At 72.5% G+C, this 114,821-nt stretch carries 94 protein-coding genes, 3 tRNA genes and 9 pseudogenes (2 of these 106 running past the window's edge); 49 read left to right on the top strand and 57 right to left on the bottom strand.

What is annotated here, in order from left to right:
* A pseudogene (locus tag OV079_RS58380) lies at positions 1–191 on the top strand (hypothetical protein) (its annotated part extends 283 nt beyond the left edge of the window); the annotation flags it as partial.
* 264 nt (positions 192–455) lie between these two features.
* The gene (locus OV079_RS22745) at positions 456–1,106 is read left to right on the top strand and encodes an SIMPL domain-containing protein (protein WP_267770958.1); all 651 of its coding nucleotides are present in this window, start codon (positions 456–458) and stop codon (positions 1,104–1,106) included.
* Here the strand turns inward: OV079_RS22745 and OV079_RS22740 are convergent.
* From OV079_RS22740 to OV079_RS22720, 5 genes are all read right to left on the bottom strand, one after another.
* On the bottom strand, positions 1,093–1,578 hold the full coding sequence (locus OV079_RS22740; RefSeq protein ID WP_267770957.1) for a hypothetical protein: 486 nt from the start codon (positions 1,576–1,578) through the stop codon (positions 1,093–1,095). The genes OV079_RS22745 and OV079_RS22740 overlap by 14 nt on opposite strands.
* A 14-nt stretch (positions 1,579–1,592) precedes the next feature.
* Entirely contained in the window at positions 1,593–2,102 is a 510-nt protein-coding gene (locus tag OV079_RS22735; protein WP_267770956.1) for an SRPBCC domain-containing protein, read from the bottom strand.
* Positions 2,099–2,440: an ArsR/SmtB family transcription factor gene (locus tag OV079_RS22730; RefSeq protein WP_267709449.1), complete on the bottom strand. Its 342-nt coding sequence runs from the start codon at positions 2,438–2,440 to the stop codon at positions 2,099–2,101. Before OV079_RS22730 ends, OV079_RS22735 begins: the two co-directional genes overlap by 4 nt.
* Entirely contained in the window at positions 2,430–2,897 is a 468-nt protein-coding gene (locus tag OV079_RS22725; RefSeq protein ID WP_267770955.1) for a VOC family protein, read from the bottom strand. The genes OV079_RS22730 and OV079_RS22725 overlap by 11 nt, the downstream gene beginning before the upstream one ends.
* 111 nt (positions 2,898–3,008) lie before the next feature.
* Positions 3,009–4,265: a hypothetical protein gene (locus OV079_RS22720; RefSeq protein ID WP_267770954.1), complete on the bottom strand. Its 1,257-nt coding sequence runs from the start codon at positions 4,263–4,265 to the stop codon at positions 3,009–3,011.
* Positions 4,266–4,384: 119 nt separating this feature from the next.
* Between OV079_RS22720 and OV079_RS22715 the strand changes: the two genes are divergently transcribed.
* The gene (locus tag OV079_RS22715; protein WP_267770953.1) at positions 4,385–6,052 is read left to right on the top strand and encodes a hypothetical protein; all 1,668 of its coding nucleotides are present in this window, start codon (positions 4,385–4,387) and stop codon (positions 6,050–6,052) included.
* 7 nt (positions 6,053–6,059) lie between these two features.
* Here the strand turns inward: OV079_RS22715 and OV079_RS22710 are convergent, their stop codons facing one another.
* Positions 6,060–6,626 carry a type 1 glutamine amidotransferase domain-containing protein gene (locus OV079_RS22710; RefSeq protein ID WP_267770952.1) on the bottom strand — a complete coding sequence of 189 codons (567 nt, stop codon included), beginning with the start codon at positions 6,624–6,626 and terminating at the stop codon, positions 6,060–6,062.
* Between the two features lie 422 nt (positions 6,627–7,048).
* A complete protein-coding gene (locus OV079_RS56155) occupies positions 7,049–7,261 on the bottom strand; it encodes a hypothetical protein (RefSeq protein WP_267778888.1) in 213 nt (70 codons plus the stop codon).
* A 207-nt stretch (positions 7,262–7,468) separates the two neighbouring features.
* Here OV079_RS56155 and OV079_RS22700 point away from each other — a divergent pair.
* The 4 genes and pseudogenes from OV079_RS22700 to OV079_RS22685 all read left to right on the top strand — a co-directional run.
* Positions 7,469–8,656: pseudogene (locus OV079_RS22700) on the top strand (hypothetical protein); the annotation flags it as partial.
* A gap of 349 nt (positions 8,657–9,005) precedes the next feature.
* A complete protein-coding gene (locus OV079_RS22695) occupies positions 9,006–10,181 on the top strand; it encodes a hypothetical protein (protein WP_267770951.1) in 1,176 nt (391 codons plus the stop codon).
* A complete protein-coding gene (locus OV079_RS22690) occupies positions 10,124–10,651 on the top strand; it encodes a hypothetical protein (protein WP_267770950.1) in 528 nt (175 codons plus the stop codon). Before OV079_RS22695 ends, OV079_RS22690 begins: the two co-directional genes overlap by 58 nt.
* On the top strand, positions 10,557–11,201 hold the full coding sequence (locus tag OV079_RS22685; RefSeq protein WP_338088925.1) for a UPF0158 family protein: 645 nt from the start codon (positions 10,557–10,559) through the stop codon (positions 11,199–11,201). Before OV079_RS22690 ends, OV079_RS22685 begins: the two co-directional genes overlap by 95 nt.
* A gap of 111 nt (positions 11,202–11,312) precedes the next feature.
* Here OV079_RS22685 and OV079_RS22680 read toward each other — a convergent pair whose 3' ends face one another.
* On the bottom strand, positions 11,313–12,056 hold the full coding sequence (locus OV079_RS22680; protein WP_267770948.1) for a VOC family protein: 744 nt from the start codon (positions 12,054–12,056) through the stop codon (positions 11,313–11,315).
* Between the two features lie 92 nt (positions 12,057–12,148).
* Here OV079_RS22680 and OV079_RS22675 point away from each other — a divergent pair, with 92 nt between their 5' ends.
* Positions 12,149–12,793: a hypothetical protein gene (locus OV079_RS22675; RefSeq protein ID WP_267770947.1), complete on the top strand. Its 645-nt coding sequence runs from the start codon at positions 12,149–12,151 to the stop codon at positions 12,791–12,793.
* A 159-nt stretch (positions 12,794–12,952) separates the two neighbouring features.
* On the opposite strand, the gene OV079_RS22670 is transcribed toward OV079_RS22675, so the two are convergent.
* Positions 12,953–13,261, bottom strand: coding sequence for a helix-turn-helix transcriptional regulator (locus tag OV079_RS22670; RefSeq protein WP_420829534.1), 309 nt, complete (start codon positions 13,259–13,261; stop codon positions 12,953–12,955).
* Positions 13,162–13,809 carry a hypothetical protein gene (locus OV079_RS22665; RefSeq protein WP_267770945.1) on the bottom strand — a complete coding sequence of 216 codons (648 nt, stop codon included), beginning with the start codon at positions 13,807–13,809 and terminating at the stop codon, positions 13,162–13,164. The genes OV079_RS22670 and OV079_RS22665 overlap by 100 nt, the downstream gene beginning before the upstream one ends.
* Positions 13,810–13,927: 118 nt before the next feature.
* Here OV079_RS22665 and OV079_RS22660 point away from each other — a divergent pair, with 118 nt between their 5' ends.
* The 4 genes from OV079_RS22660 (at position 13,928) to OV079_RS22645 (ending at position 16,878) form a co-directional block, all read left to right on the top strand.
* Positions 13,928–14,824, top strand: a complete 897-nt coding sequence (locus OV079_RS22660) for an NAD(P)-binding domain-containing protein (protein ID WP_267770944.1) — start codon at positions 13,928–13,930, stop codon at positions 14,822–14,824.
* Positions 14,821–15,582, top strand: coding sequence for an SDR family oxidoreductase (locus OV079_RS22655; RefSeq protein ID WP_267770943.1), 762 nt, complete (start codon positions 14,821–14,823; stop codon positions 15,580–15,582). The genes OV079_RS22660 and OV079_RS22655 overlap by 4 nt, the downstream gene beginning before the upstream one ends.
* A gap of 39 nt (positions 15,583–15,621) precedes the next feature.
* Positions 15,622–15,801 carry a hypothetical protein gene (locus OV079_RS22650; RefSeq protein WP_267770942.1) on the top strand — a complete coding sequence of 60 codons (180 nt, stop codon included), beginning with the start codon at positions 15,622–15,624 and terminating at the stop codon, positions 15,799–15,801.
* 93 nt (positions 15,802–15,894) lie between these two features.
* A complete protein-coding gene (locus tag OV079_RS22645; protein WP_267770941.1) occupies positions 15,895–16,878 on the top strand; it encodes a glutathione S-transferase family protein in 984 nt (327 codons plus the stop codon).
* A gap of 13 nt (positions 16,879–16,891) precedes the next feature.
* Here OV079_RS22645 and OV079_RS22640 read toward each other — a convergent pair whose 3' ends face one another.
* Positions 16,892–17,686 carry a hypothetical protein gene (locus OV079_RS22640; protein WP_267770940.1) on the bottom strand — a complete coding sequence of 265 codons (795 nt, stop codon included), beginning with the start codon at positions 17,684–17,686 and terminating at the stop codon, positions 16,892–16,894.
* A 158-nt stretch (positions 17,687–17,844) separates the two neighbouring features.
* On the opposite strand from OV079_RS22640, the gene OV079_RS22635 reads away from it, so the two are divergent.
* Positions 17,845–17,982 carry a hypothetical protein gene (locus OV079_RS22635; RefSeq protein WP_267770939.1) on the top strand — a complete coding sequence of 46 codons (138 nt, stop codon included), beginning with the start codon at positions 17,845–17,847 and terminating at the stop codon, positions 17,980–17,982.
* A 57-nt stretch (positions 17,983–18,039) separates the two neighbouring features.
* On the opposite strand, the gene OV079_RS22630 is transcribed toward OV079_RS22635, so the two are convergent.
* The 4 genes from OV079_RS22630 to OV079_RS22615 form a co-directional block, all read right to left on the bottom strand.
* Positions 18,040–18,111: transfer RNA gene (locus OV079_RS22630), tRNA-Asn, on the bottom strand.
* Between the two features lie 12 nt (positions 18,112–18,123).
* Positions 18,124–18,195 (bottom strand) — tRNA-Glu (locus OV079_RS22625).
* 7 nt (positions 18,196–18,202) lie between these two features.
* Positions 18,203–18,276, bottom strand: a tRNA-Glu gene (locus tag OV079_RS22620).
* Positions 18,277–18,774: 498 nt separating this feature from the next.
* Positions 18,775–19,965 carry a protein kinase family protein gene (locus tag OV079_RS22615; protein WP_267770938.1) on the bottom strand — a complete coding sequence of 397 codons (1,191 nt, stop codon included), beginning with the start codon at positions 19,963–19,965 and terminating at the stop codon, positions 18,775–18,777.
* A 178-nt stretch (positions 19,966–20,143) separates the two neighbouring features.
* Between OV079_RS22615 and OV079_RS22610 the strand changes: the two genes are divergently transcribed.
* The 3 genes from OV079_RS22610 to OV079_RS22600 all read left to right on the top strand — a co-directional run bounded on the left by OV079_RS22610 (position 20,144) and on the right by OV079_RS22600 (position 25,292).
* Positions 20,144–23,122: a peroxisomal multifunctional enzyme type 2 gene (locus OV079_RS22610; protein WP_267770937.1), complete on the top strand. Its 2,979-nt coding sequence runs from the start codon at positions 20,144–20,146 to the stop codon at positions 23,120–23,122.
* A 33-nt stretch (positions 23,123–23,155) separates the two neighbouring features.
* Positions 23,156–24,337: a lipid-transfer protein gene (locus OV079_RS22605; protein ID WP_267770936.1), complete on the top strand. Its 1,182-nt coding sequence runs from the start codon at positions 23,156–23,158 to the stop codon at positions 24,335–24,337.
* Between the two features lie 163 nt (positions 24,338–24,500).
* Complete coding sequence (locus OV079_RS22600; protein WP_267770935.1) at positions 24,501–25,292, top strand: acyl-CoA thioesterase; 792 nt, start codon at positions 24,501–24,503, stop codon at positions 25,290–25,292.
* A gap of 129 nt (positions 25,293–25,421) precedes the next feature.
* Here the strand turns inward: OV079_RS22600 and OV079_RS22595 are convergent, their stop codons facing one another.
* The 3 genes from OV079_RS22595 to OV079_RS22585 all read right to left on the bottom strand — a co-directional run bounded on the left by OV079_RS22595 (position 25,422) and on the right by OV079_RS22585 (position 29,349).
* The gene (locus OV079_RS22595) at positions 25,422–26,153 is read right to left on the bottom strand and encodes an alpha/beta hydrolase (RefSeq protein WP_267770934.1); all 732 of its coding nucleotides are present in this window, start codon (positions 26,151–26,153) and stop codon (positions 25,422–25,424) included.
* 271 nt (positions 26,154–26,424) lie between these two features.
* Positions 26,425–27,402, bottom strand: coding sequence for an archaemetzincin (locus tag OV079_RS22590; protein WP_267770933.1), 978 nt, complete (start codon positions 27,400–27,402; stop codon positions 26,425–26,427).
* A 141-nt stretch (positions 27,403–27,543) separates the two neighbouring features.
* A complete protein-coding gene (locus tag OV079_RS22585; protein WP_267770932.1) occupies positions 27,544–29,349 on the bottom strand; it encodes a formylglycine-generating enzyme family protein in 1,806 nt (601 codons plus the stop codon).
* Between the two features lie 614 nt (positions 29,350–29,963).
* Here OV079_RS22585 and OV079_RS22580 point away from each other — a divergent pair.
* The 3 genes from OV079_RS22580 (at position 29,964) to OV079_RS22570 (ending at position 35,121) form a co-directional block, all read left to right on the top strand.
* Positions 29,964–31,811 carry a serine/threonine-protein kinase gene (locus tag OV079_RS22580; protein ID WP_267770931.1) on the top strand — a complete coding sequence of 616 codons (1,848 nt, stop codon included), beginning with the start codon at positions 29,964–29,966 and terminating at the stop codon, positions 31,809–31,811.
* A gap of 102 nt (positions 31,812–31,913) precedes the next feature.
* Positions 31,914–34,001 (top strand): serine/threonine-protein kinase, encoded by a 2,088-nt coding sequence (locus tag OV079_RS22575; RefSeq protein ID WP_267770930.1) that lies wholly within the window; start codon positions 31,914–31,916, stop codon positions 33,999–34,001.
* A 145-nt stretch (positions 34,002–34,146) separates the two neighbouring features.
* On the top strand, positions 34,147–35,121 hold the full coding sequence (locus OV079_RS22570) for an NADPH:quinone oxidoreductase family protein (RefSeq protein ID WP_267770929.1): 975 nt from the start codon (positions 34,147–34,149) through the stop codon (positions 35,119–35,121).
* Between the two features lie 352 nt (positions 35,122–35,473).
* Here the strand turns inward: OV079_RS22570 and OV079_RS22565 are convergent, their stop codons facing one another.
* The 5 genes from OV079_RS22565 to OV079_RS22545 form a co-directional block, all read right to left on the bottom strand.
* Positions 35,474–36,553: a hypothetical protein gene (locus OV079_RS22565; RefSeq protein WP_267770928.1), complete on the bottom strand. Its 1,080-nt coding sequence runs from the start codon at positions 36,551–36,553 to the stop codon at positions 35,474–35,476.
* Positions 36,554–36,555: 2 nt separating this feature from the next.
* Entirely contained in the window at positions 36,556–36,753 is a 198-nt protein-coding gene (locus tag OV079_RS22560) for a hypothetical protein (RefSeq protein WP_267770927.1), read from the bottom strand.
* 339 nt (positions 36,754–37,092) lie between these two features.
* Positions 37,093–38,187, bottom strand: a complete 1,095-nt coding sequence (locus OV079_RS22555) for a methanobactin export MATE transporter MbnM (RefSeq protein ID WP_267770926.1) — start codon at positions 38,185–38,187, stop codon at positions 37,093–37,095.
* Between the two features lie 31 nt (positions 38,188–38,218).
* The gene (locus OV079_RS22550) at positions 38,219–38,719 is read right to left on the bottom strand and encodes a hypothetical protein (protein WP_267770925.1); all 501 of its coding nucleotides are present in this window, start codon (positions 38,717–38,719) and stop codon (positions 38,219–38,221) included.
* Positions 38,720–38,729: 10 nt separating this feature from the next.
* Complete coding sequence (locus tag OV079_RS22545) at positions 38,730–39,566, bottom strand: MbnP family copper-binding protein (protein WP_267770924.1); 837 nt, start codon at positions 39,564–39,566, stop codon at positions 38,730–38,732.
* A gap of 361 nt (positions 39,567–39,927) precedes the next feature.
* Here OV079_RS22545 and OV079_RS22540 point away from each other — a divergent pair, with 361 nt between their 5' ends.
* Complete coding sequence (locus OV079_RS22540; RefSeq protein WP_267770923.1) at positions 39,928–40,896, top strand: ICP22 family protein; 969 nt, start codon at positions 39,928–39,930, stop codon at positions 40,894–40,896.
* 89 nt (positions 40,897–40,985) lie between these two features.
* On the opposite strand, the pseudogene OV079_RS22535 reads toward OV079_RS22540, so the two are convergent.
* The 7 genes and pseudogenes from OV079_RS22535 to OV079_RS22505 form a co-directional block, all read right to left on the bottom strand.
* Positions 40,986–45,307, bottom strand: a pseudogene (locus tag OV079_RS22535) (DEAD/DEAH box helicase).
* A 197-nt stretch (positions 45,308–45,504) separates the two neighbouring features.
* Positions 45,505–47,004: a hypothetical protein gene (locus OV079_RS22530; RefSeq protein ID WP_267778617.1), complete on the bottom strand. Its 1,500-nt coding sequence runs from the start codon at positions 47,002–47,004 to the stop codon at positions 45,505–45,507.
* A gap of 391 nt (positions 47,005–47,395) precedes the next feature.
* Positions 47,396–47,875 carry an SRPBCC domain-containing protein gene (locus tag OV079_RS22525; RefSeq protein ID WP_267770921.1) on the bottom strand — a complete coding sequence of 160 codons (480 nt, stop codon included), beginning with the start codon at positions 47,873–47,875 and terminating at the stop codon, positions 47,396–47,398.
* A 4-nt stretch (positions 47,876–47,879) separates the two neighbouring features.
* Positions 47,880–48,716: a hypothetical protein gene (locus OV079_RS22520; RefSeq protein ID WP_267770920.1), complete on the bottom strand. Its 837-nt coding sequence runs from the start codon at positions 48,714–48,716 to the stop codon at positions 47,880–47,882.
* Positions 48,717–48,870: 154 nt separating this feature from the next.
* Positions 48,871–49,194 carry a hypothetical protein gene (locus OV079_RS22515; RefSeq protein WP_267770919.1) on the bottom strand — a complete coding sequence of 108 codons (324 nt, stop codon included), beginning with the start codon at positions 49,192–49,194 and terminating at the stop codon, positions 48,871–48,873.
* 712 nt (positions 49,195–49,906) lie between these two features.
* Entirely contained in the window at positions 49,907–51,310 is a 1,404-nt protein-coding gene (locus tag OV079_RS22510; RefSeq protein WP_267770918.1) for a hypothetical protein, read from the bottom strand.
* 494 nt (positions 51,311–51,804) lie between these two features.
* Positions 51,805–53,115, bottom strand: coding sequence for a UDP-glucose dehydrogenase family protein (locus tag OV079_RS22505; protein ID WP_267770917.1), 1,311 nt, complete (start codon positions 53,113–53,115; stop codon positions 51,805–51,807).
* Between the two features lie 56 nt (positions 53,116–53,171).
* Here OV079_RS22505 and OV079_RS22500 point away from each other — a divergent pair, with 56 nt between their 5' ends.
* Positions 53,172–53,768, top strand: coding sequence for a hypothetical protein (locus OV079_RS22500; protein ID WP_267770916.1), 597 nt, complete (start codon positions 53,172–53,174; stop codon positions 53,766–53,768).
* A 93-nt stretch (positions 53,769–53,861) separates the two neighbouring features.
* A complete protein-coding gene (locus OV079_RS22495) occupies positions 53,862–55,235 on the top strand; it encodes a hypothetical protein (protein ID WP_267770915.1) in 1,374 nt (457 codons plus the stop codon).
* 353 nt (positions 55,236–55,588) lie between these two features.
* Here OV079_RS22495 and OV079_RS22490 read toward each other — a convergent pair whose 3' ends face one another.
* A complete protein-coding gene (locus tag OV079_RS22490; protein WP_267770914.1) occupies positions 55,589–55,939 on the bottom strand; it encodes an Hpt domain-containing protein in 351 nt (116 codons plus the stop codon).
* Positions 55,940–56,193: 254 nt separating this feature from the next.
* On the opposite strand from OV079_RS22490, the gene OV079_RS22485 reads away from it, so the two are divergent.
* Both OV079_RS22485 and OV079_RS22480 read left to right on the top strand, forming a co-directional pair.
* Positions 56,194–57,186, top strand: a complete 993-nt coding sequence (locus OV079_RS22485) for a nucleotidyltransferase family protein (protein WP_267770913.1) — start codon at positions 56,194–56,196, stop codon at positions 57,184–57,186.
* An 82-nt stretch (positions 57,187–57,268) separates the two neighbouring features.
* A complete protein-coding gene (locus OV079_RS22480; protein ID WP_267770912.1) occupies positions 57,269–57,811 on the top strand; it encodes a hypothetical protein in 543 nt (180 codons plus the stop codon).
* Between the two features lie 63 nt (positions 57,812–57,874).
* Here the strand turns inward: OV079_RS22480 and OV079_RS22475 are convergent, their stop codons facing one another.
* From OV079_RS22475 to OV079_RS22460, 4 genes are all read right to left on the bottom strand, one after another.
* A complete protein-coding gene (locus tag OV079_RS22475) occupies positions 57,875–59,089 on the bottom strand; it encodes an FHA domain-containing protein (RefSeq protein ID WP_267770911.1) in 1,215 nt (404 codons plus the stop codon).
* 115 nt (positions 59,090–59,204) lie between these two features.
* Positions 59,205–60,818: a tetratricopeptide repeat protein gene (locus tag OV079_RS22470; protein ID WP_267770910.1), complete on the bottom strand. Its 1,614-nt coding sequence runs from the start codon at positions 60,816–60,818 to the stop codon at positions 59,205–59,207.
* Entirely contained in the window at positions 60,815–61,045 is a 231-nt protein-coding gene (locus tag OV079_RS22465; RefSeq protein WP_267770909.1) for a hypothetical protein, read from the bottom strand. The genes OV079_RS22470 and OV079_RS22465 overlap by 4 nt, the downstream gene beginning before the upstream one ends.
* Before the next feature lie 162 nt (positions 61,046–61,207).
* Positions 61,208–61,591, bottom strand: a complete 384-nt coding sequence (locus OV079_RS22460) for a CBS domain-containing protein (protein ID WP_267770908.1) — start codon at positions 61,589–61,591, stop codon at positions 61,208–61,210.
* Positions 61,592–61,756: 165 nt separating this feature from the next.
* Here OV079_RS22460 and OV079_RS22455 point away from each other — a divergent pair, with 165 nt between their 5' ends.
* Entirely contained in the window at positions 61,757–62,647 is an 891-nt protein-coding gene (locus tag OV079_RS22455; RefSeq protein WP_267770907.1) for a hypothetical protein, read from the top strand.
* A 107-nt stretch (positions 62,648–62,754) separates the two neighbouring features.
* On the opposite strand, the gene OV079_RS22450 is transcribed toward OV079_RS22455, so the two are convergent.
* On the bottom strand, positions 62,755–64,164 hold the full coding sequence (locus OV079_RS22450) for a cytochrome P450 (RefSeq protein WP_267770906.1): 1,410 nt from the start codon (positions 64,162–64,164) through the stop codon (positions 62,755–62,757).
* Positions 64,165–64,302: 138 nt separating this feature from the next.
* On the opposite strand from OV079_RS22450, the gene OV079_RS22445 reads away from it, so the two are divergent.
* The 6 genes from OV079_RS22445 to OV079_RS22420 all read left to right on the top strand — a co-directional run bounded on the left by OV079_RS22445 (position 64,303) and on the right by OV079_RS22420 (position 69,124).
* Entirely contained in the window at positions 64,303–64,509 is a 207-nt protein-coding gene (locus OV079_RS22445) for a Rossmann-fold NAD(P)-binding domain-containing protein (RefSeq protein WP_267770905.1), read from the top strand.
* A gap of 137 nt (positions 64,510–64,646) precedes the next feature.
* Positions 64,647–65,165, top strand: coding sequence for an HlyD family secretion protein (locus OV079_RS22440; RefSeq protein ID WP_267770904.1), 519 nt, complete (start codon positions 64,647–64,649; stop codon positions 65,163–65,165).
* Positions 65,166–65,191: 26 nt separating this feature from the next.
* On the top strand, positions 65,192–65,638 hold the full coding sequence (locus OV079_RS22435; RefSeq protein WP_267770903.1) for an efflux RND transporter periplasmic adaptor subunit: 447 nt from the start codon (positions 65,192–65,194) through the stop codon (positions 65,636–65,638).
* The gene (locus tag OV079_RS22430) at positions 65,575–66,012 is read left to right on the top strand and encodes an efflux RND transporter periplasmic adaptor subunit (RefSeq protein ID WP_267770902.1); all 438 of its coding nucleotides are present in this window, start codon (positions 65,575–65,577) and stop codon (positions 66,010–66,012) included. Before OV079_RS22435 ends, OV079_RS22430 begins: the two co-directional genes overlap by 64 nt.
* Complete coding sequence (locus tag OV079_RS22425) at positions 66,009–67,778, top strand: efflux RND transporter permease subunit (protein ID WP_267770901.1); 1,770 nt, start codon at positions 66,009–66,011, stop codon at positions 67,776–67,778. Before OV079_RS22430 ends, OV079_RS22425 begins: the two co-directional genes overlap by 4 nt.
* Positions 67,742–69,124, top strand: a complete 1,383-nt coding sequence (locus tag OV079_RS22420; RefSeq protein ID WP_267770900.1) for an efflux RND transporter permease subunit — start codon at positions 67,742–67,744, stop codon at positions 69,122–69,124. Before OV079_RS22425 ends, OV079_RS22420 begins: the two co-directional genes overlap by 37 nt.
* A gap of 51 nt (positions 69,125–69,175) precedes the next feature.
* Here the strand turns inward: OV079_RS22420 and OV079_RS22415 are convergent, their stop codons facing one another.
* From OV079_RS22415 to OV079_RS58360, 6 genes and pseudogenes are all read right to left on the bottom strand, one after another.
* On the bottom strand, positions 69,176–70,315 hold the full coding sequence (locus tag OV079_RS22415) for a sensor histidine kinase (RefSeq protein ID WP_267770899.1): 1,140 nt from the start codon (positions 70,313–70,315) through the stop codon (positions 69,176–69,178).
* Complete coding sequence (locus OV079_RS22410; protein ID WP_267770898.1) at positions 70,312–70,626, bottom strand: cobalamin B12-binding domain-containing protein; 315 nt, start codon at positions 70,624–70,626, stop codon at positions 70,312–70,314. The genes OV079_RS22415 and OV079_RS22410 overlap by 4 nt, the downstream gene beginning before the upstream one ends.
* A 142-nt stretch (positions 70,627–70,768) precedes the next feature.
* A pseudogene (locus OV079_RS58370) lies at positions 70,769–70,972 on the bottom strand (B12-binding domain-containing protein); the annotation flags it as partial.
* A gap of 407 nt (positions 70,973–71,379) precedes the next feature.
* Entirely contained in the window at positions 71,380–71,775 is a 396-nt protein-coding gene (locus OV079_RS22400) for a hypothetical protein (RefSeq protein ID WP_267770896.1), read from the bottom strand.
* A gap of 97 nt (positions 71,776–71,872) precedes the next feature.
* Positions 71,873–72,808 (bottom strand): annotated as a pseudogene (locus OV079_RS58365) (right-handed parallel beta-helix repeat-containing protein); the annotation flags it as partial.
* A 291-nt stretch (positions 72,809–73,099) separates the two neighbouring features.
* The gene (locus OV079_RS58360; protein ID WP_420829420.1) at positions 73,100–73,474 is read right to left on the bottom strand and encodes a TlpA family protein disulfide reductase; all 375 of its coding nucleotides are present in this window, start codon (positions 73,472–73,474) and stop codon (positions 73,100–73,102) included.
* 307 nt (positions 73,475–73,781) lie between these two features.
* On the opposite strand from OV079_RS58360, the gene OV079_RS58355 reads away from it, so the two are divergent.
* Together OV079_RS58355 and OV079_RS58350 are read left to right on the top strand one after the other, a co-directional pair.
* Positions 73,782–74,114 carry a hypothetical protein gene (locus OV079_RS58355; RefSeq protein ID WP_420829419.1) on the top strand — a complete coding sequence of 111 codons (333 nt, stop codon included), beginning with the start codon at positions 73,782–73,784 and terminating at the stop codon, positions 74,112–74,114.
* Positions 74,115–74,468: 354 nt separating this feature from the next.
* Positions 74,469–74,726 carry a hypothetical protein gene (locus OV079_RS58350; RefSeq protein ID WP_420829418.1) on the top strand — a complete coding sequence of 86 codons (258 nt, stop codon included), beginning with the start codon at positions 74,469–74,471 and terminating at the stop codon, positions 74,724–74,726.
* A 505-nt stretch (positions 74,727–75,231) separates the two neighbouring features.
* Here the strand turns inward: OV079_RS58350 and OV079_RS56150 are convergent.
* Complete coding sequence (locus tag OV079_RS56150; RefSeq protein ID WP_267770893.1) at positions 75,232–76,704, bottom strand: TlpA family protein disulfide reductase; 1,473 nt, start codon at positions 76,702–76,704, stop codon at positions 75,232–75,234.
* A gap of 27 nt (positions 76,705–76,731) precedes the next feature.
* Here OV079_RS56150 and OV079_RS22380 point away from each other — a divergent pair, with 27 nt between their 5' ends.
* Positions 76,732–77,139, top strand: a complete 408-nt coding sequence (locus OV079_RS22380) for a hypothetical protein (protein ID WP_267770892.1) — start codon at positions 76,732–76,734, stop codon at positions 77,137–77,139.
* Between the two features lie 696 nt (positions 77,140–77,835).
* Here OV079_RS22380 and OV079_RS22375 read toward each other — a convergent pair.
* Together OV079_RS22375 and OV079_RS22370 are read right to left on the bottom strand one after the other, a co-directional pair.
* Entirely contained in the window at positions 77,836–78,591 is a 756-nt protein-coding gene (locus OV079_RS22375) for a hypothetical protein (RefSeq protein ID WP_267770891.1), read from the bottom strand.
* 14 nt (positions 78,592–78,605) lie between these two features.
* On the bottom strand, positions 78,606–80,738 hold the full coding sequence (locus OV079_RS22370; RefSeq protein WP_267770890.1) for a M1 family metallopeptidase: 2,133 nt from the start codon (positions 80,736–80,738) through the stop codon (positions 78,606–78,608).
* Between the two features lie 76 nt (positions 80,739–80,814).
* On the opposite strand from OV079_RS22370, the gene OV079_RS22365 reads away from it, so the two are divergent.
* Complete coding sequence (locus tag OV079_RS22365; protein ID WP_267770889.1) at positions 80,815–81,423, top strand: tRNA (adenosine(37)-N6)-threonylcarbamoyltransferase complex ATPase subunit type 1 TsaE; 609 nt, start codon at positions 80,815–80,817, stop codon at positions 81,421–81,423.
* Between the two features lie 463 nt (positions 81,424–81,886).
* A complete protein-coding gene (locus OV079_RS22360) occupies positions 81,887–82,084 on the top strand; it encodes a hypothetical protein (RefSeq protein ID WP_096326703.1) in 198 nt (65 codons plus the stop codon).
* A 247-nt stretch (positions 82,085–82,331) separates the two neighbouring features.
* On the opposite strand, the gene OV079_RS22355 is transcribed toward OV079_RS22360, so the two are convergent.
* Entirely contained in the window at positions 82,332–84,347 is a 2,016-nt protein-coding gene (locus OV079_RS22355) for an ATP-dependent helicase (protein ID WP_267770888.1), read from the bottom strand.
* Positions 84,344–86,677, bottom strand: coding sequence for a S9 family peptidase (locus tag OV079_RS22350; protein ID WP_267770887.1), 2,334 nt, complete (start codon positions 86,675–86,677; stop codon positions 84,344–84,346). Before OV079_RS22350 ends, OV079_RS22355 begins: the two co-directional genes overlap by 4 nt.
* A 267-nt stretch (positions 86,678–86,944) precedes the next feature.
* Between OV079_RS22350 and OV079_RS22345 the strand changes: the two genes are divergently transcribed.
* From OV079_RS22345 to OV079_RS22315, 7 genes and pseudogenes are all read left to right on the top strand, one after another.
* The gene (locus OV079_RS22345) at positions 86,945–87,406 is read left to right on the top strand and encodes a DUF6918 family protein (RefSeq protein WP_267770886.1); all 462 of its coding nucleotides are present in this window, start codon (positions 86,945–86,947) and stop codon (positions 87,404–87,406) included.
* A 360-nt stretch (positions 87,407–87,766) separates the two neighbouring features.
* Positions 87,767–88,849, top strand: a pseudogene (locus OV079_RS58345) (sensor histidine kinase); the annotation flags it as partial.
* Positions 88,850–88,964: 115 nt separating this feature from the next.
* The gene (locus tag OV079_RS58340) at positions 88,965–89,288 is read left to right on the top strand and encodes a response regulator (RefSeq protein WP_267778616.1); all 324 of its coding nucleotides are present in this window, start codon (positions 88,965–88,967) and stop codon (positions 89,286–89,288) included.
* Positions 89,289–89,445: 157 nt separating this feature from the next.
* Positions 89,446–91,521 carry a serine/threonine-protein kinase gene (locus OV079_RS22330; protein WP_267770885.1) on the top strand — a complete coding sequence of 692 codons (2,076 nt, stop codon included), beginning with the start codon at positions 89,446–89,448 and terminating at the stop codon, positions 91,519–91,521.
* A 50-nt stretch (positions 91,522–91,571) separates the two neighbouring features.
* Positions 91,572–92,759, top strand: a complete 1,188-nt coding sequence (locus OV079_RS22325; RefSeq protein WP_267770884.1) for an LBF_2804 family protein — start codon at positions 91,572–91,574, stop codon at positions 92,757–92,759.
* A gap of 95 nt (positions 92,760–92,854) precedes the next feature.
* Positions 92,855–93,961, top strand: coding sequence for a DNA ligase (locus OV079_RS22320; protein WP_267770883.1), 1,107 nt, complete (start codon positions 92,855–92,857; stop codon positions 93,959–93,961).
* A gap of 213 nt (positions 93,962–94,174) precedes the next feature.
* On the top strand, positions 94,175–95,083 hold the full coding sequence (locus OV079_RS22315; protein WP_267709369.1) for a hypothetical protein: 909 nt from the start codon (positions 94,175–94,177) through the stop codon (positions 95,081–95,083).
* Positions 95,084–95,276: 193 nt separating this feature from the next.
* Here OV079_RS22315 and OV079_RS22310 read toward each other — a convergent pair whose 3' ends face one another.
* The gene (locus OV079_RS22310; RefSeq protein ID WP_267770882.1) at positions 95,277–96,365 is read right to left on the bottom strand and encodes a hypothetical protein; all 1,089 of its coding nucleotides are present in this window, start codon (positions 96,363–96,365) and stop codon (positions 95,277–95,279) included.
* Between the two features lie 317 nt (positions 96,366–96,682).
* Between OV079_RS22310 and OV079_RS22305 the strand changes: the two genes are divergently transcribed.
* Complete coding sequence (locus tag OV079_RS22305; RefSeq protein ID WP_267770881.1) at positions 96,683–98,056, top strand: MFS transporter; 1,374 nt, start codon at positions 96,683–96,685, stop codon at positions 98,054–98,056.
* Between the two features lie 358 nt (positions 98,057–98,414).
* Here OV079_RS22305 and OV079_RS22300 read toward each other — a convergent pair whose 3' ends face one another.
* Both OV079_RS22300 and OV079_RS22295 read right to left on the bottom strand, forming a co-directional pair.
* Entirely contained in the window at positions 98,415–99,200 is a 786-nt protein-coding gene (locus OV079_RS22300; RefSeq protein WP_267770880.1) for an SDR family NAD(P)-dependent oxidoreductase, read from the bottom strand.
* A 207-nt stretch (positions 99,201–99,407) separates the two neighbouring features.
* Positions 99,408–100,139 (bottom strand): hypothetical protein, encoded by a 732-nt coding sequence (locus OV079_RS22295; RefSeq protein WP_267770879.1) that lies wholly within the window; start codon positions 100,137–100,139, stop codon positions 99,408–99,410.
* A 719-nt stretch (positions 100,140–100,858) separates the two neighbouring features.
* Here OV079_RS22295 and OV079_RS22290 point away from each other — a divergent pair.
* Both OV079_RS22290 and OV079_RS22285 read left to right on the top strand, forming a co-directional pair.
* Positions 100,859–101,485, top strand: coding sequence for a hypothetical protein (locus OV079_RS22290; RefSeq protein WP_267770878.1), 627 nt, complete (start codon positions 100,859–100,861; stop codon positions 101,483–101,485).
* On the top strand, positions 101,482–101,796 hold the full coding sequence (locus OV079_RS22285) for a hypothetical protein (protein ID WP_267770877.1): 315 nt from the start codon (positions 101,482–101,484) through the stop codon (positions 101,794–101,796). Before OV079_RS22290 ends, OV079_RS22285 begins: the two co-directional genes overlap by 4 nt.
* A 447-nt stretch (positions 101,797–102,243) precedes the next feature.
* On the opposite strand, the gene OV079_RS22280 is transcribed toward OV079_RS22285, so the two are convergent.
* The 3 genes from OV079_RS22280 to OV079_RS22270 form a co-directional block, all read right to left on the bottom strand.
* Positions 102,244–104,277 carry a carotenoid oxygenase family protein gene (locus OV079_RS22280; protein WP_267770876.1) on the bottom strand — a complete coding sequence of 678 codons (2,034 nt, stop codon included), beginning with the start codon at positions 104,275–104,277 and terminating at the stop codon, positions 102,244–102,246.
* A gap of 8 nt (positions 104,278–104,285) precedes the next feature.
* Positions 104,286–105,155, bottom strand: a complete 870-nt coding sequence (locus OV079_RS22275; protein ID WP_267770875.1) for a serine/threonine-protein kinase — start codon at positions 105,153–105,155, stop codon at positions 104,286–104,288.
* A gap of 68 nt (positions 105,156–105,223) precedes the next feature.
* Entirely contained in the window at positions 105,224–106,006 is a 783-nt protein-coding gene (locus OV079_RS22270; RefSeq protein WP_267770874.1) for a serine/threonine-protein kinase, read from the bottom strand.
* A gap of 242 nt (positions 106,007–106,248) precedes the next feature.
* Between OV079_RS22270 and OV079_RS22265 the strand changes: the two genes are divergently transcribed.
* Together OV079_RS22265 and OV079_RS22260 are read left to right on the top strand one after the other, a co-directional pair.
* The gene (locus OV079_RS22265) at positions 106,249–107,502 is read left to right on the top strand and encodes an efflux RND transporter periplasmic adaptor subunit (protein WP_267770873.1); all 1,254 of its coding nucleotides are present in this window, start codon (positions 106,249–106,251) and stop codon (positions 107,500–107,502) included.
* A 33-nt stretch (positions 107,503–107,535) separates the two neighbouring features.
* A pseudogene (locus OV079_RS22260) lies at positions 107,536–110,646 on the top strand (efflux RND transporter permease subunit); the annotation flags it as partial.
* A 119-nt stretch (positions 110,647–110,765) separates the two neighbouring features.
* Here OV079_RS22260 and OV079_RS58335 read toward each other — a convergent pair.
* Positions 110,766–111,319, bottom strand: a pseudogene (locus OV079_RS58335) (DsbA family protein).
* 429 nt (positions 111,320–111,748) lie between these two features.
* Here OV079_RS58335 and OV079_RS22255 point away from each other — a divergent pair.
* Positions 111,749–112,642 carry a hypothetical protein gene (locus OV079_RS22255; RefSeq protein WP_267770871.1) on the top strand — a complete coding sequence of 298 codons (894 nt, stop codon included), beginning with the start codon at positions 111,749–111,751 and terminating at the stop codon, positions 112,640–112,642.
* Between the two features lie 57 nt (positions 112,643–112,699).
* On the opposite strand, the gene OV079_RS60620 is transcribed toward OV079_RS22255, so the two are convergent.
* The 3 genes and pseudogenes from OV079_RS60620 to OV079_RS22240 all read right to left on the bottom strand — a co-directional run.
* Positions 112,700–113,203, bottom strand: a complete 504-nt coding sequence (locus OV079_RS60620; RefSeq protein WP_476703782.1) for a golvesin C-terminal-like domain-containing protein — start codon at positions 113,201–113,203, stop codon at positions 112,700–112,702.
* Positions 113,204–113,343: 140 nt separating this feature from the next.
* A pseudogene (locus OV079_RS60615) lies at positions 113,344–113,700 on the bottom strand (N-acetylmuramoyl-L-alanine amidase); the annotation flags it as partial.
* 953 nt (positions 113,701–114,653) lie between these two features.
* Positions 114,654–114,821 carry the 3' portion of a hypothetical protein gene (locus tag OV079_RS22240; RefSeq protein ID WP_267770868.1) on the bottom strand. The gene runs 1,035 nt beyond the window's last position, so 168 of the gene's 1,203 nt are visible here — the last part of the coding sequence; its start codon lies beyond the right edge, outside the window — the gene reads right to left on this strand; its stop codon occupies positions 114,654–114,656.

Genomic DNA, 114,821 nt, shown 5'->3' with positions numbered 1-114,821 from the left:
CGCGCAGCGCGACGTCCGGGAGCTCCCGTAAGCCCGGCGAAGCAAGCGATGGACCCGAAGCTCGCGGCCGACCTGTGGACGCTGAGCGAGAGGCTGTGCGCCGAAGCCACGGCCCGCGCGGCGTGACGGGCGATCGCTCGCGCGAGCCGACCTCGCGCTCGCGCGCCCGGGCTCCGACACGACGGACGTGACGGGCAGCGGTCGCGCCGGTGCGAGTCGACCTCGGCCCGTGCTCCGACAGGATCGCGCCGGACATGGCACTGGCGGCCATCCGGGGCGCCGGCCCCGGGGCCGCCGGAGCGCGCGCGCGTGGGCGTGCGCGTACGTGCGCGCGCTTCGGGGCGCCCCGTCCGCAGTTTGCAGGCGATTTCCGAGGCGTCGCCGGGCGCTGCGGCGAGCGGCGGCCAATCGTCGATCGCCCGCCGGCGGCGGCGGCACGTCCCACGCTCCCGCTTATGCAACCACGAGAGTTCGTGAACACGAAGAAGATCGAGGCGATCGGGAACAGCGTCGTGCGCGCGGAGCCGGACGCGGCGGTCCTGCGGCTCGGCGTGACCACGCAGGCCGAAGAGCCGGCCGAGGCGGTGCAGCAGAACGCCGATCGCATGGCCAAGGTGATCGCGGCGGTGAAGAAGCAGAAGATCCCCGAGTCGGCGATCCAGACCGCGGAGCTGCAGCTCGAGTCGGTGACGAAGTGGGACGAGGACGCGCAGACCGAGATCCTGGTCGGCTACCGGGCCACCAACGTGATCACCGTGACGACGCCGATCGACAAGGCGGTGGGCGTCTACGACGCCAGCGTGGCGGCCGGGGTCAACACCGCCAGCGGGCTGCGCTATGTCGTCGACGACGACAAGAAGTACCGCCGCGAGGGGCTGGCGCAGGCGACCAAGATGGCGATCGACGAGATCCACACGGTCGCCAAGGCGCTCGGGACCAAGCTCGACGGGCCGCTGATGGCGGAGGTGATGGAGGTCGTGCCGCCGCCGCTCATCGAGTACCAGTTCGCCGCGGCCGACAAGATCGGGGCGGCCACGCCGATCATCCCGGGCCGGGTCGAGATCACCTCGCGCGTGCGCGTGGTCTACGAGATCAAGGCGACTTGACCGGCTGCTTGCACGCGCCCTGCAGCTCCTCGAGCATGCGCTTGCACGCATCGGCGAGGTCGGTGTCCTTGGACTCCGTGCGCATGTGCTTGAGCCAGGCGGCCTCGCCCGCGGGGAAGCGGCGGCGGCCGCTCATGATCTCGGGCTTCAGCTGCGGCTCGCAGGCGACGTAGCGGTTCATGTACGCGTCGCAGGCGGGGAGGCCGATCCGCAGGTCCTTCTGCGGCTGTCCCGAAGTTCCTGCCCGATCGGGCATGTCCGAAGGGACCTCTCCCGGAGGATCGTCGGCCGGCGGCTCGACGCCGCCCGGGGCCGCGGCGGGCGGTGTCATGTCCGAAGGGGCAGGTTCCTCGTCCTTCGCGATGTTGTCCGCCGGCGGCTCGGCGGGGGCGATCAGCGGGGTCACGGTGGGGCCGGTGGCCTCGGGGGCGCAGCCGGCGAGGGCGACGAGGACGATCGCGAGCGTGCGCACGCGGCGAGGATAGCTCACGGCGCGGGCGGGCGCGCGGCCGCGTGTTCGCGCAGCGAGGTCATCAGTTCGCCCCACCACAGGCCGATGCCGCGGAGGAACGCCGGCACCGGCTGGCCGTGGCGGACGGGGTGGTCGGGGCGGATGTCGGTCCAGCCGCGGTGCTGGACGCGGACCAGGGTGCCGTCGCCGCTGGGGGTGAACTCGACCTCGACCTCGGTCGACTCGCCGGGGGCGAAGTTGTTCGCGCGCCACGCGAACACCAGGCGGGTCGGTGGTTCCCACACCAGCACGCGGCCGGTCTCGACCACGCGGGTGCCGTCCTCCGTGGTGAACGACTCGAACAGGCGGCCGCCGGCCTGCGGCTCGAGGTGGATGATCCCGCGGTGCTTGCCGGCCACCCGGTACTTGCTCCCGCGGCGCCACCATTGATCGATCTCCTCCGTGAAGATCTCGAACGCCAGCGCCGGCGGTACCGCCACCGACACCGACACGTTGGCCGCGTCGCCGCGCAGCTGCGTGCTCATGCTTTTCTCCCGCGGGCCCGGCGTTCGGCGTGGGCCTTGAATGCTTGCAGTTGGTCGGCCCAGAACGCCTCGACCTCGTCGAGCCAGCCGCGCAGGTCGGCGAATGGTTCGCGCTCGAGGCGGTACACGCGGACGCGGGCGTCGTCGTCCTGGGCGTCCTCGCGGACCAGCCCGGCCTTGCGCAGCACCCGGAGGTGGCGGCTCATGGCCGGGCGGGTCATGTCGAGCGCTTCGGCGATCTCGCTGGCGCGGCGGGGGGCGCGGCGCAGGAGGTCGACGACGCCGCGGCGCGTCGGGTCGGCGAGCGCCGCGAGGGTGCGGTCGAGGTCAGCTGCCACTCGGCCTCGCGTCGCGCACGCGGTGCATGAACCACCACTGGTGGCCTTCGGGGTCGAGCGCGCCGTAGCTGCGGTCGGACCAGTAGTCCTCGCCGTAGTCCTCGGTGCTCGGCTCGCGGAACACCTGGGCGCCGTTGGCCCGCGCGCGGGCGCAGTGGGCGTCGACGTCGTCGACGAAGACGCACAGCGTCTGGGTGTTGCCGCCGGCGACCGAGCGCGGGCTGATGTGCTTCTGCTGGTAGCCCTCGCGGCCGGGGTCGCGCCGCCTGGTGCCGCCGACCATGACGAGGCCCTCGCCGAACACCAGCTCCGAGTGGACGATGTCTCCGTCCTCGCCCTCGACCTTGAGGCGGACCTCGAAGCCGAACGCGCGGCACAGCCAGTCGATGGCGGCGGCGGGGTCTTCGTAAAAGATGGAGGAGGAGATGCGGGGCCATCCGGCCGGCGTGCTCTTCATGAGGTGCTCCGTTGGTTGCGGGTTCGTGAAATAGTTAACCCGAGAGAGAACCATTGTCAAGCGCGTGAACTCCAGGGCAAGGATGCCCTGGAGTTCACGCAGGGGGGCGAATCACTTGGCGGGGGCGGGCCCGGCGAGGGCCTCGTCGAAGCGCTTGACGTAGGCGGCCTGGGCCTTGGCCTTGGCCGGCGCGTCCTCGGCGACCGGCTCGATCACGGCCGCCAGCGCCTTGAACAGGGCCCGGCGCTCGCTGCCGGACGGGGTGCCGGCGATCCGGCGCAGCAGCTCGACGACGGCGGCGAAGTGGGCCGCGTGGCGGTCGACCGCCTTGGTGATGTCGCCGAGGCGCGTGCGCAGCAGCGCCGCGTTCTTGGGGTCCTCGGGACCTGTACTTTCGGCCAGGTCGACGATCAGCGCGTGGGCGATCCCCGACGGGTCGCCCTTGACCGGGTCGAGCTGCAGCAGCAGCGCCGCGCCGCGCGGGCCGGTCTGGGCCTGGGCCGCGTTCTTGGCCTTGGCCTTGGCCTGGGCCTGCTTGAGCTGCGGCTGCAGCCTGGCGGTGTCGGCGGCCCCGCGCGCGGCCGCGGCGGCGAGGCGACCGAAGCGGAGCTCGAGCTCGGTGAGCGGGCGGGCGATCGCCGGGCCGCCCTCGCTCGCGGCCAGCACCGCGGCCAGATCGGCCTGGGTGACCGGGGCGTCGTCGGGGCTGATGAGCAGGTCCTGCACGCCCTGCAGCTCGCGCACGAGGTCGCGGGCGCGGGCGTGGACCTCGTCGCCGCGCACGACCTCGTCGACGCCGCTGCCGGCGAGCAGGCGGAATTGGTACGGCGACGGCTGGCCGCGGCGCAGCAGGCCCCACACCTCGGCGCGGGCCTGCTCGTGGCGCAGGCGCGGCTCGTCGGGATCGCCGCCGCGCTGGATCACCGCGTGCTCGAGGCGCAGCACGTTGGCCGGCGCGTCGTAGCCTCCCGGTTGCCCGGGGTGATCGCGGAAGTAGCCGAGGTCGTAGACCATGCGGGTGTCGCCGGCGGCGCGCAGCTGCTCCGACAGGCGCCCGAGCGGCGAGCCGCTCTCGGCGCTGATCCACAGGGCCGCGACCTTGTCGCCGCGCTCGACCTCGTGGACGATCGCCAGCTCGCCGAGCCGCTTGGAGGCGGCGTCGAGCAGCGGCGGCGTGAGTCGGTCGAGCTCGGGCTTGCCTGCCCCGCCCGGCTGGGCCGCGGCCTGCTCGAACTGCCCCGCGAGGTCGGCGTAGCTGCCCCTGGGCGCCGGCTTGCCGGTCGGGGCGGCGCTGCTCGGGCCGGCCCCGCCGCCCGCGTCGGGGGCGCTCGTGGTCGACTTTTCACATGCCCCGAGAGACAGGGCCAAAAGGGCAGACAATAAGCCGCGCGAAGCGGCGGGGGATCGGCGCATGCGGGCGACTATGCCACACGCCCGGGGCGCGGTGACGCGCGCATGCACGCGCGGCCGCGGGCTATAGTGCCGCGATGATGCGTGGCCGTACCTCGTTGCTCTTGTCCGTGCTCCTGCCCTGCGTCGCCTGCGGCGACGACACCACCGCGACCACCGAGTCGATCTCGACCACCGACGCCGGGACGAGCACGACCGACGACGCGACCACCGGCGCGCCGACCACCGAGGCGCCGACCACGGGGGCGCCGACCACCAGCGCAGTGAGCGACAGCGAGACCGGCACGACGACGACGGGTGAGACGACGACGACGACCGGTGAGACGACGACGACGACGACCGGCGAGACGACGACGACCGATCCGAGCACGACCGCGGAGACGAGCTCGAGCACCACCGAGGACACAACCTCGACCACGGACACCGGCACCACCGGCGGCCTGTGCGACGACGGGCCCGACGGCGACGGGGACGGCGTGCCGGACGCGTGCGACGCGTGCCAGGACGGCGACGACGCGCTCGACGGCGACGGCGACGGGATCGCCGACGCGTGCGACGTCTGTCCCGACGACGCCGCGAACGACAGCGACATGGACGGCGTGTGCGACGGCGTGGACCTCTGTCTCGCCGGGCCCGACGACGTCGACGTCGACGACGACGGGACCCCCGACGCGTGTGACGACGAGGTCGACCTCGGCATCGACACCCCGATCGACGACTACGACGTGGCGGCCGACGGGGCGCTGGTGGTCGTGCGCGGCGACGCGGGCGCGCTCAAGGTGACGTGCTGGAACGGCGACGGCACGGTGCGCCGGCCGGAGTTCACGGCCGGCAGCTACGACGCCGGCCAGGGGCTGGGGGCGAAGGCGGAGATCCACATCGCCCGCGAGGCGCAGAAGGTGCTGGTGACGTGGTTCGACGCCGGCGGCAACCCGGCCAACCACCGCATCGCGTACTCGCTGCTGTCGAACGAGTGCCAGCCGATCGTCACCGGCGAGACGGCGCTCGCCCTGGCCGAGGGCTACTTCGAGTTCCACAACGCGGCGATCGACGCCGCCGGCAACAGCGTGATCACGGCCTCGCCGAACCAGACCCTGATCAATTTCGTCGACGGCGACGGGCTGGCGGGCGCGCAGCAGGAGGCGTTCGACATCGACGCCTCCTACGGCGACCACGTGGCGGTCAACCAGGCCACGGGCGAGGGCATCGTCGCCGCGCAGAAGCACAGCGGCAACGGGATCTACTACCGCCGCTTCAAGGCCGGCGGCGCCGGCTGGATCGACGCCGGGCCGGTGCAGCTGCCCGTCAACTATCACTACTGGTACGACGGCTACACGGTGGGCATGAACGACCAGAGCGAGTTCGTGTTCCTGTGGCGCTCGGGCGGCACGACCCTCGACATGCGGTTCTTCGCGGCCGACGGCACGGACGTGGCCGACGTCCAGCGGACCACGATCGACTTCGAGGGCTGGGACGGCGGACACTGCTATGATTCGTTCCGCCGCCGCCACCAGGAGGTCCCGGTGCGCGGCGACGACTTCGTGCTCGGCGAGGTCTACAACTGGATCACGCCGCAGCAGAACCGCGTGGTCCACCACTTCGCGTACACGCCGCTCGGCGAGCTGCTGGGCGAGGGCGAGACCGACGTGAACCTCGACGAGGGCCTGACGATCCGCGTCGACGGGGCCGGGCGCAGCTTCCTGCGCGGGCCGAGCGGGATCGTGGTGCGCGCCGACTACCCGTGAGCGCGGCTCAGGCGGCGTGGGTGGCCGGCCCGGCGGCGGCGAACACGTCGAGGAGGGCGCGGTTGAACGCGGGGATGTCGTCCGGCTTGCGGCTGGTGACGAGGCCGCGGTCGAGCACGACCTCCTCGTCGACCCAGGTGGCGCCGGCGTTGCGGAGGTCGCTGCGCAGCGACGGCCACGAGGTCAGCTTGCGCCCGCGCACCCCGCCCGACTCGATCAACGGCCACGGCCCGTGGCAGATGGCGGCGATCGGCTTGTCGCTGGCGACGAAGTGACGGATGAACTTGATCGCGGCCTCGTCGATGCGCAGCTTGTCGGGGTTGATGACGCCGCCCGGCAGCAGCAGGGCGTCGAAGTCGGCCGCCTTGGCGTCGCTCAGCTCGAGGTCGACGGGGAACCAGTCGCCCCAGTCCTTGAACTCCCACCCGCGCACGCGCTTCGACTCCGGCGAGACCAGCACGGTCTCCGCGCCGGCGGCGTCGAGCGCCTCGCGCGGCTTGACCAACTCGACCTGCTCGAACCCCGAGGCGACCAGGATCGCGACCTTCTTGCCCTGCAGCGGTGTGGAACCCATTTTGAAAAGTTTCTCCCGACCATGGCATGCGCCAGTTCCGGCGATGCGCAACCTCGCGGGCGCGGCGCGGCGAGCTCGGCCGTTACCGATGAATCGTCATGGCCGCGGCGGTTCGGCGCCGCGGGACGTCGACGCGCGAGACCTCGCTGCAGGGCAGCTCCGGCGAGCTCGACGATGGCGCGGGCGAGCGGCGATGGCGTGCGGGGGGCCCGACGCGGCCGGCGAACTCACGGGGCGTTGTCGCCCGGGTGTGACGGATCGGCGAAGTCGCAGCGATGCGCCGCGCTGGGGGGCATGGGTCGGACGATTCGCAATGTGGGCAGGGATCGACGTACGCGTATTCGTCGATCGGGCGGCTCGCGTGACGGGCGCGGCTTGTCGGCCGAGTCCGCCGCGCGTACGTTGTGAAGAATGGCGATTGTTTATCGTTCGACCGCGATCCTCGTCGGCGGGCTGCTGACGGCCTGTCCTTCGCAACCTGTCCCTGGGGACACCGAGACCGACGGCGCGACCGCGACCGACGCCGGCAGCGAGACCGATCCGTCGACGGGCGGCGACCCGCCGACCACCAGCCTGCCGACCGGCACGACGAGCTCCACCGGCGACACCAGCACGACGACGACGAGCGAGGGCACGACGACCGAGGGCGTGAGCGCGACCTACACGTCGACGAGCACGACGGGGAGGACACGACGACGACGAGCACGACGGGCGAGGACACGACGTCGACGAGCACGACGGGCGAGGACACGACGACGACGAGCACGACGGGCGAGGACACGTCGACGAGCACGACGGGCGAGGACACGTCGACCTCGGGCGAGCCGCCGGGCTGCGGCGACGGGGTGGTCCAGCCCGGCGAGGCGTGCGATGACGGCAACGCCGACGGCGACGACGGCTGCCTGCCGACCTGCGAGCTCGGCATGGGCGCGCCGCTCGATCCGCTGGTGCTGCCGAAGCCGGCGCAGGCCGACGACCTGCGCTGCATGGCGCCGCTGCCGGGGTGGTTCCTCGACGCGTCGGCGATGATCGTCGGCCGCGCCTTGACCGACTTCGGGCCCGAGGGTCAGACCGCGTCGCAGCTGTTCGAGGTGTCGCTGCCGGGCGGCGACGACCCGGCGTTCTGGGACATCACCGAGTGGGCCGGCGAGCACGGGCGCGCCCCGCTGCAGGCGCAGGGGGTCCAGGGGCACGTGGTGGTCGCGGGGATGATCGACACCGAAACGCAGGAGCCGGGCTCGGGCGGGCACCTGTGGCTGACCAGCGTCGGCGGCGACGGCTCGACCGAGTGGTCGCTGGAGTTCCCCGAGCTGCCGATCGCGGTGACCGACATGCACTGGACGGGCGGGGACATCGCGCTGGTCGGCAATCACGCGGCCGGCGAGGCGGGGGCGTGGGTGCTCCGCTTCGACGGGGCGGGGGCGTTGATGTGGCAGCACGACGCGCCGGTCGGGGTCGGCTGGAGCGTCCGCTACCGCGGGGTGGCGATCGAGGACAACAGCGGCATGATCTACGCGGTGGGCGAGCGCCACGCCGACGACGCGTCCTCCGATCAGGTGTTCCTCGAGGCGCTGACGCCCGCGGGCCTGGTGCTGTGGGAGGCGACCCTGCCGTCGCCGACGCACGCCCACGCGCTGCCGTCCGACGTGACGGTGACGGGCCAGACCGCGCTGGCGGTGGCGATGACGCAATCTGACGGAGATGTCCCCGAGGACAGCGTGCTCGGCTACGCGAAATTCGCGGCGGCCGACGGGGCGCAGCAGTGGTGGATGGAGTGGGCGCCGCCCGACGGCTGGGCGATCCACGCGGGGCCGGTCGACGCCGAGCCGTTCGGCGGGATGTTCATCGGCGCAGGCGAGCACGAGGGCGACGAGGCGCGCACGCGAGTGTTCCGCATCGACGAGGACGGGGCGGTGCTGTGGACGACGAAGCGCCCGGGCGGGGACGTGCGCGACCTGCTGTTCTTCGGCCCGCCCGAGCGGGTCTACGCGCTGACGAAGGACGCGATCCTGCCGTTCGCGAGCTGGTGAGGGCGAGGCGCCGCCGGGGCTGGCGGAGCGGCCGCGGCGGCGAGCGCCTAGCGGTCGAGTCGCGCGGGCTCGGCGGCGTCGGCCGCCGGGCCAATTCCGTCATGGCCGCGTCACAGTCGTGCGGCGCCTCGCTGCGAGCGCCGCGGCCGCGAGCGCCACGATCGACGCGCTGCGGCTCGCCGGTCTCGCTGTGCCGGATCGTCCCGTCACCGTCGCCATCCTACATCAGGACCGGCGCGGCGAGCTGCGACCGCCGCGCGGCCGGTGTTGTGGCGGATCCGACAGCGGTCGCCCCGGCGGCGCCGCGCCGCCTGGACAACATTGCGAGTGGTGTGACGCTTGAAATCGTATGACCGCATCGATTCGATCCGCCCGCGTCGTGGTCGTCGCCAGCGCGGCGCTCGCCGCCTGTCCGGGCGACTCCGGCGCGCCGATGGCCGACACCACCGATTCGGGGACCACGAGCAGCGGCGCGGCCACGCTCGACGGCGAGGACGACACCGGGGCGACGAGCGTCGACGTGCCTGTCCCCGAGGACAGGCCCGAGAGCGAGCCGCAGACCCGGGTCGAGCGGCTGCTGGCGGCCCTCGACGAGGCGATGTACCGCTGCCCCGAGCGCGCGTGGCCGGGCGTCGCGGCCAACTACCGCCAGCGCCAGGTGGTGCTGACGTCGGCGCCCGACAAGCTCGCGTGGGTGTGGAACGACCAGGGCGGGGACGGTGCGCCGCCGGTGGTCAGCGAGCGCCAGCTCGACGAGCTGCCGCCGGAGTGGACGTCGTACTTCAACGTGAGCGAGCTGAGCGGCGTCAAGTCTCTCGGCATCTCGCTCGACCAGACGCAGGCGCAAAACGAGTGGTGGACCAGCAACGGCGGCACGCTGTGGCCCGATTTCGCGGCGTCGCTGATGTTCCACGAGGGCTTCCACTTCCTCAGCGATCAGGACGACTGGAGCACCGGCGAGGGCAGCCGCTCGGCGCCGTACCCGGAGCCGTGGGAGCCGCGTTACCTGCGGCGCCAGCTGATCGGGGCGCTGGCGGCGGAGGTGCAAGCCGAGGGCGCGGGCATGGCCGCGGCGGCGCACTGGTACACGCGCCTGCAGACGGAGTACGCGGCCGAGATGAAGGCGATCCGCAGCTATGATTGCAGCGAGGGCTCGGCCGAGTACGTCAGCCTGATCATGAGCGCGATCGCCGAGCTCGGGTGCGACGCCTCCGACGCGGAGGTGCTGGCCCTGGCGCTGTCGCACCTGCCGGACGGGCTGTTCCTCAGCAGCGGCGCGGGATTCGACAGCGACCTCGAGCCCTACGAGCTCGGGGTGGTCGCCGGCCTGCTGCTGCGCCGCGCCGGCGTGGCCGGCTGGAGCTGGCGGTCGAGAAGGGCCAGGGTCCGGCCGATCAGCTGCTGGCGAAGCAGGCCGCCGCGCCGCAGGTCGACGATCCGGCGGCGCAGGCCGCGGCGCAGGCGGCGGTGGCCGAGCGCAACGCGGCGGTGGGGATGCAGATCGAGCCGATGCTGGCCCGCATGAAGGACCCGGGCTACACGCGCGTCGCGGTCCGCTTCGACTGGATCGTCGGCTCGTTCGGGGTCGGCGGGTTCTATTATCTGGCCGCCGACCCGCAGCAATCGCAGGTGCTGCTGAACCTGTCGGCGGTGCTGGACCCGCCGTCGATGGTGACGATCGAGGTCGCCGAGCAGACGGCGCTGGCCGGGGTGGCGACGCCCTGCGCGTTCCCCCAGGACTATTCGATCGTGCTGACGGTGCCGAACGCGGCGCTGACGGTGGCGCTCGGCTCGGCGACGTCGAGCGACGCCCAGGTGCGATTCGCCGGCCTCGCCGTCGAGGAGGCCAAGGACATCGACGGCCTGCCGTGGCTGTGCCCGACCGACGCCGGCGGGGCCAATGGTGCCCCGGCCCCGCGCCCCGAAATGCACACCCTCCGCAGCGCCGACCACGGCCGCCGCCGGGCCTTCGTCCACCCGGAGACCGGTCGCTGAATTGTCCCGCAGACGGGCGAGTTCGCGCCTCTTGGCGCGGTTTCGCGCAATCGGCTTGACGCCGCGCGCGGTTTCGCCCCAAATGCGAGGGCATGCGCCTCGCCGCCGACGCCCCCACGCCCGACTGGGACTCCTTCGAATCGCGTTCGAATGCGCAGACCTGGAGTCGCGCTCCTACTACGATACGGTGACGGGCGAGGTGTGCGTGACGGGGCCGTTCGAGGACGACCCCGGCGAGCGCGAGCGGATCGACGCCGACCCGCAGCGCTACCTCGAGATCGATCGCCTGCCGTCGCACGAGCAATACCAGTGGATGGCGCGCTTCGCCACGGAGGAGGTCGGCGACGTGCGGCTGCGCGAGCGGCTGCTGCGCGCGCTGGAGGGCCGCGGGCCGTTCCGCCGGTTCAAGGACGCGCTGCTGTCGGCGCCGCAGGAGCGCGAGCGGTGGTTCGCGTATCACGCGAGGGCCCTGCGCCGGGCGATCGAGCAATGGTTCGCGACCCGCGACCTGCCGGTCCGCGCGGCGCCGCCGTGGGCCCGGCGCGATTGATTGTGTTGACGCGGATCACCCGCAGGATTTGGCGAGAGCGACCCCGGCGATGCGGGGTGCTCGATGCCCACGCGGTTCCGCAGCCGGTGTTTGGAACGTGGCGGGTGTCGCTCAGCGCGGAGCGGGCTCGTGGAGCGCGAAGGCGGCGCCCTGCGGGTCTTCGCAGGCGGCCACGCGCGCGCCGTCGGGGGCTCGCATCGGCTCGCCCGCCGCTCGACCATCGCCGCTGCGCACGCGCTCCAGGGCCGCGTCGAGGTCGGCGACCGCGAAGTGGAACAGCCAGTGGGTGTGGATCTCCGGGCGCCGGGCCGCGTCGGACATGCCGCCGACGGCGGGGCCGTCGGGGTGCCACGCGAATTCGCGGTAGGTGCCGAGCGGCCCGAGGTCGTGCGACTGCCGCGACGCCCAGCCGAACATGGATCCGTAGAGCGCAGCGGCCTGGGCGGAATCACGGGAGTGCAAATCACACCACGCGAGGGTCGCGGTCGCCTCGGGCCGCGAGGTGACGGCCAGCACGGAGCCGAGCGGGTCGCGGAGCGGGGCGACGAGGTGGCCCGGGGGACGCGTCTGCACGGGCCCCAGCGGGCTCGCGCCGAGAGCGACGAATCGCTGGACCGCGGCGGGGACGTCGGCGACCGCGATGTGGCCGAGCCAGTGCGCCGGGGCGCCGCGAGCGGCCGCCTGCGCCGGGAGGGTGGCGAACTCGCCCAGCTCGGGCCCGTCCGCACGCAGGCGCCAGCAGGCGTCGCCCGCGGCGACGACGAGACCGACGGCGTCGACGTAGAACGCTCGCGCGGCGACGGGGTCGGTGGTCCTGAGCTCGTACCAGCAGAACATGGGCATCGCGGGGCTCACGGGGTCGGCGCGCAGGATAGCAGGAGCGCGGGCCACGGCGCCGTCCGAGGCCGATTGCCGCGCGGGGGGCCGGTGGTACGAACTTCGAGGCCATGCGCGCATCGAACCTGTCGTGGATGTCCTCGGCGCTGCTCGTCCTCGTGAGTTGCGGCGAGCCCGCCGCTCGCGGCAATGGGGTGACCGAGGGCACCGTCGTGGTCCGGGTGGAGGACGCGAAGGTCGCGGTCGAGGAGGACTCCGCGGCGAGGCCGGCGGCCGACGAGGCGACCGCTCCGGAGGCGGAGGCAGCTGCGGCGTCGGAGGCGGACATCGTGCCGCGAGCGCCCGCGCCTGCGACCGCGGAGGCGGCGGCGCGCCAGCTCGCGGCGTGGCTGTCCGAGCGCGACGCGCCGGTGCCGGCACTGCTCGACCCGACGTCGGAGATCGAGGTGGCCATGGACTGCGGGGTGTGTGACGGCACGGAGCCGGGCAAGACCACCAAGGTGATCGGCCTCGACGGCCTCATCGCTCTCGACCGTGAGCTGCGCAAGGGCGCGATCCTCGGCCTGTGGGACTTCGGCGAGCAGATCGACTGCAAGCAGGGCTGCTGCCGCTTCCTCATCGATCCGGAGGTCGGCCTGCAGGAGTACCTGCTCGGCTTGAAGAAGGTCTGTGTGCGCACCGACGAGGGCGGCAAGCCCCTCGCCTACACGCGCATCGAGGGCGTCGGCGCCCGGCCCAAGTTCTTGCCGAAGTGAGCCGTACGCGACGCCACGACGAACAGGTCGGGCGGCCTGTCACTCGTCACCGCGGCGCTGCGGGACCGAGTCGAGCGAGGACGACGGCCGGGCGCTGGTGGTGTCCGCGAAGTGACGGCTCGCGCTTCGGCTCGACCGACCTCGCTCGCGGCGACGTGCTCATGGCTCGAGCTCCGGCGCGACGAGCGAGGGCTTCGTCGACTTCGGTTCGCCGGGGCGGGTGAGCGAGGTCGGCGTCACGCCGAGCACGCGGCGCATGCAGCGGGCCATGTGGCTCTGGTGCGAGAAGCCGACCTCGAGCGCGACCTGGCTGGCGGCCATGCTCCCGCGCAGCAGCAGGGCGCGGGCGCGGTCGACCCGGCGGTGGATCACGTAGGTGTGGACCGGCAGGCCGAGCGAGCGGCGGAACAAAGTCTTGAGGTGCGAGGCGCTGATGCCGGCGACGTCGGCGAGGGTCGCGAGGGACAGGTCGTGATCGAGGTGCTCCTCGATGTAAGAAGTGACGGACCGCAGCTGCTGCGGGGTGAGGCCGCGCGCGGGGGAGCCGGTGCGGCCACCGGATCGAGCAAGCGCACGGCCAGCGCCAGGCCGAGGCTCTCGCTGAACAGCGCGCCGCCCGGGCGGCCGGCGGCGTGTTCGGCGTCGAGCGCCCGCACGATGTGCTCGATCTGGGGATCGCGGACCTGGTGGCGCAGGGGCACCTCGAGGTGCGCCGGATCGCGGCCCGTCTCCGCGGCGGCGCGGCCGAGCAGCGACGGCGTCAGCGACACGACGAGCGCGGTGCTGGCCTCGGCCTGATGCCATTCGTCGGCGACGCCGGCGGGGAACACGTCGATCTCGCCGGCGGTGTGGACGAATCGATGGTGCTTGCATTGGCCGCGCGCGGGCCGGCCGACGTGCATGCGCACGCGGTGGTCGGCGGACTCGGCGAGGACGGCCAGCCCGGCGGCGAAGGTCTCGAGGCCGAGCTTCGGGGTGAGGGAGGTGCGCGCCGCGATCGTCTCGGTCCCGGGCATGGGGGACGATCCTACCCGAGGGCGCGGGCGACCTGACCCGCGGATCGGCGTCCGATCGTGTCCTCGTCGCGTCCGAACGTGCGCGACTGCGGGGCGCGGGGGGCCTATCTCTGGAGGCATGCATTCGCACTCCACAACCCACGAGGCCGCCCTGATCGGCCTGGGAGCGATGGGCGTGGCCCTCGCTCGCGCGGCGGCGACGAAGGGCCGCCGCATCATTGTCTGGAATCGGACTTCGGCCAAGGCGGCGCCGCTCGAGGCCGCCGGCGTCACGGTGGCCGCGAGCGTGGCCGCGGCGGTGGCGGCCAGCCCGGTCGTGATCGTGTGCGTCACCGACTACCCGGCGACCCGCTCGCTGCTCGAGTCGGTCGAGCTCGCCGGCAAGACGCTGGTGCAGCTCAGCACCGGCACGCCGCAGGAGGCGCGCGAGCTCGCGGCGTGGGCGACCGCCCGAGGCGCGCGCTACCTCGACGGCGCGATCCTGGCGGTGCCGAGCCAGATCGGCGGACCGCACGCCAACATCATGACGGCGGGCGCGCCGGAGGCGTTCGCGGCCGCGCAGGCGCTGCTCGCCGACATGGGCGCGGTCCGCTTCGCCGGCGAGCCGCCGGGGGCCGCGGCGGCGCTCGACTTCGGCGTGCTCGCCAGCCTGTTCGGGGCGCTGCTCGGCTTCTACCACGGGGCCCGGCTGATGGAGTCGGAGGGGCTGCCGGTCGACAGCTTCGGCGAGCTGATGGCCGCGACGGCGCCGGCGATCGGCGAGATGATCCGCATCGACGCCGACGCGATCCACCACGGCCGCTACGAGGCGCCCGAGGCCTCGCTCGAGATCTGCTGGCGCAGCATGGAACTGCTCGGACGGCACGCCCGCGAGGCCGCGATCGACGTCAGCTTCCCCGACTTCGCGGCGGCGATGTTCCAGCGCGGGATGGCGGCGGGCCTCGGCCAGGAGGCGCCGGCGGCGATGATCAAGGTGCTGCGGGCCGGGTCGGCCGCGAAAGGAGCGGGGCGATGAGCGCGTACGCGGGCAAGCAGGCGGTGATCGTCGGCGGGACGCACGGGATCGGGCTGGCGACGGCGAGGTTGCTGCTCGCCGGCGGGGCCGAGGCGCTGGTCACCGGCCGCGAGGCGAGCGCGGCGGCGGCTCGGCGGGAGCTCGGCGAGCGGGTGGTGGCGTCGGACATCGCCGACCTCGACGCGGTCGGCGCGTTGGCCCTGCAGGTGCGGGCGCGCCTCGGGGCGATCGACCTGCTGTTCATCAACGCCGGGGTGGCCGAGCTCGAGCCGTTCGACCGCGTCACCGCCGAGTCGTACGACCGCACGTTCGCGGTCAACACCCGCGGGGCGTTCTTCACCGCGCAGCGGCTGGCGCCGCTGGTGCGCGAGGGCGGGGCGATCGTGTTCACGACCTCGATCGCCAGCACCAGCGGGACGGCGTGCATGGCGGTCTACTCGGCCAGCAAGGCGGCCATCGGCGCGTTCGCGCGGGTGATGGCGGCGGAGATGCTGGCGCGAGGCGTGCGCGTCAACACCGTCAGCCCCGGCTTCATCCGCACGCCGACGATGGGCACCGCCAGCAGCACGCCCGAGGAGCGCGCGGCCTTCGAGCGCGAGGGCGACGCGATCACGCCGATGGGCCGGATCGGCACGCCCGAGGAGGTGGCCCGCGCGGTGCTGTTCCTCGCGTTCGCGGCGACGTTCACGACCGGCACCGAGCTGTACGTCGACGGCGGCCTGGGCCAGCAGCTGTCACCGCCGCAGCATGCTCCATAGGACATGGCTTCATGAACATGCTTTCATGAGCATGTCCCCGTGAGCATGTCCGTGCAAGCATGTCCATCCATACAGGACGCCGGCCGCGCGCCTCGCCTCGGCTCGCGCGGCCCCGGCGACGTGTCCATGCACTTCAGCGAGCCGGAGGCCGGGCTCGTCAGCGGCGAGTTCGTCGTCGGGCCCGGGATCCTCGCCGGCCTCCGGCGGAGGACGCCCTGACGTCGCGCCGCGGGCGTCGCCGTTGCGAGCATCGCCGCGCGCTGGCCCGGCCGGCGAATTCGATCATGCTTGTGGCCGCGGAGGACCGGGGCCATGGGCATGCTCATCGACGGGGTGTGGACGACGAAGTGGTACGAGCCGGACGAGGCCGGCAACTTCGTGCGCTCCGAGTCGCAATTCCGCGAGCGCGTGACCGCCGACGGCAGCTCGGGGCACCCGGCGGTGGCGGGTCGCTACCACCTCTACGTCGCCCACGCGTGCCCGTGGGCGCACCGGACCTTGCTGGCCCGCGGCCTGCTCGGCCTCGAGCAGGCGATCTCGATCTCGGTGGTCGACCCCTTCATGGGCGACGACGGCTGGGCGTTCACCGACCGCGACGGCTGCGTGCCCGACCCGATCTTCGGCGCTCGCTTCCTGCGCTCGATCTACCTCCGCGCCGACCCGGGCTACAGCGGCCGCACCACGGTGCCGGTGCTGTGGGACCGCGAGCGCGCGACGATCGTGTGCAACGAGTCGCGCGAGGTGCTGCGCATGCTCGACGTCGAGTTCGCGGCGCTGCACACCCGGCCGATCACGCTGTACCCGAAGCCGCTGCAGCGCCGCATCGACCGCACGATCGACCAGATCTACGGGCCCATCAACAACGGGGTGTACCGGGCCGGCTTCGCCACCAAGCAGGACGCGTACGAGGAGGCGGTGCGCGAGCTGTTCGCGGCGCTCGACCACTGGGAGGGCGTGCTCGAAGGCCAGCGGTTCTTGTGCGGCGAGGTCGTCACCGAGGCCGACCTGTGCCTGTTCACCACGCTGCTGCGCTTCGACCCGGTCTATCACGGGCACTTCAAGTGCAACCTGCGGCGGATCGTCGACTACCCGCAGCTGTCCGGGTACCTGCGCGACCTCTACCAGTTGCCCGGGGTGGCCGAGCTGTGCCGGCTCGACCACATCAAGGAGCACTACTACCGCAGCCACCCGCAGGTGAACCCGACGCGCATCGTCCCGCTCGGCCCGATCTCGACGCTCGAGCAGCCGCACGATCGCGGCCGCTTCGGCGGCGAGCCGTTCGCGGCGAAGTCGTGAGCGCGGCGCCGGCTCACGGCTTGTCGTAGCAGGCCGCGCCGTCGAGGCAGCCGACGAAGGCCGCGCACTCGGGGACGGTCACGCACTCGGCGACCGCCTCCGCGACGCAGGCGTCGTTCGCGGTGAAGCAGCCGAAGCACGCCTCCGCCAGGGTGTCGGTGTTGCACAGCGGGTCGATGCAACCGGCGAAGCACGGGTGCTCGATGTCCGGGCAGACGCAACCCGCCAGGGTACCGCGGAACACCTCCCAGTCGCCCTCGCCGCGGCAGCAGTCGAAGCACTCGGACTGCGTCGGCGCGGCCCCGCAGGTGGCGTACGGGTCGGCGTCGGTGGTGCCCGGGCCGCTCGTGCTGGTCACCGTCGCGCCCATCGTCAGGTCGTCGGTCGTCAGCTCGCCCGTCGTCGCCGAGGTAGTGGTCAGGGCCTCGGTGGTGGTGGTCGTCGTCGCCGCGGTCGTCACCGGCGCGGTCGAGGTCGAGGTCGAGGTCGAGGTCGAGGTCGAGTCGGGGCCGGTCGCGTCGGGCCCGGGCGCGGTCGTGCCGGTCGCGCTCGCGCTGCCGCTGCCGCTCGTCGACAGGCCCGAGGGCGGGGCGTCGGAGAAGCAGGCTGCGGCCATGAGGAGCAGCAGGAGCGGCGATCGGCGGAGCATGGCGAACCCTATCACCCGGTCGCCCGGCCCCGCGATCGGCGAGCCTCGGAGCGCCGTGTGAGGGCCGGCCTGCGGGCTCGCGTCGATCGTCGTCTCGCGTCCGCGTGGCGCAGCGGAGGTCATGTCGGTCGGTGAGTCGACCTCGCTGCTGCTGAGCACGCTGGATCCTCCTGGTCGTCGATCTGCGGGCGCTTTTTCGAGCCCGGTCCATTGCGGTCGGTCCGTGGTCGTCGCACCGCTCCGCGCCTCGGCCGGGCGCCCGCTCGGAGGGCCTGCGTACGCCAATGTTCAGCGGCGTCGGCCGTCGTCTCGCTCGCGTGCGCCGGCAGACGCATCCGCGGACCGGGCTTGCGGGGGTCGTCGCGGTCGAGGGCGCGGCGGACGACCAGCAATTGACGATCGACTTCGGCGGGACCCGCCGGGTGCTGCTGGCGAGATTCGTGACCCCGGCGTGAGGCACCAATGCTGCGACCCGCGAATCGCATGAGCATGCGATTCGCGGATCCGCGGAGAGGGCCGGGTGGGGATCGAACCCACGACCGATGGATTAACAATCCATCGCTCTCCCGCTGAGCTACCGACCCGGGAGGAATTGCTGCTCTGTAGGGGATTCGAACCCTGCGGACCTCGGTGAAAGCGAGGTGGCCTGACCGCTGGCCGAACAGAGCGACGATGTGCGGGCGGAGGGACTCGAACCCTGCGTCTCGGGAGTGAGGTTCCCGAATCCTGGCCGGTTGGACGACGCCCGCGTCTGTCTCTCTCAACGAAGAGAGGAGGAGATTCTCCTGCGCGGGCCCATCACTCTCAAACCCCGCGCAGGACCCGCTCCAGCTCCCGTTCCTCTTCGAGGACGCGGAAGCGAGCAGGATTGCTCGAATTGGGATTGAGGCGCGACATGGCGATCGGGAGTATCCGCGATGTCCGGCGCGGCGTCAAGTCATTCGGGGTGGTGCGATGCACAATTCGTAGGAGGGCAGAAGCGCGCGAGGTGTGGACATTCCGGCTCGCGGTCCGGTGGACGGGGTGGAGGGTGCTCGGAGCGGACGTCGCATGGGCTTCGAGACAGGCCCGCGGCGCTCCTGCCATGGGCTCGTCGCGCCGGCGGCGTCGAGCGGCCGCAGCGGCCCCGCGCCGGTGCAGGCGGCGACGACGAGGAGCAGGCAGGTCGCGCGAAGGGACATGTCCTTCGAATCGTGTGCGAAACGACAGGGCGATTCAGACATGTCCAGGAGGACATGTCGCCGGGGTCATATGAAAAACTCGCGGAACACGTGCGGCCCGTAGACGGTCTCGCGGATCCGCTCGAGCTCGGCGTACATGTCCCACGCGTCCTGGGCCCGCTGCAGGCGGCTCGGGCGGGCCAGGTAGCGGACGAAGCGCTGGAGCGGCTCGGGCACGTGCGCCGGCAGGTCGAGGCCCACCGGGTCGCCGCCGAGCAGGAACGCGAGCGTGCGGCCGACCGACAGCAGGTCGGCCGCGGGCGTCGGCGGGCCGCGCTGGGCCACCTCGGGGGCGCTGTACTCGTCGTGCACGGCGCGGAAGCCCTGGCCGGTGCGGGCCGGCTCGACGATCGCGTAGCACCAGTCGACGAGCACGACCCGGTGGTCGCGCGGGCGGACGATGAGGTGCGCCGGCTCGATGTTGCCGTGCAGGACGCCGAGGCTGTGCGCGTGGCCGAGGGCGCTGAGCGTGCGGCGGGCGATCCACACGATGTGCTCCGGCGGCACGCCTGCCGGCAGGCGGGCGCGCAGGGCGGCGCCGTCGAGGCCTTCGACGAGGCCGAGCAGGTTGCCGGCGCGGCCGCCTTCGGTGAAGAAGCGGCCGTGCAGGCGCGGCAGCAGGGCGCGCTGGCGGGCCTCGCTGGCGTGCAGCCGCTGCAGCACCTCGGCCTCGTTGAACAGCAGGTCGTTGTCGGCGGCCGCGAGCGCGACCTTGGCGACGCACGGCTCGCCGTCCTCGCCCGGTGCGCGCCAGATCGCGGCGAGGTCGCCGTCGCCGAGGTGCTCGGCGAACTCCCGCGCCGCGCCCGCGACCTCGACGCACAGACCAGCCGGCGGAGGGGCCGCCGCTCGGTAGGGCCCCGGGTCCGCAGAGGGATGCGCCGGCGCGGCCGCCGGGGGACGATCCTGCTGCAGCATCGCAGGGCTCGACTGCAGCGTTGCAGGCGGGGCAGGCGGCAAGTCCTGCAGCCCTTGCAGCGCCTCGGCGTGACGCTGGTGGAGCGCGCGTTGCAACTGCTTGGCCAGGTCCTGCGCGTCGGGGTTGCCGCCGTAGCGCTCGGGCGAGGCGACGGCGAGCCAGCGGCGCAGCTCGTCGCCGAGAGCCCGCGCCAGCGCGGGGCCCTGCAGCGAGCGGTCGCGCAGCGACATGAACACGACTTCGGGTCCGCCGCCGCGAGCCAGCAATTCTCGCAGGCGTCGCAGCTCGTCGGTCCGCATCGTCCGCGAGCGTAACACAGGGCCGGCGGAGGCCGGCCCCGGGGCCCGCAGCCGCGCCCTCCGCGAGCGCGCGGGGCTGCCCGTGGCGCGCGGGGGGCAGCGCGGAGCGGCGGTTCGTCCGCGGCCCGGGCAGGCGGTTGACGACGCTCGCGCGGCTCGATATGCCGCGTGTGCCATCATGTCCAACGAGCTTCGCTACGACGGAAGAGTCGCCATCATCACCGGGGCCGGCAACGGGCTCGGTCGCGCCCACGCCCTCCTGTTCGCCTCGCGGGGCGCCAAGGTCGTCGTCAACGACCTCGGCGGCAGCACGCGCGGCGACGGCAGCAGCTCGACCGCCGCCGACAAGGTGGTCGAGGAGATCCGCGCCGCGGGCGGCGAGGCGGTCGCCAACTACGACAGCGTCGAGGACGGCGCGAAGATCGTGCAGACGGCGATCGACGCGTTCGGCCGCGTCGACATCGTCGTCAACAACGCCGGCATCCTCCGCGACGTGTCGTTCCACAAGATGACGGACGGCGACTGGGACATCATCCAGCGGGTCCACGTCAACGGCGCGTTCAAGGTGACGCACGCCGCGTGGCCGAAGATGCGCGACCAGGGCTACGGCCGGATCATCTTCACGGCCAGCGCCGCCGGCATCTACGGCAACTTCGGCCAGGCCAACTACAGCGCCGCCAAGCTGGCGCTGGTCGGCTTCAGCAACACGCTCGCGCTCGAGGGCCGCAAGTACAACGTCCGCGCCAACACGATCGCGCCGATCGCCGGCTCGCGCATGACCGAGACGATCCTGCCGAAGGAGCTCATCGACGCGCTGCGGCCGGAGTACGTCAGCCCGCTGGTCGCGTGGCTGTCGCACGAGTCGTGCGAGGACACCGGCGGCCTCTACGAGGTCGGCGGCGGGTTCTTCAGCAAGCTCCGGTGGGAGCGCACGCAGGGCCACACGGTCCGCCTCGGCCGCGCGATCACCCCGGAGCTCGTCAAGTCGAAGTGGAGTAGCATCGTCGACTTCGCCAAGGCCACCCACCCGGCCGACGTCGCCGCCGCGCTCAGCCCGGTGATGGACAACGTCAACGCCGGCGCGAGCAAGGGCGGCAACGAGTTCGTCGACGTCGACCAGGCCCTCGGCTACGAGATGCCGAAGGTCACCACCGAGTACGACGAGCGCGACCTGTCGATGTACGCGCTCGGCGTCGGCGCGGCCGCGGACCCGCTCGACGACACCGAGCTGCGCTACGTCTACGAGATGCACGGCAAGGGCTTCTGGCCGCTGCCGACCTTCGCCGTGATCCCGGCCCAGACCGGCATCATGCAGGCGTTCAAGGACGGCCACACCGCGCCCGGCTTCAACTTCGGCCTCGACCGCCTGCTCCACGGCGAGCAGTACACCGAGCTCAAGCGCCCGCTGCCGCCGCACGCCAAGCTGACCCATCGGACATGGGTGAAGGACATCTTCGACAAGGGCAAGAACGCGTTCATCGTGTTCGCCACCGAGAGCTCCGACGAGTCCGGCGAGGTCATCGCCTACAACGAGCTCGGCGCGGTCATCCGCGGCGCGGGCGGCTGGGGCGGCGACCGGGGCCCGTCGGGCGACAGCAACACCCCGCCCGACCGCAAGCCCGACGCCGTGGCCGAGGAGCAGATCCGGCCCAACCAGGCGCTGCTCTACCGCCTGTCCGGCGACTGGAACCCGCTCCACGTCGACCCCGCGTTCGCCGGCGCGTTCGGCTTCCCCAAGCCGATCCTCCACGGCCTGTGCACCCTCGGCGTGGCCGCCCGCCACGTGATCAAGCACTTCGCCGCCGGCGACCCGCGCAAGTTCAAGAGCATCAAGGTCCGCTTCAGCGAGAGCGTGTTCCCCGGCGAGACGCTGGTCACCGAGATGTGGAAGGAGTCGGACAACCGGGTGATCCTCCGCTGCAAGCTGAAGGAGCGCGACAAGGTGGTGCTGTCGCAGGCGGCGATCGAGTTCTATTCCGAGATCCCGCAGCCCAAGCCGAAGGCCAAGCCGGCGGCCGCGAGCGCCAGCGCGAGCGCCGAGGTCACGCCGACCAGCGCCGACGTGTTCACGGCGATCGAGCAGTTCCTCGGCAAGAACCCCGACCTGGCCAAGAAGGCAGGTGTGGTGTTCCAGTTCAAGCTGAAGGACCCGGAGAGCGTGTGGACGCTCGACCTGAAGAACGGCAAGCTGGCGGCCGGCGAGGCCGCGACGCCCGAGTGCACGCTCGAGCTGACCGATGCCGACTTCATGGACATGTGCTCCGGCAAGGCCGACCCGCAGAAGCTGTACATGGGCGGGAAGATGAAGATCGGCGGCAACCTGATGGCGTCGACCAAGCTCAACTTCCTGACCAAGCTCGACCCGGCCACGGTGATGGCGGCCGCGCGGGCGCGGGCAGGCGCGGGCGGCGGTGGTGCGGCCGCGGCGGCGCCGGCGGCCCCGTCGGCGCCGACGAGCGCCGACTACATGGCGGCGATCGGTGAGTTCGTGAAGGGCAACGCCGAGCTGCCGGGCAAGGTCGCCACGGTGTTCCAGTTCCGCCTCAAGAACCCCGACTCGGCCTACGTGTTCGACCTCAAGTCGAACCCGGGCAAGGTCTACGCCGGCGAGGTCGAGGGGGCGAACTGCACGCTCGAGCTCAGCGACAGCGACTTCATCCTGATGACCACCGGCAAGGCCGACCCGCAGAAGTTGTTCGGCGAGGGCAAGCTGAAGATCGGCGGTGACCTGATGGCGTCGATGAAGCTCGGCTTCCTCAAGAAGATCGACATGAGCAAGGTGAAGGCCGGCAGCGCGCCCAAGGCGGCGGCTCCGGCGGCCGCGGCCGCGGCTCCCAAGGCCGCGCAGGCGCCGGCGGTGCTCGACCAGGCCGCCGCCAAGCTGGCGGGGCTCAAGTCGGACAAGGAGGTCACGATCGAGCTGCGCGTGAAGAGCCCCGACGCGGTGTTCTTCGTGCAGGTCGGGCCGCAGGGCGGCAAGCTGGTCGACAAGGCCGCGGGCCCTGCCACCACCACGGTCACCGTGGCCGACGAGGACCTGGCCGCGCTCGCGCAGGGCAAGGCCAAGCTCGCCACCCTCTACCAGCGCGGCAAGCTGCGCGTCGACGGCGACGTCGCGGCGGCGCACCTGCTCGCGGCGCTCGAGCAGAGCAACTGACAAGCGAACGAACCAAGCGGAGGAATCACAGCCATGAGCAACAAAGTCAACGTGATCGGCGTCGGCATGGTGAAGTTCGCCAAGCCCGGCGCGAGCGACGATTACCACGTGATGGCGGCCAACGCGGCCCGCACGGCGCTGCAGGACGCGGGCGTCGACTACAAGGACATCGAGCAGGCGTTCGCCGGCTACGTCTACGGCGACAGCACCTGCGGCCAGCGGGCGGTCTACGAGCTCGGCCTCACCGGCATCCCGGTCGTCAACGTCAACAACAACTGCTCGACCGGGTCGACCGCGCTGTGGCTCGGCCGCCAGGCGATCCTCGCCGGCGAGGCCGAGTGCGTGCTGGTCGTCGGCTTCGAGCAGATGGAGAAGGGCGCGCTCGGCAGCAAGTTCAACGACCGGCCGGGGCCGCTCGACAACTTCGCCGGCACGATGGACCGCGTGCAGGGCTTCAACCAGGCCCCGCCCGCGGCCCAGATGTTCGGCGGCGCCGGCCGCGAGTACCGCTGGAAGTACGGCACCCGCCGCGAGACGTTCGCCAAGGTGTCGGAGAAGGCGCGCAAGCACGCCAACCGCAACCCGTACGCGCTGTTCGGCGAGCTCCTCAGCGTCGAGGAGGTCCTCGCCTCGCCCGAGGTGTTCGACCCACTGACCCGCTACCAGTGCTGCCCGCCGACCTGCGGCGCGGCGGCGGCGGTGCTGTGCTCGGACGCGTTCGCCAAGAAGAAGGGGATCGCCAATTCGGTGTACATCGCGGCCCAGGCGATGCGCACCGACTTCCCCAGCACGTTCGAAGAGAACAGCATGATCAAGATGGTCGGCTACGACATGGCCAAGAAGACCGCCGAGGCGGTCTACGACAAGGCCGGCCTCGGGCCGCAGGACGTCCAGGTGGTCGAGCTGCACGACTGCTTCACCGCCAACGAGCTGCTGACCTACGAGGCGCTCGGCCTGTGCCCCGAGGGCGGCGCCGAGAAGTTCGTGTGGGACGGCGACAACACCTACGGCGGCAAGTTCGTCACCAACCCGTCCGGCGGCCTGCTGTCGAAGGGCCACCCGCTCGGCGCCACCGGCCTGGCGCAGTGCACCGAGCTGGTGTGGCAGCTGCGCGGCCAGGCCGACAAGCGCCAGGTCGAGGGCGCCAAGGTCGCCCTGCAGCACAACCTCGGCCTCGGCGGGGCCTGCGTGGTGACGATGTACCGCCGCGACTGAGCTGACTGCCAGGACAGGCTGTTCAAGACATGGCGCGCGGGACAGGTCCGAAGGGACCTGCCCTCCGCGCCATGTGCTTTGGGTCAGGGCGCGAACGGCCTCGGCGCGGCGACTCACGAGCGGACGGCGGGCGGCGGGGGCCGCATTTGCTAAGGTCGCGGCGATGTCCGACCTCGACGCCATCCTCGCGCTCACCCCCACGGGGCCCGGCCAGTTCCGGGCGGAGGTGCCCGACGGCTGGCAGCAGGGCCGCGGGGCGTTCGGCGGCCTCGTCATCGCCTTGCTGGTCCGCGCGGCGGCGGCGGCGGCGGCCGACCCGACGCGGCCGCTGCGGTCGCTCGGGGCCGAGCTGTGCGGACCGACGCAACCTGGCCCCGCGGACCTCTTCGTCGACGCGCTGCGCACCGGCACCGGGGTGACGACGCTGGCGGTCCGCCTGGTCCAGGCCGGCGAGGTCCAGGCCCACGCGGTGGCCGTACACGCGCGCACGCGCGACGCCGGCCTGCAGTGGACCGAGCTGCGGCCGCCCGAGTTCACCGCGCCGAGCGAGCTGCCGCTCGGCACGCCCGAGGAGGCGCCGGTGTTCGCCCAGCACTGCGAGTTCCGCCCGGTCCACGCGCCGCTGTTCACCGGCGGCGACGAGGCGCGGGCCGAGGGCTGGTTCCGCTTCAAGCGGCCGCCCAGCGTGCGCGACGCGGCCTACCTGGCGATGCTGTGCGACGGCTGGTGGCCGGCCGTGTTCTCGCGCCTGACGTCGCCGCGGCCGACGGCGACGCTGACGTACACGCTCCAGCCGCTGGCCGACGTGGCCCAGCTCGACCCGGCGCAGCCGGTGTACCACCGCGCCCGCGCGGTGGCGATGCGCGCGGGCTACTCGGTGGAGTTCCGCGAGCTGTGGTCGCCGGCAGGCGAGCTGCTGGCGCTCAACCAGCAGACGTTCGCGGTGATCCGCTGAGCCGGGGGCGACGACGAGGTCGCAGCGGCCCGCGGCTGTCCCGGCGGCGCTGCCTGTCACCGGGGTCGCGGTGTCGATCGAGCATGTCCGTGCGAGCATGGCCGATCGCACATGTTCTTCCGGGCATGCTCAACCGAACAGGAACGCGAGCGCCTCGGGGGCGCGGCGGCGCCAGGCGCTCTCGTGGTGGACGGCGCCGGGGTCGAACACCCAGCGCATCCGGTCGGGGCCGTAGCCGCGGCTGCGCAGCAGCTTGACCATGCGCTCGGTCGCGGGGCGCACGCGCGGCTCGTTGCCGCCGGCGTCGAGGTAGAGGCGCGACACCAGCGGGTTCTTCCGCTCGGACACGAACTTCAGCATCTTCTCGCGCGCCACCCAGAAGGACGGCGACATGCACAGCGCCGCGCCGAACACGTCGGGGCGGTGCCAGTGGGCGTAGAGGGCCGCCAGGCCGCCGAGCGAGGAGCCGCCGACGGCCGTGCCGGCCAGGTCGTGGCGGACGTGGAAGGCGCGGCGGATCTGCGGCTGCAGCTCGTCGACCATCCAGCGCACGAGGTGCGGCGCCTGACCGCGCTGGCGCATCCGGAACGGCGACAGCTCGCGCATGCGGTAGATCCCGCCGTGGTCGATGCCGACGATCAGCGGCGCCGTCCCGCCGGCCGCGCACAGGTCGCGCGCGGCGTGGTGCAGGTACCAGCCGCCGCTGTGCGAGGGCTCGTCATCGAAGATGTTCTGGCCGTCGAACATGTAGAGCACCGGCGGCGGGGCGCCGGTGTCGGGGGGGACGTAGACGCGGACCGGCCGGGGCCCCTTGAGCCAGGGGATCTGGAACACCCCGAAGATGTGGATGCGGTCGTGCACGCGGACGCGCCGAGGATAGCAGGCCGCGCGTCGCGTGGGCCCCGGCGTGACTTCGCCGACGCGGCCGCCGCGGGCCCTTGACGCGCGCGCCATGCTTCCGGCAGGTTTCACTCACAGGTTGGAGATGTCTCTTCGGGCATGCCCTTTGGAGCATGACGAAAGAGACATTTTGGGGTCAGGTCGTACGGGCGACCCGCTCGAGCACCGCGGTCGAGAAGGTCTGGTCGGCGAAGTCTTTCCCGAGGACCGGGAATGGTGGCATCCGGCGGCTTCACGGCGCGGGCGCGGCGGAGACGATCGCGGCCAGGAGGCGCTCGCTGCGGGCGGCGTCGTCGGCCATGTCGTGGGCGCGGAAGAACTCGGCGAGCTGGCGCTCGCGGACGGCGGGGTCGAAGGCGATCGCGTACTGCAGCTTGCGCCGGCACACCGGACAGAGGTGCAGCGGCGCGCGGTCGCTCTCGTCGAGGTGGTTACAGCCGTTCATGATGCAGTGGAAATGCACGCAGTGGTAGAGGCCGAACATGTGCCCGACCTCGTGGACCAGCAGGCCGAGGCAGCGGCGCAAGATCTTCGGCCTCACGCCGGGGCCGCGCGCCTCGCCGTAGAAGGCGGGGTCGAAGCGGGCGAAGCTGTAGACGCCGACGCGCTCGTCGAAGCTGGCGTAGCCGAACACGAAGTTCCACCCGGGCGCGGGGTAGAGGTCGGAGGTGGTGACCGCGACCAGGGCGTAGGCGTCGGCGGGCACGCGCGGCTTCATGCCGGACAGGATGGTGCGCGTGTCGTATTGATCATAGGCGCCGCGGTCGCGCTTGCGGGCCTTGAGCGCGGCCATGGTGGTGGGAGCGAGGCGCTCGATCGGTATTTGAAAGTAGCGGGCGGCGAAGTCGGCGACGACGGCCAGCGCCGGCCATTCGCCGCCCTCGATCGCGCCGATCGGCAGGAAGCTCAGCTTGCGCCGCGACTCGGTCGGCCGGTTGTGGCGCTGGCCGACGAACTGGGCGAAGGTCTGGCCGGGCTCGCCGTGCTGGGCCAGCCAGTCCTGCGGCCCGGGCCGCGGGATGGGCTTGTCGTCGTCGCCGGGGGTGAACGCGGCCTGGAGGTCGGGCGGAAGCTGGTCGAGGGCGCCGAGGGCCGCCGATCGTGCGGCCCGGTCGGGCGGGCTGAACTTGCGCGCCTGCGCGAACGAGGGCGCGAGGGCGACGGGAGCGGCGAGCAGGGCCCGCAGGAGCGAGCGACGCGGGACGGGCATGCCCGTCTGCTACGCGCGAGGCCGGCGGCGGTGTTCCACGCGGCGGCGGTTTACGCCGGGCCTGTTGCTCCCGCCCGCCAGCGAGATGCGGATTGTCGACACCGGGACGAGAGGGGTCTCCGGCCAATGACGCCGACGACCTCACCGCGCGCAGCGGAAGCCGACGGTCCCGTAGCCCCACTGCGGGGACAGCCCGTAGCGGTACGAGGTCCGCAGGTTGCCCAGGCCGTCGTAATAGCTGCCGCCGCGGACGACCCGGACCTCGCCGCGCTGCGGTCCGGTCGGGTCGCGGTGGGTGTCGTGGCGGTACGCCTTCTTGTCGTACCAGTCCGCGACCCACTCCGAGGCGTTGCCGGCGAGGTCGTGGATCCCGTCGGGGCTGGCGCCGGCGGGGCGCTGACCGATTGGCGCGGTGGTGGTGCCGCACTCGTGGGTGTGGGCGCGCGCGCAGGTCGGCGGCGCGTCGCCCCACGGGTACTGGGCGCGCGCGTCGGGCCCCCGGGCGGCGCGCTCCCACTCGGCCTCGGTCGGCAGGCGCTTGCCCTTCCACGCGCAGTAGTCGACGGCCTGCTGCCAGGTGGCGCACACGACCGGATGCTCCTCGCCGAGGAAGGCCGGCGCGAGCGCGGCCCCGCGGACGAAGGCGTCGCCGGTCCAGACCTCGCAGCGCGCGGTGGCGATCGTCGAGCACCCGCCGCCGGCGACGCAGGCCGCGTAGTCCTTCCACGTGACCTCGTGGCGATCGATCATGAAGCTGTCGAGGTGGACCTGCCGCGCCGGTCGTTCGTCGGCCTCGCAGTCGGGGTCGCGGCGGCTGCGGCAGCCGAGAGCGAAGCGGCCGCGATCGATCTTCTCCATCCGCTCGTCGATGAACTCGCCGCCGACGTCGGCCAGCAGGGTCGCCTCGTCGACCGACGAGCCCGGCGGCACCACGGCCGTCGGCGACGGCCCGCGCTCGCGGACCCCGCGGGCGAGGGTCAGGTCGGAGCCGCGCGCCTGCGGCCGCGGCCGCTCGGGGTCTTCGTGAGCACCTGCCCGAAGGAGCAGGTCGATGTGCCGCAGGGCCTCGGCCGCGCTCACGCGGGTGTCGCGATCCGCGTCGGCCCAGCCGCGCAGCGCCCCGAGCAGCAGATAGGACAGCGCCGGCGTGTCCGTCCCCGGCAGGCGCTCGCGGCAGTGCGCCCCGGGCCCCGGGGTGAACATCACCGCGTCGGTCGGCTCGCGGCCGCGCTGGGTGGTGTCCTCCATCACGCGCATCAGCGTCTCCTCGACCAGGGCGATGAGGCCGGCGGACACCTCGGAGACGGCCATGCGCTGCGGGGCCGCGTATGCCGGCGGGGACGGCAGCCCGGGGGCCGCGAGGCCGGAGCTTCCGCGGTGAGCTGTCCCTTGGGGCAGGCAGCCGTCGAGCACCGCGACGAGCTCGCGGTGCATGCCGTGGCCGGCGAAGCGCAGCATCGGCCCCAGCGGGATGCCGCCGCGCCAGTCGCTCGCGCTCGCCGAGGGGCCGAGCAGCACCGGAGAGCCGCCGATCGGCGTGCCCGCGTGGCCGATGACGATCAGCCACAGGGTGGCGTCGCGCTTGACCCGCCAGTGCACCTTCGAAAGCGCGGCGGCGACCGCCTCGGGCCCGCCAGGGTCGCGCAGCCAGCGGATCCGCCGGTGCGGCAGGCCGCGGACGTCGTGCAGGTAGCGGTACCAGGCGCCCGCGACGGCGTGCGCGCCTGGCCGATCGGGCAGGTGCGCGTAATCCTCGACGCTGACGATCAGGGCGGCGTCGCGCCGGCCGTCGTGCCGCGCGGGCAGCGGGGCGGCGACGTCCGGCCACGCCTCGACCCCGCTGTGGCCGACCGGCTTCACGCTCCGCGGCAGCTCCGGCGCGCACGCGAGCAAGGCCGCGGTCATGCCCAGGCCGGCGAGGCGTCGTTGATGGAGGGCCAGGGTCACGGGCAGCTCCGTGGCGGCGCCGACGAGCGCTTCATCGCCTGCCCGGTGGGGAGCGCTGGCGGTGACATGGTCCAAGGGACATGTCCGCGGCGACCGGAGGTCCGCTCGCCGCGACGACGTGCGGGCGGCCGAGGCCCGTCCTCGTCGCTTCCGCGGCCGCTGCGGGGCCCCGGTGGCGACATGTCTGGAGGGACATGTTCTTTGTGACCGGTGGTCGGCTCGCGGGGCGACGCTCCGGCCTCACCGTCGCTGGCGACCCCCTCGTCCCGCTCGCGCTCATGCGACCGATCTTGCCCACGAGCGGGGTCGCCGTCACCCGTGTGCCGATCGGACCTGGGGCCGCGTCCAGGGGCTGGGCCTGTGCTCGCGGTCGGAGACGGAGGGTCTCTTGCGGTCCGGTCGAGCGTCGCGCGGGCACGCGCGAGCCGGAGGAGTCGGGACGGGTGAGACAGAAATGATATGGCCTGAAGGACAGGTCCTCCGCAATCGGCGCCGCGAGGCCCGAGGGCGGCGCGGCGAGGAGATCGCTGGCCGTGCGCCGTCGCGGCCGCCGCCCCTGCGCCCGGGCGGGCGTGGCAGGCGGGCGGCCGCTCGTGCTAGAGTGTCGCACTCGCATGCAGGCCGCGCCCCCGAACCCCGCCGATCTGCGCCTCGGCGAAGCGCTCGGGAGCGGCGCGGTGGCCACGGTGGTGCGCGTCGTGGCGAGCGACGGGCGGCAGTTCGCCGGCAAGATCTTGCACGCCTCGCACCGGCAGGACGCGGCGGCGCAGTCGCGCTTCGCCCAGGAGGCCGAGCTGTTGCGGGGGGTCCGCGACGCGCACATCGTCGAGGTGTTCGGCGTGGTCGAGATCGACGGCGAGCGGGTGCTGCTGCTCGAGCTGGTCGAGGGGCCGACGCTGGCCGAGCTCATCGCCCGCGAGGCGCCGCTCGGCGAGGCGCGGCTGGCCGCGCTCGCGGCCGGCATCGCCCGCGGGCTGGCGCGCGCACGCGGCCGGGTGGTTCACCGCGACCTCAAGCCCGCCAACATCCTGGTGGCCGGCGGGCACACCCCGAAGATCGGCGACTTCGGCATGGCCCGCGCGACGTCGCTGGCCGGGGTCGATCGCAGCGCGCTCACGGTGCTAGGCACGCCCGACTACATGGCGCCCGAGTGCCTCGACCCGCTCGCGGTCGACGTCCGCAGCGACCTCTACGCGCTCGGCTGCATCCTCTACGAGATGGCCACCGGCGGGCCGCCGTTCGCCGGGGCGACCGCGTTCGGGGTGATCGAGGCCCACCGGCGCGCGCCGGTGCCTGTCCTTCCGGACAGCTTCTCGCCGCCGCTGCGCGCGCTGGTGCAGAGCCTGCTGGCCAAGGCGCCCGGCGATCGGCCGCAGGGGGCCGCGCAGGTGGCGGCGCTGCTCGAGCAGCTGGCGGCCGGGAGCACCTCGGCGCTGGCGGTGTTCACGGGCGAGCGCGGCGGCGGCGACCCGCCGTGCGCCGGCTGCGGGCAGCCGCGGCCGGCGGCGCTGGCGGTGTGTCTGCACTGCGGGCTGCAGGCGGCGCGGGCCGAGTCGGGGCCGTACACGGTGCTCGTGGCGGGGCCGGGCGAGCCGGGCGACCAGCTCGACGTGGCCCTGCGCGAGGCGCTGCGGCGGTGGGTGGCCGGCAATCCTGGCCTTCGGGTCACGCCGGGGCTGCTCGACAAGCGGATCCCGCGGGTGCCGTTCACGCTGCTGCGCGGGGTGTCGGAGGCGACCGCGCGGGCCGTGGGCGAGGCGCTGCGGCAGATCGGGGTCGAGGTCGAGGTGGTGCATGGCGGGCCGCTGAAGTCGCCGGCGATGCGCAAGAAGGCGCGCGCGCTGGTCGGCCGCAGCCTCGCGGTCGTGGCGGCGTCGTCGGTCGGGGTGATGAGCAGCAAGGCGATCCTCGTGCTCGCGCCGCTGCTGCTCATCGGCGTGACGGTGGGCGCGACGTGGTCGTCGCTGCGCCAGGTGACCGGCAAGGGCGAGCGCCCGGCCGCCCTGCCGCCGCCGCTGCAGCAGGCGCTGACCGAGGTCGAGCGGGTCGGGCCCACCATCGACGAGGCGCGTCACCGCCACAGCCTGCGCGCGGTGGTCGGGCGGGCGCTGGCGCTGGCGCCCGCGCTCGGGCCGGCCACCGGCGATCCGGAGGCGCCGGCCGAGGAGCTGGCCCAGGCGGTCACGGCCGCGACCGCGGCGGCGGCCCGCCTCGACGCCCTCGACCGCGAGCTCGCGGCGTGCGGGATCCAGGGCGGCGACGAGGCCGTGCGCGCGACCCTCCACGAGCGCGACACGTGGGCCGCGCGCCTCCTCTCGCTGACGGCCGCGCTCGACGGCCTGGCCGCCCGGGTGGCGCGCTCGCGGGCCGGCGGCGGGGCGGGCGACGGCGAGGCGCTGGCCGACCTGCGCGCCCGCGTCGAGGCGCTCGAAGAGGTCCAGCGCGGGGGGCGAGGGGCGTGAGGGCCTGGCTTCGGGGACATGGGCGTTTCGCGCCTGTCCTCGCGGGCATGTTCTTTTGCGCATGTCACAAAAGCATGGTCATCGGAGCATGTCCGTGAGAGCATGGCGAAAGGGGCAGGCATGAGCGCGCCCGCGATCCCGGCGCTGCCGGCGGGGCTCGGGGCCGAGGTCGTCGGTGCGGCCGAGCGGGTCGGCTCCGAGCTGCGGTGTCGGGTCCGGCTCGGCGACGGGCGGGCCGCGGTGCTGGCCTGGCTGGCGCCGGAGCTGGCGCGCGAGCCGGCGATGCGGCGCCGCTACGTGCGCGACGTGGCGCGCCTGCGCGAGCTCGACGCGCCCGGGGTCGCGCCCGTGCTGGCGGCCGGCCCGGACGATCCGCGCGCTCCGGGGGCGCCGCCGCCGTGGCGGCTGCGGCTCGACCCGCCCGGCGAGACGCTCGAGCAGTGGCTGCGGCGGCGGGCGCCGGCGCCGGTCGACGAGGTGGTGGCCCTGGCGATCGGGCTGTGCGAGCTGCTGGCCGGGCTGCACGCGCGCGGCGTGGTGATCCGCGACCTGCACCCGCGCCTGGTGGTGCGCGGCGACGACGGGTTGTGGCTCACCGACGTGGGGCTGGCGCGGGTCGACATCCTGTCGACGCGCACCGCCTCGAGCCTGCTGCTCGAGGGCTCGCCCTACGCGGCGCCGGAGCAGCTGGCGCGCACCGCCCTCGACCCGCGGGCCGACCTCTACGCCGTCGGCGTGATCCTCTACCGCGGGCTCACGGGGCTGTTGCCGCGCGGCGAGGGGCCGGCGTTCCTCGGCGAGGCCTCGCCCGCGCCGCCGCGCGCGCTGCGGGCCGAGGTGCCGCCCGAGCTCGACGCGCTGGTGATGCGCTGCCTGTCCCTCGAGCCAGGTGCGCGGCCGGCCTCGGCGCGCGAGCTGGCGGCCGCGCTGGCCGGCGACGGCCCGGCCGGGGCCAGCGGGGCGCGCACGATCTGCCAGCACTGCGGCGCGCGGCTGCGCCTCGGCCAGCGGCTGTGCCTCGCCTGCGGCCGCGTCGGCGTGCAGTTCGAGCACACGCCGGCCGGCACCTGCTCGGTCGACCTGCGCGCGGCCAAGGAGGACGCCGAGTTCTTCGCCCGCCTGTCCGGCGAGCTGCAGACCCTGGCCGAGGGCGAGGTGCCGGCGCTCAACCTGGTGATCGGCGACGCCCGCATGTACTCGAAGGCCGAGCTCGAGCGGCGCCACGCGCTGCCGCTGCGGCTGTTCGCCGACCTGTCCCACGAGACAGCCGAGCGCCTGCGCGCGCGCCTGGCCGCGGCCAAGCTGCGGGTCGCGGTGGTCGACCGCTCGCCGCGCGCGACCCGGCGCCTGGCCGTGCGCACGTTCGGCTGGACCGGCGGGATCACCGGGGCGCTCGTGGCGATGTTCGTGGCCCTCGGGGTGCCGATGTTCGTGCCGATCGTGTTCGGCTCGCTCGGCGTCATGATCGCGCTGATCGTGTTCCTCGCCGCCTCGGCGGCGCAGAAGAAGCAGCGGCCGACGTTCCTGCGGCTGCGCGCGGCCCCGGCGGCGCTGCCGGCCTCCGATCCGCTGGTGGCCCGCCTGGCCGGGCTGCTCACGCCGGAGACGCCGGCCGAGGTGCGCGAGATCGTCGGCGAGCTGGCGCTGGCGGTCCAGCGGCTCGTCGACCACCGCGCCGCGGCCCGGGGCGCGCGCCGAGCTCGACATGATCGCGGGCTCGCTGACGCCGCTGGTCGAGCTGATCGCGCGGCAGGTCGAGCGCCTGCGCAGCATCGACGCCGACCTGGCCAGGCTCGACGAGGGCGCGCTGGTGCGGGCGCTGGCCGCCAGCGAGGCCCGCCGCGAGCCGCCCGAGCGCCGCGAGGAGCTGCTGGTCGGGCTCGACCGCCTGCGCGCGCTCGAGGACGAGCGCGCGCAGTCGTTCCACCGCCTGCTCGAGGCGGAGCACCTGCTGCGCCGCGCGGTCGAGCTCGGCCTCGAGGTGCGCGACGACGCCGCCGAACACGAGCGGCGCGTGGCCCAGGCGCTGCACGAGCTCGGGGCGGGGTGAGTGGATCGAGAATGCACGAAAGGACATGTCACGAGGGGCATGTCCGTTCGGGCATGCCGAGAGCGCTGCCGGCGGTGCGCTGCGAGCGGCATGGGTCGTCGAGGGGGCGAGCGCGACGGGCTGCGCGTCCTGTCCTTTGAGACATGTGGTGGTGAGGCGAGAATGGGCGCGGGGGTCTACGTCCTGTCCTTGGGGACATATGGCCTCCGCTGGCGGGGCGGGCGGCCGTGCGGCGCGGTACGGGCGCTCGACGGGCGGGGCGGCGCTTGCTAGAGTGCCGGGCGCATGCGCGCAGTCCGTGTTCACGAGCTCGTCGGGCCCTCGGGCCTCCGCGTCGATGAGGTGCCGGAGCCGGCGCCGGGCCCCGGCGAGGTGCTGGTCGAGGTGCGGGCCGCGGGGGTCAACTTCCCCGACGTGCTGCTGTCGTACGGCAAGTATCAGTTCAAGCCGGCGCCGCCGTTCGTGCCGGGCGGCGAGGCGGCGGGCGTGGTGACCGCGGTCGGCGAGGGCGTCACTGCGGTCGAGATCGGCGATCGGGTGGCGACGACGCTGGTCCACGGGGCGTTCGCCGAGCAGATCGTGGTGCCGGCGGCGTCGGTCGTGAAGGTGCCCGCCGGGGTCGGCTTCGAGGTGGCCGCGGCGACGCTGCTGACGTACGGGACGACCTGGCACGCGCTGGTCGACCGCGCCGACCTGAAGGCGGGCGAGACGCTGCTGGTGCTCGGCGCGGCCGGCGGGGTCGGCACCGCGGCGGTCGAGATCGGCAAGCTGCTCGGGGCGCGGGTGATCGCGGCGGCCTCGACGGCGGAGAAGCTGGCGTTCTGCCGCGCGCACGGGGCCGACGAGGGCATCGAGTACGCCCGCGAAGACCTCAAGGAGCGCAGCAAGCAGCTGACCGGCGGAGAGGGCGTCGACGTGGTCTACGACGCCGTCGGCGGCCCGTTCGCCGAGCCGGCCCTGCGCGCGATCGCCTGGCAAGGGCGCTACCTGGTGGTCGGCTTCGCGGCCGGCGAGATCCCCAAGATCCCGCTCAACCTCGTGCTGCTCAAGGGCTGCCAGATCGTCGGCGTGTTCTGGGGCGCGTTCGCGGCCCGCGATCCGGCCAAGAACCACGCGAACGCCGAGCGGATCTTCGCGGCCGTGGCCGCCGGCCAGCTGCGCCCCCACGCCGACGCGTCGCTGCCGTTCGCCCGCGCCGGCGAGGCGCTGGCGCGCATGGAGCGGCGCGAGGTGCTGGGCAAGCTGGTGCTGGTGCCGTAGATCGCGGGCTCGGCGGGTGGCTGCATGGACATGTTTGTAAAGACATGTCGCTTGGGCCATGCGATGTCGGAGCGCCGGCCGCTCGCCTCTGCGGCCCGGCGTGGGCCGAGCGCGCGAGGCGGCAGCTTCTTCGTCCGGGAGCGCCGGTCCTGCATCTGCGGATGAATCCGATCACCGGCGATTTCGCTGCGACCTGGGACGAAAGCGGTCGTCCTTCTTCCCCGAGATGTCCCAAGCCCGTCGCTCCTTCCCGGTGAAGACCCTCGTCTCTGCGTTGCTCGCGCTCGTCGCTCTCGGCGTCGTCTGGGTCGGGGTCGGCGAGTACCTGCGGATCCAGAACAACATCGCCGATTCACGCGACGAGCTCGTGCAGGCGGAGGCGGCCCTCGCCCAGGTGCAGTACGACGGGCAGGGGAACGTCGTCGAGGCCGATCGTTCGAAATACCAGCGGGCGATGTCGACGATGAAGATCCACACGGAGTCGATCCAGGGCTCGCGGGCCCAGATGCCGACCGTCTATCCCTTCCTGGGCGGCGGCATCCTCGGGGTCCTGGTGTTCGGCTTCATGGCGGTGCGGAGCACCCGGCGCTCCTAGCTCGTCGCGCCCGGCGGCGCCGGAGCCACCACGCCGCGCCCAGCAGCCACGCGAAGCCCGGTTCACCGACCGCGCAGCCGAGGACCAGTGATTCGGGGGGTCGGCCGGCGCGATCGGTCCCGAAGGCGCGGGTGCTTCGGGCGGCGCGGTCGGCTGCGCGGGGGAGACCTCGGGCGGCGCGCACGAGAGGTCGACCGAGATCGCCGGCGTCGTGATCGTCTGCGACCCGTCCGGCGTGGACACCACCACTTCGACGCTGTGCCGGCCGGGCTCCGGGAAGTCGGGGCGTTCACCATAGCGCTCCATCCTGCGCACCGCGTCCTCGTCTCGCGGGCCGCACACCGCGAAGACCATGTCCGTGCCGGTCTCGCCGGTCCACGTGCGCCCGGGGTCGAACGACTTGCACAGGTTGGGCCTGCGGTCCCAGGTGCGGCCGTCGAAGCGCGTCCTGTAGAGCAGGTAGTCGCGCAGCGGCTCGAGCTCCGGCGGCAGCACGACGCGGACCGGGACCTTGACCGCGGCGAAGCTCTCCGAGCACGACGCCGGGGCCGCCACGTTCACGCCCTCGTGCGCCTGCGGGCCGGCGCGCAGGCTCGCCTGCGTGAGCCGCAGCGGGGCGGCGGCGATCGTCACGCGCGTCGTGAGCTCCGCCGGCGGCAGCGAGCTCGGGTCCCTGGAGTGCTGGCGCGACTCGCTGGCCCTGGCGCTCTCGCGGACCGTGACCTCGAAGACCTGCCCGGGCGCGAATTTCTGCGCCGGCGTGATGATGTCGATCCCGTCGTGGCGGGTGATCGTGAACTTCACCGGCACGCGCCGCTTGCCCTCGATGCGCGCCACCCTCACCCGATCGTCCGCGTCGGCGAGTGGCTCCGGACCCGTCCACGGAAACCCGTCGCGTCGGGCGGGAGCAGGCCGCCGACGCCGAGGTAGAGGCGACCGGCGCCGACGAGGGCCCGCCCGCACGAGCACGCCCGGGCCTCGGCCTCGGCGAAGATGGTCAGCGTCACGCCCAGCAGCACCGTCCGCATGAGACGCATGGTGCGACCCCACCACACGCGCCCGGGGCGGTCAACCGCGCCGCGTGCGGCCCGGCAGCGAGCGTCCTCGGCGGGCGCGCGGAGCCGGTCGTCGCTGCGAGCGCTCCGGCGGCGGCTCCCTGCGCGGGCGGAGCCGCCCGCGAGGACCGGCCTCGATCGAGCGGCGGGCCCTCGATCACGGCGAGGGATCGCCGAAGTCGCCGACACGCTGCACCGCGCGCATGCAGCGTGCATGTCCAGTACCTCCGAAGTACCGGACGCATCGCGACGGGCCGGTACGACCTCGACGATCGAAGTCGATCGTCCTCTCGAATCGATGCAGTTGCGGCGGAGCCGAGGTCAGGGCGGGCCGAACTTCGGGTCGCTCAAGAATGCCTCGTCGGTGAGGCTCTCGAGGAAGGCGACCAGGTCGGCGCGGTCTTGCGGGGACAGCTCGACCTGACGCACGAGGGGGCTCTTGTTGGGGTTCTGGCGGCCGTCGCCGGCGAACGGGCCGTCGACGGTCTCGCGGCCGCCGGCGGCGTAGTGGTCGATGACCTCGGCGAGGGTGGCCATGCTGCCGTCGTGCATGTACGGCGCGGTGACTGCGATGTTGCGCAGGGTGGGCACGCGGAACTTGCCCTGGTCGCGCGGGTCGCCGGTGAACTCGTAGAGGCCGCCGTTGCCGGGGGGATAGGCGCCGGACTCGTCGAGGTTGTAGAGGCCGTTGTTCTGGAAGTCGGGCGGGCCGGGCTCGGTGCCGGCGCTGCGGAACGACGTCGAGAAGTTGGCGCCGGCGTGGCAGTGATAGCACTCGCCGGTCTCGGAGAAGAACAGGGCCATGCCGCGCTGGGCCGACTCGGACATCGCGGTGGTGTCGCCGCCGTAGATGAAGCGGTCGTAGCCGCTGTCGCCGGAGATCAGCGTGCGCTGGAACGAGGACAGGGCCTGGACGATGCGCTCGACGGTGAACGGGTCGTCGTCCTCCGGCCAGGCGGCGGCGAACAACTCTTGATATTCGGGGTCGTCGGCGAATCGGCGGACGACCGCGTCGGTGTCCTGCTGGACGCCGAGCTCGAGCGGAAAGTCGGCGAACATCGGCACCAGCGCCTGCTCCTCGAGGGTCGACAGCTTGGGGTTGGCCCAGGTGTAGACCGACTGGAAGGCGACGTTGGTCAGGCTCATGGAGTTGCGCGGGATGGCGTGGCCGGTCGAGCCGATCGGGGTGGGCTTGCCGTCGGTGAAGGCCCGCGCCTGCTCGTGGCAGGTGGCGCACGCCATGGTCTCGTTGTACGACAGCCGCTCGTCGTAGAAGATGTGCCGGCCGAGCTCGACCTTGGCGGCGCTCATCGGGTCGTCCTCGGGCACGAACGGCTCGGGGAAGCCCGGCGGCAGCTGCCACTCCCACGGGGCCTCGGCCGGAGCCTGGTCTTCGGGACATGCCCCGAGGAGCATGGCGAAACAGACAGCGACGACGCGGCGCACCTCAGCCCTCCGGGAGGCGCACGCCGAAGCCGCCGGCGTGGCAGACGTTGCAGGCGCCCGAACTCGTGGGGAACGGCATGAAGTTCTGGCGCGCACCGTCGGCACTGTACACCGTGGGGAACAGCGCCGTGGCCGGCAGCGGCAGGGCCTCGGTGGTGTAGAAGTTGCCGAGGCCGTCGACCTCGATCGCCGCGACGAGGTCGCCCATGCCGTCGGGGGCGCTGCGCAGCTCGACGAGGCCGTCGGGGTAGGGCGCGCCGGCCTCGTCGTGGAGGGTGCCGGCGGCGGTGAAGCGACCGGGCCCGGGGCCGTTCTCCTGGTGACAGCGCATGCAGTTGTCGCCGGTGGCGTGGCTGATCGCGTCGCCGTGGGCGCTGACGAGCTCGACGTCGAGCGCGGGGTCGCGGACGAACGCGTCGTCGCCCATGAACGGGGCGGGATCGGCGGACTCGTCGCAGGCGAGCGGCGCGGCGAGGGCGAGGATGAGCAGGGCGCGGTGCATGACTCGAACCTCAGTCGGCGACGGAGAAGACGGTCTGGGCGGCCCCGGCCTCGTCGCTCTCGAAGCGCAGGCCGAGCGGGGCCATCATCGCGGGGCACTCGGGGTCGCCGGGGAAGGCCATGCAGCCGGGCAGGGTGTCGGACATGCCGTCGGGGATCTTGTCGACGTCGACGCCGGCGAGGATAGCCGCGGCGTCGACCTTGATCGTGTTGCTGTCGGGGTCGAAGCCGTCGAGGCGGACGGTGGCGAGGTTGTCGTACTGACAGGTGAAGCCCTGGGCGACGTCGCCGGCGCAGGCGGTGGCGCCGAGGTGGTAGAAGAACTCGGTCTGCGTGGTGGGGCGGACGTCGAGGCGGACGTACTTGTAGCCGCCGGCCCAGCTCCACCACAAACCCTGGGCGTTGAGCGGGGCCGGGGCGGTGGCGCCGTCGAGGTGGTTCTGCTCGTCGGGCACGCCGACGATGAACTCGACGCCGGTGTAGTCGTCGTGGTCGGGCGCGGTGCCGCGGACCTCCTTGTTGGTGCCCGGGCTGCCGGTCATGCAGGCGCCGCTGCCGTCCTCGAAGTCGAGCAGGACGAGGCCGTCGTGCTGCCAGGTGTCGTCGTCGGCGATGACGAGCGGCACGCGCTCGCCGCCCGCGCGCACGAGGGCGACCTCGTGGACGTAGACGCGGAAGTCGAGCGGGGTGACGCTGGCGCCCGTGGTGCCGATGCCGGCGAAGTCGCGGCCGCAGGCGAACGGCTCGCTGCCGAACCGCGGGTCGAAGCGCAGGGTGACTTCACGGTCACCCGCAGCGCAGGCGGGGGCGAGGAGGAGGAGGAGGAGAGACAGCGCGCGGAGCTTCACTCTTCGTCGAATAGCAAAAGGTGGCGCCGAGCGGTGATGCGACGGGCGGTCGCAGCGCGCACGGCGTGCGACCCGGTGTCGCAGGACACTTTCGCCGGGGGGCGCTGGCGAAAACATGTCTTTCGGGACATGTGGACTGCAGCCTGCGCAGTGGACGACAGTCAAGGGGGCGATCGCGCGCATCGGCGCCGGCCCGGGGGCGGCCGCGGTATGACGTGCCTGTCGCGGTGCGGCGGGGCGCGGCGCGAGCGAGATGGTCGAAGAGACAGGTCGAATGCGCCGAGCGGCCCATTCGCTGCGCCGACGGGATGAACCGACCGATCGGGCTTGAAACGGCGTTGCCGGGCCGTAGACTGAATTCATGAAGATTAGCCTTAATCAACGGATGGCATTGACGATGGTATTGGCGCTCCCGGCGTGCCCGGGCGGCGGAAAAGAGCCGGGCGAGACCGAAGGCGAGGCGACGGAAGGGCCGGCGACGGAGGGCCCGGCGACGGAAGGGCCGGCGACCGAAGGGCCCGCGACGGAAGGGCCCGCGACGGAGGGGCCGGCGACGGAAGGGCCGGTGACGGCGGGCGAGACGGAGGAGCCGGCGACGGCGGGCGAGACGGAGACGGAAGGCCCGGGCGAGACGGAGACGGAGGGCCCGGCGACGGCGGGCGAGTCGGAGGGCGAGACGGCGGGCGAGTCCCCGGCGGAGTGCGAGCAGGCCGATCCGGCCGCGAACGCGGCGTTCAAGCTGGTGTTCAAGGACTGGGGCGATGACAACTTCACTTTCTTCGATTTCGACGTGCAATGCGTCGTCGATTCGGTGACGGTGGCCGACGCGGCGGTGACGACGGCGATGACCTGCGAGGTCGACGGCGCCTCCGAGCCGGCGTCGCTGCGCTTCGCGGTCGCGCCCGAGGGCGCGGTCGACTGGGACGCGGGCCTGGCAGTGCGGCTGAAGATCGAGCAGGACTTCGATTTCGCCGCCAAGCGCATCGTGCAGCTCCGCGTGGCCGCGGACGACGCGATCCTCGCGGTGGCGACCTCGGGCGGCGTGGACAACAACTCGGGCTACCCCGAGGCGTTCCTGCCGCTGGTCTACGGCTATTCGCTGGTGTGCCAGGGCGCGGGGGAGACCGGGGAGGACGGGACGCCGGCGCAGATCGACCTGTCCGACCCGGGCAAGGCGGAGCTGCACCTGATCTCGCAGCACCGCGGGAGCCTGCCGATCGACGCCGAGCACGCGTACGCGGTCGACGCCGGCGCGGTCGTGGTCGGTGAGTCCAACCATTACCCGGTGTCGCAAGAAGTGCTGCTGCGCCGGGTCCGCCTCGGCGAGTGAGCCGGGGGCGAGGCGCCGCGCGAGAGCGGGCTCGCGGGAGAAATGTCCGTCAGGGCATGTCGTATCGGGCATGCCCCATCGGGCATGTTCTAATGGACATGGCTTGAAAGACTGGCGCCGGCGAGCGGGCGGGTGACCGCGATCGGGGCGCCGTCGCGGTAGCGCAGCAGCTGGCCGCGGACGGCGGGGACGCGCGGGCCGGGGGTGATGATGCCGACGAGGTTGAGCGGGTCGACCGCGGCGACCTCGAGCTCCTCGGCGTCGGCCGGGACGCGGCGGAGGGCGCCGAGGGCCTCGACGGCCTCGGGCAGGGCGAATTGCTCGCCCTGCTGGCCGGCGACGAAGCGGCCGCCGCGGATCTCCCCGCGGGCCTCCAGACGGCGGTAGACGTCGAGCAGGGCGCGCCACGGCGGCGCGCCGGTCTCGCGGGTGAGCAGCGGGCGGGCGACGACGCCGTAGCGGCGCAGGTACAGGCGGGCCAGCTCGACCGGGCTGCCGTCGCCGAACGGATCTGGCCGCTCGGACAGGTCGCGGGCCAGCAGCGACCAGCGGCCGCGCAGCAGCCGGCGCGGGCCCTTGCGCAAGTCGACGGTCTCGCACAGGGCGCGCAGGCCGGCGAAGCCGTCGCTGGTGATCGCGCCGGCGCGGGCGAGCTCCCACAGGGCCACCTCGAGGTCGTCGTGGCCGGCGCCGGTGGCGGCGCGCAGGTCGGCGGCGAAGGCGGCCCCGCGTTCGAGCACGCGGGCGACCTCGCGGGCGAGCTGCGACAGGTGCGGCCACTCGTGGGCCGGGGTGGCGCTCGGGGCGACGAGGGTCGGCGCGTGGGCGCGGAGGAACAGGGCGACCTTGCCGGCCCCGCGCGGCAGCTCGCCGGGCTCCAGGCCCTCGGCCGGCAGCGGCGTGAGGCGGCCCCACGCGACCTCGCCGGCGAGGCACAGCTCGTCGAGCCAGGCGGGGTCGTAGCCGTGGACGCGACGCGGCAGGACGTCGCGCTCCCACGACTGCGCCGGCAGCTCGAGGCCCTCGAGCTGCTCGATGACGCGGAGCAGGCCCTCGGGGCCGTGGAGCTGGGTGCCGGGCTGGACGTGCTGCCAGCGGGCGAGGAAGCGGACCAGCTCGGCCGGCGCGACCGCCCGCACCTCCTCGCGCAGGCGACCGAGAGTGAGCCGGTGGATCCGCTGCAGCAGCCGGCGCTCGCACCACTCGGGCTCGGGGGTGGTGGGCCGGGTGAACTGGCCCTGGAGGACGATGCCGTCGAGCTCGAGGCGGGCCAGGGCGCCCTCGGTGTCGGCGCGCGTCAGGCCGAGGGCGGTCGCGAGGGCGGCGGCGGTCAGCGGCGCCGCCGTCTGCACGAAGGCGCGGACCAGGCGCAGCGCGGCCTCCTCGGGGTCGACGGGGCCGGACAGCGCGGGCGGGAGGGCGATGCCCGGCTCGATCGCGGCGGCCGGCCACAATGCGCGCGCGAGGGGATGATCTCCGCCGCTATGTACAATGGCGCAGAGGACATGTCCTCGGGGACATCCGCGGCGGGGCGGCGGAGCAGGGCGGCCCGGCCGGCGCGGACCAGGGCGGCGAAGTGCCCGGCCCACTCGGGGCGCGAGGGCAGGAGCCGCGGGGCGCACAGCAGGTCGTGCAGCTCGTCGGCGTCGCGCGGGCCGGCGGGGCCGTCGATGGCGACCGCGGCGACCACCGACTCGATCGCGCGCGGGTCGAGGCCGAGCAGGTCGCCGCCGCGGAGGGCGAGCTCGCCGGGGCGGGCCGTCTTGACCTGCCGGGCCCAGCGCTCCTCGAGCGGGGCGTCGTCGAGGAAGGCGAACGGGTTGGCGGCCAGGATGCCGTGCGAGAACGGCGAGGGGGCGACGGTGTCGCGGGCGAGGGCCCGGATCTCGCCGCCGTGCAGGCGCCGCAGCACGGCCTTGAGGCCGTCGGCGTCCATGGCCTCGTGCAGGCAGTCGCGGGTGGTCTCGTGGACCAGCGGGTGGTCGGGCGGCTCGATCGTCTCGCCGCCGTGATTGTCCTGGCAGCCGGCCTGGGCCGGGAACACCGCGGCCAGCAGGTCGGCGGCCTTCATGCGCAGGATCGGCGGCGGGGTGCGGCGGCTGCCCTGGTGGCGCAGCACCGCCAGCGCGCGGGTGACGTTCCACCGCCAGCGCGTCTCCCACATCGGCGACTGCAGGGCGGCCTGCGTCAGCGCCTCGTCGACCGCCTCCTCGTGGAGGAAGTGGAAGATCGCCTCGAGCGGGAACGAGTGCTGCGGGCCGAGCGACAGCAGCACCGCGTCGTCGGTGGCGGCGGCCTGCAGCTCGAAGTCGAAGGTGCGGCAGAACTTCTTGCGCAGGCCCATGCCGAACGCGCGGTTGATGCGGGCGCCGAACGGGGCGTGGATGATGAGCTGCATGCCGCCCGACTCGTCGAAGAAGCGCTCGGCGACCAGGCACTCCTGGGTCGGCACGGCCCCCAGGGCGCGCGCGCCCTCGGCGACGTAGGCGACCGCCTGGTCGATGGCCGGCTGCGACAGGCCGCAGTCGCCGGCCAGGACGGCGCGGGCGCGGTCGTCGCCTTGCCCTTCGAGCATGTCCCAAAGTTCATACCGAAGGGCGGCGACCTCGGCCGACAGCGCCTCGCTGCGGGCCAGGCCCTCGCCGTTCCAGAACGGGATCGCCGGCGACTGGCCGCGCGCGTCCTCGACGCGCACGCGGCCGGCCTCGACACGGCGGATCTTCCACGCGTGCGAGCCGAGGCGGAACACGTCGCCGACCATGCTGTCGATGGCGAAGTCCTCGTCGACGGTGCCGACCACGGCCTCGCTGGTGTCCTCGACGACGGTGTAGTCGGCCTTGTCGGGGATCGCCCCGCCGGAGGTGAGCGCGGCCAGCTGGGCGCCGCGGCGGCCGCGGGCGCGGCCGTGGATCCGGTCGAGGTGGAGCAGCGCGCCGGCGCGGCCGCGGCGGGTGGCGATGCCGTCGCCGAGCATGGCGACGACCTGGTCGAAGTCGCGGCGGGTGAGCGTCGCGTAGGGGGCCGCACGGCGGGCCAGGGCCCACAGCGCCTCGACGTCCCACTCCTCGGCGCTGCAGGTGGCGACGAGCTGCTGGGCGAGGATGTCGAGCGGGGCCTCGCGCTGGACCGGGCGGTCGATGCGGCCGGCCTTCATCGCCCGCACCGCGGCGGCGCACTCGATCAGGTCGTCGCGGGTGGTGGCGAAGATCCGCCCCTTGGGGGTGCCACCGACGGCGTGGCAGGCCCGGCCGATGCGCTGGCGCAGGACGCTGATCGAGCGCGGCGAGCCGACCTGGACCACGAGCTCGACGTCGCCGATGTCGATGCCGAGCTCGAGCGAGGCGGTGGCGACCACGGCCTTGAGCGCGCCGGTCTGCAGCTTGTGCTCGACCATCTGCCGGGTCCGCTTGGCCAGCGCGCCGTGGTGGGCCGCGACCACGCCCTCGCCGAGCCGCTGCTCGAGGTCGTGGGCGATCCGCTCGGCCAGGCGCCGGCTGGGGACGAAGATCAGGGTGGTGCGGTGCTCGCCGAGGTAGGCCTCGATGCGGGCGTAGAGGTCGTCCCAGGCGGTCCGCGAGGCCACCGCCGACAGCGTCTCCTGCGGCACCTCGACCGCGACGTCGAGCGGCTGGCGCCGGCCGGCGTCGACCAGGTGGCACGGGCGGGCGCGCGGGATGAACTCAGGGACATGTGCTTCGGGGCATGTCTCAGTGGACATGTCTGTGGGGGCATGTCCTGAAGACCCGGCGAGGTCGTGGCCGACGAGGAAGCGGGCGGCCTCGGCGGGCGGCTCGACGGTGGCGGACAGACCGATCCGCTGCAGCTTGCGGCCGCACAGGGCGTCGAGGCGCTCGAGCGAGAGGGCCAGGTGGGCGCCGCGCTTGTTGCCGACGAGGGCGTGGATCTCGTCGACGATGACCTGCTCGCAGCCGCCGAGGACGGCCCGCCCGCGCTCGGAGGTGAGGAGGAGGTAGAGCGACTCGGGGGTGGTGATGAGGAGGTGCGGCGGCTGCTTCAAGATCCGCGCGCGCTCGCTCGAGGTGGAGTCGCCGGTGCGCAGGGCGGTGCGGATCTTCGGCAGCGGGGTGCCGAGGGCAGCGGCGGCGGCCTCGATGCCGCGCAGCGGCTGCTGCAAGTTGCGCTCGACGTCGGCGCCGAGCGCCTTGAGCGGCGATATGTAGAGGATCGTGACGCTGTCCGGCAGGGCGCCGGCGAGGCCGCGGCGGACCAGGGCGTCGACGCCGGCGAGGAAGGCGGCGAGGGTCTTGCCCGAGCCGGTCGGGGCCATGACGAGGGTGTCCTCGCCGCGGGAGATCGCGGCCCAGCCGCGCCGCTGGGCCTCGGTCGGACCGCTGAACCGCTCGCCGAACCACCGCGCCACCGGGGCCGAGAAGGCTGTCCCGAAGAGCATGTCCGAAGATGCAGGCAGCGGGCCGGCGACGTCGACAGGATCGAAGCCGAGAGGCGCGGAACCGTCCGTCATGGGCGCAGGATAGCCCGGGGCTGATTGGATGTACAGTGTGCCAGGCCGCCGTAGAACGACGAATCGGCTCGCGACGCGGCGCTCGCCCGCGGCCGCGGAGCGAGCGCCGAGAGCGAGGCGCGCGACTACTCGATCGCGACCAGCAGCTCGTAGTTCGGCGTGGAGTAGCCGAAGTCGGAGTAGCTGACCTTGACGAAGTACTCACCGGCGGCCGGGATCGCGTCGCTGATGAAGTCCTCGTGGTAGTCGTCGTCGCTCGACGGGCCGCCGAGCGAGGTGGTGCAATCGGCCTCGAACACCTCGACGACGGTGTCGGTGGTGTCGTCGCCGGGGGCGGTGATGACGTGGATGGTCTTGCCGATGTCGGCGTCGCCGGCGGTGAACTTGAACCAGTCGACGTCGGTCTGGTCGGGGAACGAGGCGAGGGTCGCCGACGGCAGCGTGAGGTCGTTGGCCTGCGCGCAGTCGTTGTTCGGCTCGATCTCTGGCGGCGGCGGGTCGGCGACGGTGACGTTGATCGTGTAGTCGTAGTCGACGTAGCCGCTGTTGTCCCAGTAGACCAGGTACAGCGGGTCCTCCGAGCTGGTGTAGAGCGAGATCTCGGAGTCGAACTTGATCAGGTCGGCGAAGCTGCCGCTCGCGGGCAGGGCGATCGCCCGCGCGTTGGCCTCGGCGTCGGCCGAGGCGATGGTGAAGGTGACCTTCTTCGGCTCGGGCGGCGGGACGAAGGTGTACAGCTTGGTCTCGAGCGGCTCGGCGATCGAGCCGAGCTCCTCGGTGCCCTCGACCAGCGCGATCGGATCGCGGGCGGCGATCTCGAGCGAGCCGGGCGCGGTCGACGAGATCTCGGAGCCCTGCGGGCCGCTCAGCACGCTGACGTCGTAGGTGCCCGCGGCCACCGGCACGTCGACGAACATCAGGTAGTTGAGGCCGTACAGGTTGGCGGTGTTGATGTCGCCGTAGAGGCCGGGGTCGCTGCCGCCGACGAGGAGGTTGGGATAGGTGATCGGCTCGAACAGGCCGTCGCCGGTCTGGGTCGTGTCGAACGGGGTCGAGACGTCGAGCTGCTTGGCGTCGCCGACGAGGATCGAGCCCTGCGCGAGGGTGCCGGCGATCGGGCCGAGCGCCAGCGGGGCCTCGATCTTGAAGGCGCCGGCGTAGACCAGATCGGTGCCGCCCTCGCTGATCGTCACGTCGCGCGCGCCGATGCTGGCGCCGACGTCGACGGTGATGTTGGCCTGGATGCCGGTCGGGCTGGCGACGGTCAGACCGTTGACGGTGACGCCCTCGCCGAAGTCGACGGCGACCGCGTCGGTCCACTGGGTGCCGAAGCCGCTGATCGCCACGTCGAGCGTGCGCTCGAGGTAGACCTTGCCGGGCACGATGCTGCTGATGCTCGGGTCGCTGCCCGGGCCGGGATCTCCGGGCGGTCCGGGCGGACCCTCGGGGCCGGGCTCGCCGGGCTCGCCGGGCTCACCGGGCTCTCCGGGCGGGCCGGGCGGGCCGGCCGTGGTGGTCGGCAGCGTCTCGGTGTCCGACTCGGAGCCGGTACCGTCGGTGTCGGTGTCGGTGTCGCTGCCGCTGCTCGCGGTCGAGTCGCCGCAACCCACGGCGATCACCGGCATCGCGGCCACGGCCGCGACGAGCCAATCCAGGTGCCTATCCCTATTGCGTGTAGTCATCATGTGGAACGCGATGGTAACGAAACTCCTCGCGCAGGTGACGCATTTGCGGCGGCGGTCCGATGGCTCCACCCCGCCAGCGGCGCTGGGGCCAGATTCCTCGCCGCGCGGAGCCGCTCCGTGGTCAGCCGACCGCCGCGCGTGCGCGCGACAGCGGTGCCCAATGATCATTGGGACAGGTCTGAAAAAACATGACAAGCGACCGCGCCCACGTCAGATTGCGCCGCGGGCGCGAGGCGAATCTCTCGCGGCGACGCGGCGCGCGAGAGATGGTATTCGGGACATGTCCGAAGAGACACATCCCTCATGCGCGGCCCGGCGGCCGCCGGGGCCGTCAGCGACCGCCTTGCGCGGCGGCGAGGGCCTCGGCGCGGGCCTTGAGGGCGCGGGCGTGGCGGTCGAAGCCGTCCTGGACCTTGGCCAGCGGAAGGAAGCGGGTCAAAAGGCCGGTAAATTCTTCGCGGGTGAAATAGCGGCAGCGCTCGCCGGGCAGCGGGGCGACCTGCTGCACCCGGGTGGCGCGGACCAGGCCGAATGCGGGCAGTGGACCGGTGAAGCGATAGGCGAGGCGGCCCGCTCGCTCGCCCTCGGGGGCGACGAGCTCGGTGATCTCTTCGCCCGAGCTGGCGCCGGTGCCGTCATTCCAGCGCACGTGGAGGCGCAGCGCGCCGCCGAGCGCGGGGGCACCGGCGTGATCGATGGCCACGATGAAGGGGTTCCATTCGTGGTAGCGGGCCAGGTCGAGCATGACCGCCCACACGTGCGCGGGCGGGGCGTCGATGTCGATGCTTGCTTCGGCGAAAGGTCGCGGCATGGGTTCACGGGACCACGTCGGCCCAGACTTGCAATTGGCCCAGGTAGCCCCGTACCACGGGTAGAAGCGGTCCTCGACCGGGCCGGGCAGGCCGAGGCGAACCACCGGATCGCGGGTGACGGCGACGTCGAGCGGGTCGAGGGCGGCGGCGATCGTCGGACCGACCTGCTGGCCGCCGCTGAACACGGTGACCCGCGTGAGCGACGGCTTGGCCTCGAGGATGACGTGCCACACCTGGCCCGGCGCCCACGGGCCGGCGGTGTCGGCGGTGTACGCGAGGTGGTTGCCGACCTCGAGGCGGCTGGCGCCGAGCGTGCACGCCGCGGACGCGATCCATCGGGTGATAGAAGGCGGTGGCCAGGACCTTGCCGGCCGGCTGGGTGCCGAACACGGAGGCGATGCCGAAGTACTCGGGGCAGCCCTCGGGATCCATGGCGACGATCTCGTCGAGGTTGTCGAGGGTCTGCAGGTCGAACTCGACGCGCACGCAGCCGAAGCCCTGGCCGGGCTGGAGGAAGGCGGACTCCCAGACGCTGCCGTCGGTGGTGGCCCACAAGATCGGCCCGGGCCGGTCGAGCACGAGGGCGTAGTTCGGGCACGGGCCGGCGTCGACGGGGCCGTCGGTGCCGCTCGTGGCGGTGGGATCGGGCCACGGCAGGCCGGTGGTCGGCCCTGTGTCGGTGCCGCTGCCGGTGGTGCCGGGCGGCTCGTCGGTGGTGGTGCCGGTCGCGGCGTCGCTGGTCGCGGGCTCGCCGGCGGTGGTGCTGCCGTCCTCGCCCGGCGGGCCGCCGCCGCAGGCGAGCAATGTGCTCAGGGACAGGTTGAAAAGGACATGTCGCATGGGACAGGAGGCACTCGCCGCCGGCACCGGGGCCGCGCGCCGACCTGCGTAGTGTATGCGGTCCGCGGCGGCGGTGGCGGCTCCTCCGAGGCCGATCGGGCGGGGCCTGGGGACCCCGGGGTCCGCGCCGCGGGCGCGAACCCGGGCGCGGCGGCTAGAAGCGGATCTGGAAGCCGCCGGGGGTGACGTTGTAGCGGGCCATGCCGCTGTAGCGGTTGTGGCGCCCGAGGCGGGTCGAGTAGACGATCGCGGGGATGATCGCGGCGAGCGTGAGGGCGCCGAAGATCGGGGCCGCGATCGCGGCGGTCCGCCGCTCGTCGCTGCAGTCCATCACGCGCGTGCGGTCGGCCTCGTCGCAGCGGCGCAGCATCGCCACCGGGACGGCGGTGCCGACCACACCGACGGCGGTGAGCACCCACGAGACGGCGGTCTGGGCCTTCAGCTTCCGCCCCTCGCGCTCCCACTCGGTGGCCTGCATCCGCGGCGGACGGATGCTCTGCGGCGGCGGGGTGGCGCTCGGCGGGCTGACGGACGAGGGCGCGCTCGGCTCGCTGTAGACGGGCTCGCCGGTGGCCGACGATTGAGCCGCGCGCGCGGCCAGCAGGCCCGGCGCGACTCCCCGGAGTAGCCGCGGACCGGCGCCGGCTCGCGGGCGGCCGCGACCGTGGAGGTGGTGAAGAGGAGCAGGGTCAGGACAGTACGGACCAACATGGTTTCAGTCTCCTTGCCGCGAGGGCGAGAAAATCGATCGCAATGGGCTGACCATGCCGTCGCAATCGAGGTCGAGCCCGGCGGGCGCAAGTGTCACCATTGGCGGCCGAGGTCGCCCGCGCCGGCCGACGGATCGAGCGGACACGTGTGTCTTTTGCGGGCATGCCGGGGGTCGATTCGCTGTATGTGCCGATTCGCGGGCCGGCACAAACTGACATGTGCGTGCGCGTGCCCGGCGATCGCGTGGCGACATTGTCGTGGCGTCGACAGTGACGATTGACCGCCATCACCCCGGCGCCCGTCCGCCGGGCTCGCGCGGGCCGGCGCGCCCGGACCGCCGCCGCCGCGGGCCGACGCTCGCCCGCCGCGAAGGCCGGGCTGGCGCATGAGACAGGCCGGGGCTGCGCGAACGGCCGCGCCGGCCGCGGGCACGCGCAGGTGCTCGCGGCCGGCGCGGCGGCGGACGGCCGGCAGGCGATTCACTCGAGCGCGATCACCAGCTCGTAGTCCGTCGCCTCGGAGGCTTCGGGGCTGTGGCTGACCTTGACGTAGACGTCGCCGGCGGCCGTGACCGGGCTGCTGGTGAAGTCCTCGTGGTAGGCGTAATCGGGCGACGGACCGCCGAGCGAGGTGGTGCAGTCGGCGGCGAACACCTCGACGACGGTGTCGGTGGCGGGATCGCCGGGCTGGGTGATGACGTGGACGCTCTTGCCCACGTCGGCCTGGTCGACGGTGAAGACGAACCAGTCGACGTCCTTCACGTCGCGCAGCGAGCCGAGAGTCGAGGACGACGAGGCGACGCGGGTGGCGGCGCTGCACTCGTCGTTCGGCTCGGTCTCGGGCGGCGGCGGGGGAGCGGCGACGAGGTTGATGGTGTAGTCGTGCTTCTCGGCGCCGGCGGCGTCCCAGTAGATGACGTAGATCGGCTCGGCCGCGTCGGTGTCGACGACCACGCGGGCGTCGGCGCCGAGCAGGTCGGCGAAGTGACCGCTGGCGGGCAGGACCGCGAGGATCGGGGTGGCGGCCTGGACCGAGGCGGTGACGGTGAGGGTGAGCCGGGTCGGCTCGGCGGGCGGGGTGAAGGTGTAGAGGACGGTGCCGTACGGCTCCTTGAGCGTGCCGACGTTGTCGCCCTCCTTCAGCGGGAGCGGGGTGCGGGCGGCGATCGGGAGGATGTCCGGCCCGGTCGAGCGCACCTGCGAGCCGGCGGCACCGCTGACGACGTGGAGGTCGTAGGTGCCGGGGGCGACGTCGACGTCGACGAGCAGGGCGAACTCGGCGCCGTACTGCTGGGCGTAGAAGTAATCGACGGTGAAGCCCTCGTCGACGTAGAGGGTGTTGTCGACCGGATCGAAGGGGGTCGACATGTCGTGCTGGACGAGCTTGCCGTTGAGGATCGATCCGGCCGCGCGGGTGCCGTTGAGCACCTTGAACGCGATCGGGGCCTGGAGGGTGAAGGCGCCGGCGTAGACGGCCTCGACCTCGCCCTCGCGGACGGTGACGTCGCGGGCGCCGAGCGCGGCGTCCTCGTCGATGGTGATGCGCGCGACGAGGCCGGTGGGGCTGGCGACGCGCACGCTGTCGACGCGGATGCCGTCGCCGAAGTCGACGGCGACGGCGTCGGTCCACTCGGTGTCGTCGCCGCTGATCGTGACGTCGAGGGTGCGCTCGAGGAAGGCCCGGCTGGGGTAGACGGCGCTGATGCTGGGGTCGGCGGCCGCGGGCTCGTCGGCGGCGGCGAGGGCCGGCTGGCCGGCGCGGATGGCGTCGCGCTGCGCGGCCAGGAGGCTCGCCAGGCGGGCGCGGGCCGTGGGCGCGCCGGGGTCCGCGGGGGCCGTGGCGTGCAGGAGCAGGGTGGTCACGAGGGTCGCTTGCAGGATCATGAGGCTCTCCTTGCGAGCGCGACGAGCACGGCGAGCGCAATGCATCGAGCGTGTCGTCGCAATCGCGGTAGAGCCCGCAGGCGGGGCTGCGGGCGGGTCGAAGTTCGATCCCGTATGGGGCGATTGTCCGCGGCGAACAATCCGACATGTATGACCCGCACTCGCGTGATTCACGGGGCCGGGCGCGTCGGCGAGGCGCCCGGGGTTCGCGGGCTCGCCCCGGCGAGTGCTCGCGCGCCTCGGCTCGATCGCCGGCGGGCGTGGCGTCTCGCCGCGCGGACGCGGCGGCCGTCCGCTCGCGCGCGGCCGCGGCGGGGCGAGCGAAGCCCGCGGAGGGTCGCGATCACGGTCGGGCCGGGCGGCGCGGCCGGGCCGGCGTCAGGCGCAGGCGGCGGCACGCGGCCCGGGTGGCCTTTCGGGCATGTCCGAGAGGACCGGTGCTTCAGGACATGCCCGATCGGGCATGTCCGTTCGGGCTGGTGACTGCGGGCGGCTCAGCGGCCGATGCCGGCGTACTCGAAGCCGAGGGCCTCGACGTGCTGGCGGTCCCACTGGTTGCGGCCGTCGAGCAGCAGGGAGCCGGCCATGAGCCGCTTCAGGCGCTCGAAGTCGGGGCTGCGGTACTCTCGCCACTCGGTGGCGAGGACGAGGGCGTGGGCGCCCTCTGCGGCGTCGTAGGGGTCGGCGGTGAGGGTGCAGGCGGCGGCGACGTGCGGGGGCAGGCCGGCGACGAAGTTCTTGCCGGCCTCGGGGTCGTGCAGGCGCAGGCGGGCGCCGTCGCCGACGAGGGTGCGGACGATCTTCAGCGCCGGGGCCTCGCGCACGTCGTCGGTGTTGGGCTTGAACGACAGGCCCCACACGGCGAAGGTCTTGCCGGCGAGGTCGCTGCCGAGCCGCTGGCGCAGCTTGCGGACGATGACGAGCTTCTGCGCCTCGTTGATCCGCTCGGCGCTGGCGACGATCTCGAGCGAGTGGCCGAACTCGCGGGCGGTGGTGAGGAGGGCGCGGATGTCCTTGGGGAAGCAGGAGCCGCCGTAGCCGACGCCGGGGTAGAGGAACTTGTTGCCGATCCGCGGGTCGGAGCCCATGCCGCGGCGCACGAGCTCGACGTCGGCCCCGAGCGCGTCGGCGAGGTTGGCCATGTCGTTCATGAAGCTGATGCGCGCGGCGAGGTAGGCGTTGCAGGCGTACTTGGTGAGCTCGGCCGAGCGCGCGTCCATGAACAGGATGCGGTCGCTGGTGCGGCAGAACGGCTGGTAGAGGCGGTGCAGGACCTCGCGCGCGTGGGGGTCGTCGGTGCCGACGATGACGCGGTCGGGGTGCATGAAGTCGTCGACCGCGGCGCCCTCCTTGAGGAACTCGGGGTTCGAGACGACGGTGAACGGGACGCGCGTCTGCTCGCCGACGATGCGGGCGATCCGCTCGGCGGTGCCGACCGGCACGGTGCTCTTGTCGACGATGATGGTCGGGCGGGTGATGTGACGCCCGATCTCGCTCGCGGCCTGGTAGAGGTACGAGAGGTCGGCGCTGCCGTCGGCGGCGGTCGGCGTGCCGACGGCGAGGAAGATGACGTCGCCGTGCACGGCGGCCTCGGCGTTGCTGGTGGTGAAGCGCAGGCGACCGGCCTGGATGTTGTGCTCGACCAGCGGCTCGAGCCCGGGCTCGAAGATGGGCAGCTTGCCGGCCTTGATCGACTCGATCTTGGCGGCGTCGATGTCCGCGCACAGAACATCGTTGCCGTAGTCGGCGAACACCGCGGCGGCGACGAGGCCGACGTACCCTGTACCGATGACGCTAAGCTTCATGAGGCGGGCGGGAGGATACCGAAACGCCGCCGCGTCTGCTACGGTGGCCGGTACCCGTGGCGACGCCGAGCGAGCCGAGCGAACCCGCCGAGATCACTCGCGCCGCCGCGATGTCGCGGCTCGTGTACTTGCTGCCCGTGATCGGCGCGCCGCTCGGGATGGGCGCGGCGATCTTCGCGTCGTTCGCGATCGCAGGGTGGCACGTGACGCACTCGGCGATCGTGCAGGTCGAGCCGCAGTGGGTCGCAGGCGAGCCGGTGGCGGCGCGCGTGCAAGTGCTGGACGGCGGCGGTCAGGCGGTGCCGGACGCGCGCGTCGAGGCGACGCTGCGCCGCGGCGAAGAGCGCGCGCCGCTCGGGACGCTGCGCGACGCGGCCGCGGTGGGGATGGCGCAGGGCCGCCTGACGGCCCCGGCGTGGGCCCCGGGCCCGGCGACGCTCGAGCTGGCGATCGCGGGGCACGAGCAGTTCCGCGAGGCGGTCGAGGTCGAGCTGGTCGCGTCTCGCGCGCCCCGCCGCGGGACGCCGACGGTGTCGGGTTCGACGAAAAGTACGCAGATGACACCGAGCCGCAGCCCGAGACGCTGCGCATCGTGCTGCGTCCGCTGGGCCGGCTGGCGGCCGGCTTCGACAACGCGCTGGTCGCCCGGGTGACCGACGCCGAGGGCAAGCCGCGCCGCGGGCCGGTGGAGGTCCGCCTGCTCGACGGCGAGTTCGGCCATCACAAGGCGACGAGAGGCGCCCGCAGTGGTCAGCCGCGGGGAGACGGACGCGGCCGGGCTGGTCCGCGTCGACGGGCTGCTGGCCTCCGACGTGGTCCGCTTGGAGGTGCGGGCGCTGGCTGGCCCGGAGGACATGTCTCAGGCGGCAGGTGCGAAGGAGCCTGGCGCGAAGGACATGGCCGCGGGGGCAGGTGCGAAGAAGGCGACGGGGGGCGCAGCGAAGGGCGCGAGCGCAGGAGCGAAGGACGCGGGTGGCAAGGCGGACGGCGCGGGAGCGGCGGACGCGAGCGGCGGAGCGAAGGGCGCGGAGGCGAAGGACGGGAGCGGCGACGGGAACGGAGCAGGAGCGAAGGACGGGAGCGGCCAAGCGAAGGGCACGAGCGCAGGAGCGAAGGACGCGAGCGGCGGAGCGAAGAGCGCGGAGGCGAAGGACGGGAGCGGCCAAGCGAAGGACACGGGAGCGAAGGACGCGGGTGCAGCGAAGAGCGCGAACGCGGGGGCGAAGGACGCTGGCGGCGACGCGGACGCCGCGGGGGCGAAGGGCTCGGACGCAGCGGGGGCGAAGGGCGAGACGGCCGGAGCGGGTTCGGAGTCGGCGATCGCGGCGCGGAAGTTTCGCATGGTCAGCTTCGCCGGGGCGGTGACGGTGGACGCGGCGCCGTGGACGGCGGGGGCCGGCGACGCGCTGACGATCAAGGCGCGCGGGCTGCGGCCCAAGCGGGCGGTGTTCGTCGACGTGCGCGGGCCCGACGGGGCGTGGGTCGACACGCTCGAGCCGCCGGTCGTGGGGCCCGAGCCGCCGCGGACGTGGTCGTCGGCGGGGCTACAGCCCGGGCTCGTGCAGGTCGAGGCGTATCACTTCACCAATTCGCCGGGCGAGTCGTCGGCGCTGGCGCGGGTGGTCCTCGGGCCGGCGCCAGGGCAGGGGCCGCCGCTGTCGACCCTGATCGCGCTGCAGCGCGAGCGCCTGGCGATGCCGCGGGTCGAGAAGGACTTCGACGCGGGACTCGAGGGCAAGTACCTCGACGCGCTGGCGACCGCGAGCCTCGACCCGGAGGCGCAGAAGCTGGCGGAGGCGTGGCTGATCGGGACGCTGCCGGTGGAGATCCACGGGCCGCCGACGGCGCTGTCGACCCGCAGCCGCGAAGACGAGGACATGGCGGCACTGCGCCGGCTGTGGGCCGGGCGCGTGCGCCTGCTGCTGCTCGGCGGCGGCGGGCTGTTCCTCGCGCTGACGACGCTGCTGATCGTCGTCAGTCACCGCGGGGCGGCCGAACGCCTGGCCCGCGAGATGCTCGGCCAGGGCCCGGAGGTCGCGGCCGAGGTCCGCAGGCCCAGCGCGCGGTGCTGTGGCGCGCGCTCGGGCTGCTGGCGTCGATGGCCTTCGGCCTGGTGCTGACGGTGGCGGTGCTCGACAAGCTGTTCTGGCAGACCTGACCGTAAGGTCATGTCCGATCGAGGCGGCGAGCGCCGGGGCGTGGCCGGCGAGGCGCGACGGCCGGGTCCGCGCTCGTTCAAACGGGCTCGCCCGAGCCGGGGCGGCCTGTGCCCATGCGGACATGTCCGCATGGGCATGCGCGTATGAACATGTCCGAACGAGCATGGCGATGGCCGAGAGCGGCCCTTCGTCAGGAGATGTTCGAGCGTCGGGCTCGCAGCCGGCCGTCGATCGCCGCGCGCACGGACATTTTAATAGGATGTCCCGACGGGCATGCCCGGTCGGACAGCTTCATTTATTTTTAAAAAATCGCGTCAGGCGAAGGCCTTGCGCAGGCGCTGCTCGAGCTCGTCGAGGGCGGCGCGGAAGGCGTCGATCCGCGGGCCGAGGATGGGCAAGTTCTCGGGGACCGACAGCTCCTCGATGTCGCGGCCGTATTCGAGCAGCGGGCCGCCCGACAGATTGGCCAGCGTGCCGACCACGCGGTGGGCGATCCGTCGCACCCCGGCGGCGTCGCCGGCCGCGAGCGCGGCGGTGAATTCTTCGTGGATCTGCGGCAGATCGGCAGAGAAGAGGCCGACGAGCATCGCCAGCAGGTCGCGACGACCGCCGAGACGCGCGAGCAGTTCGGCCTCGTCGACCTCTACAGGAGGCGGCGCATGCACGTGTTCATCCTCGCGGATCTCGGCGCGCGGCGCAAGCTCGCGGCGCGTGGCGAGGCGAGCGACAGCCCGGCGCGCGACGCTCCAATCGCGCCGACGTCGACGACGCGTGGTTCGCCCCCGAGAACGTTGTTGCTCGCGATCACGGCGAGCTCGAAGGCGGCGGATCGGCGGCGGCGGGCGCGAGCAGCGGGGGCCGGGACGCGGTTCCGGCCGATTCCTTGGGCGCCGGATCGGGCGTGCTATGGTGCGGCGCCATGAACGCTCCGCGCGCGATGATCCTCGCCGCCGGCCTCGGCACGCGCCTCGGCGATCTCAGTGCCCTGCGCCCGAAGCCGATGTTGCCGGTGTGCGGCACGCCTCTCGTGCGCTGGGTGGCGCTGTGGCTGCGCTCGCAAGGGGTGCGCGAGGTGGTGGTCAACCTGCATCACCTCGGCGACCAGATCGAGGCCGAGCTCGGTGACGGGTCGAAGCTCGGGATGGCGATCGCCTACTCGCGCGAGGACGGCGAGATCCTCGGGACAGGCGGCGCGCTGCGTCACGCGCGGCACCTGCTCGACGACGGCAGCGGCGCGCCGATCGTGGTCGTCAACGGCAAGATCTTGCTCGAGCTCGAGCTGGACCGTGTGCTCGCGACCCATCGCGCGGCCAAGGCCGAGGCGACGATGGTGCTGCGCCCCGACCCGGAGGCCGAGCGCTGGGGGAGCCTGCGCGTCGACGCGGCCGGGCACGTCGTGGGTTTGCTCGGGGCGCACAGGCCCGGCGCCGAGGCAGCCGAGCCGCTGATGTTCACGGGGGTTCATGTCCTCGAGCCGCGGTTCTTGGACCGCATCCCGCCGCAAGGGCCGCAGTGCGTGATCCGCACGGCGTACACCGAGCTGTTCCACAGCGGCACGGGGCTCGCCGGGGTGGTGACCCGCGATTACTGGTGGGAGCACTCGACGGTGCAGCGCTACCTGCAAGGCGTGGCCAACGTGCTCGAGGGCCGGTTGCGTCTGTCGTTCGCGGAGCGACATCTGCGAGGCGTGGCCGCCAGCGCGACGATCGGTGCGGGGGCGCACGTCGACCCGGCGGCGTGGATCGGCGAAGGGGCGGTGATCGGCGCGGGGGCGCACGTGGGACCGCGAGTGCAGATCGGTGACAGGGCCGTGATCGCCCCCGGGGTGCGTCTGCGCGACGCCATCGTGTGGGACGGGCTCGACGTGACGCGCGATGTCGAGTGCGCGGTGCTGTCCGAAGGGACAGGCTGAGCGCTTGCCGCGGGTGGTCGTGAGCGCGCGCGCTTCGGCCGATACCTTGACGATGTTCGCGCCGGTCCGCTATGTCCGGCGGATGCATCTTTTCAAAATGACCCTGGGCGCGGCGCTTGTCGCCGGTTCGCTGTCCGGCTGCGTGATCAGCACCGGCGGCACCGACACGAACATCACCAGCCTCGGCAGCGACTCCAACGCGACGACGGACACTGCCGGCACGACCGACACGACCGACGGCACCGCCGGCACCGATACGACCGACGGCACCGCGACCGACTCCGACGCGACCGACGGCACGGCGACCACGCCGACGTCGACGACCGTCCCGACGTCCACCGACGCGACGACGACCACCACCACCACCACCACCACCTCGACGACCACCGACACCGGCGGCGCCATGTGCGGCTGGAGCGTGGACGACGCTTACTACAGCTGCGGCTTCGAGGGCGAGGACCCGGAGGGCCTCCACCCGATCGCGTGCCCGGCGGGCCTCATCGAGGGCGATCCGTGCGCCACCAGCGGCCTCACCGGCCAGGGCTGCTGCGACGAGAACGGCGACAACTGGTACTGCGGCGACGAGATGGGCATGGAGATCGTCGTGAAGTCGCCCTGCGCCTGAGCGAGACCTGCGTCCCGCGGACAGGGCCCCCTGCGCGTACGCTCGCGGGGGGCTCGCGCATTTTCAGGCCCGCGCCTCGGTGCGGCCCATGAGCTCGTCGATCTTGGCGCGCAGGAACTCCGACAGCTGCTGCGTGCTCGAGACCCGGAACTGCGCCAGCTCGAACACCAGCTTGGTCTGCTTGTCGAACTTGAACAGGCTGGTCTTCTCGACCTCCATGCTCAGCTGGAGGTTGGCGCCGAGGTACTCGACGGCGAGGTTGATGTCGGTGACGCCGAAGTCCTTGCGCAGCTGGACCGGCGGCTGGAACTTGCCGGTGAAGCGCTGGCCGAGCGGCTCGGGGTCGAGCTCGGCGAGGCGGTAGTCGAGGGCGCCGAGGGCGTCGCGGATCTTCTCGATGTCGAGGTTGCGGACGGTGATCTGGCTGGCCGCGGCGATGTCGTAGGCCCACTCGATGTCGACGTAGCCGCGGACCTCCCAGTGAACGTCGCGGCCCGAGGGCGAGGTGCCCGGCGGCACGCGCAGCTGGAAGGTGAGCGGCAGGACCTCGTTCTTGGCGGTCCGCCACGGGCCCTGACGCACGAGCACGCGGTCCCAGACGTGGCCGTTCTTGGGCCCGCGCTTGTGGTGCTCGACCAGCTCGACGAAGATCGAGGCGACGGTCTCGTTGTCGAGCGCGGTGAACTCGAGGTAGCCGTCGATGACCGCGGCGTTGGTGAAGGTGTCGCCGCGCAGCGCGATCAGCAGCACGCCGTTGTTGTTCGAGCCCTGGCGCCGGTAGGCGTAGTCGGCCGCCTTCGGCGCAGTGGTGCCGCCGATCCCCAGCATCGTCTTCATCGGCCCGCCCTGCGAGGGCGGATCCTGGAAGGCCGCGGCGACGGCCGCGACCGGGCTCGCAGGCGCCATCTTGGCCGCCTTGCGCGACTCGATCAGCGCCTTGAGCTCGGCCGGCATCTCGCCCAGCACCGTGGCGCCGCCCTGGCCGCCGCCCTGCCACTCGACCAGCAGCGGGATGTGGCCGAGGAACACCTGCTGCCCGGGCTCCAGCGGCTGCGGGTCCGCCCCCACCGGCTCGCCGTTGATCCACGTGCCGTTCGACGAGCCCATGTCGCGGATGACGAGCCGGTCGCCGACGAACGCGACCTCGGCGTGGCGCCGCGAGACGCTGACCTCGCTGGTGGGGAGGCCGCAGGTCGGGTCGCGGCCGAGGAGGACGCGCGGGTTGCCGACGTCGAGCTGAACGGAGGCGCTGCCGAGCTGGAGCTTGACCTTCTGCATGCCCCGCATGGCAACCGCATTCGCTTGCAGAGTCAACAGGTGCGGGGAAAAACGGCGACAGCGCGGCGAATCGCGAGCGCTCGCGCGAGCGTCGTGCGAGGCCGCAGAAACATGTTCACGCGCCGCCGAGCAGGCGAATTCGCCGAGCTCGACCGTTGGGGTCTCCGGCCTCCATGGCCTCGAGCTTTCGCGCGTGGAAGAGAGCCTCGTCGCGCCGCCCGAGCCGATGCAGACTGACGACGAGATCCCAGCGATAGCGAGTGCTGGCCGGCTCGAGCTCGACGGCGCGGGCCTCGAGGGCGGCCGCTCCGGTCAGGTCGCCGCGGGCGTAGAGCGCCGCCGCGAGCGCGTGGAGGTGGGCCGTGTCGGGATCGAGGTCGACTGCGCGGCGGAGGTCGTGCTCGGCGAGGGCGAGGTCGCCGTCGCGGAGGGCGATCGTGCCGCGCGTGGCGTGGGCCCGCGCGCGCTCGCGATCGCCGACGACGACGACGGGTGCGTCGAGGAGGCCGAACCCGTCGTCATCCACGGTGGACGCGCCGGTGTACTCGGGCGCGGCGAAGGCGGCGGCGATCGCCGCGCGGGCCTCGTCGCGGCGGCCGAGGCGATCGAGGAGGACGGCGCGGGTGACGTGATGCGGCGCGACGGGGTCGAGCTCGACCGCGCGATCGACGTCGCGGAGGGCGTCGTCGGGCGCGAGCGCGGCGCGGAGGCTGGCGCGCCGGTGGTAGGCGACGGCCAGCGGCAAGACGACGTAGGGGCGCTGGCGCGGCACGAGGTCGGGCAGGCGCGCCTCGCCGGCCGCGATCACGCGGTCCCAGTCGAGCACGGGCGGCGGCAGGGCGCAGGCGATCGGGAGCGCGGCGAGCCGCGCGTCCCAGTCGCCCGCAGGCCCGAGCTCGACGAGCAGGCGCGCGAGGCCGGCGACGTCGCGGACGACGGGCTCGCCCGCGGCCAGGCGACGGACGGCGTCGACGGCCGCAGGTTGGCCGCGCGCGGGCGGAGCGAGCGAGAGGTAGAAGCCGGCCAGGCGCGCGAGGTCGCGGGCGATCGGGTCCCTGTGCGGGTCGTGCTTCGGCGGCAGCTCGCTCTGGGGTTCGTCGAGGAGCGACCCGTCGAGTCGATCCTGCAGGTCGCGCGCGAGGGCGTCGGGATCGGCGTCCTGCGGGGTATCGTCGAGATCGGCGAGGGCGAGGTGGCCGGGGACGAGCCAGGCGATCTTCCACTCACCTGACTCTCGGGTCATGCGGAGGTTGTGCCAGCCGAAGTCGAGCGGCGTCGGCAGGTCGTACGCGGGCCGGCCGTCCGCGGCGCGACCGTACTCGCCGCCGCAGCCGATCGCGTGCAGGCGCGCCACGACCTCGCAGGCCGCCAGCGCGCACGCTGCAGCCTGCGCGGGCTGCAGCCGCGGTCGCGGGACGGCGGGCGGGGGCTCGGCGAACACGACGCCGTCGCCGACGTGGAGGATCGGCAAGGTGTGCGGCACGGCCGTGGCGATGACGTGGCGCGCGACGGCCTCGGCCCACATGCTCGCGGTCCACAGCCAGAAGGACCCGGAGGGCGGCTCGAGGACGCGGACGCGGGCGCCGGTGCGGCGGTCGACGGCGAGGGTCCACAGGTCGTCCTCGCCGTAGGGCCGATCGTTGCGGCTCCGCTCCCACCACAGCGACTTGAGGCTGCGCCCGCTGGTGACGACCTCGAAGCGGTCGGCGATCACCCGCGGCGACGTCATCGCGGCCGCTCCTGCAGGCGCGCGCGGGTGCCGGCGACGAGGGCGGCGGCGGTCAGCGCCGCGAGCCACAGGGCGAGGGCAGGGAGCTCCTTCTCGGGCGGCGGCGCCGGGCGCGGTGGATCGCGCGGCTCCCAGTCGTGCGGTCGCTCGGCGTCGGGCAGGACGTCGGCGGCGGCGAGCGTGGGCCAGGCGAAGAGGGCGAGGGCGAGCGAGCTCGACCGGAGCATGGCCGGAGAGTAGCGAGGGCGCGCGGAGCCCTCAAGCCGGCGCGCCGGAGCGCGCGGACGCGCGAGAGATGTCCTCCGGGACATGTGGCTTCCGGGACAGGTCGAGACGAACGCCTGCCCCGACCGGCGCGACGGCGCGCGCGAGATGTCCTCCGGGACAGGTCAGGCGGCCGCCGGCGCTTCCTCGTTGAGGAGCACCAGCAGGACCTCGAGGGCGTCGACGACGGTGAAGATGCCCTGGAGAATGCCGCCGCGCATGACGAGGGCGGCGCCGATCTTGCGCTCGGACATGTCGGCGACGACGCTCGCCAGCGGGCTGTCGGGGTCGCAGACGTAGGGGTCGGGCGTGCACACCGCCTCGACGGTGGTGTGCTGCGCGTCGAGGCCCTGGACGCCGAGGGTGTGGCCGATGTCGCGGTCCGAGACGATGCCGACGAGGTGACCCTGGCTGTAGACCGGGAGGTGCCGGACCTGCAGCTGGAACATGCGCGTGTACGTGTCGACGAGGTTGAGGCCGCCGTCGATGACGGCCGGATTGCGGGTCATGAACTGGCCGACAGTGAGCTGAGACCGACGCATTGCGAAGTCCTCCTGGCGACAGTCTGACCTGGATCGTGCGATCGCGCCAAAACGGCCCGTAGGGGGCCCAGCGGCCGGTATGAGAGAGGTCGCCGGAGACGGCGAAGAAAGCCCCGTGGTAGGGTGGGCGCCATGCAGAGACTTACGACCCTTATGGCGGCGCTGGCCCTGAGCGCCTGCCCGCAAGACTCCGGCGACGAGACCGGGGGGACCGAGACCTCGGACCAGACGACGTCGACCTCCGAGACGAGCGACGGCTCGGCGTCGACGACGACCTCGGCAGCGACGACGACGACGACCGAGACCACCGGTCCCACGACCGGGCCGACCACCGGCGAGACCACCGAGGCGACTGCGGGCACCTCGACCACCGAGGACCCGACCGAGGGCGTGTGCGCCCTGCCGCCGCTGCCCGAGGAGACCGTCAACGCCCTCGGCTTCAACGTGTTCGGCCAGACCTACGAGGCGAAGCCGGGCGAGATGCTGGACCTCTCGGTCGGCGCGATCGAGTGCTGCTACATCAAGCAGATGGTCGAGGCCTGCGTGACCTACTCGGTCAGCCCCGCCGAGGGCGCCACCATCAACGCGGTCGGGGCGCTGACGATCGCGGGCGACGTGGCGCCGGGCACCGTGTTCACCGTGACCGCGGACGTCGAGGCCGGCCGCAAGGTGCTGACGACGGAGGTGTTCGTGTACACGCCCGAGTCGAACCCGTTCGTGGGCATCTGGCACGAGGTGGCGCAGCTGCCGTGCGGCGGCGGGGCCGAGGTGGCGCCGGAGATGGCGATCCAGGAGCTGTGGTTCCGCGCCAGCGGCGAGGCGCAGGTGACGTGGTTCCCGTTCGAGATCTACTTCGACTACTGGTCCGATTACACGTACGACCTGCAGACCGGCGACCTGACGATCACGCCGACGGGCGGCAACTACGTGCCGGCCGACGTCGAGGGGCGGGCACGTTCAAGATCGAGGGCAATCAACTTGTCCTCGAGGACATGTGGCTCGGCTCGCCGCAGAACGGGATGACGCCGGCGAACTGCGGCCACCGCTTCGAGCGCTAGGCCCCGGGCTTCGCGCGGGGCGGTGCGCCAGATCTGTCCTCGAGGGCAGGTGCCGGACGGCGCCGCGCGTACCTACGAGATCGGGGCGACGCGCACCGGGAGGCCGCCGCTCGGACCGGCGGTGATGCCCTTCTGCTGGGCGTGGATCTTGTGCTCGGGGTCGGCCTCGACGACGAAGCGGGTGAACAGGCGGGCGAGGACGATCCGCATCTCGTGCTCGGCGAAGGCGGCGCCGAGGCAGCGCCACACGCCGCCGCCGAACGGGAAGTGGACCGCGGCCGACGGCTTGCGGTCGAGCATGCGCTCGGGCTTGAAGGCGTCGGGCTCGCTCCACAGCGAGGGGTGGCGCTGGATGAGATAGACGCTGAGCATGATGACGGTGCCGGCCGAGAGGTCGCGGCCGAGCAGGCGCATCGGCTTGCGCAGGCGGCGGGACACGCCGATGCCGATCGGGTAGAGGCGCATCGACTCGGCGATCGCGGCGCCGAGGTAGTGGAGGTCGCGGACCCGCGCCGGGTCGAAGCCGCCCTGCATGACCTGGGCGACCTCGGCGCGCACGCGGGCCAGCGCCTCGGGGTGCCGCACGAGGCAGTGGACGGCCCAGCACAGCGACAGCGAGGTGGTCTCGTAGCCGCCGATGACGAGCATGAGCAACTGGGCGAGCAGCTCCTCGCGCGACATCGGCTGGCCGTCGGCGAAGCGGGCCCGCAGCATCAGCGCCAGGACGTCGCTGCGGGTCTCCGGGCCCTCGGCCAGGCAGCGATCGATCTCCGCCTCGAGCAGCGCGTGGATCCGTCCGAGCCGGTCGGCGATCCGCTGCACCGGCAGGCGCGAGGGGGTGAACGGGGCGTTCGGCGCGGCCGCGCGAGCGCGCCGGCTGAGCCGCGTGAGGGCGGCGTGGGCCCGCGTCGGCGTGAGCACCGCGCCGAGCGCGACCATGTCGGGGCCGAACACCAGCTGCAGATATTCGATGACGAGGGCCCGCAGCTCCTCGAAGCGCGGGCCCTCGGCGACGCCGAACAGGCAGCGCAGGATGACGCGCATGGTGATGTCCTGCATCGGGCCGATCAGCGGGAAGGTGATACCGAGCGGCAGGCCGTCGAGGACGCGGTCGGCGATCTCGAGCATCGTCGGCCCGAAGGCGCGGACGCTCTCGGCGTTGAAGGCGGGGTTCAGCAGCTTGCGCCGCTGGCGGTGGTGGTCGTCGTCGGTGAGGATGAGGGCGAGCGGGTCGACGAACAGCTCGACGCCGCCGGCGTGCCGCTCGAATTGATCGTAGGAGCCGGTGAGGATCTGGCGCACGGTCTCGGGCTCGCTGCACACGAGCACCGGGGGCATGCCGGCCATGCGCAGCTCGGCGAGCTCGCCGCCGCGGCGCCGGAGATCGTCGAGGAATCGGTACGGCTCGCGGGCTATCTGGACGAGGTTGCCGATCGGCTCGAAGGCCTCGTGCCAGCGGTCGCGGAGGGATTGCAAAAACATCGGCGGTCCGTCTAGCACGGCGGTCCGCGGCCGGCCACGGCGCCCAGGGCGACCGCGGCGCGTGGCCGCTCGCGTCAGGGGATATTGAGGCGATGCAGCGAGCAGCGACGTGACGTGTGGCGATCCTGGGGGCGACCGGTGCGGCGGGCGCTGGAGGAGCTGCTGCGGTCGCCCGCGTTCGCAGGGGTGACCAGCCTCGGCCATCGCTCGCTCGCGGACGCGCCGGTGTCGCCGAAGCTGACGCAGCACGTGGTCGACCTCGAGGACGCCGCCGGCTACGACGACCCGGGCGTCCACGTGTACCACTGGGACGAGTTCTCGGCGCTGGCCCGTGCGGCGTCGTAGGGGGATCTCCGCGCCGGCTTCGTGCACGGGACTACATGATTCTTGGGACATGTTGTAACGGGATCGTAATCGCGGCGGCGGCGGCGGCGCGGCTGCGCTCGACGACCCAGGCGGCGGTGTAGAGTCGGCGTCGACGCATGTCGACTCCCAGCAACGACAAGCCCCTGTTCCGCAGCGTCGCCACCTTCGTCGCCTTCGTCCTGGTCGGGGTCGGCGTGTACGCCTGGCTGCAGGCGACCCGCGCGGCGCCCCGCCAGCGCACCGCGGTCGAGCAGGGCCGCCCGGTCCGCGTGCTCGAGCTGGCGCCGCTCGAGGTGGTGCCGCGGGTGGTCGGCTACGGCGCGGTCGAGGCCCAGCGCGAGTGGCAAGCGCTGGCGCAGGTGTCGGGCACGGTGGTCGATGTGGCGGACCGGCTCGAGCCGGGGCGGATCGTGCAGGAGGGGACGGTGCTGCTGAAGATCGACCCCGGCAGCTACGCGATCGAGCAGGGCCGCTCGGAGGCGGTGGTGAAGGCGGTGCGGGCCCAGATCGCCGAGATCAAGGCGCGCGAGGCCAGCGCGGCGTCGAACCTGAAGATCGACGAGCGCTCGCTCGAGCTGGCCCGCGGCGAGCTCGCGCGCGTGCGCTCGTTGTACGAGCAGGAGCGGCGCCGCTGACCGACGTCGAGGTCGCCGAGAAGGCGGTGATCGTCGCCGAGAAGACGGTGCAGACGTTCCGCAACACGCTCGGCGAGCTGCCGGCGACCCGCCGTGTGCTCGAGGCGCAGCTCGAGCAGCAGCAGGCGGGGGTGGCGACGACCAAGCTCGAGCTGGCGAAGACGGAGATCGTGGCGCCGTTCACGATGCGCCTGCGCGAGGTCAACGCGGCGCTCGAGCAGGTGGTGACCGGCGGGCAGGCGCTGATCGTCGGCGACGGCATCGACGTGTTCGAGATCCCGGCGCAGGTGCCGGTCGGCAGCCTCGGCTCGCTGCTGCCGCCGCGCAACCCGACGAGCCGCGGCCGGAGCCGGGGGCGCCGTCGCGGATGGAGTCGATCGAGGCGATCGTGCGCCTCGAGGGCCAGGGGGTGCAGCGGGCGTGGAAGGGCAAGTTCCGCCGGTTCGGCGGGATCGACCCGAACACGCGGATGATGATCGCGGTGGTCCAGGTCGACGAGAACCGCGAGGCCGGGGCGCAGCCGCAGGGGCCGCGGCTCAACCGCGGGCTGTACGTCGAGGTCGAGCTGCGCGGGCCGCCGCGCGCCGACTGCATGGCGGTGCCGCGCGCGGCCTACCACGACGGGACGCTGTACGTGGTCGGCGCGGAGGACAAGCTCGAGCTGCGCAAGGTCGAGGCGACGCTGGTGCAGGAGGAGTACGTGTGCGTGACCGGCGAGGTGCAGGCCGGCGACAAGATCGTGCTGACCGACCTGGTGCCGGCGCTGGCGGGGATGCTGCTGGCGCCGCGCGTCGATGACGAGGGGACCGCCGCGCTGCAGCGGGCGGCCCGCGGGGAGGCGTCGTGATCGTCTACTTTGCGCGGCACCCGACGGCCGCAAACCTGTTGATGTTGGTGTTCGTGATCCTCGGCCTGGTGGCGCTGCCGGGGCTGCGGCGCGAGTCGTACCCGGAGTTCGAGCCGTCGCAGATCCGCATCAGCGCGGCCTACCCCGGCGCGGACGCGGAGATCGTCGACGAGACGCTGGTCCAGGGCATCGAGGAGGCGATCGCGGGGCTCGACGGGGTGGCGGTGATGACGTCGCAGGCCCGCGAGGGCTCGGCGTCGATCACGATCGATGTCGAAGACAAGGTGCCGCTCGCCGACGTGCTGGCCGACGTGAAGTCGGCGGTCGACGGCCTGCGCGACCTGCCGCCCGACCTCGACCCGCCGGTGGTGGCGGCGGCGACCCGCCGCGCGCCGGTGGCCTCGATCGCGGTGACGGGGCCGATGTCGGCCCAGGACCTCAAGCTGTACTGCGAGCAGCTGCGCCGCGAATTGCTGCGCGACGAGCACATCGCCCAGGTGACGATCGCGGGCTTCTCGACGCATCAGATCCTGATCCAGCTCAAGCAGTCGGCGCTGGCCCGCCACGGGCTGTCGGTCGTCGACGTGGCGGCCGCGGTGCAGGCCCAGAGCGTCGACAGCCCGATCGGGACGATCGAGCGCGCCGGCGGCGACATCCTGGTCCGCTACTCGGACAAGCGCACCGACGTGTCGGCGCTGGCCGAGCTCGTGGTCAAGGGCGCGGCCGGGGGCGCGGAGATCCGGCTGGCCGACGTGGCCGAGATCGAGGACACGTTCGCGGTCGAGGAGGAGCAGACGCAGTTCAACGGCGAGCGCGCGTGCACGCTCGGGATCACCAAGACGGCGTGGCAGGACAGCCTCGACGTGCTCGGCTCGATCGAGGCGTTCCTCGCCGACCAGGAGCTGCGCAAGCCGACCGGGGTGAAGCTGACGCTGACGCAGAACGTGGCCTCGGCGGTGGCCGACCAGATCGGGCTGCTGTTCACCAACGCGTGGCAGGGGCTCCTGCTGGTGTTCGTGACGCTATGGCTGTTCTTCCACGTGCGCCTGGCGTTCTGGGTCGCGGTCGGCCTGCCGGTGTCGGTGCTCGGCTCGCTGTGGGTGCTCGAGCAGCTCGGCCAGACCGTCAACATGATGACGATGATGGGGATGCTGGTCGCGCTCGGCCTGGTGATGGACGACGCGATCGTGTTCGCCGAGAACTTCGCGGCCCACCGCGAGCGCGGGGCCTCGGCGATGCGCGCGGCGGTCGACTCGGCCAAGCAGGTCGCGTCGGGGGTGGTGTCGTCGTTCCTGACGACGGTGGCGGTGTTCTTGCCGCTGATGGGCATCGAGGGCCGGATCGGCCGGGTGCTGCAGGTGATCCCGATCGTGCTGGTGGCGGTGCTGGCGGTCAGCCTGGTCGAGGCGTTCTTCATCCTGCCGAACCACCTGGCGCACGCGTTCCGCGACGTCGACCCCAACGCGAAGAGCAAGGCGCGCGCGTGGTTCGACGCGGGGTTCGCCCGCTTCCGCGAGCGCCGGCTCGGCGGGGCGGTCGACTTCGCCGTCCGCCACCGCTGGGCGACGCTCGGGGTGATGGTGGCGCTGCTGCTCGGCTCGGTCGGGATGCTGTCGAGCGGGCGCCTGCGCTACGTGGCGTTCCCGGCGGCCGAGGGCGACGTGGCCGAATTCGGCTGGCGCTGCCGCCGGGCGCGCCGCTGGAGCGCACGCAGCAGGAGGTCGACCGGGTGGTGGCCGCGGCCTGGCGCGTCAACGACAGGCTGACGCCCGAGCAGCCGGAGCAGCGGCCGCTGGTCCGCAACGTGTCGGCCCGCTTCAACTACAACGCCGACGTGACCGACGAGTCGGGGCCGCACCTGGCGACGGTGTCGGTCGACCTGCTGGGCATCGAGGCGCGCTCGACCACGCTCGACGCGTTCTCGAAGGCGTGGCGCGAGGAGACGGGGCCGCTGCCGAGCGCGGCGGTGACGAAGTTCGCCGAGGGCACCAAGGGCGGCCCGGCCGGCAACGCGATCGAGGTCGAGATCCAGTGCGAGGACCTCGATCGCGCGAAGGAGGCGTCGCAGCGGATCCAGGCGTGGTTCATGCAGAACCCCGGGGTGTTCGACGTCGGCGACAACCTCGACCCGGGCAGCGAGCAGGTGCGCGTGCGCCTGCGCCCGGGCGCGGGCTCCCACGGCCTGACCGGCAGCGCGGTGGCCCAGCAGGTCCGCTCGGCGCTGACGGGCGTGTCGGTGCAGACGTTCTACACCCACGGCGAAGACTACGAGCTCTACGTCGAGCTCGAGCAGCGCGGCCGCGACACCATGGCCGACCTCGAGCTGATGCCGATCACGGTCGCGCCCGGCGTCAACATGCCGCTCGGGTCGATCGCCACCATCGAGCTGTCGAGCAGCTTCGCCCGCCTCAACCGCCGCGACAGCGTGCGCACGGTGACGGTGACGGGCAACGTGTCGACCGAGGAGGCCAACGCGTCGGAGGTGATGAGCCGCTTCATGGCCGAGGCGGCGCCGGAGATCGAGCGCGAGTTCCCGGAGGTCCGCCTGGCGGCCGGCGGGGCGGCCAAGCAGTCGGCCGAGGCGCTGAGCTCGATGCTGACGCGGATGATGATCGGGCTGTTCGCGGTGTTCGCCCTGCTGAGCCTGCAGTTCCGCAGCTTCGTGGCGCCGCTCATCGTGATGCTGGCGATCCCGTTCGCGTTCGTCGGGGTGATCTGGGGCCACCTGCTGATGGGCATGCCGCTGTCGTCGCAGAGCATCTTCGGCCTCATCGCCATCTCGGGGGTGGTGGTCAACGACTCGATCCTGCTGATGGAGTTCATCAACATGGCCCGCGTCCGCGGCGACTCGCCCGCGGAAGCCGCCGGCCAGGCCAGCCGCGACCGCTTCCGCGCGGTGCTGCTGACGTCGGCCACGACCATCGCCGGCCTGTTCCCGATCATGTTCGAGACCAGCCGCCACGCGCAGTCGCTGGTGCCGGTGGCGGCGTCGATCGTGTTCGGGCTGGCGGCCTCGACGGTGCTGGTGCTGATCGTCATCCCCGCGGCCTACGCGGTCCTGGCCGACGTCGGCCTGGCGCCGCGGCCGTTCGCCGGCGACGAGGAGGAGTAGCTCGAAAGGACATGGTTTTCCGGACATGCTCCGATGAGCATGTCTGGAGGGTCATGTCTTTGGAGGCTGGTCCGGCAGGCCGCGCGGCAGCTCGAGGACGAACGCGGCGCCGACGGGCGACGCGTCCTCGACCCGCAGATCGCCGCCGTGGAGCCGGGCGGCCTTGCGGGCGATGTACAGCCCGAGGCCGGCGATCCCGGCGTGCTCGCCGCGGCCGAAGCGCTCGAAGATCTGGTCGCGCAGCTCGGGCCGGACGCCGGGGCCCTGGTCGCACACGGTGCAGCGCACGCGCGCGGGCGCGTCGGTGATCGTCACCGTGAGCGTGCTGCCCGGCGGCGTGTGCCGCACCGAGTTCTCGAGCACGTTGCCCAGGACCTGGCCGATCCGCACGCGGTCGACGAACAGCCGCGGATCGGCGGCCGGGCAGCGCACCTCGAGCGCGACCCCGGCCCGCTCGGCGGCGCCCTGGACCGCCTCCATGGCCTCGTGGACGAGGTCGACCAGCGAGACCAGGCTGCGCTCGAGCGCGACGACGCCGCCACCCAGCCGCGCGGCCTCGAGGACCCGCGTCATCAAGGTGTCCATCCGCGCGACGTTGCGGGCGATGAGGCCGCTGCGGCGGGCGATCTCGGCCGAGGACGGGCGATCGGCGCCGCGCGCCAGCATCTCCGCCTGGAGCCCGATCGTCGTCAGCGGGGCGCGCAGGTCGTGGGCCATCGCGGCCATGAAGTCGTCGCGCAACGAGCCGAGCGCCTCGAGCCCGGCCCGGGCGGCCTCGATCTCGCAGGCGCGGCGGCTGAGGTCGCGGGTCAGGTTGGCCAGTTCGGTGTTGCTGGCGAACAGCCGCGCCTCGAGGTCCACGCCGTAGCGCGGATCGAGCGGCGCGGCGACGAGGAGGTGCTCGCGCGCCCGCAGCGGCACGACCAAAAATCGCAGCGGCCGGGTGTCTCCGCCGTCCGCCGTCACTTGCAGCTCGTAGACGGCGGCCGCGTCGGCGGTCAGGGCGGCGGTCAGCTTGCGGAGCGACGCCGATTCGACCAGCGCGTCCATGCGCGCGTCGACGCGAGCGCGCGCGCCGAGCAGGGCGCTCGTGGCCGGGCTGGCGGCGGAGATCCGGCCGTCGACGAGGTGGAGCACGACGAGGCCGTGGGGCAGCTCGAGGAGCGCGGCGAGCAGCGAACCGTCGCTCATGACTTCCACCTCCGCGCCCAATCGACGGCCGCGCGCGCCGACGACAGCACGGCGCCCGCGCTGGCCGGCAGATCGGAGAGCTCCCTGCCGAGCATCGCGGAGCCGCCGACGAGGATCTTCGGGTTCGAAGGCTGGCGCCGCAACCTGGCGACGAGCGACGCGAGGGCGCGGCGACGGGTGGCCATCGTCAACGACAGGACCACCAGCCCGGGCCGCGTCTGCGCGACCCGGTCGAGCAAGGCGTCGTCGGCGACGTCGGCGCCGAGGAACACGCCGTCCCAGCCGTCGAGCGTCAGCAGGTCGGCGACCATGCGCGCGCCCATGGTGGTGCTCGCCCGCGACGCAGGCGATGAGGGCCCGCGGCCCGGGCGGCGGCCACGGAAACTCGGGGTAGAGCGCGCTCAGGACCGACTGGGCGAGCGCGGTGGCCACGTGCTGTTCGGCGATCGTGATCTTGTTGCACGACCACAGGTCCCCGAGCCGGACGAGCGCGGGCTGCACGACGCCCTCGTACAAATGATCGACGCCGCGCGCGAACGCCTCGCGCGCGCAGGCGAGGGCGCCCGCACGATCGCCGGCCAGCAGCGCGGACGCGAAGCGGTCGCCCTCGGTGGGTTCGAGAGTCACGGGAGGCTTCTCCGCGCCTGGAGGATGCATCGCTCGCACGGGCATTGAACGGCGACGGGAGAGCGTAGCACCCGGCCGTCGCCGCCCGGGGCGAGCTCGAGGCCGGCGGTCCGGCCGCCGAGCCGCGGCCGGCGAAGGACACCGAACCGACGCCACCAAAGCGCATGCATCGTCGAGTCCGCCGCGGCCGCGGCGGCGGTCGCGGCCGCACGGCGAGGCCGAGGCCGCGTCGTGCGTGGCCCCGCGAGGCCGCGCCCGGACGCGGCGCTCGTCAGGGCGGCGAGCCTCAACGATAGCCTTTGAACATGTCTTGGTGGACATGTCGCAAGGAGCATGGTCGTCGAGGCGGCCCCGCGAGGGAGGGAGCGCAGTGACCCTGTGCGAGGGGAGCTGCGCTGTCCCGGGCCGGAGCCGAGTGGCGCGCGAGCCAGCGCGCGTCAGTCGTCGGCGTAGGCGCCGTAGGCGGCGACGGCCGGGTTCTCGGGGTGGAAGTCGGCCGCGGCGGGGTCGGCGAACTGCGGCGCCTCGGTGATCACGGCGCCGACGCAGCCGGCTTCGCCGCCGGTGACGGGGCCGTCGACGACGTTGTCGTCGATGGCGAACGCCATGGCGGCGGCGTCGAAGCAGTCGTTGACGAGGTTGTGGCCGCCGGCGAAGATGTTGCGGCGGATGGTGGCGTTCGCGGCGGTGCCGGCGTCGTCGAGGTTGATCTCCGAGCGCGAGTCGGCGGTCGAGCCGGCGCCGTTGGCGTGGAAGGTGTTGCGCGCGATGACGATCGCGTCGGTCGCGGGCCCGGCGAAGCGCACGCCCGAGTAGTAGTTGCCGTAGATCAAGGTTGTGACGGACGAGCACGTCGGTGATGGTGCCTTGGTCGGCCCCGTTGATGACGATGCCGTCCTCGTAGTCGGCGTGGCCGTTTTCGGTGATCCGGTTGCGCTCGATGACGATGCCGGCGAGCGTGCCGTACTCGCCGTCCTGGGTGTACAGCTGGATCCCCCGCGAAGCGTTGGCGCGGATCACGTTGTTGACGACGGTGATGTCGCTGCCGCTGGCGAGGTAGATGCCGTGGTCCTGGTGACCCTCGGGGCCGCAGCGGCCGAACCGCTCGATCAGGCAGGCCTCGACGCGCAGGCCCTTGGCGTCGTTGCTCTCGATGTGGCCGCCGTCCTCGCCGGTCTGGCAGTCGCCGGTGAAGGTGACGTGGTCGATGGTGATGTCCTCGACGGCCTCGACGCTGGCGGTGTTGAAGGCGCCGGCCTTGGCGAAGCCGCCGATGTCGAAGGTCAGGTTGCGGAGGACGACGTGGCTGCCCTGCTCGGCGAAGGTGACGCGGCCGCCCAGGCGCACGCCGTCGCGGCTCTCGCCGACGAACACGATCGGCGCGTCGGCCGTGCCGCCGCGCACGACGTAGAGCAGCGGATCTTCGCCGGCGTAGTCGCCGTCGTGGATGAAGTAACAGGTGCCGGGGCCGTCGTCGGCGAACTCGCCCTCGCCGCGGGAGGCGGCGCCGAGCTCGTCGACGGTGGTCAGATCGACGCGGTGGGTGCCGTCGGGGCAGGCGCCGGGGAGGTCGGTCCACTCGCCGATGGCGATGTCCTCGGCCTCGTCGCCGGTGGTGCCGGTCGTCGGGTCGGGGTCGGTGGTGCCGGGCGCAGGGGTCGAGGTCGTGGGCGCCGCGGCGGTGGTGCCGTCGGTCGCGGCGCCGCTGGTGGTGCCGTCCGCGGTGGCGGGGCCGCTGCCGTCGCTGCTCTCGCCGCCGCTGGTGGCGTCGCCGGTGGTGCCGGTGCTGTCACTCGTGGGCTCGCTGCAAGCCGACTGGAGGGCCAGCAGGAGCGGCAGAGGGAGGGCGAACTTCGGCGCAGGCATGGCGCCGAGCATAGACGAATCGTGATGCCGGAATGGGCGCACGGCCGCGCGGGGACGATGAGCACGCCGCGCGACCGGTCGGCGCCGCGCGGCCCGGTCGGCTTCGACCCGCCAGACGCGCGCAGAATCGGGGAGCGCACGGGGTGGAGCGGACGAGTCGTCCGCGGACCTCGGGCCCGCTCACTCGCGCGGGCTGCGGAGTCGACGTGGTCGGGAGAGCATGCTTGAAAGGACATGCGCGATGAGACATGTCTTTTCGCGCATGTCCTCGGGGTCATGCCTCGTGCGAGGTCATCCGGGGCCGGCGGCGGACGTCGCGGCGGCGAGCGCCCGCTCGAGGGTGGGCAGCAGCTGTTCGCCGCGGAGGGCCGCGCCGACCTCGATGATGGTGCCGGTGCCGTCGACGAGGACGCCGGTGGGGATGCCCGAGAAGCCGAAGCGGGCCATGGTGGCGGCCTCGCCGTCGCGGCCGACGAACGCGTGCGTCCACGGCATCGACCAGTGCTTGTCGCGGAAGTCCTGGACGTCGCCGGGGCGCTGATCGGTGGAGACGAACACGAATTCGATCCGCGGCCGCTCGATCGGGCCGAGCTTGCGCAGGCCGTCGTCGCCCGGCCCGGCCTCGCGGCCGTGGATGGCGGCGTAGGCGGCGTGGAGGTCGCGCATTTCGCCGACGCAGGGGCCGCACCAGGTCGCCCAGATCGACGAAGTACATCCGACCCCGGCGATCGGCCTGCACGACCGGCGGGGCGCCGGCGGCGAGCGCCGGGAACTCGAAGTCGGGGAACGGCTTGCCGCGCTGGAGCGTGCGGTCGGGGTCGAACTGCTCGGCGAGGTGCTTGGCAGCGTACGTGCCGGCGAACCGCGGCTCGCGGACGCGGGCGTACAGCTCGGCGACGCGGGCGTCGAGGCCGCGATCGCGGCCGCGATAGAGGAGGAGACCCAGGCCGCCGAGGGCGACCTCGGGGTCGGGGTGGGCCTCGGAGCGGGCGAGCCACGCCTCGGCGCGCGCGGCGAAGGTCTCGTCGGCGGTGTCGAGTACGCGGGCGAGGAGGTTGTGGATGTTCCAGAACACGCCGAGCCGCGGGTCGAGCGGATCGACGCGCGCCAGCAACCAGTCGGCGCGCTCGCGGGCGTCGGCGTCGTCGTCGTGGCCGACGAACAGATCGAGGTGAGCGAGGCGCAGCAGGGTGCGCTCGTCGGCGCTGGCGGCGGCATCGGCCTCGGCGAGCGCCTCCGCGGCCAGCGCGGCCATGCTCGCCTTCTGGGTCGCGTCGGGGTCGAGGACGTTCCCGTCCTCGCGTAGCATGCTGCGCTGCAGCGCGGAGACCCGGGGCTGCCAGGCGTCGCGGTAGAGCCGGACGGCGCGCAACGCGGGCGGCTCGCCGCGCCACTCGAGCTGCGCCGGCTTGCCCGCGGGCGGCAGGGCGGCGAGGTCGAGCTCGAGCGCGTCGCGGCCGGCGAGGTCGACGGCCGACCAGTAATCGCCGCCGCCGTCGGGCTCGTAGCGGTCGGCGAGCGGGCCGTTGTAGGTGCGCCCGCCGCCGCCGCCGAGCTGGTAGCGCATCTGCACGGCCTGCTTCGGCCGGCTGGCGAGGTCGAGCCGGTAGGTGCCGGCCGGGGTGCGAGCGAGGGTCCTGGACTCGGCCGCGAGCGGGCCGTGATCGGGGCCCAGGAACTGCAGGTTGACCTGCAAGGCCTCGGGGGACTGCGGCCGGGCGTAGGTGCCGAGGTTGCCCTCGACCTCGACGGGACCGTTCACCAGCAGGTTCTGCACGACCTGGGCGTGATCGACCGCGGCGACGCTGAGCACGTAGGAGCCGGGCTCGACGTCGACGCGGAAGCTGCCGTCGGCGGCCAGCGCCTCGCTGGCGACCGGTTTCATGAAGCCGTTGCGATAGAGGGTGAAAGCGGCTGACCGCAGCGGGGAGCCGTCGTGCGCGCGGAGGCGCCCGGAGATCGAGCTCGCGGCCGGGGTGGGGGCGGGCTCCGGCGCGGCCGCAGCAGCGACGGGCGGCGGGGCCGAAGGCGCCGGAGCGTGGCCCGCAGCGTCGCAGGCAGAGAGCATGAATAACCAGGAGAACACGCCAATACGCATACGGTCGACCATAGCACGCGAGGCGATGCGCTGCGATCGGGACGTACCGGCGATCGCGGTCCGGGGTAATCGGGGGCTGCCGTCGGCTCGGCGGATGCGCGAGATGGCGGTAGAAAACGGCCTGTCGCGAGGGACAGGGGATCGATGCCCGTCTCGCGGAGCATGGCCTCGGGGCGAGGCGCTTGTCCGGAGCGGCTGGAGCGGGGGAGCCTCGCGCGGCAGGCCGGCGCAATTGAATGGGGTGTCCTTCAGGGCATGCTCATGAGAGCATGCCCCGTAAGACATGTCGTTCAGGGCATGTCTCGGAGGACGCGTGCTTCCGCGCTCACGGGCGGCCGGCGGCCGTCCGCGCCGGGATCGCTGCGGCCGGGGTCGCCCGGGCCGCCTGCCGGAGCGTGGGCACCAGCTCGTCGTCGCGGAGGTCGCTGCTGAGCGCGACGACGGTGCCGGCCTCGTCGACGAGGACGCCCATCGGGATGCCCATGAAGCCGAAGCGCCCCCAGACGTCGGCCAGGTCATCGGGTCTCACGATCGCGTGCGTCCACGGCATCGTCCATTGCTGGGCGCGGAACGCCTCGACGTCGCCGGGCTTCGCGTCGAGGGAGACGAACACGAACTCGATGTTCGGGCGCGCGGCCGGGCCGAGCTCGTGCAGGGCGTCCTCGCCGGGCCCGGCCTGCAGGTCGTTGACGGCGGCGTAGGCGGCGTGGAGCTCGGGCATGCCGGCGACGCAGGGGCCGCACCAGGTGGCCCAGAACTCGATGAAGTAGGGGCGGCCGCGGCGAGCGGCGCCGGTGACCGGCGGAGCGCCGGCGGCGAGCGCGGGGAACTCGAAGTCGGGGAACGGCTTGCCCCGCTGGATCGGGCGGTCCGGGTCGAACTGCCTGGCGATGAACTCGGCGTTGAAATTGTCGGCGAACCGCGGCTCGCGGACGCGGGCGTACAGCGCGGCGACGCGGTCGTCGAGGCCGCGGGCGTCGGCGCGGGCGAGGAGGTAGTGGAGGGCCGTGAGCGCGAGCTCGGCGTGGGGGTGGTCGGCTGCGTGGCCGAGCCACACCTCCGCGCGCGCGGCGAAGCTCTCGTCGGCGGTCTCGAGCACGCGTCCGAGGTGGAAGGGGACCGACGAGAGCAGGCCGAGCCGCGGGTCGAGCGGATCGACGCGGGCGAGGATCCAGTCGGCCTGCTCGCGCGCGTGCGCGGGGTCGTGGAGGACGGGGAACACGTCGAGGTAGGCGAGGCGCAACAGCATGCGCGTGTCGTCGTCGGCGGCGGCGTCGGCGTCGGCGCGGGCCTCGGCTGCCAGGGCGGCCAGGGCCGCTCGCTGCGCCGGGGTCGGCTCGCGGACCTTGCCGTCCGGGGCCGTCATGCTGCGCTGGAGCGCGGTGCTCCGCGGGCCCCAGGTGTCACGGAAGATCCGCACTGCCCGCTGGTCCGGCGGCTCGCCGCGCCACTCGAGCCGCGCCGGCTTGCCGGCCGGCGGCAGCGCGGCGAGGTCGAGCTCGAGCGCGTCGCGCCCGGCGAGGGCGAGGACCGACCAGAAGTCGCCGCCGCCGTCGCTCTCGTAGCTGTCGGCGACCGGGCCGTTGTGGGTGCCATAGTCGCGGCTGAGCTGGTAGCGCAGCTTCACGGCGCGCGGGGGCCGGTCGGCGAGGTCGAGGCGATAGGTGCCGGCAGGCGTGCGGGCGGCCGGCCGCCAGTCCTCGTCGAGCGGCTTGTCTTCGGCGTCGAGCCACTGCCGGCGCAGCTGCAGGGCCTCGCCCGGCTCGGGACGGAAATAGGTGCCGAGCTCGCCTTCCACCTCGACGGGGCCCGCGAGCAGCAGGGGTTGCGCGATCTGGGCGTGATCGACGGCGCCGATGACGAGCGTGTAGAGGCCGGGCTCGACCTCGACGCGGAAGCTGCCGTCGGCGGCGAGCGAGCCGCTGACGACCGGGGTCGGGGAGCCGTTGCGCTGGAGGGCGAAGCTGGCGGCGCGCAGGGGGAGCCGTCGTGGGCCCGCAAGCGGCCGCCGACGCTGCTCGGTGCCGGCGCGGGCGCGGGGGTCGATAGGGGCGTCGTCGTCGCTATGGCGGGAGACGGGGCAGAGGGAGCCGGTGGGTCGGCCGCGGCGCCGCAGGCCGCCAGCACGAACAACCAGGGGAGGATACCAACGCGCATGAAGGCGAAGGCTAGCACGCCGCGACGGCGCGAGCCGAGGTGTCCGCCGGTCAGAAAGATCGGCGTGTCCGTGTAGCTGTAAGCACGCCGTAAGCGACGCGAGGGGCCGGCGCGAGCGACATTTCGTCGTGGCGACATGGCGCGGCCGGGCGGCCCCGCGGGACATTTTGTCGTGGCTGCCCGGAGCTGTAGGTTGTTCCAAGGGACATGTCTTTGGGAGCATGTCAAGTGAGGGGCGGCTCGGCGTGAGGGCGGCGGCCGGTGGAATATGTCCATGAGGCATGTTCCTGTGAACATGCTATCGCTGGCCGGGCGAGGGCAGTAAGGCGTATGTCTGTTAGGACATGTCCTATCAAACATGCTGTCGCTGGCGACCGCGGGCCGGGCGAGGCGGTGGTAGAACAGATGTTCACGAGGACATGTTCTCGTGAACATGCTATCGCTGGCAGACCGCGGGTCGGGCGAGGCGGCGGTAGAATGGATGTTCAAGAGGACATGTCCTCGTGAACATGCTATCGATGGCGGGCGGGCGAGGGCGGCGATAGGACGGATGTTCAAGAGGGCATGTCCTCATGGACATGCTACCGATGGCGGGCGGGGCGAGGCGGCCGCAGGACGGATGCCCGTGAGGACATGTCCTCTTGGACATGCTATCGCTGGCAACCCGTGGGCCGGGCGAGGGCGGCGGTAGGACGGCTGTCCCGAGAGACAGGCCGCTCTGCGCCGGCCGCGAGCGAACTGCCCGCTGTCCCGTGGGACAGGCGAGCTCGGCTCAGGCGCGGCGGCTGGCCTCGACCGCGACGGCCATGCGCCACAGCGCGAGGAACACCGCGACGCAGGCGAGGCCGCGGGCGGACCAGGACGCCCAGGCCTCGCCGGCGCCGTGGACGGCGACCAGGACGATCGCGGCGGCGACGGCCCAGCGGGCGAGGGTGAGCGCGCCGGAGCTCAGCCACAGGAGCGGGCTCTTGGCCACGTCGATGCAGGCCCGCACGTACTCGCGGGGGTGGACGCCGCGCTCGCCGCGGAGCACCCGGCGGGCGGCCGCCAGGTCGCCGACGCAGGTGGCGAAGGTCAGGACGAGGATCAGCACGACCAACTCGACGAGGGCGTGCGAGGCGGCCAGGACGTTGGTGACGAAGCTGAGGACGAGGCGGAGGACCAGGCCGTAGAGGCCGATCAGCGCCAGCACCGGGAGGTTGCCGAGGCTGGCGCGGCCGAACTCGGCCCAGGCGCGGGTGCTTCGGTCGCTGGCGTCGTCGAGGCGGAGCAGCGCGCCGCCGCGGACGAGCAGGGCGATCGCGGCGCCGAGCAGGCCGCTGGCGATGGTGGCGGTCGCGAACACGGCGACGATCGCGGGGCTCTGGGCCAGCAGCTCGGCGAGCGCGGCGATCAGGCGGTGCGGGTCGGTCCACACGCGCCCGCCCATGACGGTGCGCACGGCCCCGGCGACCGGCAGGGCCAGGCCCCACGCGAGCGCGAGGTGCAGGGCGCACAGGCCGAGCCACAGGCCCGGCACGCGGAGCACGCGGCGCAGCGCCCTCACAGGCCGAGGCCTCCGAGCAGGGCGAGGTCGACCGCCTCGCTGAAGCGCGCCAGCGGGTCGCTGATGCCGTCGGGCTTGCGCGAGCCGGGGGCGCGCAGGTGGTCGTCGAGGCGCTCGCCCTCGAGCAGGAGCTTGTCGTCGGGATCGACGGCGACGCCGGCCAGCTTGCGCCCGGGGAAGGTGAACACGCGGTAGCGGGCCTGGCCGTCCCACCACAGCCGCTCGCGCTCGCCGCCCTTGAACTCGAACTCGAGCTCGACCGGCAGGCGGAACTCGCCCTCGCGCACGATCAGCGCGAAGCCCTCGCTGGCCTCGTCCGCCAGCTCCTCGCCGGCGGGCTCCGGCTCCGGCTCGATCAGGGCGAGCGCGCCGTCCTGACCGCGGCGCCAGCCGCCGCCGCCGACGGCCCGCCGGTTGGCGATCCTCGCCACCGTGAAGTCGACGGAGGCGGTGGTCTCGAGGCCCTGGGCCAGGAAGTCGGCGACGTCGAGGTCGACCGGCTGTCCGTCGGGACCTGTCTCGGAGATCCTGACCTTCGGGCCCAATTCGCGCAGGAGCACGGCCCGCAGGTCGGCGCCGGTCGGGTGGCGGAAGCGCCAGGTGTCGCAGTAGACGCGGAAGGCGCGGTCGAACTTTTCCGGGCCGACCAGGGCGCGCAAGGTGTGGAACACGGCCGCGGTCTTGCGGTAGACGGTGCCGCCGAAGGTGCCGGTGAAGTCGCGGTACGCCTCGGCGGGGCGGTCGACGGCGTCGAGCTCGGCGCTGCTGCCGAGGGCGACGCGGATCATGTCGACCGTCGAGACGCGCTGGTTGCCGATCCGCGCGATCGTGGCGTCGCCGCCGAACCAGTCGTCGAGCACGAGGGTGTTGGAGAACGAGTTGATGCCCTCGTCGAGCCACGGCTGGGTCGCCTCGTCGGAGGCGAGCAGGCCCTGGAAGTACTGGTGGCCGAACTCGTGGATGGTGGTGAACTCGCCGGTGAGCAGCTCGTGGATGCCGAGCAGGCGCAGCGGCAGCGGCAGGCGCAGGATGTCCGAGGTGGTGTAGAGCGTCGGGTACTCCATGCCCTGGGCCCCGCCGGCGGACTCCGGCGGGTGGACGATCGTGATCGTCGACCACGGGTAGGGCCCGAAGCGCGCGTCCATGCTCTCGAGCGCGGCGACCTGCGCCTCGAGGTGGCGCTGGGCGTCGGCCGCGAGCGCGCGCGGGATGAGCTGGCGGATCCTGACGTCGCGCCACATGTCGTCGTACTCGAGGAAGTCGGGCGAGGCCGCCCACGCGAAGTCGTGCACGGTGTCGGCGCGGTAGTGCAGCCGCTTGCGCCCGCCCTCCGGCGGCCGCTCCTCGACCAGCACGCCGCTTGCCCCGACGACCATGTCCTCGGGGACATCCAGGTGGACCTCGTAGTCACCGAAGTCGGCGTAGAACTCGCTGTGCAGGGTGAACACGTGGGCCTGCCAGCCGCCCTCGTGGCGCACCGCCAGCTTCGGGTACCACTGGCCGACCATGTGGAAGTCGCCGTCGTAGCCGGTGCGCGCGAACACCCGGGGCAGCTGGGTGAAGAAGTCGAGCTCGACGGTGACCGCCTCGTCGGGGCCGACCGGGCGGGGCAGGGCGAGCGTGCCGAGGCTGGGGTCGGCGCCCTCGACCAGCGCGAGCGGGGTGGCGGCGGCGTCGCGCTGCTCGGGCGCCTTGAAGTCGACGGCGGGGCCGTGGGCGAGCAGGCGAGCGGCGCGGACGTCGATGTAGCCCCACTTGCCCTCGCCCTTGTCCTGGCGCGCGCCGCGGTGCGCTCCGCGGGCCTCGGCCATCCACGCGGTGTCCTCGGCGCGGAAGCCGTTCATATAGAGGTGGAGGACCAGCGAGTCGACGGGCGCGCGCGTGTGGTTACGCCAGGTGATGCGCGCGGTGCCGCTGACGGTGTGCTTGTCGGCGTCGAGGCTGGCGTCGAGGACGTAGTCGGCGAGCTTGATGCCGGCGGGGATCGGGCCGCGGACGTCCGGCGGTCGCAGCGGTTCGGCCGGGTCCGGCAGCCGCCGCTCCGGCGCCGCCCCCGGCTCGCACGCGACGACGCCCGCGAGGGCGCACGCGGCGGCGCGACGGAGGAGACGAGGGCTCACTGCGAGCATCGGACCAGCCCTGTACCACCGGAGTTTCGCGGCGCACAAGGCCGCTCCTTCGGCGCACGGCGTGTACACTCGCGGCGTGAGCGCAGGGCCGACTGACAGGGGCGCAGGTGCCGACGACGGCGGCGGACGATCGCTGGCATTCACCGACCTCGACCAGGAGGCCCTGGCGCTGCGCGGGCGCGCGCTCGGGGCGTGTCTGCAGGCCGGCGACTCGGTGCTGCTCCACGGCCCCATGGGCGCCGGCAAGACGACGCTCACGCGTGCGATCGCCGTCGGCCTCGGCGTGTCTCATCCCGGTCGGGTCCAGAGCCCGACCTTCACGCTCTGCATGGTCCACCACGGCCGCGGCCCGAGCCTCGTCCACGTCGATCTGTTCCGCCTCGGCGGCGACGGCGACGAGGGCCTCGGCGGCGGCGCAGGCTTCGATTCCCTCGACCTCGAGGATCTGCTCCTCGAGGCCGGTGCGTTCGGCGAAGCGGCCGAACAGCCGAACCTCTCGCGCGGGGCGGCGATGATCGTCGAGTGGGGATCTCGGTGGCGTACGCCGCCTGCGGATCACCTGGCGATCACGCTGACGCGCCCGTCCGTGGACCGCAGATCCCTGTTCGCCGCGGCCACTGGCCCCCGTGCGGCCGCGCTGCTGTCCGCATGGTCGGTCGCCTGCGAGGGCCTCTCCTCCTCTTAAAGGAAGGAAAGGCAAGGTCTCAAGAGACCTGGCCGGCGAGTACACGGCGCTCGGGGCAGATGCGATCTTCTGGGCCTCACGGGCTGTGACGCGGGCTTCAGGGAGATCGGACTTGTGCTCGCACGTCGTCATGCGGCGCGCCGACGTCGAGCAATTCGGCGGCCGCGGCGGCGCGTAGACGGCCAGATTCATGGAATTTCGCCGATTTAGCGAGCTCGCAAGCGCGTCGACGAAGGTGCGATCGGCCGGCGCCGACAGGTCCGCGACACCTAAGGTACACGGGCCGCTACCCCCTCCCCGCTGGCCCTCCCCGAAAAAGTTGGCTCCTACGCTGCAAATTGCCTTTGCAGAGCAGATGTTCCGGATTATGGTCCTTGCCGAGCAACGAGGTCGGGCTTCTCCGATCTACCGCGACCTCCTCCACATTCTCGTCCGCACGGACGTACGAGCGAAAGAACCAACAATGGCAACCAAGAACAAGGCACCCAAGGAAATCCTCGTCGTCGGCAGCAAGGTCAAGGACGTCATCCGTGACGCGGGTCTCCGCAGCGATGGCGAGCTGATCCAGGCCGTGTCCGACAAGGTCCACGAGCTGCTCGGCGCCGCGATCGAGCGCTGCAAGAGCAACAACCGCAGCACCGTTCGCCCCTACGACCTGTAGGCCGTTCGACCCGCCAGGGTCGCACGCAGCGAATAAAAAGGCCGCTCCTGTCCGGAGCGGCCTTTTTTCGTGCCTGCGACGATTCGCCGGGCGGGCGATCGACGATTGACCCGCCGACTCGTACGCTCCGGCAATTCTTGCGGCCAGATCGGCCGCGGAGCGGGCGGCAAATCCTCGGTGTGTCCGAGGGGGCATGTGCGAGCGGACATGATCCTGGGCACATGTCCGCGCGGACATGCCCGCGAGGTCAGCCGGTCGCCGGGGACTCTTCGATCTGCCAGCGCTCGAACACCGCCGGGTTGTGATCGATCTCGACCAGGAAGCGGCTCGGGCGCATGATGTGCGACGGCCCGTCGCGGGTCTCCTCGATCACCGGATAGCAGCAGTACAGCTCGTCGGCGGCGCGGGTGGCCGCGACGTAGAACAGGCGCCGCTCCTCCTCGAGGTCGGCGGGGTCGCGCACCGCGGTGGCCATCGGGAAGCGGCCCTCGGCCAGCCACAAGACGAAGCAGATCGGCCACTCGAGGCCCTTGGCCTGGTGGACGGTCGACAGCACCAGCATGTCGTCGGGCTCCTCGGCGCCGAGGACGTTCTCGGCGCTCATGCCCTGGACCAGGGCGAGCTCGCTGAGGAACTCGTTGGCGCCGTCGTAGCGCTCGGCGTAGCCGGCGAGGTGCTCGAGGTCGTCCTTGCGCGCGGCGGCGTTGGGGAAGTTGCGCTCGGTGTATTCGCCGTAGTGGCGGGCGACGACCTCGCGGATCATCGCCCCGGGGCTGCGCAGATCGGGGTTCTCTAGCAGCGCCCACAGCTCGGCCAGGCGCTCGAGCGCGGGCTTGGCCCGCCCGCGCGCCTGACCCGCCTGCTCGGCCAGCACCTGCGCGGCGGAGGCGGTGCCCGCGGCTGTCTCTTTGGCCAGGAGCACCGCCAGTTGCTCGGCCGTCTGCGCGCCGACCCCCGGCCACAGGCGCAGCAGGCGGATCCACGACAGGCTGTCCTGCGGGTTCTGGCGCGCGCGCAGGTAGGCGACCACGTCCTTGATGTGGGCCTGCTCGAAGAAGCGGAGGCCGCTGCGCACGGTGTACGGGATCTGCCGCCGCGTCAGCTCGACCTGCAGCTCGAGGCTGTGCGAGTGGTTGCGGTAGAGCACGGCCATGCGCGACAGCGGCAGGTCGTACTCGTGGTGCAGCTCGAGCACGCGCTGGGCGATGAACTCGGCCTGCTGGAACACGTCGCGCAGCGGGATCACGGCCGGCTTCGGCCCCGACTTCTTCACCGCCACCAATTCCTTGGGGTACTGCTTGACGTTGCGGGCGATGCTGCGATTGGCGAGCGCGAGCACCTCGGGCGTCGAGCGGTAATTGATGGTCAGCGGATACAGCCGGGCGTTCGGGTGGCGGCCGCGGAACTCGGCGATCTGGGCGAAGTCGGCGCCGCGGAAGCCGTAGATCGACTGGGCGTCGTCGCCGACGCACACCAGGCTGCCGTGCTCCTTGGCCATGGCGTCGACCAGCGCGCCCTGGATCGCGCTCACGTCCTGGTACTCGTCGACGAGCACGTGATCGTAGGCCGAGCGCACCAGCGCGGCGACCTCGGACAGGCGCGGGTCCTCGAGCAGGCGCAGCCAGTGGATCAGCAGGTCGTCGAAGTCGCACACGTTCATGTGCCGCTTGCGCTCGGCGAAGCGGACCGCGACCTCCTCGACCATGACGGCCTGATCGAGCAGGCGCAGGCCGTGCTCCTCGACCACCTGCAGCAGCGGCTTGCGGGTGTTGGCGGCCAGGCTGATCAGGTTGGCCAGCACCTTGGGCTGGGGGAAGCGGCGCGCGGTCAACGTCTGCAGGCCGAACTCGGCGACCACGGCGGAGAGCAGGGTGCGCGCGTCCTCGGGGTCGAGGATGCCGAAGTCGGGCGAGAGGCCGATCGCGGCGCCGTAGCGGCGGAGGATCCGGTTGCCGACGTGGTGGAAGGTGCCGGCGGAGCAGCGCCGCATCTCGACGCCGAGCAGCGACTCGACCCGCGCCACCATCTCGCGCGCGGCGCGATTGGTGAATGTGCACAGGAGGATCCGCTCGGGGTGGCAACCGCCGGCGACCAGGCGGGCGACGCGGTAGGTGAGCGTGCGGGTCTTGCCGGTGCCGGCGCCGGCGAGCACGAGGATCTCGCCCGGATCGGCCTCGACGACCGCGAGCTGCTGCGGGTTGAGCTCGCGCGACAGGTCGAAGGGGACGCGCGTCGGGGCGCTCGACTTGAGGACGTACTTCATCCGAGGTGCTTCTGCAGGAACGCGAGGATCTGCTCTTCCATGTGCACGCGGTCCTCGAGGCCGCGCGGCATGTGCCGCTCGTCGGGGAACAGCAGCAGCTCGTAGGGCTTGCGCGCGCGGATGAGGGCGCCGATGAGCCGCGAGGTGTGGCGGAAGTGGACGTTCTCGTCGATGAGGCCGTGGACCAGCATCAAGGCGCCGCGCAGCTCGCCGGCGTGGGCCATGACGCTGCTCTCGCGGTAGCCCTCGGGGTTGTCCGCCGGGGTGCCCATGTAGCGCTCGGTGTAATGGGTGTCGTAGCCGTCCCAGTGGGTGACCGGGGCGCCGGCGACGGCGAGGCGGAACACGTCGGGGTGGCGCACCACCGCCATCGCCGACAGGTAGCCGCCGTAGCTCCAGCCGTAGATGCCGACGCGCGCGGGATCGACGAGGCCCTCGTTGGTGAAGTGGCGCACGCCGTCGACCTGGTCTTCGAGCTCGACGCGGCCGAGGTCGCGGTGGATCGCGCCCTCGAAGGCGAGGCCGCGGCGGGCGCTGCCGCGGTTGTCGATCTTGATCACCAGGTAGCCGCGGCTGCGCAGCGACTGCGCGCGCATGTCGACGGTGGTGCCCCAGGTGTCGACGACGCGCTGGGCGTGCGGGCCGCCGTAGACCGCGACGAGCGTCGGGTAGGGCGGGCCGGCGGGGACCGGGGCGCCGCGGGCGTCGGCGCGGATGGCCGAAGGGTCAGGTCGGTAGACCGCCGCCCACAGCTCGTCGCCGTGGCGGTTGCGGAAGCTGACCAGCTCGGGCGGCGGCAGGTCGAGGCCGGCCAGGCGCGGGTCGTCCTCGGTCGGGAGCGCCTCGATCAGCGCGCCGTCGTCGAGGCTGCGCAGCGACAGGCGGGTCGGGTGCTGCACGCTGCTGTGCGCGTCGACGAAGCGCCGCTTGGCCCGGTCGACGACGACGCCGTGGACGCCGGGCTCGTGCGTCAGCTGGACGACGTCGCCGCCGGCCAGCGGGACCATGAACAGGTGCTGCTCGGTCGGGCGCTCGCGCCAGCCGGTGAAGTAGACCCGGCCGCGGTCCTCGTCGACGGTCACGACATGGTCGATGGGCCATGTCCCGGAGGTCAGATCGCGGATCAGCCGGCCGTCGGCGGCGCGCAGCTCGAGGTGGCGGAAGCCGGTCCGCTCGGACGACCACACGAAGGCGCCGGCCAGCTCGCCCTGCTCGAGCGGGCGCAGGTCGTCGTGAAGGTTGTACCAGGGGGCGGCTGTCTCTTCGACCAGGTCGGTCCGCTCGCCGGTGCGCGGGTCGAGGCGCACGAGGCGGTGGTGCTGCTGGCTGCGGTCCTGCAGCTGCGCGCTGAGGCTGCCGTCGGGGAACCACTTGACGCGGGCGAGGTACTCGAACTCGCCGAGGTCCATCCAGGTGACGCGGCCGCCGGCGACCGGGACGACGCCGAGGCGCACGCGCGCGTTGGGGCTGCCGGCGAACGGGTAGCGGTGGTCCTCCTGCGCGCCGTCGCCGACCTGGTCCTTGCCCTGGTGGACGATGCGGTAGACCGGGATGTGCGTCTCGTCGACCTCGACGAACGCGAGCTGCTTGCCGTCGTCGGACCACCAGAAGCCGTGGCTGCGGTGCATCTCCTCCTGGGCGATGTACTCGGCGAGGCCGTGGGTCTTGCCGGTCCCGCGCGCGCCGCTGGTGAGCTGCTTCGGCGGGCCGCCGGCGACGTCGACGACGTACAGCTCGTCGTCGTGGACGTAGGCGACGCGCTTGCCGTCGGGCGAGAGCTTGGCGTCGAGCGCCGGCGGGGCGCCGGGGCCGGGATCGACGAGCAGGCGCAGCTCGCTGTCCTCGGGCCGCTTGACGTAGATCTTGCCGGTCAGCGGGACGAGCATGGTGTCGCCGTCCTCGGCCCACGCGTACGAGGTGACGCCGAGCTCGCGCTGGCGCGACCGCTCGCGCCGCAGCTTCTCCTCGAGCGAGAGGTTGGCCTCGGTCGCGCCGCCGCCGGGCGGGGCGACGAGCAGGCTCTCCTCGCCGGTCTTGAGGTCGCGGCGGTAGAGCTGGCGCACCAGCGTGCGCTCGGGGCTGCGCAAGTAGGCGAGCGCGCTGCCGTCGGGGGTGAAGGTGATCGACTGCGGACCGACGAGGCCGGGCAGCGGATAGGCGGCGGCCTCCTCGAGCGGGAGCGGGGGCTTGGACGTGGAAGGCGTGGTCATGACGGGGCGAGGCGGCGGCTCGTGACGCGCGTCGTCGCGGCCGCACGCGCCGGTCAGCGCGAGGCATGCGAGCGCGAGGCCGCGGACGAACGGTGCGTCGAGGTTCAGGGGGGACGGCACGCGCGTGCATCTTGGCACACTCGCGCCCGCCGTAAACGCGGTCGCGGCGAGCGCCGAGGCCCGCCGCGGCCCCCGTCGCGGTTTCGCGGCGGCGTGTGCGGAAGCACCGAGTCGCCGCGGCGGGGCGCGTGGGGAGCCGCGGGGCGAAGCGGCGCGCGCCACTTCCGACGCGGGGGCCTCGGACCGGTGTAAAGCGGGGCGCGAGGCGACGATGTTGCGCGCGCCTCGGCTTGCGCGGCCGCGGGAAATCGGCCATAAAGCGTGCCCATGGCCACCTTAGTCGAGATCTTGACCCGGGAAGAGGTTCGTCCGCAGGTGGTCCGCGCGTGCGCCTCACTGATCGACGCCGAGGTGAAGAGCAAGACTGGCCTTTCGGCCCTGGCCATCAAGGCAGGTTACAAGCTGGTCGCGGCGATCCGCCCGACCATGGTGGCGGACGTCGTCGACCGTCTGCTGCCCGAGTTCGCCGCGGCGATGGAGCCGGTGTTCGTCGAGAGCCGCGAGCAGGCCGCCCGCGCCGGCGCGCCGCTGCCCGAGGTGTTCGCCGCCCACGTCACCACCGAGGCGCCCCGCGTCGCCCAGGCGCTGCTCACGGTCACCGACCGCCGCGCCGCCAAGGCCAGCGGACCCCTGCGCAAGACCTACGACCGCCTGCGCGACTCCGCCGAGGCCCACGTCCGCATCGCGGTGCCGGGGCTGGCGCGCACTCTGGCGCCGTTCGTCGCCTGAGCGCCGGCCTCGGCCGCTGCCTCGCGGACGAGCGGCCGCGCGCGGCGGGCCCTGGCGGCGCGTTCGGCCCCGCGCGCGCATCGCTTGCGGCCCTGGAGGGTCGTGATACCGTGAGCCTCAGGGAGAGACGAAGTGGCGACTCCGGCTCCTGCTGACGCTGCTGCACCCGGGGACACGGATAACGAAGTTCGTGCGCTCCGTCAGCGAGTGGCCGAGCTCGAGCAGGCGCTCGCGGCCCGCGAGGCCCAGGCGTCGCGCTCGGTCGAGTTCCGCCGCTCGCTCTACGAGGCGTACGTGTACGGCCTCGGGCGCACGCTGTCGCTCTACGACCCGGCGTCGGTGCGCGTGCTGGTGCGCGAGATGGGCCGGCGGATCCGCGAGTACCTCGAGGAGGTCGGCTACGACCTCGGCGGACCGCGCACGCTCCACGAGGTGCTCGAGAAGACGATCGGCTTCTTCGTCGAGCACGGGTTCGTCGACCTCGAGGTCGTGAAGTGGGAGGACGACCTGATCCAGGCCCGCTGGCACCGCTTGCTCGGGCTCCGCGCGTACGAGCGGCTGGTCGCCGCCGGCGGTGAGCCGTTCATCTCGTGCCCGCTCAACGCGGTCATCCACGACGGCCTGGCGGAGTTCGGCAAGTCGTTCGAGCCGCTGAAGCACGAGTTCGACCTGGCCAAGGGCGACGTCGAGAGCTGGGAGGCGGTCGTCGACCTGCCGACCGAGCGCACGCCGCTGCCGCTGTCGCTCGACGCCGAGCGGGTGCTGACGATCGAGCGCGAGCAGAGCCGGCAGCTGCGGGTCCGCGACGAGTTCATCCGCATCGCCTCGCACGAGCTGTCGACGCCGCTGACCGCGACCAAGCTGGCGCTGCGCCGGCTCGAGGGCGCGGAGCTGCCGGAGGCGGCGCAGCACTCGGTCGGGGTGCTGCACCGCCAGCTCCGCCGGCTCGAGCTGCTGGTGTCGGAGATGCTCGACGCGACGCGCCTGCAGATCGGTCGCCTCCGCCTCGAGCGATCGCAGGTCGATCTGGTGGCGGTGACCGACGCGGTGATCGATCTGCTGACCGCCAGCGAGACGGGCGCGCCGGGGCAGATCCGACTGCACGGGGCGGCGTCGGCGGTGGGCGAGTGGGACCCGGCCCGCCTCGACCAGATCGTCACGAACCTGCTGACGAACGCGATCAAGTACGGCGAGGGGCGGCCGATCGACGTGACGATCACGCTCGACGGCGACGGCGCGCGCCTGCAGGTGGTCGACCGCGGGATCGGCATCGCCGCCGAGGCGCTCGAGCGGATCTTCGACCCGTTCGAGCGCGCGGCCCCGGTCGAGACCCACGGCGGGCTCGGGCTCGGGCTCTACATCGCCCGCCGCTTCGTCGAGATGCACGGCGGCCGGATCGCGGTGGAGTCCCGGCTCGGGGTCGGGGCGACGTTCACCGTCGACCTCCCGCTGGCGCCGTCGGTCCAGGGGTTGGTGGTGGAGGGTCCGCCTCGCGCCGGGAGACGTCGTCGTGAGCCCGGTGCTGGTGGTCGAGGACGACAGGGACATCCGCGAGACGATGGGCCTGGTCCTCGAAGGCGAGGGCTACGAGGTCGTCACGGCGCCCAACGGCAAGGAGGCGCTGCGCCTGTTGCAAGGCGGCTTGCGGCCGAGCCTCGTCCTGCTCGACCTCATGATGCCGGTGATGAGCGGCTGGGAGCTGCGCGAGCAGATGTTGCGCGACCCGTCGATGGCGGCCATCCCGACCATCGTGATCACCGGCGATACGCGGGCGACGCAGCGGACGGCGCAACTGCAGGCGGCGGCCTGCATCGCCAAGCCGTTCGAGATCAGCGACCTGCTGGCGGCGGTGGCCGAGGCGGCGCCGCGAGCGGAGGCGTGACCGCGGCGCGGCTGCGCGGGCAGCGAAGGCGGCGGGCGGCCCGGAGCCAGGCGGTGCGCGCCGCGAGCGGACACCTGCGCGGGGCGGGCCGCCGCGGCTTGCGGCGGCATGGGGCGCGATCGCGCGCCCGCGTCCTTTGTTATGCTGCGGTGCGCGCATGAGCGGGACGAAGCGATGGCCGTGGGACAAGCCGGACCACGAGGACGAGCCGGTCATGGCGGAGCTCCGCCCGACGGTGACCGGGACCGAACCGCAGATCGTCCGTTACCTGCGCGACATCGAGGTCGAGCCGCAGGTGAGCCCGGGCCTCGACGAGCTCGGGCCGCCGATCGACGGCATCGGTGACGGCCGCTACGCCGTCGGCGATCAGCTCGGCCGCGGCGGGGGCGGGGTGGTCTACCTGGGGGCCGACCGCAGCATGCGGCGCACGGTGGCGGTCAAGGTGCTGTCGCCGCACCACGTCAACGACCCGGTGCGGGTGCAGGCGTTCGTCGAGGAGGCGATCATCACCGGCGGCCTCGAGCACCCGAACATCGTGCCGGCCTACGACCTCGGCTGCAGCCCGACGCTCGGCCTCTACTACACGATGAAGCGGCTGACCGGGCGGCCGCTGTCGCAGATCATCGACGCGCTGCACGAGGGCGACCCGACGACGACGCACAGCTTCGGCATGTACCGCCTGCTCGGCTGCTTCATCGAGCTGTGCCGCGCGGTCGCCTACGCCCACGCGCGCGGGGTGCTGCACTGCGACCTCAAGCCGGAGAACGTGCTCATCGGCGAGTACGGCGAGGTCGTGCTGGTCGACTGGGGCCTGGCGCAGGTGATGGGCCCGCAGGGGCGCAGGCAGGCGCGGGCGCACATGCACGCCGGCACGCCGGAGTACATGGCGCCGGAGCAGATCACCAAGGCCGGCCACGACCTCGACGTCCGCAGCGACATCTGGTCGCTCGGGGTGATCCTCTACGAGATCCTCACGCTCACGCAGCCCTTCCAGGGCGCCAACGCCAAGGAGGTGTTGATGCGCGTGATGGTCGAGCAGCTGGAGCCGCCGTCGAAGCGGGCGCCGAACCGGCCGATCCCGCCGGGCGTCGAGGACATCTGTCGCCGCGCGCTGAGCAAGAACCGCGAGCACCGCTACGGCTCGGTGGTCGAGCTGCTGGCCGACCTCGACGCGGACCTCGAGGGCTCGCGCGAGCGCATGCGCCGGTCGGAGCTGGCCCGCCGCTCGCTCGACGCGGCCCACCTGCTGCTCGACCGCCTGCGGCCGCTCGAGGAGGAGTGCGACTACTGGCTGGCCGGGCGCCCGCGCGACGAGGAGGCGGTGGCGGGCACGGCGATGATGGACGAGCGCGGCCTGGCCGACCTGCGCCGCGAGCTGATGGCGGTCTACCGCGAGGCGGCGCTGCTGATCCTGCGCGGGCTCGAGAGCGACAGCGACGTCGACAGCCTCGGCGACGCCGGCGGCGACGTGTACTGGCGGGTGTTCATGCGCATCTACCCCTCGTCGACGCCGACGTCGGGCCCGACGCGCGAGGTGGCGATGGAGCTGCTGCTGACGCTGAGCCAGAAGTGCTTCAGCGGGATCGTGCGCGCCGGGCGGAGGCTCACCCGCTCGCGCGAGCTGTCGCCGATCACGACGTCGGAGCTGCAGCGGCCGGGGCCGGCGATCGACGACCCGTGGCTCAACGTGGTCAGCACGCTGTGCGGCGACGACGAGGAGGAGATCGACGCCTCCCGCGCGCCGCACAGCCTGCGCACGCTCATCGGCCGCATCATGTTCCTGCGCAAGATCAGCCTGTTCAACGCGGTGCCGACGGCCGCGCTGCTGCCGATCGCGGAGGCCTGCCACGAGGTCGCGTTCGCGCCGCTGCAGGCTGTGTTCGAGCAGGGGGCGCCAGGCGACGCGCTGTGCATCCTGCTCGAGGGCACGGTCGAAGTCGTGCGTGACGGCGCCGTCATCAATCGCCTCAAGCCCGGCGATGTGTGCGGCGAGGTCGCGGTGCTCAGCCAGTCGGCGCGCACGGCCGGGGTGTTCGCCACCGAGGAGCCGGTGCGGGCGCTCATGCTGGGGGCCGACCGCTTCCGCAAGATCGTGCGCGAGAGCGGCGACATCGGCCTCGCGGTCATCGAGGTGCTGTCCGAGCGCCTGCGCGTGGCGACCGAGCGCGAGGCGGCCCTGCGCTCGCTGGCCAAGACGATCCTGGCCAAGAAGGTCGACCTGGCCCTGCCGTGAGCGCCAGCGCGCCGCACCGGCCGCCGCAGATGCGCTAGCATCTCGGGCCTGTGACGCAGAAGCGGCGCGTGGTCGAGGCGCTCGCCGTGCGGTACTTCAAGCGCCGCGCGGGCAAGGCGGTGCACCCCGACGCCCGCGACGCGGTCCACTTCCTCAACCCGGACGAGCGCCGGGCGCTGCGCCGCATCGAGTACCTGGCGGTCGGCCGCGCGGCGATCGTCGGGGCGGTGTGCGCGGGGCTCGGGGCGATCGCCAACGTCGCCCTGCAGCCGCTGCTCGGCGACGACCCGAGCAGCGCGAGCTGGGGCCGGTGGGTCGAGTTCATGCTGCTCACGCTGCTGGCCGCGCTGCCGCTGGTGGCGATCGAGCTGTCGCTGATCTACTGGAACGCGATCGACTCGGTGCACCAGCTGGCGGCCGCGGCCGGCCTGCCGCTGTTCCGCGCCAAGGAGGTCGGGCAGGACGTGGTCCGCCACGCGGGCGACATCGTCGACGACGAGGACGAGATCTTCGCCGCGGTGCTGGCCCGCGCGGCGCTCGAGATCCCGAACCCGCCGCGGCCGATGTTCGGCATCGATCCGCGGCGCGAGGCGTCGCGCCTGCGGATCTTGCTGGCGACGCTGGTCTACAAGGCGAAGGTCAGCCTGACCAAGTTCGTCGCGCGCACGCTGCTGACGCGGATCTTCGGCCGCGCGGCGCTGCGGGCCTGGATCCCGTTCGTCGCCGTGCCGATCACCGCGCTGTGGGACGCGCTGGTGTGCCGCCGGGCGCTGCGCGAGGCGAGGCTGCGGGCGATCGGGCCGTCGGCGGCCAGCGAGCTGCTCGGCTTCGTGCTGGCGCCGCACCCCGAGCCGTCGCCGGGGCTGCGCGAGGCGCTGATGCGGGCCATCGGCTCCGCGGTGGTCCGCTCGCGCGACTTCCACCCGAACTTGATCGAGATGCTGGATGACCTGAAGAGCAGGATCGGAGAGACAGACGCGGAGGCGCTCGACGACGTGCCGCGCTTCATCGAGTGCCTGCGCCGGCTGCTGCCCGCCGAGCAGAAGGCGGCCCTGCACACGCTGGTGATCGCGTGCATCCTCGACGGGCGGGTGCGCCAGGGCGAGCGCGCGATCATGACCAGGGCGTTCCGCGTGTGCGGCCGGCCGCCGCCGCGGATCCAGGTGCTCGTGCTGCAGCGCGCGCTGCTGTCCGGCGATCAGCTGGCGCCGAAGATGCTCGACCTGCTGACGCCGTAGCGCTCGATATCGACCGAGCGCCCGCGCCGGCCCGATCTGCCGCGGATCGCCGCGAGCGGGTAGTCTCGGCCGGCCGCGAAGGCGAAGGATGGGACATGCCCGATCTGGCAGATGGGGACTCGGTCGAGGTCAAGGGGTCCGGCGCGAAGCCGTACGTGCTGAAGAACGTGGGCGGGGTGTACTCGTGCAGCTGCCCGGCGTGGCGTAACGCGGGCGGGCCGATCGATCGGCGCACGTGCAAGCACCTCAAGGCGCTGCGCGGCGAGGCGGTCGAGCTGGCGCGGATCGGCGCGCCTGCCGGGGCGGCCGGGGCTCCGAAGTCGGCTGTCCCGAAGGCCAGCAAGGCTGGCCCCAAGACCAGCTCGGAGGACGGCGACGAGGCGGGCGAGCAGGCGCCGCCGCTGCTGCTGGCGCACGTGTACGAGCCCGACGTCGACCCGACCGGCTGGTGGATGAGCGAGAAGCTCGACGGCGTGCGGGCCTACTGGGACGGCAAGCGGTTCGTGTCGCGGCTCGGCAACGTCTATCACGCGCCCGAGTGGTTCACGGCCGGGCTGCCCGAATTCACGCTGGACGGCGAGCTGTGGCAAGGTCGCAAGGCGTTCCAGCGCACCGTGAGCGTGGTGCGGCGGCAGGACGGCGGCGACGCGTGGCGGCAGATCCGGTTCCTGGTGTTCGACGCGCCGGGGCACGAGGGCGACTTCGAGGCGCGGATGCGCCACTACCACGGGGAGCTCGAGCGGCGGCGGCCGGCGTTCGCCAGCGCGCACGCGCACGAGATCTGTACCGGCGCGGCGCACCTGCAGCGTGAGCTTATGCGGGTGGAAGCGCTCGGCGGCGAGGGCCTGATGCTGCGCCGGCCCGGCTCGCGCTACGAGGTCGGCCGCTCGCACACGCTGCTCAAGGTCAAGACGTTCCACGACGACGAGGCGCGGGTGGTCGGGCACCAGGCCGGCACCGGCAAGCACAAGGGGCGGCTCGGGGCGCTGCTGGTCGAGCTCCGCAACGGCACGCGGTTCGCTCTCGGCACCGGCCTGTCCGACGCCGACCGCAAGGACCCGCCCGTGGTCGGCACCATCGTCACGTTCCGCTACCAGGAGCTGTCGGACGGCGGGGTGCCGCGCTTCCCGTCGTTCGTCGGGGTCCGCCACGACGTCGCCTGGACGCCCGGCTCGGCGCCGGCCCAGAAGGCGAGTCGATGACGTTGTTCGGGGCGGAGGCCGGGGCGTGAGCGGGCTCGGGGGGCTCGGCCGGAGTTGTCTCGGGCGCGCAAATATGGTACTTGCGCAGCGCGAATTCGCACTGAACAAAAGGCCGTCCGTCGAATCGATCCACCTCCCCCAGGTTTTGACTTTCGCCGCCGCGTACCTGCGAATTCGTCGACCCATCAGCACGAAAGACCCCACGGACACTCCATGAACACGTTCAATCGCATGTTTTTCGCCTCGGGCCTGGTGGCCTTCGGTCTCGGCATGTCTTCCACCTCCGGGTGCGGCGGCGGCGACTACTGCTCGACGGTCTTCAACAAGGCCGTGGAGTGTGCCTCCCCCGAGGAGAAGGCGCTCGTCGAGGGCCTGAAGGACCTGGTGATGAAGGACTGTCGCGAGAAGAAGGACCGCGACCCCGAGGAGGAGAAGGCCGATCTCGAGTGCGCCAAGAAGAGCGCCTGCGACGAGTACAAGAAGTGCCAGCAGGAGCTGAGCGACAAGAAGCAGGCCATCCGGATCAAGAAGGAAGTCGAGGGCGCGCTCAAGACCGGCGAGAAGATGGAGGACGCCCTGTCGTCCTGTAAGTACAGCGACATCAAGGACGAAGAGGTCAAGAAGCTGTGCGCTGACCTGTTCAAGAAGTCGATCGACGCCGCGATCAAGGAGCTCGAGGGCATCCGCGACAGCGGCGGCGACGGCCTGAGCAAGTGCTTCGACCTGCAGGCGACCGCCGAGAAGGTGTCGCCCGAGGAGAAGACCAAGGCCGACGCCCTGTGCAAGGAGGTCGAGGCCGGCAAGCGCGCGAAGGAGGCCCTCGACGAGGCCAAGAAGAACCTCGACGGCGGCACCAACGAGGTGCCCTTCCAGTGCAGCATGGCGGTCGAGGACCTCGAGAAGCTGACCTCGGACTGGGCCAAGAACAAGCTGCAGGAGGTCGCCAAGGGCTGCTACGTCGACCTCGGCAAGAAGATCCTGCCGGCTCAGGTCGACAAGATGCTCATCTGCGAGTACCAGGTGGAGCAGGTCTACAAGGCCGTCAAGAAGTACAACCTGAAGGACGCCGAGCTCGACGGCTGGATCACCAAGGCCGACGCCAAGTGCGCCGGCTCCAAGTGAGCGGTTTCCGACCCCCGAACTAGCCTGACGGCGGCCTGACGGCCGATCGCGCCCGCCCCACTCCCCCGAGTGCGGCGGGCGTCGTCGCGAGCGGGCGCGAAGGACATGCTCTGAAGCGCATGTCCGAAGAGACATGGAGGTGCGGGAGGGCTCCGTTCGGAGAGCATGTCCTTTCGGACATGTCGCCACGCGGTCAGATCCCGAACTGCAGCATCAGCGAGCCGAGGCGCTCGGGCGGGGCGCCACGGAAGGCCGGGTAGACGTCGAGGGTGCCGAGCAGGTGGACCCAAAACCAGCCGAGGCGGGCGAACACGCGGACGCCGGGGCGGGCCAGCGGGGCCAGCTGGATCGGCGCACCCACGCCGATGCCGCTGTCGGGGACGAGCCGGTGCGGGACACGGGGATACGTCAGCTCCCACGCCGGGATCACGGCCACGCGGGCGCGCGCGTCGGTCTCGATCACCAGGCTGTGGACCCACACCTGCGGCCACGCGAGCTCCCAGCCGAGTCGCAGGCGCGGGCGCACGCCCTCGGGCGAGAAGCCGAGGCCGACGCCGGCGACAGGGCCCCCGGGGTCGAGGCGAAACGGGGCCTTGAAGGCGATGCTCACCGGGTCGTCGCCGCGCTTGGCGATGTCGCGGGTGATCCGGCGGCCCTTGCCGCCCCGGAACAGGGCCGGCTGGTACTCGCGCCACGGACGACGGAAGTCGAGGCTGAGGCGCACGCTCTCGGGCTGCGCCTGCGGCTGGTAGACGACGGCGTAGTGGGGGAGGCCTGCCGGCGAGACTTTCGGGTGGCGGCGGCGGTTGGTCGTCCTGCCGGTGTCGCAGCCGCAAAGCGCAGGGCCGACGAGCAGGTCGGCGCGGAGCTCGACGACGGCCCTCGCCTGTCCTGCGGGCCAGGTGACCAGCAGCTCGCGCTGAGCGACGCCGAACCGCGGATCGAGGCTCGCGACCGAGTCGGCGACGACCTCGCCGTCGAGGCGGACGACGACGTCGGCGCCGGTCGGGTAGGCGAAGGTCAGCGGGATGTCGCCGGCGACGGCGCGCGTGAGCACGTAGCGGGCGGTCCAGGTGCAGGCGAGCCGGCCGCGCCTGGCCGGGCGGCAGGTGAGGCCGGCGACCTCCTCGGAGGTCGTGACGGCGGCGGCGAACGGGTCGGGCACGTACGGCGGATGAAAGGTCGGGCCGAGCAGGGCGCAGTCGCAGGCGTGCACCGGGCGCGGGTCGGCCAGCGCGGCGGCGACGAGCGGGAGCAGGGCGAGCGCGCGGGGGCGGGTCATCGGTCAGGGCCGTGGTCGCAAGGAGGGGACACGCGAGCGAGGTTCGGAGGGTCGAGAGAACATGTCCGAATAGCCATGTGCCTTCCGCTGGCCCGAAGGACATGTCCGGAGAGTCATGGGCGTGTGGGCGCTCCGCGGGCGAAGATCGCTGCGCGGAGCGCGTGCGCGGCGGCGAGGCCGCGCGCGACAGCCTGGCACATCGCCGCTGCCGCGACCACGACGTGGCGGCGCCGGAGCGCGCGCTTGTGAAAAATGTCCGAAAGTTCATGCGAGTGGGCCGTGCGGCGCGGGCTCGGGCGACGCGCTATGCTCGCGCCGTGGTCCAGCACCTGCAGGTCGATCCGAGCGCGTCGCAGGTCGACATGGGCGTCGAGACCCGGGGCCTGCCGTGGCGCGGGGTCCTGCGTCACGTCGGCTTCCGCCGGGTCTGGCTGGGGGCCATGGGCTCGTCGCTCGGCACCTGGATGGAGGGCGTAGGCGTCCAGTGGCTCATGGCCGAACAGACAGCCTCGACCCTGATGCTCGGCGCGCTCGCGGTCGCGCAGCTGGGGCCGATGCTCATCCTCGGGCTGCCGGCGGGGCTGCTCGTCGACTGGGTCGACCGGCGCAAGATGTTGCTCGTCACGCAGGTGGCGATGATGGCGATCGCCGGGCTGCTGGCGGTGGCCCACGCGTTCGGCTGGGCCACGCCGCCGGTGCTCATCGGGCTGGGCCTCGTCAACGGGATCGCCATGGCCTTCAACACGCCGGCGTGGCAGACGCTGAGCCCGCGCCTGGTGCCGCGCGAGGAGCTGCCGCAGGCGATCGCGCTGATGGGCATGCAGTTCAACCTCGCGCGCGTGGCCGGGCCGGCGCTCGCAGGTGTCCTGATGGCCAGGTGGGGCGCGACCCTGCTGTTCACCCTCAACGCGCTGAGCTTCGTCGGCGTGATGTGGGCGGTGCGCTCGACCGCGCCGGCGCCCCCGGCCAGCACGGGCGCGCACAAGCCGTGGCGCGAGGTCGGCGAGGCGCTGCGGTTCGTCCGCGACCACGTCGGCGCGCGCCAGGTGATGCTGGGCCTGTTGCTCCTCAGCATGCTGGCGGCGCCGCTGCAGCGGATGCTGCCGCTGTTCGTGTCGGAGGTGTACCACGCCGAGGAGGCCACCTACGGCGTGATGCTGTCGGCCGTCGGCGCCGGCGCGGTGCTCGGCGGGCTGTCTCTGGGCCGCCTGCCGTCGTGGTACCCGCGGCACCACATCATCCCGCTGGCGCTCCTGATGTCCGGGGCGTCGATGACGCTCTTCTGCGCGCTGACCGAGCCGGCGTGGGCGGCCGCGTGCCTGCTCGTGTCGGGCTTCTTTTGGATCTGGGCCTTCTCGAGCCTGATGACCTCGGTCCAGCTCCTGACCCCCGACGTGATGCGCGGGCGCGTGCTGGCGCTGTTCAACATGGCGATGTTCGGCGCGATGCCGGTCGGCAGCGTGCTGTCGGCGCTGCTCGGCGACTGGCTGGCGGTGCAGCTCGGCGGCGGCCCGGGCCTGGCGGTGCAGCTCGGGGTCGGCGTGTTCACGCTGATCCTGCTGCTCGCCGGCGCGGTGCTGCTGATCTGGCGCACCCCCGAGATCGATGACCTCAAGCCCGGCGACCGCGGGCACACCCGCCGGCCCGGCATCTGGGCAGGGATCACGGCCGCCGGGCACCGGCCGACTTGAGTCCCCGGGTTGCGCTCGGAGGCTCCGGGCGATGCGGCTGCGCTGCATGTTCGGGCATGTTCCGAACGACATGTTCTAAAGGGCATGCCAGAAGGCGCCGCGGCGGCTCGATCATCCGGGGGCAGGTCGCGGGTCGGCGCCGGCGGCGGGCTCGATCATCCTCGGGAAGACGCGCGGCGGGCGGGCGGCGGCGCGTCGATGACATGACCTCCGGGACATGTCATCCATGGGGTTCGGTCCTTCGTGCGGACGTCGAGCGGTGGCGCATGTTGATAGGGCGCCCGTGGCGTCGGGACGAGGATATGTCCTCGGGGACATGCCTGGATGGACATGTCCGGGGAGTGATCGAGCTCGCGGCCTACCAGTTCGCGGGAGCGCCGTCGCGGTAGAACCGGTGGGGGGCGTCGCGGGGGACGTCGAGGCCGCCGAGGATGCTGCCGGCGCCGGTCTCGACGTTGCGCTCGCCGTTGGGGCCGCCCATGTCGGTGCGGACCCATCCGGGACACACGGCGACGACGTCGAGCCGACGCGGGTCGTCGGCGAGGTCGCGCGCGAGCAGGTGGGCCAGCGCGGTGACGCCGATCTTCGAGGTCCCGTAGGCGGTGCCCGGCCAGCCGGCCTCGCGGTGGCGACCTTCCTTCACGTCGGTCACGAACTGACGCATCAGCGCCGACAGTTCGGTGCGCGTGAGCGCGTCGAGGTCGAGGCGCGCGCGCAGCTCGGGCGACACCAGGTCGCGCTGGCCGACGCCGCTCGAGACCAGCACGAGGTGCGCCTCGGGCCGCAGCAGCGGGAGCACGCCCTCGACCACGCGCAGGACGCCGAAGTAGTTGGTGTCGATCGTGGTCTCCGCCACCTGGCCGTCGAAGCCGTTGAGGGCCACGCCGGCGTTGGCGATCACGACGTCGAGGCCCTCGGGGTGGACGCGCTTCAGCTCGGCGACGAGGCGGTCGACGCTGGCCGGGTCGCGGACGTCGAGCGGCAAGAACTCGACCCCCAGCTCCCGCGCGGCCGCGCGGCCGTGCTCCGCCTGGCGAGCGGTCAGGATGACGCGATAGCCCCGGTCGCGGAGCTGGCGGCACACTTCGAGGCCGAGGCCCCGGTTGGCCCCGGTGACGAGGGCGAGCGGCTGACGTGCGGTCATGCGGCCAGGCTAACCCGGCGCGTGGGCTCATCTGACAGGGCTCCCGCGCGCTCGGCTTCGGCGGCAGACCGGCGGCGAGCGGGCTCGGCCGACAGCCGGGCCGCGCGGTGGCCGCGGGCCGCACGGATGAGCATGACTTCGCGTTCTCATTGCTCACATGTCTTTGGGGGCATGTGAGTGCGCGGGGCCCGGGCTGCTCCGTGAACGTCACTCGTCGAGCTGGCGTTCACACTTGCGGCGGATGACCTCGAGCACTGCTCGGCACCACGCGTCATAGCGAGGCTCGGCCTTATAGGCGTAGGAGGTGAAGAACACGTGGTCCTGGCGGGCGAGCCATGCCCGGTGCAGCTCGCCCCGCTTCGTGGCCGCGCGGGCCCAGTGGCGCAAACACTGGCCCCACGCCCGTGGCGTCCACGAGCCGAGCGCTCCGTCCGGGTACTCGATCCAGTGATCGCCGGCGAAGTCGGTGCCGGCGAGCAGCAGCGAGGTCCCGGACAGGAACGCGAACAGCGGCTCGTCCGGCGTCTCGTCGTCCGAGCCTTCGCGGTAGAGCGCCTGGCGCTGACGGTCGAAGGCCCTGAGCGCGTCGTCGTCGATGACGCCGTCTCGCGGGGCCGGGAATCGGGCCAGCAGCGCACGGAGCTCCCGCAGGGTCGGCCGCGGCGACCGCAGCGGCACCCAGGTCGAGGCGAGCGAGCCGGTCACGTCGTCGCGCAGGATGCGGATGCCGTGTCGCTTCTCCGCTGCGACGAGCTCCGTGATCGCGGCCTCGGGGTCCGCGTCATCCTCGATGATTGCAAGCACGGCGCGCACGAACGGCGCGGATGGATCGAGGAGGTTGGCGGCCACGCCGAATTCTACCGTTTCTGGCGTCCACCGAGATCGGCCTCGGCGAAGCTTTGGCCCCTCATCGGCTATGGGGTCGCCGCCGAGGTGCACGCGACGGAGCACGAAGCGATGGGCGGGCGCGACGGCTCGCCGCGGGGAGAGCGAGGGGGCTCGCCTGCACATGAGCCGACGCATCATCGCTGTCATCAAGCAGCACGAGTCACTCGTGCCTCAGAAGCTGGCCGACGCCTTGATCTGGGCGAACATTGACGGGGAGGACGAGACGGCGAGTCTCCAAGCTCGTGGAGTCCATCAATACGGATATCTACCAGGGGGTCCAGTACGTCAAGAAGGCGCTCGTCGGGAGCAACCCCTTCAAGAAGACCGTGCATCAGTCCAATCTCATCTGGGATTGGATGAGGGAGCGGGCGCTGAGCATAGCCGATTTTCGGGCTCGCCGGCCACGAGCCCGCGTGCCAGAGCGGACGAGAGAACCAGGAGCCGCAGCGTTTTTGGGGATAGGTGCCCGCCACCTCCTGCGGCCGCCCGCAATCCGAGCCGGGCGTGTATCATCGCCTTGAATGCCCCGCGTCCGGCCCATCCTCGGCTCGCTTGTCCTCGCGACATGCAGCCCGCAGGAACCAGCCGCTCAACGTCCGCCGGCTCCGCCCGCTGCGGAATCGCCCGAAGTACGCTCGCTCGCCCTCCCGGCCCTCGCCGCGTGCGGCGCCGGCCTCGCCGTCGACCCGGCCGCGGACGGTCGCCTCCTCGCCTGGGGGGCCTGTCCTTCGGGACAGGCTGGCTGCCGCGCTCTCGAAGGCGGTGACGGCGTGGCGTATCGTCTGGACGCGGGTTGGACCGAGGCCGGCGTCGTGCTGGCGATCGACGAGTACGACCGCTTCACCCTCGCTCCGCTCGACGGCCCGCCGTTTCTCGTCCTCACAATCGCAGACGTCGCTCGTTGTGACTTCTTCGATGCCGCCTTCGACGGCGACTCCGCGGCGATCGGCGTCGACATCTCGGGCGACTCCGGGGAAATGTCGCGGATCTATCTCGCCGGCCCGCTGCACCCCGATCCCGCTTGGCATCGACCTGCGGCGCGCCTCCGCGGCTTCGGCCAGGTGTCCCTGTCCGGTCGTACGCTCGTCACGATCCGCGGCGACCTCCAGCGCTCCGACCCGCGTAGCGGAGAATTTACGGCGATGTTCCACGGACCCGCCACCTGCTGCGGTGCGGCCGTCGGCGCCTCCACCGTGTTCGTCGCCGACAGGCGGAACATCCTCGTGCACTCCGATGCTGGTGGTCTCCCGCAGGTCCTTCACCACGCCCCCGAAGGCGAGGAGGTCGCGGACCTGCACCGGGTCGGCAGCGCCTTCTACTGGGCCCAGAGCGTGGGCGCCAGAGCGGATGCCCGGGGACGTGGGTCGATCGCGTCGAGCTGTGGACCGCGGCCGTGACCGACCAGCCGTCCCGGTTCATCCCGCACAAACTCACCGACCTGGCCCGCCACACGCTCCCGGGCGAGCGCTGGGAGGATGCGATCGTCGCGGGCGGCGGCAAGCTGGCGGTCCTGGATCTCGACGCCGCTGAACCCGTGGTCGAGGTCGTAGATGTCACCACTGGTGCGCTGCGTCGATGGTTGCCTGAGTCGGCGCCGCGCCGCGTCGTATTCGTCGATGCCGACGAGATCGGCGTCGAGTTCAGGCGGCCCGACGCCACGTATCAATACATGCGGATCTCCCTCGACACGCTGCCTGCCGGGTCGTGAACCAAGCGCGCAATCATCGGAGCACGACCGACACCGACGGCGGCGGAGCACGTTCGCGTCGAGCGGCGGGGGTTCGTCGAGCGGAGACGACGCGCCGAAAGGGCGCGAGATGGCGTCTGTTCGGCGGCCAGCCCTGGCCGTCGAACAGGCGCCCCACGCTCTGTGCCTGGCGAACATTCTCTGACGAAGCCGAGGTCGGCGCGTCGGCTTCTCACGGCTGCAGCCGTGCCAGGGGGTCCGGGGAAGGGCCGGCCGCGAATTAGAGGCGAGATGGGTGCGAGGAACGAGTGCCCATCCGCCGGTCAACTCGCGGCCGGCCCTTCCCCGGACCCCCCGCGAGGCGCAGTCGGCAATACGCGAACAATCGAGGCCCCGCCCTCCGCGTCAGTCCCGTTCCCGGACCCCCTCGATGCGCAGTCGGCGATACTACCTGTCCCTAAGGACAGCTCAGCGCCCCTGCTGCCAAAGCCGGCGCAGCACCCCTGCGCCGATCGTCCCGAGCTCGAGCAGCTTGAGGTACGTCGGCATCTCGATCGTCGGTACCTCGTAGGGCGGCCGCTCCCACTCGTCGATGCCCCCGCGGTCCACCCACGCGCTGTGCAGCGGGAACCCCGGGCGGATGCCTTGCTCGTGCGGCCCCGGCCCGAGCGTGCAGATAGGTCCGTTGTCGAGCGGCTGGGCCGCGTCCCAGATCCAGATCTCCATGTCGGGGTGGTCGGGGCCCCACACCAGCGCCACGATGTAGCCGTCGCGGGTGCTCTGGCTGTTCGGGCGCGGCACGAAGATCGGCGCCGCCATGAACCACCCCGGCTCGAACGCGTACGCGCTGTCGAGGCGCATCTCGTGGTCGAGGCGGTAGAAGCGGACCGTGTTTTGCGGGTCGGAGATCCGCTCGATGAACTCCGGCACCGGGATCAGGCGGCGGGGCGGCCAGTTGTCGTCGGGGCGGCCGCGGCGGAAGTTGGCGAACACGCGCGCGCTCATCGTCTGCGGCAGCCAGCCGCCGGCGACCCAGTAGGTCGCGTCGAGGCGGCGGCACGTGCGGAGCAGGTTCGGCGTCGCCGACGTGTCGTGCTCCGACAGGTACGGCGAGATCTGCAGCGGCGGCAGGATGTTGAGGCCGAGCGGGAAGTGTTCGCGGTCGTCGGGGTGGGGGAACGCGCGGGTCTCGACCGTGCCGCGGCGCAGGTCGACCACGTGGCGGCGGACCTGGTTGAGGTCGGTCGCCGACGAGAACATCCCGAGCAGGCTGTCGGGGACGATGCCGCCGCCGATCAGTCGGTCGCCGGCTTCCATCTGATCGGCCGGGTCGGCGCCGACGTTGTGCTGGGCGAAGATCGTGACGACATCGCCGTCGTCGTCGTAGTCGGTCAGCGCATGCGTCAGCTCCCACATCAGGTCGACGCGCTTCGCGGGCAGCTCGCGGGCGCCGGACTTGAGGGCGCGGCGGATGTCGTCCTTGTGGATGAAGTAGACCGGGCAGATGTGGTCGGGCGTGGCCTCGCGCAGGCGGATCCGCAGCCAGCGGTACAGCACTCGCAGGTTGCGGGGCACCTCGATCGTGCGGCTCTCGACCAGCCACTTCCACAGCAGCGGCGTGAGTGGTTCGACCAGCGACGACGTGTTGAGCACCAGGTTGGCGTTGAAGACCACCAGGTAATTGCGGGTGAGGCAGATCTGGTGGACGCTGGCGTGGCCGAGGATCACGCCCTGGCCGTCGACGGTGACGCGCAGCGGCGGGGTCGGCGGGGCGGGGCCGCCGTCCCAGGTGGTGATGTACAGGTCGGCGCGGATCGGCTTGTTGACGTGGACGAAGTCGGCGACGCGCGGGACGATGTTGGTGTAGAGGAGGCGCGGCTTGCCCGGTTCGAAGTCGGGGTCGTACACCGGGTGCCCGGTGGTCATGATCATCGGGCTGAACGAGCTGCCGACGGCGGTGTGGTAGTCGCCGGGGCGGCCCACCGGGGTGATGTGCTCGAGCGTCTTCGGCGAGACCTCGACCGGGCGGCCGGCGTCGTACGACAGCAGCAGGCGGCGGCCGGCCTTGCCGTCGTGCGCGCCGACCGGGAAGGTCGGGATCGGCGAGGTGTTGGTGAGGTTCGAGGTGCCGAACCACGAGAACTCGGCGAAGTCGGTGCGGACGAACGCCTCGGGGGCCAGCTTGCGCAGGTGCCAGCTCTGGTTCTCGATGAAGCGGGTGGCGGCGCGGATGAACACGTTGCCGCCGTCGCGGTGGGGCTCGAGGTCGAGGATCAAGAGCCGCCCGCTGGCGGTGAGCATGTGCGGGTTGACGTTGAGCTCGTGGTGCTCGTGGATCGCCTGGTACGGGAAGACGGTGGTGAATGTCCTTCCGGACAGGTCCGAAGGGTAATGTCCGGTGCGCACGGCGTAGCGCGCGGCGTGGTCGACGACGTCGCCGTGGTAGGCGTGCAGGAGGCCCCGCTCGACCTGCTCGGCGAAGGTTTGGGCGCTGATGGACATGGCGCGGATTAGCGGCTCCAGAAGCGGAAGGCGAGGAGGAACACCGCCACCAGCGAGCCGACCAGGATCAGCGAGGAGACCGCCGGGAAGGCGGCGCACAGCAGGGCGCCGGCGAGCATGACCCCCGCGGCGTACCAGATCCAGCGCTCGATGGCGATCCCCGCCATGGTGGCGATGGCGCCGAGCATCAAAAGGTCGTTGACCATGGTGGTAGCGACCGGCGTGGCGAGCACGACCGCGGCCGTCCGGTGGACCAGCATCGCCAGCGAGGAGACGACCAGCCAGGCCATGACGCGCCGGTTGATCGTGTTCTTGAAGAAGGAGCCGCGGAACGCGAAGATGAGGCCGAACAGGACCACGTTGATGACGGCGCCGGCGATCGCGTTGCTGGCCGCGGAGGGCAAGAGGCTGCCCTCGGGGCTGTATACGATCAGGACGACCGTGATCGCCAGGATGCTGGCGGGGATGATCATCGACAGCATGACGCGCTGCGGGCGAGCGACCGAGAGGTCGAACTCGGGGTCGCGGGCGCGGCCGGAGCCGCGGTTCAGCGCGTCGAGCAGCTCGGCCATGCTGGCGAAGCGGTACTCGGGGTCGCGGTCGAGGGCGCGGACGATGGCGGCGTGGACGCCCGCGGGCACCGGCGAGTCGGCGGGCGGCGGGCGGATCTTGCCGTCGCTGACGTTGATCACCAGCTCGAGCAGGCTGCCGCCGGCGAACGGGTGGTGGCCGTACAGCGCGGTGTAGAGGGTGACCGCGTAGCTGAATTGATCGGTGCGGTCGTCGCACTGACGGCCGGCGTGCTGCTCGGCGGCCATGTACGCCGGGGTGCCGGCGACCCGCCCGCCGTGGGTGCGGTTCGGATCGGGCAGCGGCACGCCCTCGTCGGGCTCGGAGGTGTGGCGGTGCTCGGGCTCGCCGCCGACGGACCCGACGGCGCCGCCGGTCAGGCTGGCGCGGCCGCTGCTCGCCCGGGATCTGCCGCTGCGGCGTCGCGTCGCAGGCCCGACGCGCTGAGCCCCGGCTCCGACCGCGGGGCCGCGCGCGCGAGCCCGAAGTCCATGACCCGCGCGTGCTCGTGCTCGTCGATGAGGATGTTGTCGGGCTTGAAGTCGCCGTGGACGATGTCGGCCTGGTGCGCGGCCGACAGACCACGGCCTGCTTGCACCATCACGCCCAGGACCTGCTGCCAGGTGCGCGGCTGGGCCTTGAGCCAGCTGCCGAGCGTGCGCCCCTGCACGAACTCCATGGCGAGGTAGACCTGCTGTTCCCAGCGGCCGACCTCGTAGACCTGAACGACGTTGGGGTGGGAGAGGCGGGCCATCGCCCGCGCCTCTCGCTGCATGCGCGCCTGGTTGGCGGGGCTGTTGTCGCGGCCGGGGCGGATGAGCTTGAGGGCGACGCGGCGGTCGAGCTCCTCGTCGTAGGCCGAGTAGACGACGCCCATGCCGCCCTCGCCGAGCTGGCGCAGGACGGCGTACTTGCCGATCCGCGCCGACTCGCCGAGGTAGCCGGGCCGCCGCGTCGGCTCCGACAGCTCGTCCTCGGCGTCGGTGTCGGGGCCGTGCGACGAGTCCGGCAGCGCCGACATGTTGGCCAGCGTGTCGACCGTGACTTCCTCGGCCGAGCTGCCGGGGAACGCGGCCGCGTAGCTGTCGCGCCAGTCGCCGGGCTCGGACTTTGTCCCGGAGGCGGGGCCGCGCTTGTTGTCGCCGTGGTCTCGCGTCATGTCCGTCGCCCGAGCCCGACCCCTCGGCGTGCTCGCCGAGACTACCGCAGCGCGGCGCCGGGCGGCGCGAGATCGTCCCGCGGTCGCAAGAGAAACCCCCGGTGCCCACGCGGAGGCGTCCGCCGGACACGGCGCCGGTTTCGCCGCCGGACCGGAGGTTTCCGACGTCACCGGCTCTTAGGAAACGATGTACTTCCAGAGGCGCCCGCGCTATGCCCCACGGGCAAGGGAGCCCCCCGACGATGAAGCGAGCGCTGGCTCAAGGTGTCCTGATCGTCATCGTCATCGCCGTCGCGTTCGTGATGATGGGCGTCATCCGTGGCATGAAGCCCGAGGTCAAGGCGGTGGCCAGCGAGCGCCGCTCGGTGCCGGTGGTCGTGCAACGGGCGCAGCCCGGAGCCCATCCGGTGACCGTCCGCGGCCTCGGCGAGGTCAAGCCGGTCCACCAGCTGCGCGTGACCTCCGAGGTCAACGGCCGCGTCGTCGAGCGCAGCGACGGCCTCGCGCCGGGCGGCCTGCTCCGCCGCGGCGACCCGCTGATCCGCATCGACGCGCGCGACGTGTCGGCCCAGGTCGCGTCGCAGCGGGCCGCGCTCGAGCAGGCCTCGGTCGCCCTCGCCGACGAGCGCGGGCGCAAGTCGGTCGCCGAATACGAGTGGCAGGGCCGCTCCGACGCGCTGGCCGACCACGCGCGCGAGTTCGCGCTGCGAGACGTCCACGTGCGCAGCGCCCAGGCCAACGTCGAAGCCGCCCGCGAGCAGTTCGGCCGGGCCCGTCGTGACCTCGGGCGGACGATGGTCCGCGCGCCGTTCGACGCGATGGTGACCGAGGCGACCGTCGAGCTCGGACAGGTGGTCTCGACGCAGACCCAGCTCGCCACGCTGGTGGCGATCGACCGCTACTGGGTCGAGATCGCGGTGCCGGTGGCCCAGCTCGTGCACCTGGAGATCCCCGGCGTCAACAGCACCGGCCAGCGCGGCTCGCCGGCCAGGGTCATCCACGACGCCGGCGCCGGCGTGGTCATCGAGCGCGAGGGCTACGTCGAGCGCCTGCTCGGCCAGGTCGACGCCCGCGGCCGCATGGCCCGGCTGCTGGTGGCGGTGCCCGATCCTCTCGGGACAGGTCTCTACGGACAGGTCCCAAAGGTCAGCGACGCACCGGCCGCGGCCGTGCCGGCGCCGCGGCTGCCGCTGCTGCTCGGCAGCTCGGTGCGGGTCGAGCTCGCCGGCCAGCCGCTGGTCGACACCACCGAGGTCCCGCGGGTGGCGCTGGTCGACGACGACAAGGTGTGGCTGGTGGTCGACGGCAAGCTGACGCTGCGCGCGATCGAGGTGGTGTGGCGCTCGGCGACCACCGTGCTGGCGCGCGGCCTCGCGGCCGGCGAGGCGGTCGTGACCACGCCGCTGGCGACCCCGACCGAGGGCATGCAAGTGACGATCGAGGGCGACTCGCCGGAGCTGATCGCGGCGAACCAACCTCCGGCGAAGAAGCTCTAGACCCGAGACACTGCGGACGCAGCGAGGAGCGCCATGGACTCGAATTCGTCAGGTTCGTCCGGCATGGTCGCAGGCACCGGCGCGATCGCGTGGATGGCGAAGAACCCGGTCGCCGCCAACCTTCTGATGATCCTCCTGATCGTCGGCGGCCTGTTGATGGCCGGCCGCGTCAAGCAGGAGGTGTTCCCCGAGACCGAGCTCGACATGGTCTCGATCAGCGTGCCGTACCCCGGCGCGAGCCCGGCCGAGGTCGAGCAGGGCATCGTCCTCGCGGTCGAGGAGGCGGTCCGCGGCATCGACGGGGTCAAGCGCGTGGTAGCGACCGCGTCGGAGGGCTCGGCCCGCATCAACGCCGAGCTGACGATCGACGCCGACGACGAGAAGGTGCTGGCCGACGTGAAGAGCGCGGTCGACCGCATCACGTCGCTGCCGAAGGACGCCGAGCGCCCGGTCGTCAGCCTGGTCACGAACCGCTCCGAGGTGATCTCGATGGTGGTCTACGGCGAGCAGGACCTGCGGGTGCTGCGCCGGATCGCCGAGCAGGCCCGCGACGTCTATCTCGGCGACTCGCGGATCACCCAGGCCGACCTCGCCGGCGCGCCGAAGAAAGAGATCTCGATCGAGGTCCCGCGCGAGCAGCTGCGGGTACACAACCTGACGCTCGAGCAGATCGCCCAGAAGGTCAGCCAGACGTCGCTGCAGCTGCCCGGCGGCGGGGTCAAGACGGCCACCGGCGAGGTCCTGGTCCGCACCGACGAGCGCCGCGAGGACGAGCGCGGCTTCTCCGAGATCGCGGTGGTCACCGGCCCCGCCGGCACCGAGGTCCGCCTCGGCGACATCGCCCGCGTGCGCGAGACGTTCGCCGAGACCGACGAGTCGGCCAGCTTCGCCGGGATGTCGGCGGTGATGATCCGTGTGTATCGGATCGGCTCGCAGAAGCCGCTCGCGGTCGCGGAGGCGGTGCGCGAGCTGACCGGCCAGTTCACCGCGCAGCTGCCCGAGGGCGTGAAGATCGCCCAGTGGCAGGACATGTCCGAGATCTACGCCCAGCGCATGGACCTGCTGATGCGCAACGCGCAGACCGGGCTCATCCTGGTGGTGCTGTGCCTCAGCCTGTTCCTCGAGATCCGCGTGGCGCTGTGGGTCGCGTGGGGCATCCCGACGTCGTTCCTCGGCGCGCTGTTCCTGATGCCGATGCTCGGGGTGTCGGTGAACATGATCTCGCTGTTCGCGTTCATCGTCGTGCTCGGCATGGTGGTCGATGACGCGATCGTGGTCGGCGAGAACATCTTCGAGCGGGCCCAGCGCGGCGAGTCGTACATCGACGCGGCGATCGCCGGCTCGCGCGAGGTCGGCATCCCGGTGGTGTTCTCGGTGCTCACCACGGTCGCCGCGTTCACGCCGCTCTTCTTCCTGCCCGGGTTCATGGGCAAGTTCATGAGCGTGATCCCGGTCATCGTGATCGCGGTCCTGATCTTCTCGCTGGTCGAGTCGCTGTTCATCCTGCCGGCCCACCTCGGCCACCTCACCAAGCCCGAGGGCGGCGTCTACGGCGCGATCTTCAAGTTCCAGCAGCGCTTCGTGGTCGGCCTCGACCGCTTCGTCGAGAAGGTCTACACGCCGCTCGCCCGCGCCGCGCTGCGGTTCCGCTACTTCACGCTGACGCTCGGCTTCGCCACGCTGGTGCTGACGCTGACCTACGTCGCGTCGGGCCTGATCGGGTTCCGCTTTCTGCCGGGCATCGAGGGCGACGTCGTCACCGCGGCGGTCGAGCTGCCCTACGGCTCGTCGGTCGAGCAGACCCGCCGCGTGCAGGAGCGGCTGGTCCGCAACGCCCAGGAGCTGGTGAAGGAGTACGGCGGCGACCCGGTGCTGCGCGGCCTGTTCGCCCAGGTCGGCTCGCGCGGGCCGGTGATGGGCCCCGGCGGCTCGACCGGCGCGTCGGGCGGGCACGTCGCCAACGTGCGCGTGTTCTTCGTGCCGAGCGACCTGCGCGACTTCAAGACCGGCGACTTCGCGGCCGAGTGGCGTAAGCGCGTCGGGCCGGTGCCCGAGGCCAAGACGATCAACTTCAGCGCCAACATGGGCCCGAGCGCCGGCAAGCCGGTCGACGTCGAGCTCAGCCACGTCGACGAGGACGTGCTCGAGCGGGCCGCCGACGAGGTCACGACGGTGCTGCGCGGCTACGCGGGCGTGCACGACGTCGAGAACGGGGTCGCGCTCGGCAAGCCGCAGCTCGACCTGACGCTGACCGCCGAGGCGCGCACGCTCGGGCTCACGTCGACGGACATCGCCCGTCAGGTCCGCGGGGCGTTCTTCGGCGCCGAGGCGCTGCGCCAGCAGGACGGTCGCGACGAGGTGCGGGTGATCGCCCGCCTGCCGCTCGACGAGCGGCGCAGCGAGCACGACATCGAGGAGCTGCTGATCCGCACGCCGCAGGGCGGCGAGGTGCCGCTCCACGAGGCGGCGGTGATCGAGCGCGGCCGCAGCTGGCCGTCGATCGAGCGCGCCGACGGCAAGCGCATTGTCCACGTCACCGCCGAGCTGCGCGAGGGCGAGGCGACGCCGGGCATGGTCAACGGCAAGCTGAAGAGCGAGCTGCTCGACAAGCTGCCGGAGAAGTACCCCGGGCTGTCGTGGCAGATGGGCGGCGAGAACCGCGAGCAGGCCGAGTCGTTCGGCAGCCTGAAGACCGGCGCGCTGATGGCCCTGCTGGCGATCTACGCGCTGCTGGCGATCCCGTTCCGCAGCTACGTGCAGCCGCTCATCGTCATGGCGGCGATCCCGTTCGGCCTGGTCGGGGCGATCGGCGGTCACATCCTGCTCGGCTACGAGCTGAGCATGATGAGCATGATGGGCATGGTGGCGCTGTCGGGCGTGGTCGTGAACGACTCGCTGGTGCTCATCGACGCGACCAACGAGTTCCGCCGCACCCGCAACCTCAGCCACTTCGAGGCGGTCATCTCCGCCGGCGTGCGCCGGTTCCGGCCGATCTTGCTGACCTCGGTGACGACCTTCTTCGGCCTCATGCCGATGATCCTCGAGCCGTCGGTGCAGGCCCGCTTCCTCATCCCGATGGCCATCAGCCTCGGCTTCGGCGTGATGTTCGCGACCGGGATCACGCTGGTCCTGGTGCCGGCGCTGTACCTGGCGGTCGAGGACCTGCGCGCGGGCATCGGGGCGTGGTGGGACCTGGTGAAGGGCAAGAAGCCGCCGCCGCCGCGCGCCCGAGTCGCTCGAGAACTATCCGCTCGACGTGTGAATCAGCGGCGGTTGGCCGAGGCGGGGCGGGTCAGCAGCTGCGCCGTCGCCTCGGGCGTGGCGGGGTCGCGTCCTTCGAGGATGGCCTCGACGTCGCGCAGGCGGTCCTGGCCCCACACGAGCTCGCCGCGGACGAGGAAGCTCGGCACGCCGAACACGCCGAGGGCGATCGCCTGCTCGGTCGCGGCGACGAGGCCGGCCTTGATGTCGGGATCGCCGGCGCGGGCGACGAGGGCGGCGCCCGGCAGGCCGGCGCGGTCCAGGGCGGCGACGAGGACGGCCGGATCGCCGAGCTCGCGCCCTCGCCCCAGCCGGCGCGGACGATCGCGGTGGTGGCCGCGGCCCGCTGCTCCGGCGCGGCGGCGAGGATGGCTCGCTGCGCGGTGAGGGGATTGAACGGGTGCGACGCGGGCCCGCGGAGCGGCACGCCCTGCTCGGCGGCGCGGCGCAGGATGTCCTTGAACATGAACACCCGCTTGCCAGCGATCTCGGCCGGACCGAGCTGACCCCAGTGCTTGAGCAGGCCGGCGAACAGGACCGGTCGATGGACGATCACGAGGTCCGGGTGACGCGCGCAGCCCGGGCAGCATGGCGTCGGCGAGGTACACGTAAGGCGAGATGACGTCGAAGAAGAACTCGATCGTGTCGGCCATGCGGCGAGGTTAGCATTGCAAATGCGGCGGGGAGCCCCCGCGCGCAGCGAATGCGGACGCTCGGCGAGGCCGCGAAGGCGGTTGCGCGGGCTCGCGGGCGCTGTGTGCGGGGGTCGGCGAGGCGGTGCGTGTTCGTCGATTGCGACGCGGGCACGCCGAAGTTCGCGCGGCCCGACTGCGACACCGGCGTCGACGACGAAGTCGAGTACCGCTATTCGGGCGGCCGAAACTCGTCGCACCGGGGCGGCCCCGCGGCCCTCGAATGCTGTGTGGGCCGCGGGGTCACACGGACGCGCTCGTGGCCGCGGTGCCGCTGTGATAATCGAGAGAGCATGCGGATCTCCCCCTTCGTCCTTCTCACCGCGCTGACGGCCGCGGCGTGCAACGCCGACCCTTTGCCGAGCGTCACCGACGGCGCCAGCGAAACCGGCACCGAGACCGGCACCGGCACCGACACCGACACGTCGACGACGGCCACGCCGACCACGACCCAGAGCGACGACCTGTGCGTGCCGGGGTCGAGCGCCGGGTGTACGTGCCCGAACGGCAACATGGGCTCGCAGGAGTGCAACGCCGACGGCAAGAGCTACGGGATGTGCGAGTGCGAGGGCGGGGGCTCGAACTCCAACAGCGACGGGACGCTGGAGCCGACCTCGACGAGCACGGACGGCGTGACGACGACGGAGGGGACGACGACGACGGAGGGGACGACGGAGGGGACGAGCACGAGCAGCACGTCGACCGGCGAGGACACGACGACCGAGGGGGCGACGTGCGACGACCCGGGGCCGGAGCCGAACAACAGCGAGGCGAACGCGATCGACCTCGGCGATCAGGGCTGCGGGGCGATGGCGGAGACGGTCGAGGGCGTGCTCGACGGCGAGGACGACATCGACTGGTTCTCGTACCACGGGGTGTGGAACGGGCTCTGCATCGTCGGACCGAACACGCGCCACACGCTGACCGCCAGCGAGGACGTGCGCCTGTGCGTGTTCGCCGACTGCGACCAGGGCACCGCCGACTTCAACTGCCCGAACGGCACCACCGAGACCGAGTCGCCGAGCGGCGGCCACCCGGGCTGCTGCGGCGAGGGCGTCATGAACCTCAACTTCAACCTCGGCTGCGGGCTGCTCAACCCCAACAACGCGCGGCTGTTCATCCGCGTCGACCAGGCGCCGGCCGACGCGTGCGTCGAGTACTCGGTCGACTACGACTTCGACACATGAAAAAGACCCGCCTGCGCGCGGCGCAGGCGGGCCTGACGACGGCGAGCGCCGCCCGGATCAGTTGCTGATCCGGATGGCGTCGGCGATGACGACGAAGTTACCGGTGGTCCAGCGCGACACCGCGACCTTGTTCCAGCCGGCGGTGAAGTTGAAGGTGCCGACGGCGACCCACTGCTTGCCGCCCGCCTGCTGGTTGACCTTCACGGTGCCGAGGTTCTTGTTCTGGGCGTCGAAGGCGACGATCGGCGCGTCGGGGGCGCGGTTGGCCCCGGCCGTGTACCAGATCTCGACCTTCTTGCTGCCGCCCTTGTTGAGGAAGAACGAGAACTCGGCGGCGTCGCTGATCGGCGAGACCGAGGCGAACAGGTAGTTGCTGCCGTAGAAGCCGGGCGTCGACGCGGTGGCGGCCCAGTTGGCCGAGGCGTTGAACTTGGCGAGCGCGGCGTTGTTGTTGCCGTTGGCGCTGTCGATGATGATCTCGGCCGGGTCGGTGCCCTGCGGCGGCGGGTCGACGGGATCGGGCTCGGGATCGGGCTCGGGATCGGGCTCCGGCTCGGGCACCGGGTCGTTCGGATCGGGCTCGACCGGCGGCGGGTCCTCGGGCTGGCCGCCGCACGCGGCGGTGATCTTGTTGAAGTAGGTCGCCCACGGCCAGTTCGGGCCGGGGTCGATGCGGTTGTTGGGCTGCGCTGGCCGTGCGCGACGATGTGGTACTTGTCGATCGGGACGCCCTGGCGCTTGGTGATGTTGCACACCAGCTTGGCCGACTGCTCGATCAGGTTGGCGTTCCAGTTGGCCTGCTTGGCGAAGCCGGCGTGCTCGATGCCGACGGTGAAGTGGTTGCTGCTGACGCCCTCGAGCTGCGGCTCCTGCCCGCCGTTGAGGCTCTTCTTGTAGGCCGCGGCGATGTGGTAGGCGCGCTTGTCCTCCTTGACGAGCTGGGAGATCTCCGAGCCGTCCTCCTTGACCACATAGTGGGCGCTGACCTTGGACTGCGAGTTGACCAGCCAGCCCCAGCAGCCCGAGTAGGCGCCCTCGCACGAGTGGATGATGACCATCCGCACCTTGCCGGTGCTGTTGGCGGCGCGGCTGCCGTAGTTCGAGGTGGGCGCGGCGCGGAAGATCGCGCCCGGGTAGTCGGGGTTGGTGGCGAGCACCGGGCCGCCCGTGCCGTCGTAGTTGGGCTCGACGGTCGGCTCGGGCTGGATCTCCGAGATCACGTTGCCGTCGTTGTCGGTGACGACGAGGCCGTTCTTGATGACGCCGTAGACGTCGTAGTGGATGTAGGCGATCGAGGCGGCCTTGTCGCCGATGTCGGCCATGGCGGCGATCGACGGGGCCCACGCGCCGAGGTCGTCGCGGTCGATGCCCTCGGCGTCGGCCATGTCCCGAAGGACAGCCGCAGCGGCGCGGATGTTGGTCTCGCGGTCGGTCTTGATCTCCTCGACCTCGACGCCGAGCAGCTTGGCCGCGCGCTCGAGGTTGACGCCGCGCAGCGCCATGGTGCCGAACGCCGCGTCGCGGCCCTCGAACTCGACCTGGCCCTCGACCATCTCCCAGCGCGACTCGACGAAGCCGACGGCCTTGAGGATCGAGACCGGGACGCCGAACTCTTCGGAGGCGCGGATGAATTCGCCGTCGATGCCCTCGAGGTACTCGCCCGGGTCGGCCTCCGGCGGGTCCATCGGATCGGGCACGTCGATGCCCTGATTGCCGGTCTCGTCCTCGAAGCGCCCGCCGTCGTCGCCTTCACAGGCGACCGCGAGCAGGGGGAGTATCATGAGGGTGCGTGTACAGACGGTCCGCAGCATCATCGCCGCTATAGGCCAATGTCTCCGCAAGAACAAGAGGGTGACGAAGGCCTGACGACCCCGCAATGCGCGGGGGCCGTAGTCCACGTCACTTCTTGGACGGCCTTCGCCGACCTCTTCGCCGACGTTGACCGTCGCCGGACTTCGCGGATGGATTACGAATGCAGAAGGCCCGCAGGACGTTCGCAAGCGCGGGCCGTCTAGCGCTGTTTTGTCGGTTTCGGCCACGTTCGCACGCGTAGCTCCACGCCGACACTCACCTCGACGCCGCCCAGTGTGAAGATTCGTGGTTCGCCGAAGCGGACGCGTACGGCGTTGCCGGTCGGGGTCGCGCTGGCAGCCACCTCGGCGAACGCACCCAGGTCGAG

Source organism: Nannocystis pusilla, assembly GCF_026626665.1.
GTDB classification, from domain to species: domain Bacteria; phylum Myxococcota_A; class Polyangia; order Nannocystales; family Nannocystaceae; genus Nannocystis; species Nannocystis pusilla.
Note: the sequence above shows the minus strand (reverse complement) of the source record. Positions and strands in the feature narration are given on the sequence as shown.

Excerpts from the sequence above, each read along its gene's own strand:
- OV079_RS22745 (WP_267770958.1), top strand. The coding sequence starts at position 456 with ATGCAACCACGAGAGTTCGTGAACACGAAGAAGATCGAGGCGATCGGG.
- OV079_RS22735 (WP_267770956.1), bottom strand. The coding sequence starts at position 2,102 with ATGAGCACGCAGCTGCGCGGCGACGCGGCCAACGTGTCGGTGTCGGTG.
- OV079_RS22725 (WP_267770955.1), bottom strand. The coding sequence starts at position 2,897 with ATGAAGAGCACGCCGGCCGGATGGCCCCGCATCTCCTCCTCCATCTTT.
- OV079_RS22715 (WP_267770953.1), top strand. The coding sequence starts at position 4,385 with ATGATGCGTGGCCGTACCTCGTTGCTCTTGTCCGTGCTCCTGCCCTGC.
- OV079_RS22710 (WP_267770952.1), bottom strand. The coding sequence starts at position 6,626 with ATGGGTTCCACACCGCTGCAGGGCAAGAAGGTCGCGATCCTGGTCGCC.
- OV079_RS22695 (WP_267770951.1), top strand. The coding sequence starts at position 9,006 with ATGACCGCATCGATTCGATCCGCCCGCGTCGTGGTCGTCGCCAGCGCG.
- OV079_RS22685 (WP_338088925.1), top strand. The coding sequence starts at position 10,557 with ATGGTGCCCCGGCCCCGCGCCCCGAAATGCACACCCTCCGCAGCGCCG.
- OV079_RS22675 (WP_267770947.1), top strand. The coding sequence starts at position 12,149 with ATGCGCGCATCGAACCTGTCGTGGATGTCCTCGGCGCTGCTCGTCCTC.
- OV079_RS22665 (WP_267770945.1), bottom strand. The coding sequence starts at position 13,809 with ATGCCCGGGACCGAGACGATCGCGGCGCGCACCTCCCTCACCCCGAAG.
- OV079_RS22660 (WP_267770944.1), top strand. The coding sequence starts at position 13,928 with ATGCATTCGCACTCCACAACCCACGAGGCCGCCCTGATCGGCCTGGGA.
- OV079_RS22655 (WP_267770943.1), top strand. The coding sequence starts at position 14,821 with ATGAGCGCGTACGCGGGCAAGCAGGCGGTGATCGTCGGCGGGACGCAC.
- OV079_RS22645 (WP_267770941.1), top strand. The coding sequence starts at position 15,895 with ATGGGCATGCTCATCGACGGGGTGTGGACGACGAAGTGGTACGAGCCG.
- OV079_RS22615 (WP_267770938.1), bottom strand. The coding sequence starts at position 19,965 with ATGCGGACCGACGAGCTGCGACGCCTGCGAGAATTGCTGGCTCGCGGC.
- OV079_RS22610 (WP_267770937.1), top strand. The coding sequence starts at position 20,144 with ATGTCCAACGAGCTTCGCTACGACGGAAGAGTCGCCATCATCACCGGG.
- OV079_RS22605 (WP_267770936.1), top strand. The coding sequence starts at position 23,156 with ATGAGCAACAAAGTCAACGTGATCGGCGTCGGCATGGTGAAGTTCGCC.
- OV079_RS22600 (WP_267770935.1), top strand. The coding sequence starts at position 24,501 with ATGTCCGACCTCGACGCCATCCTCGCGCTCACCCCCACGGGGCCCGGC.
- OV079_RS22590 (WP_267770933.1), bottom strand. The coding sequence starts at position 27,402 with ATGCCCGTCCCGCGTCGCTCGCTCCTGCGGGCCCTGCTCGCCGCTCCC.
- OV079_RS22580 (WP_267770931.1), top strand. The coding sequence starts at position 29,964 with ATGCAGGCCGCGCCCCCGAACCCCGCCGATCTGCGCCTCGGCGAAGCG.
- OV079_RS22575 (WP_267770930.1), top strand. The coding sequence starts at position 31,914 with ATGGCGAAAGGGGCAGGCATGAGCGCGCCCGCGATCCCGGCGCTGCCG.
- OV079_RS22570 (WP_267770929.1), top strand. The coding sequence starts at position 34,147 with ATGCGCGCAGTCCGTGTTCACGAGCTCGTCGGGCCCTCGGGCCTCCGC.
- OV079_RS22560 (WP_267770927.1), bottom strand. The coding sequence starts at position 36,753 with ATGCGTCTCATGCGGACGGTGCTGCTGGGCGTGACGCTGACCATCTTC.
- OV079_RS22555 (WP_267770926.1), bottom strand. The coding sequence starts at position 38,187 with ATGCTCCTCGGGGCATGTCCCGAAGACCAGGCTCCGGCCGAGGCCCCG.
- OV079_RS22550 (WP_267770925.1), bottom strand. The coding sequence starts at position 38,719 with ATGCACCGCGCCCTGCTCATCCTCGCCCTCGCCGCGCCGCTCGCCTGC.
- OV079_RS22540 (WP_267770923.1), top strand. The coding sequence starts at position 39,928 with ATGAAGATTAGCCTTAATCAACGGATGGCATTGACGATGGTATTGGCG.
- OV079_RS22530 (WP_267778617.1), bottom strand. The coding sequence starts at position 47,004 with ATGCCGGTGATCGCCGTGGGTTGCGGCGACTCGACCGCGAGCAGCGGC.
- OV079_RS22525 (WP_267770921.1), bottom strand. The coding sequence starts at position 47,875 with ATGCCGCGACCTTTCGCCGAAGCAAGCATCGACATCGACGCCCCGCCC.
- OV079_RS22520 (WP_267770920.1), bottom strand. The coding sequence starts at position 48,716 with ATGCGACATGTCCTTTTCAACCTGTCCCTGAGCACATTGCTCGCCTGC.
- OV079_RS22515 (WP_267770919.1), bottom strand. The coding sequence starts at position 49,194 with ATGCAGGCCACCGAGTGGGAGCGCGAGGGGCGGAAGCTGAAGGCCCAG.
- OV079_RS22510 (WP_267770918.1), bottom strand. The coding sequence starts at position 51,310 with ATGATCCTGCAAGCGACCCTCGTGACCACCCTGCTCCTGCACGCCACG.
- OV079_RS22505 (WP_267770917.1), bottom strand. The coding sequence starts at position 53,115 with ATGAAGCTTAGCGTCATCGGTACAGGGTACGTCGGCCTCGTCGCCGCC.
- OV079_RS22485 (WP_267770913.1), top strand. The coding sequence starts at position 56,194 with ATGAACGCTCCGCGCGCGATGATCCTCGCCGCCGGCCTCGGCACGCGC.
- OV079_RS22480 (WP_267770912.1), top strand. The coding sequence starts at position 57,269 with ATGCATCTTTTCAAAATGACCCTGGGCGCGGCGCTTGTCGCCGGTTCG.
- OV079_RS22475 (WP_267770911.1), bottom strand. The coding sequence starts at position 59,089 with ATGCAGAAGGTCAAGCTCCAGCTCGGCAGCGCCTCCGTTCAGCTCGAC.
- OV079_RS22470 (WP_267770910.1), bottom strand. The coding sequence starts at position 60,818 with ATGACGTCGCCGCGGGTGATCGCCGACCGCTTCGAGGTCGTCACCAGC.
- OV079_RS22465 (WP_267770909.1), bottom strand. The coding sequence starts at position 61,045 with ATGCTCCGGTCGAGCTCGCTCGCCCTCGCCCTCTTCGCCTGGCCCACG.
- OV079_RS22460 (WP_267770908.1), bottom strand. The coding sequence starts at position 61,591 with ATGACCCGCAATCCGGCCGTCATCGACGGCGGCCTCAACCTCGTCGAC.
- OV079_RS22455 (WP_267770907.1), top strand. The coding sequence starts at position 61,757 with ATGCAGAGACTTACGACCCTTATGGCGGCGCTGGCCCTGAGCGCCTGC.
- OV079_RS22450 (WP_267770906.1), bottom strand. The coding sequence starts at position 64,164 with ATGTTTTTGCAATCCCTCCGCGACCGCTGGCACGAGGCCTTCGAGCCG.
- OV079_RS22440 (WP_267770904.1), top strand. The coding sequence starts at position 64,647 with ATGTCGACTCCCAGCAACGACAAGCCCCTGTTCCGCAGCGTCGCCACC.
- OV079_RS22415 (WP_267770899.1), bottom strand. The coding sequence starts at position 70,315 with ATGAGCGACGGTTCGCTGCTCGCCGCGCTCCTCGAGCTGCCCCACGGC.
- OV079_RS22410 (WP_267770898.1), bottom strand. The coding sequence starts at position 70,626 with ATGGTCGCCGACCTGCTGACGCTCGACGGCTGGGACGGCGTGTTCCTC.
- OV079_RS58360 (WP_420829420.1), bottom strand. The coding sequence starts at position 73,474 with ATGCGCGACCTCCACGCCGCCTACGCCGCCATCCACGGCCGCGAGGCC.
- OV079_RS22370 (WP_267770890.1), bottom strand. The coding sequence starts at position 80,738 with ATGCTCGCAGTGAGCCCTCGTCTCCTCCGTCGCGCCGCCGCGTGCGCC.
- OV079_RS22360 (WP_096326703.1), top strand. The coding sequence starts at position 81,887 with ATGGCAACCAAGAACAAGGCACCCAAGGAAATCCTCGTCGTCGGCAGC.
- OV079_RS22355 (WP_267770888.1), bottom strand. The coding sequence starts at position 84,347 with ATGAAGTACGTCCTCAAGTCGAGCGCCCCGACGCGCGTCCCCTTCGAC.
- OV079_RS22345 (WP_267770886.1), top strand. The coding sequence starts at position 86,945 with ATGGCCACCTTAGTCGAGATCTTGACCCGGGAAGAGGTTCGTCCGCAG.
- OV079_RS58340 (WP_267778616.1), top strand. The coding sequence starts at position 88,965 with ATGGGCCTGGTCCTCGAAGGCGAGGGCTACGAGGTCGTCACGGCGCCC.
- OV079_RS22330 (WP_267770885.1), top strand. The coding sequence starts at position 89,446 with ATGAGCGGGACGAAGCGATGGCCGTGGGACAAGCCGGACCACGAGGAC.
- OV079_RS22320 (WP_267770883.1), top strand. The coding sequence starts at position 92,855 with ATGCCCGATCTGGCAGATGGGGACTCGGTCGAGGTCAAGGGGTCCGGC.
- OV079_RS22315 (WP_267709369.1), top strand. The coding sequence starts at position 94,175 with ATGAACACGTTCAATCGCATGTTTTTCGCCTCGGGCCTGGTGGCCTTC.
- OV079_RS22310 (WP_267770882.1), bottom strand. The coding sequence starts at position 96,365 with ATGACCCGCCCCCGCGCGCTCGCCCTGCTCCCGCTCGTCGCCGCCGCG.
- OV079_RS22300 (WP_267770880.1), bottom strand. The coding sequence starts at position 99,200 with ATGACCGCACGTCAGCCGCTCGCCCTCGTCACCGGGGCCAACCGGGGC.
- OV079_RS22280 (WP_267770876.1), bottom strand. The coding sequence starts at position 104,277 with ATGTCCATCAGCGCCCAAACCTTCGCCGAGCAGGTCGAGCGGGGCCTC.
- OV079_RS22270 (WP_267770874.1), bottom strand. The coding sequence starts at position 106,006 with ATGACGCGAGACCACGGCGACAACAAGCGCGGCCCCGCCTCCGGGACA.
- OV079_RS22265 (WP_267770873.1), top strand. The coding sequence starts at position 106,249 with ATGAAGCGAGCGCTGGCTCAAGGTGTCCTGATCGTCATCGTCATCGCC.
- OV079_RS22255 (WP_267770871.1), top strand. The coding sequence starts at position 111,749 with ATGCGGATCTCCCCCTTCGTCCTTCTCACCGCGCTGACGGCCGCGGCG.